109 protein-coding genes and 3 pseudogenes (2 of these 112 cut by a window edge) are annotated in these 114540 nt (G+C 53.4%); 65 read left to right on the plus strand and 47 right to left on the minus strand.

Annotated elements, in window-relative coordinates:
- The 9 genes from OGW13_RS04550 to OGW13_RS04590 form a co-directional block, all read left to right on the plus strand.
- Window positions 1-83: the final stretch of a carbohydrate ABC transporter permease gene (locus OGW13_RS04550; RefSeq protein ID WP_043000559.1), read on the plus strand. It extends 799 nt beyond the left edge of the window; 83 of the gene's 882 nt are visible here — the last part of the coding sequence; its start codon lies beyond the left edge, outside the window; its stop codon occupies window positions 81-83.
- Entirely contained in the window at window positions 70-912 is an 843-nt protein-coding gene (locus OGW13_RS04555) for a carbohydrate ABC transporter permease (RefSeq protein WP_109740279.1), read from the plus strand. The genes OGW13_RS04550 and OGW13_RS04555 overlap by 14 nt, the downstream gene beginning before the upstream one ends.
- 28 nt (window positions 913-940) lie before the next feature.
- The gene (gene ycjQ, locus OGW13_RS04560) at window positions 941-1993 is read left to right on the plus strand and encodes a D-guloside 3-dehydrogenase (RefSeq protein ID WP_044267166.1); all 1053 of its coding nucleotides are present in this window, start codon (window positions 941-943) and stop codon (window positions 1991-1993) included.
- Window positions 1994-2012: 19 nt separating this feature from the next.
- Window positions 2013-2801 carry a 3-dehydro-D-guloside 4-epimerase gene (ycjR, locus tag OGW13_RS04565; protein ID WP_043000562.1) on the plus strand — a complete coding sequence of 263 codons (789 nt, stop codon included), beginning with the start codon at window positions 2013-2015 and terminating at the stop codon, window positions 2799-2801.
- Window positions 2802-2810: 9 nt separating this feature from the next.
- The gene (gene ycjS / locus OGW13_RS04570; RefSeq protein WP_287115751.1) at window positions 2811-3866 is read left to right on the plus strand and encodes a D-glucoside 3-dehydrogenase; all 1056 of its coding nucleotides are present in this window, start codon (window positions 2811-2813) and stop codon (window positions 3864-3866) included.
- Window positions 3863-6139 carry a glycoside hydrolase family 65 protein gene (locus OGW13_RS04575; RefSeq protein ID WP_287115752.1) on the plus strand — a complete coding sequence of 759 codons (2277 nt, stop codon included), beginning with the start codon at window positions 3863-3865 and terminating at the stop codon, window positions 6137-6139. Before ycjS ends, OGW13_RS04575 begins: the two co-directional genes overlap by 4 nt.
- Window positions 6136-6798: a beta-phosphoglucomutase gene (gene pgmB / locus OGW13_RS04580; RefSeq protein WP_043000565.1), complete on the plus strand. Its 663-nt coding sequence runs from the start codon at window positions 6136-6138 to the stop codon at window positions 6796-6798. The genes OGW13_RS04575 and pgmB overlap by 4 nt, the downstream gene beginning before the upstream one ends.
- Before the next feature lie 10 nt (window positions 6799-6808).
- Window positions 6809-7888, plus strand: a complete 1080-nt coding sequence (locus OGW13_RS04585; RefSeq protein ID WP_043000566.1) for an ABC transporter ATP-binding protein — start codon at window positions 6809-6811, stop codon at window positions 7886-7888.
- Between the two features lie 76 nt (window positions 7889-7964).
- Window positions 7965-8870 (plus strand): OmpG family monomeric porin, encoded by a 906-nt coding sequence (locus OGW13_RS04590; protein WP_248382017.1) that lies wholly within the window; start codon window positions 7965-7967, stop codon window positions 8868-8870.
- A gap of 38 nt (window positions 8871-8908) precedes the next feature.
- On the opposite strand, the gene OGW13_RS04595 is transcribed toward OGW13_RS04590, so the two are convergent.
- Window positions 8909-9919 (minus strand): LacI family DNA-binding transcriptional regulator, encoded by a 1011-nt coding sequence (locus tag OGW13_RS04595; RefSeq protein WP_043000568.1) that lies wholly within the window; start codon window positions 9917-9919, stop codon window positions 8909-8911.
- Window positions 9920-10037: 118 nt separating this feature from the next.
- Between OGW13_RS04595 and OGW13_RS04600 the strand changes: the two genes are divergently transcribed.
- From OGW13_RS04600 to tyrR, 4 genes are all read left to right on the plus strand, one after another.
- Window positions 10038-10835, plus strand: a complete 798-nt coding sequence (locus OGW13_RS04600; protein WP_222168194.1) for an alpha/beta fold hydrolase — start codon at window positions 10038-10040, stop codon at window positions 10833-10835.
- A 154-nt stretch (window positions 10836-10989) separates the two neighbouring features.
- Window positions 10990-12387 carry a YcjX family GTP-binding protein gene (locus OGW13_RS04605; RefSeq protein ID WP_043001924.1) on the plus strand — a complete coding sequence of 466 codons (1398 nt, stop codon included), beginning with the start codon at window positions 10990-10992 and terminating at the stop codon, window positions 12385-12387.
- Window positions 12384-13445: a YcjF family protein gene (locus tag OGW13_RS04610; protein WP_287115753.1), complete on the plus strand. Its 1062-nt coding sequence runs from the start codon at window positions 12384-12386 to the stop codon at window positions 13443-13445. The genes OGW13_RS04605 and OGW13_RS04610 overlap by 4 nt, the downstream gene beginning before the upstream one ends.
- A 149-nt stretch (window positions 13446-13594) precedes the next feature.
- Complete coding sequence (gene tyrR / locus OGW13_RS04615) at window positions 13595-15136, plus strand: transcriptional regulator TyrR (RefSeq protein WP_043000570.1); 1542 nt, start codon at window positions 13595-13597, stop codon at window positions 15134-15136.
- Between the two features lie 43 nt (window positions 15137-15179).
- Here tyrR and tpx read toward each other — a convergent pair whose 3' ends face one another.
- Window positions 15180-15686: a thiol peroxidase gene (tpx, locus tag OGW13_RS04620; RefSeq protein WP_043000571.1), complete on the minus strand. Its 507-nt coding sequence runs from the start codon at window positions 15684-15686 to the stop codon at window positions 15180-15182.
- A gap of 121 nt (window positions 15687-15807) precedes the next feature.
- Here tpx and ycjG point away from each other — a divergent pair, with 121 nt between their 5' ends.
- Window positions 15808-16773 (plus strand): L-Ala-D/L-Glu epimerase, encoded by a 966-nt coding sequence (gene ycjG / locus OGW13_RS04625; RefSeq protein WP_043000572.1) that lies wholly within the window; start codon window positions 15808-15810, stop codon window positions 16771-16773.
- On the opposite strand, the gene mpaA is transcribed toward ycjG, so the two are convergent.
- Window positions 16748-17476: a murein tripeptide amidase MpaA gene (mpaA, locus tag OGW13_RS04630; RefSeq protein WP_043000573.1), complete on the minus strand. Its 729-nt coding sequence runs from the start codon at window positions 17474-17476 to the stop codon at window positions 16748-16750. The two genes, ycjG and mpaA, sit on opposite strands and share 26 nt — an antisense overlap.
- 183 nt (window positions 17477-17659) lie before the next feature.
- Here mpaA and OGW13_RS04635 point away from each other — a divergent pair, with 183 nt between their 5' ends.
- Window positions 17660-19273, plus strand: coding sequence for a peptide ABC transporter substrate-binding protein (locus OGW13_RS04635; protein WP_043000574.1), 1614 nt, complete (start codon window positions 17660-17662; stop codon window positions 19271-19273).
- A 35-nt stretch (window positions 19274-19308) separates the two neighbouring features.
- On the opposite strand, the gene OGW13_RS04640 is transcribed toward OGW13_RS04635, so the two are convergent.
- Window positions 19309-20079, minus strand: coding sequence for a DeoR/GlpR family DNA-binding transcription regulator (locus tag OGW13_RS04640; RefSeq protein WP_043000575.1), 771 nt, complete (start codon window positions 20077-20079; stop codon window positions 19309-19311).
- Between the two features lie 98 nt (window positions 20080-20177).
- On the opposite strand from OGW13_RS04640, the gene OGW13_RS04645 reads away from it, so the two are divergent.
- Window positions 20178-20552, plus strand: a complete 375-nt coding sequence (locus tag OGW13_RS04645) for a VOC family protein (protein ID WP_287115755.1) — start codon at window positions 20178-20180, stop codon at window positions 20550-20552.
- A gap of 84 nt (window positions 20553-20636) precedes the next feature.
- Here OGW13_RS04645 and OGW13_RS04650 read toward each other — a convergent pair whose 3' ends face one another.
- Entirely contained in the window at window positions 20637-21656 is a 1020-nt protein-coding gene (locus OGW13_RS04650; protein ID WP_061070678.1) for a mechanosensitive ion channel family protein, read from the minus strand.
- 243 nt (window positions 21657-21899) lie between these two features.
- On the opposite strand from OGW13_RS04650, the gene OGW13_RS04655 reads away from it, so the two are divergent.
- The gene (locus OGW13_RS04655; RefSeq protein ID WP_043001925.1) at window positions 21900-22160 is read left to right on the plus strand and encodes a DUF2534 family protein; all 261 of its coding nucleotides are present in this window, start codon (window positions 21900-21902) and stop codon (window positions 22158-22160) included.
- 46 nt (window positions 22161-22206) lie between these two features.
- Here the strand turns inward: OGW13_RS04655 and uspE are convergent, their stop codons facing one another.
- From uspE to ogt, 3 genes are all read right to left on the minus strand, one after another.
- Entirely contained in the window at window positions 22207-23157 is a 951-nt protein-coding gene (gene uspE / locus OGW13_RS04660) for a universal stress protein UspE (protein WP_043000578.1), read from the minus strand.
- Window positions 23158-23307: 150 nt separating this feature from the next.
- Window positions 23308-24060 carry a fumarate/nitrate reduction transcriptional regulator Fnr gene (gene fnr / locus OGW13_RS04665; protein WP_003020397.1) on the minus strand — a complete coding sequence of 251 codons (753 nt, stop codon included), beginning with the start codon at window positions 24058-24060 and terminating at the stop codon, window positions 23308-23310.
- Between the two features lie 194 nt (window positions 24061-24254).
- A complete protein-coding gene (ogt, locus tag OGW13_RS04670; RefSeq protein ID WP_044327245.1) occupies window positions 24255-24770 on the minus strand; it encodes a methylated-DNA--[protein]-cysteine S-methyltransferase in 516 nt (171 codons plus the stop codon).
- A gap of 424 nt (window positions 24771-25194) precedes the next feature.
- On the opposite strand from ogt, the gene smrA reads away from it, so the two are divergent.
- Window positions 25195-25758, plus strand: coding sequence for a DNA endonuclease SmrA (smrA, locus tag OGW13_RS04675; protein WP_043000580.1), 564 nt, complete (start codon window positions 25195-25197; stop codon window positions 25756-25758).
- Here the strand turns inward: smrA and OGW13_RS04680 are convergent.
- Window positions 25755-26561: an IclR family transcriptional regulator domain-containing protein gene (locus tag OGW13_RS04680; RefSeq protein WP_043000581.1), complete on the minus strand. Its 807-nt coding sequence runs from the start codon at window positions 26559-26561 to the stop codon at window positions 25755-25757. The genes smrA and OGW13_RS04680 overlap by 4 nt on opposite strands.
- A 170-nt stretch (window positions 26562-26731) precedes the next feature.
- Here OGW13_RS04680 and OGW13_RS04685 point away from each other — a divergent pair, with 170 nt between their 5' ends.
- The 6 genes from OGW13_RS04685 to pcaC are packed head-to-tail and all read left to right on the plus strand — an operon-like array spanning window position 26732 to window position 31795.
- Window positions 26732-27421: a 3-oxoacid CoA-transferase subunit A gene (locus OGW13_RS04685; protein ID WP_287115756.1), complete on the plus strand. Its 690-nt coding sequence runs from the start codon at window positions 26732-26734 to the stop codon at window positions 27419-27421.
- A 10-nt stretch (window positions 27422-27431) separates the two neighbouring features.
- Window positions 27432-28088, plus strand: coding sequence for a 3-oxoacid CoA-transferase subunit B (locus OGW13_RS04690; protein ID WP_043000583.1), 657 nt, complete (start codon window positions 27432-27434; stop codon window positions 28086-28088).
- 9 nt (window positions 28089-28097) lie between these two features.
- The gene (gene pcaF / locus OGW13_RS04695) at window positions 28098-29300 is read left to right on the plus strand and encodes a 3-oxoadipyl-CoA thiolase (RefSeq protein WP_287115773.1); all 1203 of its coding nucleotides are present in this window, start codon (window positions 28098-28100) and stop codon (window positions 29298-29300) included.
- 9 nt (window positions 29301-29309) lie between these two features.
- Window positions 29310-30674 carry a 3-carboxy-cis,cis-muconate cycloisomerase gene (locus OGW13_RS04700; RefSeq protein ID WP_287115757.1) on the plus strand — a complete coding sequence of 455 codons (1365 nt, stop codon included), beginning with the start codon at window positions 29310-29312 and terminating at the stop codon, window positions 30672-30674.
- Entirely contained in the window at window positions 30652-31416 is a 765-nt protein-coding gene (gene pcaD, locus OGW13_RS04705) for a 3-oxoadipate enol-lactonase (protein WP_044267145.1), read from the plus strand. The genes OGW13_RS04700 and pcaD overlap by 23 nt, the downstream gene beginning before the upstream one ends.
- Complete coding sequence (gene pcaC / locus OGW13_RS04710; protein WP_043000587.1) at window positions 31406-31795, plus strand: 4-carboxymuconolactone decarboxylase; 390 nt, start codon at window positions 31406-31408, stop codon at window positions 31793-31795. Before pcaD ends, pcaC begins: the two co-directional genes overlap by 11 nt.
- Window positions 31796-31839: 44 nt before the next feature.
- Here pcaC and OGW13_RS04715 read toward each other — a convergent pair whose 3' ends face one another.
- Both OGW13_RS04715 and OGW13_RS04720 read right to left on the minus strand, forming a co-directional pair.
- The gene (locus OGW13_RS04715; protein ID WP_099433042.1) at window positions 31840-33072 is read right to left on the minus strand and encodes a sensor domain-containing diguanylate cyclase; all 1233 of its coding nucleotides are present in this window, start codon (window positions 33070-33072) and stop codon (window positions 31840-31842) included.
- Window positions 33073-33102: 30 nt separating this feature from the next.
- A pseudogene (locus OGW13_RS04720) lies at window positions 33103-33271 on the minus strand (hypothetical protein); the annotation flags it as partial.
- Between the two features lie 466 nt (window positions 33272-33737).
- Between OGW13_RS04720 and OGW13_RS04725 the strand changes: the two are divergent.
- The 4 genes from OGW13_RS04725 (at window position 33738) to dbpA (ending at window position 37805) form a co-directional block, all read left to right on the plus strand.
- Complete coding sequence (locus OGW13_RS04725; protein WP_043000589.1) at window positions 33738-34871, plus strand: methyl-accepting chemotaxis protein; 1134 nt, start codon at window positions 33738-33740, stop codon at window positions 34869-34871.
- A gap of 89 nt (window positions 34872-34960) precedes the next feature.
- The gene (zntB, locus tag OGW13_RS04730; protein WP_043000590.1) at window positions 34961-35944 is read left to right on the plus strand and encodes a zinc transporter ZntB; all 984 of its coding nucleotides are present in this window, start codon (window positions 34961-34963) and stop codon (window positions 35942-35944) included.
- Window positions 35945-36219: 275 nt separating this feature from the next.
- The gene (gene ynaL, locus OGW13_RS04735) at window positions 36220-36408 is read left to right on the plus strand and encodes a proline-rich small protein YnaL (protein ID WP_071888396.1); all 189 of its coding nucleotides are present in this window, start codon (window positions 36220-36222) and stop codon (window positions 36406-36408) included.
- Between the two features lie 23 nt (window positions 36409-36431).
- Complete coding sequence (dbpA, locus tag OGW13_RS04740; RefSeq protein ID WP_287115758.1) at window positions 36432-37805, plus strand: ATP-dependent RNA helicase DbpA; 1374 nt, start codon at window positions 36432-36434, stop codon at window positions 37803-37805.
- Window positions 37806-37848: 43 nt separating this feature from the next.
- Here dbpA and ttcA read toward each other — a convergent pair whose 3' ends face one another.
- Window positions 37849-38784, minus strand: coding sequence for a tRNA 2-thiocytidine(32) synthetase TtcA (ttcA, locus tag OGW13_RS04745; RefSeq protein ID WP_044267136.1), 936 nt, complete (start codon window positions 38782-38784; stop codon window positions 37849-37851).
- A 47-nt stretch (window positions 38785-38831) separates the two neighbouring features.
- Window positions 38832-39041: pseudogene (locus tag OGW13_RS04750) on the minus strand (site-specific integrase); the annotation flags it as partial.
- A gap of 89 nt (window positions 39042-39130) precedes the next feature.
- Between OGW13_RS04750 and OGW13_RS25675 the strand changes: the two are divergent.
- Both OGW13_RS25675 and OGW13_RS04755 read left to right on the plus strand, forming a co-directional pair.
- Window positions 39131-39235 (plus strand): annotated as a pseudogene (locus OGW13_RS25675) (DUF421 domain-containing protein); the annotation flags it as partial.
- 11 nt (window positions 39236-39246) lie between these two features.
- Window positions 39247-39765 carry a 2-oxo-tetronate isomerase gene (locus OGW13_RS04755; RefSeq protein ID WP_044257784.1) on the plus strand — a complete coding sequence of 173 codons (519 nt, stop codon included), beginning with the start codon at window positions 39247-39249 and terminating at the stop codon, window positions 39763-39765.
- 33 nt (window positions 39766-39798) lie between these two features.
- On the opposite strand, the gene cydB (OGW13_RS04760) is transcribed toward OGW13_RS04755, so the two are convergent.
- From cydB (OGW13_RS04760) to OGW13_RS04775, 4 genes are all read right to left on the minus strand, one after another.
- Window positions 39799-40809 (minus strand): cytochrome d ubiquinol oxidase subunit II, encoded by a 1011-nt coding sequence (cydB, locus tag OGW13_RS04760; protein WP_130097091.1) that lies wholly within the window; start codon window positions 40807-40809, stop codon window positions 39799-39801.
- A complete protein-coding gene (locus OGW13_RS04765) occupies window positions 40809-42215 on the minus strand; it encodes a cytochrome ubiquinol oxidase subunit I (protein ID WP_044257789.1) in 1407 nt (468 codons plus the stop codon). The genes cydB (OGW13_RS04760) and OGW13_RS04765 overlap by 1 nt, the downstream gene beginning before the upstream one ends.
- Before the next feature lie 85 nt (window positions 42216-42300).
- The gene (locus tag OGW13_RS04770; RefSeq protein WP_044267132.1) at window positions 42301-42798 is read right to left on the minus strand and encodes a YciE/YciF ferroxidase family protein; all 498 of its coding nucleotides are present in this window, start codon (window positions 42796-42798) and stop codon (window positions 42301-42303) included.
- A gap of 92 nt (window positions 42799-42890) precedes the next feature.
- Complete coding sequence (locus tag OGW13_RS04775) at window positions 42891-43076, minus strand: con-10 family general stress protein (RefSeq protein WP_043000597.1); 186 nt, start codon at window positions 43074-43076, stop codon at window positions 42891-42893.
- Window positions 43077-43454: 378 nt separating this feature from the next.
- Between OGW13_RS04775 and OGW13_RS04780 the strand changes: the two genes are divergently transcribed.
- On the plus strand, window positions 43455-44363 hold the full coding sequence (locus tag OGW13_RS04780) for an SDR family oxidoreductase (protein ID WP_043000598.1): 909 nt from the start codon (window positions 43455-43457) through the stop codon (window positions 44361-44363).
- A gap of 39 nt (window positions 44364-44402) precedes the next feature.
- Window positions 44403-45596 carry a zinc-dependent alcohol dehydrogenase gene (locus tag OGW13_RS04785; RefSeq protein ID WP_061070077.1) on the plus strand — a complete coding sequence of 398 codons (1194 nt, stop codon included), beginning with the start codon at window positions 44403-44405 and terminating at the stop codon, window positions 45594-45596.
- Between the two features lie 70 nt (window positions 45597-45666).
- Here the strand turns inward: OGW13_RS04785 and uspF are convergent, their stop codons facing one another.
- The 4 genes from uspF to nifJ all read right to left on the minus strand — a co-directional run bounded on the left by uspF (window position 45667) and on the right by nifJ (window position 51569).
- Window positions 45667-46101, minus strand: a complete 435-nt coding sequence (gene uspF, locus OGW13_RS04790; RefSeq protein WP_043000600.1) for a universal stress protein UspF — start codon at window positions 46099-46101, stop codon at window positions 45667-45669.
- A gap of 81 nt (window positions 46102-46182) precedes the next feature.
- Window positions 46183-46395 (minus strand): KTSC domain-containing protein, encoded by a 213-nt coding sequence (locus tag OGW13_RS04795; RefSeq protein ID WP_043000601.1) that lies wholly within the window; start codon window positions 46393-46395, stop codon window positions 46183-46185.
- A 156-nt stretch (window positions 46396-46551) separates the two neighbouring features.
- Window positions 46552-47688 (minus strand): porin OmpC, encoded by a 1137-nt coding sequence (gene ompC / locus OGW13_RS04800; protein ID WP_287115759.1) that lies wholly within the window; start codon window positions 47686-47688, stop codon window positions 46552-46554.
- Between the two features lie 356 nt (window positions 47689-48044).
- Window positions 48045-51569, minus strand: a complete 3525-nt coding sequence (nifJ, locus tag OGW13_RS04805) for a pyruvate:ferredoxin (flavodoxin) oxidoreductase (RefSeq protein WP_054176220.1) — start codon at window positions 51567-51569, stop codon at window positions 48045-48047.
- 738 nt (window positions 51570-52307) lie between these two features.
- On the opposite strand from nifJ, the gene OGW13_RS04810 reads away from it, so the two are divergent.
- Together OGW13_RS04810 and OGW13_RS04815 are read left to right on the plus strand one after the other, a co-directional pair.
- Window positions 52308-52658, plus strand: a complete 351-nt coding sequence (locus OGW13_RS04810) for a C40 family peptidase (protein ID WP_229233561.1) — start codon at window positions 52308-52310, stop codon at window positions 52656-52658.
- Between the two features lie 156 nt (window positions 52659-52814).
- A complete protein-coding gene (locus tag OGW13_RS04815; protein ID WP_043000605.1) occupies window positions 52815-53087 on the plus strand; it encodes a putative hemolysin in 273 nt (90 codons plus the stop codon).
- A gap of 10 nt (window positions 53088-53097) precedes the next feature.
- On the opposite strand, the gene hslJ is transcribed toward OGW13_RS04815, so the two are convergent.
- Both hslJ and OGW13_RS04825 read right to left on the minus strand, forming a co-directional pair.
- Window positions 53098-53517, minus strand: coding sequence for a heat shock protein HslJ (gene hslJ, locus OGW13_RS04820; RefSeq protein ID WP_044257796.1), 420 nt, complete (start codon window positions 53515-53517; stop codon window positions 53098-53100).
- A gap of 109 nt (window positions 53518-53626) precedes the next feature.
- Window positions 53627-54616 (minus strand): 2-hydroxyacid dehydrogenase, encoded by a 990-nt coding sequence (locus OGW13_RS04825; RefSeq protein WP_156595208.1) that lies wholly within the window; start codon window positions 54614-54616, stop codon window positions 53627-53629.
- Window positions 54617-55171: 555 nt separating this feature from the next.
- Here OGW13_RS04825 and OGW13_RS04830 point away from each other — a divergent pair.
- From OGW13_RS04830 to OGW13_RS04850, 5 genes are all read left to right on the plus strand, one after another.
- Window positions 55172-57808 (plus strand): YdbH family protein, encoded by a 2637-nt coding sequence (locus tag OGW13_RS04830; RefSeq protein ID WP_287115760.1) that lies wholly within the window; start codon window positions 55172-55174, stop codon window positions 57806-57808.
- A gap of 8 nt (window positions 57809-57816) precedes the next feature.
- Window positions 57817-57999 carry a YnbE family lipoprotein gene (locus tag OGW13_RS04835; protein ID WP_414973524.1) on the plus strand — a complete coding sequence of 61 codons (183 nt, stop codon included), beginning with the start codon at window positions 57817-57819 and terminating at the stop codon, window positions 57997-57999.
- Window positions 58000-58006: 7 nt separating this feature from the next.
- Window positions 58007-58330 (plus strand): YdbL family probable chaperone protein, encoded by a 324-nt coding sequence (locus tag OGW13_RS04840; RefSeq protein WP_287115774.1) that lies wholly within the window; start codon window positions 58007-58009, stop codon window positions 58328-58330.
- Between the two features lie 114 nt (window positions 58331-58444).
- Window positions 58445-59320 carry an aldo/keto reductase family oxidoreductase gene (locus OGW13_RS04845; protein ID WP_054176216.1) on the plus strand — a complete coding sequence of 292 codons (876 nt, stop codon included), beginning with the start codon at window positions 58445-58447 and terminating at the stop codon, window positions 59318-59320.
- A gap of 14 nt (window positions 59321-59334) precedes the next feature.
- A complete protein-coding gene (locus OGW13_RS04850; RefSeq protein ID WP_043000612.1) occupies window positions 59335-59745 on the plus strand; it encodes a GFA family protein in 411 nt (136 codons plus the stop codon).
- 36 nt (window positions 59746-59781) lie between these two features.
- Here OGW13_RS04850 and azoR read toward each other — a convergent pair whose 3' ends face one another.
- Window positions 59782-60387: an FMN-dependent NADH-azoreductase gene (gene azoR / locus OGW13_RS04855; protein WP_043000613.1), complete on the minus strand. Its 606-nt coding sequence runs from the start codon at window positions 60385-60387 to the stop codon at window positions 59782-59784.
- Window positions 60388-60588: 201 nt separating this feature from the next.
- Here azoR and hrpA point away from each other — a divergent pair, with 201 nt between their 5' ends.
- Entirely contained in the window at window positions 60589-64491 is a 3903-nt protein-coding gene (gene hrpA, locus OGW13_RS04860) for an ATP-dependent RNA helicase HrpA (protein ID WP_109740779.1), read from the plus strand.
- Window positions 64492-64612: 121 nt separating this feature from the next.
- Here hrpA and OGW13_RS04865 read toward each other — a convergent pair whose 3' ends face one another.
- Window positions 64613-65932: an MFS transporter gene (locus OGW13_RS04865; protein WP_248382036.1), complete on the minus strand. Its 1320-nt coding sequence runs from the start codon at window positions 65930-65932 to the stop codon at window positions 64613-64615.
- A gap of 391 nt (window positions 65933-66323) precedes the next feature.
- On the opposite strand from OGW13_RS04865, the gene OGW13_RS04870 reads away from it, so the two are divergent.
- Both OGW13_RS04870 and aldA read left to right on the plus strand, forming a co-directional pair.
- Entirely contained in the window at window positions 66324-67118 is a 795-nt protein-coding gene (locus OGW13_RS04870; protein WP_044257960.1) for a YdcF family protein, read from the plus strand.
- Between the two features lie 197 nt (window positions 67119-67315).
- The gene (aldA, locus tag OGW13_RS04875; RefSeq protein WP_287115761.1) at window positions 67316-68755 is read left to right on the plus strand and encodes an aldehyde dehydrogenase; all 1440 of its coding nucleotides are present in this window, start codon (window positions 67316-67318) and stop codon (window positions 68753-68755) included.
- Window positions 68756-68794: 39 nt separating this feature from the next.
- Here the strand turns inward: aldA and gap are convergent, their stop codons facing one another.
- Window positions 68795-69796: a type I glyceraldehyde-3-phosphate dehydrogenase gene (gene gap, locus OGW13_RS04880; RefSeq protein ID WP_044257846.1), complete on the minus strand. Its 1002-nt coding sequence runs from the start codon at window positions 69794-69796 to the stop codon at window positions 68795-68797.
- 189 nt (window positions 69797-69985) lie between these two features.
- Between gap and cybB the strand changes: the two genes are divergently transcribed.
- Window positions 69986-70513 carry a cytochrome b561 gene (gene cybB / locus OGW13_RS04885; RefSeq protein ID WP_043000618.1) on the plus strand — a complete coding sequence of 176 codons (528 nt, stop codon included), beginning with the start codon at window positions 69986-69988 and terminating at the stop codon, window positions 70511-70513.
- A gap of 63 nt (window positions 70514-70576) precedes the next feature.
- On the opposite strand, the gene OGW13_RS04890 is transcribed toward cybB, so the two are convergent.
- The 5 genes from OGW13_RS04890 to OGW13_RS04910 all read right to left on the minus strand — a co-directional run bounded on the left by OGW13_RS04890 (window position 70577) and on the right by OGW13_RS04910 (window position 77003).
- Window positions 70577-71749 (minus strand): hypothetical protein, encoded by a 1173-nt coding sequence (locus OGW13_RS04890; protein WP_287115762.1) that lies wholly within the window; start codon window positions 71747-71749, stop codon window positions 70577-70579.
- A 120-nt stretch (window positions 71750-71869) separates the two neighbouring features.
- Window positions 71870-73057: a hypothetical protein gene (locus OGW13_RS04895; RefSeq protein WP_287115763.1), complete on the minus strand. Its 1188-nt coding sequence runs from the start codon at window positions 73055-73057 to the stop codon at window positions 71870-71872.
- Window positions 73058-73059: 2 nt separating this feature from the next.
- The gene (locus OGW13_RS04900; RefSeq protein ID WP_287115764.1) at window positions 73060-75639 is read right to left on the minus strand and encodes a fimbria/pilus outer membrane usher protein; all 2580 of its coding nucleotides are present in this window, start codon (window positions 75637-75639) and stop codon (window positions 73060-73062) included.
- Between the two features lie 21 nt (window positions 75640-75660).
- Window positions 75661-76383: a fimbrial biogenesis chaperone gene (locus OGW13_RS04905; RefSeq protein ID WP_044257850.1), complete on the minus strand. Its 723-nt coding sequence runs from the start codon at window positions 76381-76383 to the stop codon at window positions 75661-75663.
- Between the two features lie 41 nt (window positions 76384-76424).
- A complete protein-coding gene (locus tag OGW13_RS04910; protein ID WP_287115765.1) occupies window positions 76425-77003 on the minus strand; it encodes a fimbrial protein in 579 nt (192 codons plus the stop codon).
- Window positions 77004-77477: 474 nt separating this feature from the next.
- Here OGW13_RS04910 and OGW13_RS04915 point away from each other — a divergent pair, with 474 nt between their 5' ends.
- The 4 genes from OGW13_RS04915 (at window position 77478) to OGW13_RS04930 (ending at window position 81566) form a co-directional block, all read left to right on the plus strand.
- Window positions 77478-78059, plus strand: a complete 582-nt coding sequence (locus OGW13_RS04915; RefSeq protein ID WP_192502616.1) for a helix-turn-helix domain-containing protein — start codon at window positions 77478-77480, stop codon at window positions 78057-78059.
- A gap of 225 nt (window positions 78060-78284) precedes the next feature.
- Window positions 78285-78560, plus strand: coding sequence for a metal/formaldehyde-sensitive transcriptional repressor (locus OGW13_RS04920; RefSeq protein ID WP_003833178.1), 276 nt, complete (start codon window positions 78285-78287; stop codon window positions 78558-78560).
- Window positions 78561-78592: 32 nt separating this feature from the next.
- Window positions 78593-79711 (plus strand): S-(hydroxymethyl)glutathione dehydrogenase/class III alcohol dehydrogenase, encoded by a 1119-nt coding sequence (locus OGW13_RS04925; RefSeq protein ID WP_043000619.1) that lies wholly within the window; start codon window positions 78593-78595, stop codon window positions 79709-79711.
- 166 nt (window positions 79712-79877) lie between these two features.
- Window positions 79878-81566: a methyl-accepting chemotaxis protein gene (locus OGW13_RS04930; RefSeq protein WP_054176213.1), complete on the plus strand. Its 1689-nt coding sequence runs from the start codon at window positions 79878-79880 to the stop codon at window positions 81564-81566.
- 44 nt (window positions 81567-81610) lie between these two features.
- Here OGW13_RS04930 and OGW13_RS04935 read toward each other — a convergent pair whose 3' ends face one another.
- Window positions 81611-82534, minus strand: a complete 924-nt coding sequence (locus OGW13_RS04935) for a LysR substrate-binding domain-containing protein (RefSeq protein ID WP_043000621.1) — start codon at window positions 82532-82534, stop codon at window positions 81611-81613.
- 125 nt (window positions 82535-82659) lie between these two features.
- Between OGW13_RS04935 and OGW13_RS04940 the strand changes: the two genes are divergently transcribed.
- Window positions 82660-83568 (plus strand): manganese-dependent inorganic pyrophosphatase, encoded by a 909-nt coding sequence (locus OGW13_RS04940; protein ID WP_090050434.1) that lies wholly within the window; start codon window positions 82660-82662, stop codon window positions 83566-83568.
- Window positions 83569-83603: 35 nt separating this feature from the next.
- Here the strand turns inward: OGW13_RS04940 and pcaG are convergent, their stop codons facing one another.
- Window positions 83604-84224 (minus strand): protocatechuate 3,4-dioxygenase subunit alpha, encoded by a 621-nt coding sequence (gene pcaG / locus OGW13_RS04945; protein ID WP_044257855.1) that lies wholly within the window; start codon window positions 84222-84224, stop codon window positions 83604-83606.
- Entirely contained in the window at window positions 84221-84961 is a 741-nt protein-coding gene (pcaH, locus tag OGW13_RS04950) for a protocatechuate 3,4-dioxygenase subunit beta (protein WP_043000624.1), read from the minus strand. Before pcaH ends, pcaG begins: the two co-directional genes overlap by 4 nt.
- A gap of 237 nt (window positions 84962-85198) precedes the next feature.
- Here pcaH and hglS point away from each other — a divergent pair, with 237 nt between their 5' ends.
- From hglS to OGW13_RS04970, 4 genes are all read left to right on the plus strand, one after another.
- Window positions 85199-86542, plus strand: a complete 1344-nt coding sequence (hglS, locus tag OGW13_RS04955) for a 2-oxoadipate dioxygenase/decarboxylase HglS (RefSeq protein ID WP_044257856.1) — start codon at window positions 85199-85201, stop codon at window positions 86540-86542.
- Window positions 86543-86587: 45 nt separating this feature from the next.
- Complete coding sequence (locus tag OGW13_RS04960; protein WP_287115775.1) at window positions 86588-88096, plus strand: carboxylesterase/lipase family protein; 1509 nt, start codon at window positions 86588-86590, stop codon at window positions 88094-88096.
- A gap of 220 nt (window positions 88097-88316) precedes the next feature.
- Window positions 88317-89972: a glucan biosynthesis protein D gene (locus OGW13_RS04965; protein WP_044327040.1), complete on the plus strand. Its 1656-nt coding sequence runs from the start codon at window positions 88317-88319 to the stop codon at window positions 89970-89972.
- Between the two features lie 166 nt (window positions 89973-90138).
- Window positions 90139-90363 carry an HP1242/YdcH family protein gene (locus OGW13_RS04970; protein ID WP_042318909.1) on the plus strand — a complete coding sequence of 75 codons (225 nt, stop codon included), beginning with the start codon at window positions 90139-90141 and terminating at the stop codon, window positions 90361-90363.
- A 210-nt stretch (window positions 90364-90573) separates the two neighbouring features.
- Here OGW13_RS04970 and OGW13_RS04975 read toward each other — a convergent pair whose 3' ends face one another.
- From OGW13_RS04975 to OGW13_RS05005, 7 genes are all read right to left on the minus strand, one after another.
- Window positions 90574-91350 (minus strand): DeoR/GlpR family DNA-binding transcription regulator, encoded by a 777-nt coding sequence (locus OGW13_RS04975; protein WP_044257858.1) that lies wholly within the window; start codon window positions 91348-91350, stop codon window positions 90574-90576.
- A 15-nt stretch (window positions 91351-91365) separates the two neighbouring features.
- Entirely contained in the window at window positions 91366-91998 is a 633-nt protein-coding gene (locus OGW13_RS04980) for a ribulose-phosphate 3 epimerase family protein (protein ID WP_287115766.1), read from the minus strand.
- A gap of 10 nt (window positions 91999-92008) precedes the next feature.
- Window positions 92009-92440: an SgcA family PTS sugar transporter subunit IIA gene (gene sgcA / locus OGW13_RS04985; protein WP_287115768.1), complete on the minus strand. Its 432-nt coding sequence runs from the start codon at window positions 92438-92440 to the stop codon at window positions 92009-92011.
- Between the two features lie 118 nt (window positions 92441-92558).
- Window positions 92559-93365, minus strand: a complete 807-nt coding sequence (gene sgcQ, locus OGW13_RS04990) for a BtpA family protein SgcQ (RefSeq protein ID WP_042318916.1) — start codon at window positions 93363-93365, stop codon at window positions 92559-92561.
- Between the two features lie 11 nt (window positions 93366-93376).
- The gene (gene sgcC / locus OGW13_RS04995; RefSeq protein WP_044257862.1) at window positions 93377-94690 is read right to left on the minus strand and encodes a PTS sugar transporter subunit IIC SgcC; all 1314 of its coding nucleotides are present in this window, start codon (window positions 94688-94690) and stop codon (window positions 93377-93379) included.
- Window positions 94691-94702: 12 nt separating this feature from the next.
- Entirely contained in the window at window positions 94703-94981 is a 279-nt protein-coding gene (gene sgcB, locus OGW13_RS05000) for a PTS sugar transporter subunit IIB SgcB (RefSeq protein ID WP_086512595.1), read from the minus strand.
- On the minus strand, window positions 94978-96099 hold the full coding sequence (locus OGW13_RS05005; protein ID WP_054176208.1) for a M42 family metallopeptidase: 1122 nt from the start codon (window positions 96097-96099) through the stop codon (window positions 94978-94980). Before OGW13_RS05005 ends, sgcB begins: the two co-directional genes overlap by 4 nt.
- A gap of 183 nt (window positions 96100-96282) precedes the next feature.
- Here OGW13_RS05005 and rimL point away from each other — a divergent pair, with 183 nt between their 5' ends.
- Window positions 96283-96828, plus strand: coding sequence for a 50S ribosomal protein L7/L12-serine acetyltransferase (rimL, locus tag OGW13_RS05010; protein WP_044327416.1), 546 nt, complete (start codon window positions 96283-96285; stop codon window positions 96826-96828).
- Here rimL and ydcK read toward each other — a convergent pair.
- Entirely contained in the window at window positions 96820-97800 is a 981-nt protein-coding gene (gene ydcK / locus OGW13_RS05015) for a YdcK family protein (protein ID WP_054176207.1), read from the minus strand. The genes rimL and ydcK overlap by 9 nt on opposite strands.
- A gap of 112 nt (window positions 97801-97912) precedes the next feature.
- On the opposite strand from ydcK, the gene tehA reads away from it, so the two are divergent.
- From tehA to OGW13_RS05030, 3 genes are all read left to right on the plus strand, one after another.
- The gene (gene tehA, locus OGW13_RS05020) at window positions 97913-98917 is read left to right on the plus strand and encodes a dicarboxylate transporter/tellurite-resistance protein TehA (RefSeq protein WP_044257870.1); all 1005 of its coding nucleotides are present in this window, start codon (window positions 97913-97915) and stop codon (window positions 98915-98917) included.
- On the plus strand, window positions 98914-99510 hold the full coding sequence (tehB, locus tag OGW13_RS05025) for a tellurite resistance methyltransferase TehB (protein WP_054176206.1): 597 nt from the start codon (window positions 98914-98916) through the stop codon (window positions 99508-99510). Before tehA ends, tehB begins: the two co-directional genes overlap by 4 nt.
- 156 nt (window positions 99511-99666) lie before the next feature.
- Entirely contained in the window at window positions 99667-100335 is a 669-nt protein-coding gene (locus OGW13_RS05030) for a DUF3313 domain-containing protein (RefSeq protein ID WP_043000637.1), read from the plus strand.
- 33 nt (window positions 100336-100368) lie between these two features.
- Here the strand turns inward: OGW13_RS05030 and OGW13_RS05035 are convergent, their stop codons facing one another.
- Window positions 100369-101262 (minus strand): DMT family transporter, encoded by an 894-nt coding sequence (locus tag OGW13_RS05035; protein ID WP_044257872.1) that lies wholly within the window; start codon window positions 101260-101262, stop codon window positions 100369-100371.
- 171 nt (window positions 101263-101433) lie between these two features.
- Here OGW13_RS05035 and OGW13_RS05040 point away from each other — a divergent pair, with 171 nt between their 5' ends.
- Window positions 101434-102309, plus strand: a complete 876-nt coding sequence (locus OGW13_RS05040) for a helix-turn-helix domain-containing protein (RefSeq protein ID WP_043000639.1) — start codon at window positions 101434-101436, stop codon at window positions 102307-102309.
- On the opposite strand, the gene OGW13_RS05045 is transcribed toward OGW13_RS05040, so the two are convergent.
- Window positions 102286-103452 carry a benzoate/H(+) symporter BenE family transporter gene (locus OGW13_RS05045; protein WP_287115769.1) on the minus strand — a complete coding sequence of 389 codons (1167 nt, stop codon included), beginning with the start codon at window positions 103450-103452 and terminating at the stop codon, window positions 102286-102288. The genes OGW13_RS05040 and OGW13_RS05045 overlap by 24 nt on opposite strands.
- Before the next feature lie 91 nt (window positions 103453-103543).
- Here OGW13_RS05045 and OGW13_RS05050 point away from each other — a divergent pair, with 91 nt between their 5' ends.
- Both OGW13_RS05050 and OGW13_RS05055 read left to right on the plus strand, forming a co-directional pair.
- Window positions 103544-104080 carry a helix-turn-helix domain-containing protein gene (locus OGW13_RS05050; protein ID WP_054176204.1) on the plus strand — a complete coding sequence of 179 codons (537 nt, stop codon included), beginning with the start codon at window positions 103544-103546 and terminating at the stop codon, window positions 104078-104080.
- A 78-nt stretch (window positions 104081-104158) separates the two neighbouring features.
- Window positions 104159-106120, plus strand: a complete 1962-nt coding sequence (locus OGW13_RS05055) for a peptidase U32 family protein (protein ID WP_287115770.1) — start codon at window positions 104159-104161, stop codon at window positions 106118-106120.
- Window positions 106121-106159: 39 nt separating this feature from the next.
- On the opposite strand, the gene OGW13_RS05060 is transcribed toward OGW13_RS05055, so the two are convergent.
- The 3 genes from OGW13_RS05060 to OGW13_RS05070 are packed head-to-tail and all read right to left on the minus strand — an operon-like array spanning window position 106160 to window position 108701.
- Entirely contained in the window at window positions 106160-106288 is a 129-nt protein-coding gene (locus tag OGW13_RS05060) for a DUF2474 domain-containing protein (RefSeq protein ID WP_071888398.1), read from the minus strand.
- Complete coding sequence (cydB, locus tag OGW13_RS05065; RefSeq protein ID WP_054176202.1) at window positions 106288-107298, minus strand: cytochrome d ubiquinol oxidase subunit II; 1011 nt, start codon at window positions 107296-107298, stop codon at window positions 106288-106290. Before cydB (OGW13_RS05065) ends, OGW13_RS05060 begins: the two co-directional genes overlap by 1 nt.
- A complete protein-coding gene (locus tag OGW13_RS05070; protein ID WP_043000644.1) occupies window positions 107298-108701 on the minus strand; it encodes a cytochrome ubiquinol oxidase subunit I in 1404 nt (467 codons plus the stop codon). The genes cydB (OGW13_RS05065) and OGW13_RS05070 overlap by 1 nt, the downstream gene beginning before the upstream one ends.
- Window positions 108702-108922: 221 nt before the next feature.
- Between OGW13_RS05070 and OGW13_RS05075 the strand changes: the two genes are divergently transcribed.
- The 6 genes from OGW13_RS05075 to OGW13_RS05100 all read left to right on the plus strand — a co-directional run.
- Window positions 108923-109345, plus strand: a complete 423-nt coding sequence (locus OGW13_RS05075) for a type II toxin-antitoxin system HicB family antitoxin (protein WP_054176201.1) — start codon at window positions 108923-108925, stop codon at window positions 109343-109345.
- An 87-nt stretch (window positions 109346-109432) separates the two neighbouring features.
- Window positions 109433-110842 carry an aminotransferase-like domain-containing protein gene (locus OGW13_RS05080; protein WP_054176200.1) on the plus strand — a complete coding sequence of 470 codons (1410 nt, stop codon included), beginning with the start codon at window positions 109433-109435 and terminating at the stop codon, window positions 110840-110842.
- 324 nt (window positions 110843-111166) lie between these two features.
- Entirely contained in the window at window positions 111167-112312 is a 1146-nt protein-coding gene (ydcS, locus tag OGW13_RS05085) for a putative ABC transporter substrate-binding protein YdcS (RefSeq protein ID WP_054176199.1), read from the plus strand.
- A 17-nt stretch (window positions 112313-112329) separates the two neighbouring features.
- A complete protein-coding gene (locus OGW13_RS05090) occupies window positions 112330-113343 on the plus strand; it encodes an ABC transporter ATP-binding protein (protein WP_054176198.1) in 1014 nt (337 codons plus the stop codon).
- A complete protein-coding gene (locus tag OGW13_RS05095; protein ID WP_061070097.1) occupies window positions 113344-114288 on the plus strand; it encodes an ABC transporter permease in 945 nt (314 codons plus the stop codon).
- Window positions 114278-114540, plus strand: partial view of an ABC transporter permease gene (locus OGW13_RS05100; protein ID WP_043000649.1) — the 5' portion only. It continues 544 nt past the right edge of the window; the window shows 263 of its 807 coding nt (coding positions 1-263); it begins with the start codon at window positions 114278-114280; the stop codon falls past the right edge of the window. The genes OGW13_RS05095 and OGW13_RS05100 overlap by 11 nt, the downstream gene beginning before the upstream one ends.

The raw sequence follows: 114540 nt of genomic DNA on the forward strand, positions 1-114540 counted from the left end.
CCATTTCCGTCGTGCTTTTTATCATTATTTTCGCCGTCATTTTACTGACCAGAAATAGGGTGAACCTCAATGGCAACAAATAAACGCAGACTCGGACGCGTGGGCTTTTATTGTGGCCTGATTGTGTTTTTGATCATCACATTGTTTCCCTTTTTTGTGATGTTAATGACGTCGTTCAAAAGCGCGAAAGAAGCGATTTCATTGCACCCGACATTGCTGCCGCAAGAGTGGACGCTTGAGCATTACATCGACATTTTTAATCCACTGATTTTTCCGTTTATTGATTACTTTCGTAACAGCCTGCTGGTATCCGTTGCGTCATCGGTGGTGGCGGTATTCCTGGGCACGCTCGGTGCCTACGCGCTGTCCCGACTGCGTTTTAAAGGGCGGATGACCATCAATGCCAGTTTTTACACCGTCTACATGTTCTCCGGCATTTTGCTGGTGGTCCCGCTGTTCAAAATCATTACCGCGCTGGGCATTTACGACACAGAAATGGCGTTGATTGTCACCATGGTCACCCAGACGTTGCCGACCGCGGTATTCATGCTGAAAAGTTATTTCGACACGATTCCGGATGAGATTGAAGAAGCAGCGATGATGGATGGGCTGAATCGCCTGCAAATCATCTTTCGCATTACCGTGCCGCTGGCGATGTCCGGACTGGTATCGGTTTTTGTCTACTGCTTTATGGTGGCCTGGAACGATTATCTGTTCGCCTCGATCTTTCTTTCCAGCGCCAGCAATTTCACGTTGCCAGTGGGCCTGAACACCCTGTTCAGTACGCCGGATTATATCTGGGGGCGGATGATGGCGGCGTCGCTGGTGACGGCATTACCGGTTGTCATTATGTATGCACTTTCGGAACGGTTTATTAAGAGTGGTTTGACCGCGGGTGGCGTGAAGGGCTAAAGCGGCCAGTTTAAACAAGGAGTGGTAAATGAAGAAGTTAGTCGCAACAGAACCGCGCGTCGCGGCGCTGGTAGAGTATGACGATCGCGCTGTCATGGCGAATGAGGTGAAAATTCGCGTGCGGTTTGGCGCACCGAAACACGGTACGGAAGTGGTGGATTTTCGCGCCGCCAGTCCGTTTATTGATGAAGATTTTAATAGCGAATGGCAAATGTTTATGCCGCGTGCGAAAGACGCGCCGCGCGGTATTGAGTTTGGTAAGTTCCAGCTCGGCAATATGGTCGTTGGCGACATTATCGAGTGCGGGAGCGACGTCACTGACTATGCCATTGGTGATAGCGTCTGTGGTTACGCCCCTTTAGCCGAAACGGTCATTATTAACGGCGTCAATAACTACAAACTCCGCAAGATGCCGCAGGGGGCGAGCTGGAAAAATGCGGTGTGCTACGACCCGGCTCAGTTTGCGATGAGCGGCGTGCGTGATGCCAACGTGCGGGTAGGTGATTTCGTCGTCATTGTTGGTCTTGGCGCGATTGGGCAGATAGCCGTCCAGTTGGCAAAGAAAGCTGGCGCGTCGGTAGTCATCGGCATCGATCCGATCGCCCATCGTTGTGATATCGCTCGCCGCCACGGCGCGGATTTCTGCCTGAATCCGATGGGTACTGATGTCGGTAAAGAGATCAAAATGCTGACCGGTAAGCAGGGGGCGGATGTCATCATCGAAACCAGCGGCTATGCCGACGCGTTGCAGTCCGCGCTACGTGGTCTGGCTTATGGCGGCACTATCTCTTATGTCGCGTTTGCCAAACCCTTTGCCGAAGGTTTCAATCTCGGGCGCGAAGCCCATTTTAATAACGCCAGAATTGTCTTCTCGCGCGCGTGCAGCGAGCCGAACCCGGACTATCCGCGCTGGAGTCGCAAACGTATTGAGGAGACCTGCTGGGAACTGCTGATGAATGGTTATCTTAACTGTGAGGATCTTATCGACCCGGTGGTGACCTTTGCGGCTAGTCCGGAAAGCTATATGCAGTATGTCGACAGACATCCGGAACAGAGCATCAAAATGGGCGTCACATTTTAAGCGTAAAGGAAGACGAGCAATGAAAATCGGCACACAGAATCAGGCATTTTTCCCGGAAAATATTCTGGAGAAGTTTCGCTATATCAAAGAGATGGGTTTTGATGGCTTTGAGATCGACGGCAAATTGCTGGTTAATCACCTTGATGAAGTCAAGGCTGCCATTAAAGAAACGGGTCTGCCAGTCACGACCGCCTGTGGTGGTTATGATGGCTGGATCGGCGATTTCATCGAAGAGCGTCGTCTGAACGGATTACAGCAGATCGAACGCATTCTTGAAGCGCTGGCGGAAGTGGGTGGGCAGGGCATCATTGTGCCTGCGGCATGGGGAATGTTTACCTTCCGTCTACCGCCAATGACCTCGCCGCGCAGTCTGGCTGGCGATCGCAAAGCAGTCAGCGACTCGCTACGTTACCTTGACAGTGTGGCAGCACGTACCGGTACCACCGTCTATCTCGAGCCGCTTAACCGTTATCAGGATCATATGATCAACACGCTGGCGGATGCGCGTCGGTACATTGTGGAAAACAATCTAAAGCACGTACAGATCATCGGCGATTTCTACCACATGAATATCGAAGAAGATGATATGGCGAAGGCGCTGCACGATAACCGCGATCTGCTGGGACATGTGCATATCGCGGATAATCATCGCTATCAACCGGGCAGCGGCAGCCTGAACTTCAGCATGCTGTTTGATCAGTTGCGCGAAGATAACTATCAGGGCTACGTGGTGTATGAAGGGCGGGTGCGGGCAGAAAATCTGCCGGAAGCCTACCGTCAGTCATTGGCCTGGTTGCGTACCTGCTAAGAGGTTGCCGTGAAAAGTGCAATGACTCGTTCTCCGCTTCGCGTTGCCATCATTGGCGCCGGACAGGTAGCGGATAAAGTTCATGCTTCGTACTACTGCACCCGCGAGGATCTGGAACTGGTGGCTGTCTGTGACAGCCGCCGTTCTCAGGCGCAAACGCTGGCAGATAAATACGGCAATGCGCAGGTCTGGGACGATCCGCAGGCGATGCTTCAGAAGGTAAAGCCCGATATCGTCAGCATCTGTTCACCGAATCGTTTTCATTACCAGCATACTTTGCTGGCACTGGAGGCCGGTTGTCACGTGATGTGTGAGAAACCGCCAGCGATGACCCCGGATCAGGCGCTGGAGATGCGTAATACCGCGCGTCGTATGGGTAAAGTACTGGCCTATGATTTCCATCATCGGTTCGCGCTGGATACGCTGTTACTGCGTGAGCAGGTCATGTCGGGCGTTCTCGGTGAAATCTACGTGACCAACGCCAGAGCGCTGCGTCGCTGCGGCGTTCCCGGATGGGGGGGTTTTACCAATAAAGCGCTGCAGGGCGGCGGGCCGCTGATCGATCTTGGTATTCACATGCTGGATGCCGCGATGTATGTGCTGGGGTTCCCAATGGTGAAACGGGTCTGGGCCCACAGTTTTCAGAAAATTGGCACACAGAAAAATTGTGGCCAGTTCGGTGAGTGGGATCCGACGACCTATACCGTAGAGGATTCTCTGTTTGGCACCGTCGAGTTCCACAACGGCAGCATTCTGCGTCTTGAAACCTCCTTTGCGTTGAATATCCCCGAACAATCCATCATGAATGTGAATTTTTGTGGTGACAAAGCGGGGGCAACGCTGTTCCCGGCGCAGGTCTATACCGATAAGGGCGGCGAACTGGAGACGCTATTTGCCCGCGGATGTGCAGACGATCAGCGTCATTTTCGCAGTATGGAAGCTTTCGTGAATCATGTTCGCGGTGAGCCGGTCACTATCGCGGACGCCGAACAGGGATGGCTGATCCAGCAACTGGTGGCGGCGCTGTATCAGTCTGCAGAAACAGGGATGTGTGTTGAATTATGAGCAAGCCAGTCACGTTATCCGAATCGGGTTTTTGTCCGCACAGCCTGAATAAATATGCCTCACTACTGGCGACAGGTAATGGTTACCTGGGGTGTCGCGCCAGCCACGAAGAAGCTTATACCCATCAAACGCGTGGGATGTATCTGGCCGGGTTGTATCACCGGTCCGGGAAGGGGGAAATCAATGAACGGGTGAACCTTCCGGACGTTATTGGCGTCGACATCTTCCTGAACGGTAAGCTTTTCTCGTTGCTCAGCGGAACTCTCGAAAGCTGGCAGCGACAGATCGACTTCGCTACCGGCGAGTTAACGCGTTCGCTGATCTGGCGTGCGCCTGACGGGGCGCGTTTTGCCATTGAGAGTCGACGCTTTGTATCAGCAGAGCAATTGCCACTCCTGGCGATGACGTTGTCGATTACCCCGCTCGACAGCGATGCCATAATTGCGTTATCGACCGGCATTGACGCAACAATCACCAACCATGGTCGCCAGCATCTGGATGAAACGCAGTTGCGGGTGTTCGGCCAACATCTCCTGCAAGGGATTTACACCACTCAGGATGGTCGAAGTCATGTCGCTGTTTCCACACATTGCCGCGTCAACGGTGATGCGCAGTCCTGCTTTACAGCAAAAGAACGGCGGCTGATGCAGCACACCAGCTCGTTGATGAAAGCAGGGGAATGCCTGACACTGGAAAAACTCACGTGGGTGGACTGGACCACAGAGTGCGATGTCTCACTGGAAAGCTGGGGGCAAAAGGGGATTCTGCACCTGAATGCCTGCGTGGGGCTGGGTTATGACGCGTTACTGGCGCAATCCGCCGCCAACTGGCAGCGCTGGTGGCAGCATTGTCGAGTAGAAGTGAATAGCGTAAACGCAGACGATCAGCGTGCGCTGGACTTCGCCCTGTATCATTTACGGATTATGACACCTGCCCATGATGAGCGTTGTAGCATCGGCGCGAAGGGGATGACCGGTGAAGGTTATAAAGGACACGTTTTCTGGGATACCGAAGTCTTTCTGCTTCCTTTTCATCTGCTCACTTACCCTGACGTCGCGCGGAATTTGTTGCGCTACCGTTGGCATAATCTGGCCGGGGCGCGGGAAAAAGCGCGAATAAACGGCTGGCAGGGGGCGCTGTTTCCATGGGAAAGCGCGCGCAGCGGTGATGAAGAGACGCCGGAGTTCGCGGCGATCAACATTCGAACCGGATTGCGTCAGAAGGTGGCTTCTGCGCAGGCGGAGCATCATCTGGTGGCCGATATTGCCTGGGCCGTTGTGGCGTACTGGCAGGCCACAGGCGATGAGCAATTTATGTCCCATGAAGGACTAACGCTTCTACTGGAAACGGCACGGTTCTGGCTGAGTCGTACAACAGAAGTGAAGGGGCGACTTGAGATCCATGATGTCATTGGCCCGGATGAATACACCGAACACGTGAATAATAACGCCTTCACTAACTATATGGCGTATTACAACGTCGAGCAGGCACTGCATTTTGCCCGTCGCTATGGTTGCACGGACGACGCGTTTATTCATCGTGCCGAGCATTTTCTCCAGTTCTTATGGCGACCAGAGGTTCTGGCAGATGGCATTTTACCGCAGGATGATACGTTTCTCAGCAAACCGGCTATTGATCTGAGCGCGTACAAGACAACGGCGGGCAAGCAGACGATCCTGTTGGATTACTCGCGGGCGGAAGTCAATGAACTGCAAATTCTGAAGCAAGCGGATGTGGTCATGCTGACCTATATGCTCCCGGAGTTGTTCACAGCGGAAGTTTGCCTCAACAATCTCCATTTCTACGAAGCGCGCACCATACATGACTCCTCTTTAAGTAAAGCGATTCACGGGATCGTAGCGGCACGCTGTGGCAACCCAGAACAGGGTTATCAGTTCTGGCATGAAGGCGCGCAGATCGATCTTGGCGACGATCCGCACAGTTGCGACGACGGCATCCACGCGGCGGCAACGGGGGCCATCTGGCTGGGGGCGATTCAGGGATTTGCGGGGCTGAGCGTACGTAACGGTGCACTGCACCTCGACCCGGCGCTGCCAGAGGGATGGAAAAAACTGACGTTCCCTCTGTACTGGCAGGGAAGCGAGATGATGATTTCGCTCAGCAAAAGTCACGTGACGATAAGCAGTTCACGACCGGTTACGCTGTGGCTTAATGCAAAACCAATCATTATTGACGGTGAATACAAACTCGCATTTCCTGACATGATTTTGCCTGTTTTTGGGACCGCTACCACAGGAAGGGGGAAAGAATGAAACCACAGGCAATAGTGTTTGATCTTGATGGGGTCATTACCGATACGGCACATCTGCATTTTCTTGCCTGGCGACAGGTGGCTGCTGAATTGGGAATCGTGATTGACGAGGTGTTCAACGATCGCCTGAAAGGCATCAGTCGTGGTGAGTCGCTGCTACGTATTTTGCGTCACGGTGGAAAAGAAGGGGTATTCACCCAGGCGGAACGGGAGCAGATCGCCGCGCGTAAAAATGCGCTTTATGTTGACTCGCTGCGCTCACTGACGCCGGAGGCGGTACTGCCGGGAATTAAGGAACTGCTGACTACGCTGCGTACGGAACAGATAAAAACCGGACTGGCGTCAGTGTCACTGAATGCGCCCGCGATCTTACAGGCGTTGCAAATGACATCGTTATTCGATTTTTGCGCCAATGCCGCGCTGATCCGCCGTTCTAAACCGGATCCGGAGATTTTTCTCGCGGCGTGCAACGGTCTGCACGTTAATCCACGGGCATGTATTGGAATAGAGGATGCGCAGGCGGGGATTGAGGCGATTAACGCCAGCGGAATGCGTTCGGTGGGTATTGGATCCACCTTAACCGACGCAGATTTGCTACTTCCGACAACGGAATTTTTGACGTGGCCGCGCTTATCGGCTTTCTGGCAACTCGACAAGTAAAGGAATCAACATGGCACAGCTTTCGTTGCAGCATATACAAAAAATTTATGACAACCAGGTGCATGTGGTTAAAGACTTCAATCTGGAAATTGAAGACAAAGAGTTCATCGTTTTTGTCGGCCCGTCGGGATGCGGAAAATCAACCACGCTACGAATGATTGCGGGACTTGAGGAGATCAGCGCCGGCGAACTGTTGATCGACGGCAAGCGGATGAATGATGTGCCCGCAAAGGCGCGCAATATTGCAATGGTCTTCCAGAACTACGCGCTGTATCCGCACATGAGTGTCTATGACAACATGGCGTTCGGTCTGAAGATGCAAAAGATTGATCCCGGCGTTATTGACGAACGCGTCAACTGGGCAGCGCAGATCCTCGGTTTACGGGAGTACCTCAAGCGCAAACCTGGCGCATTGTCGGGCGGGCAACGCCAGCGTGTTGCGCTGGGCCGGGCCATTGTGCGTGAAGCGGGCGTGTTTCTGATGGATGAGCCGCTCTCTAATCTCGACGCCAAACTCCGTGTCCAGATGCGCGCAGAGATCAGCAAACTACACCAGAAGTTGAATACCACCATGATTTACGTCACGCACGACCAGACAGAAGCCATGACCATGGCGACGCGGATTGTGATCATGAAAGATGGGATCGTTCAGCAGGTTGGAGCGCCCAAAATGGTTTATAACCATCCCGCAAATATGTTTGTTGCAGGTTTTATCGGTTCTCCGGCAATGAATTTTATCCGTGGCGCGATTGACGGAAATAAATTTGTTACGGAAACCCTTAAATTAACCCTTCCGGAAGACAAATTACGGATATTAAAAGCGAAGGGTTATGAACATAAAGCTGTCGTGCTGGGGATCCGCCCGGAGGATATTCACCCTGGAATACAAGAAGAGAATAGCGTGACAGCAAAAATAAGCGTGGCGGAACTGACCGGCGCAGAATTTATGTTGTACAGCACGATTGGGGGGCACGAGCTGGTGGTCCGTGCCGGGTCTGTTAATGACTATTATGCAGGAGACAATATCACCATCCATTTTGATATGGCGAAATGCCATTTCTTTGACGTAGAGACGGAATTCGCTATTTAACAATAAATATCTCCAGGGGCGTGGCCCCCTGGCTTTCGCGATATTTTATTTATCTGTACTTTAACAAGGAATAAAAATGAAAACCTTACTGTCCTCTTCAGCGCTGCTGATATGCGCTGGGATGGCCTGCGCGCAGGCTGCCGATAATAAAGACTGGCATTTTAATATTGGTGCCATGTACGAAATTGAAAACGTTGAAGGTTACGGCGAAGATATGGACGGACTTGCTGAACCGTCTGTCTATTTTAATGCCTCGAACGGTCCGTGGAGAATATCCCTGGCCTATTATCAGGAAGGCCCGGTTGACTATAGTGCTGGCAAACGCGGTACCTGGTTTGATCGCCCGGAACTGGAAGTTCACTATCAGATCCTGGAAAGTGATGATTTCAGTTTTGGTTTGACGGGTGGCGTTCGTAACTACGGCTATCACTATGTGAATGAAGCGGGCAAAGACACCGCAAATATGCAACGCTGGAAAGTGGCGCCGGACTGGAATGTGAAGCTCACGGATGATTTGCGCTTTAGCGGATGGCTGGCGATGTATCAATTCGTCAACGATCTGACGACCACCGGCTATTCAGACAGTCGTGTCGAAAGCGAAACGGGCCTAAATTATACCTTTAATGAAACAGTGGGACTGACGGTAAATTACTATCTGGAGCGCGGTTTCAACCTTGCTGAACATCGTAATAATGGCGAGTTTTCTACTCAGGAAATTCGCGCCTATTTACCGATTTCGCTGGGCAATACCACGCTGACACCCTATACCCGTATAGGTCTGGATCGGTGGTCAAACTGGGACTGGCGAGACGATCCGGAGCATGAAGGTCATGACTTCAACCGTCTCGGATTACAGTATGCCTATGATTTCCAGAATGGTTTGTCGATGACGCTGGAATATGCCTATGAGTGGGAAGATCACGATGAAGGTGACAGTGACCGGTTCCATTATGCGGGCATAGGCGTTAACTACGCCTTCTGATAGCCCTGGCTGCCCGTCAATTACGGGTAGCCATTCGCTCAGGCCAGAGATGCGGTCAGAGAGATACGGGTTTCGACGGTGATGGAGCGAGCGTCGGTTTTCCCGGCAATATGCTTAAACAACAGATCGCAGCTTTGCTCGCCGAGTTCACGTGTAGGGACGTCAATGCCGCCGGGCGGAGGGGTGAGAATAAAAGAGAGCATTTCGTTGCTGTAACCGACGACCGCCAGCTGCTGCGGAATGGCAATTTTTCTCTCCGACGCTGCGCGATATAAACTGAGGATCTTAATGCTGTCGGTGGCAAAAACAGCATCCGGTAAGGGGTGCTGGTTTAATAATGCTCTCGCCGCTTCCAGCGCACTTTCGTGCGTATAGCCACCATCAATAATCCAGCGTTTATTCTCTGCCAGTTGATGCGTCGCCAGACTGCGCTTATAGCCATTTACGCGATCAACAGAAACATGGTATTCCAGCGGCGCATGCAAACAGGCAATATTCTGATGGCCGCTGTCAATCAGGGCATCAGTCAGTGCAATACTGTCACGATAATTATCGGTATCGACCGAGTAAACGTGAGTGTATTGACCTTCTACCTTACCGATGACCACCACTGGAATATCATATTTATCCAGACGCTCGAAAAAAGTCTCATCTGCGGGCGAACTAAGCATGATAATGCCTTTGATCATCTTCTGCTTAATCTTGCTCTCGCACTTTTGCAGATCGTCTTCAGTACTACGTGACGTTTGCAGGATCACGTCGAAACCTTCCTCCTCTGCTTTTGCGGTAATGGCGTGCAAAACTTCAGAGAAGAAGGGGTTACCAGCAGTTGTTTTGGTCGAGCGTGTTGAAATCACCATGATGGCGTCAAACCCGGATGAGGTCAGGGCGCGGGCCAGTTTATTCGGCTGATACTGCAGTTCATCAATAGCGCGCTGCACTTTTTCCAGCGCTTCCGGTGAGATATTGGTTTGCTTGTTTAATACGCGCGAGACCGTCGACTTCGACACACCCGCCACGCGAGCGATATCATAAATAGTGGGGGTCATACTCCTGCAACTCCATCGGAGAGTTAATACCATACATCTTAGGGAGTTAGTCTGCGGTTGACAACACAGCGCGGTGGATTGTGCCGTGTAGCAATGAACTTCATGAATCAGCATTTCTGTGGCAGCCCGAACCTGGCGCAGCAGATTGATTGCAGACCATTGCATGAAGTTATCGGGTTTGATAAAACCTGATATCCCATCCTTTAATAATGCGACGCTCATGATGCAAAGCCACTCTTTCCTGGTCCCTTTTCAGGGCGAAACGCTTTACGCTGAAAGTACGTTTGGCCGCAATGGACATGTCCTGATGCTACACGGCGGCGGGAAAGACAGAACCATTTTCCACAAGTATCGCGTTATGTTGGATGAGTCAGGTTTTGGAACGACGATATTCGATTTTTTAGGTCATGGAGAAACCGGCGGCGACATTCGCGATTCCTCGTTGTTGAGCCGCACCCAACAGGCAACGGCGGTGATGGATTTTCAGGGGCAGATTTTTACCGGTTGTGTGGGCGTCAGCATGGGGGCGTACAATGCGCTTCAACTCAGTAAAATAGTTCCGCTGCGCTCGTTGATTCTGATGGTGCCAGGTGTCTATGCCACGCCCGCGTATCCGGTTAAATTTGGCCCCGATTTTTCGGCCATCATACGCCAGGATCACAGTTGGGACGCGACGGATGCGTGGGCCATCACCGCTGAATTTACCGGTGATTTGTTGGTTATCGCTGCCGAAAATGACACCATCATCCCTGCCGATATACCGAAAAAACTGGTCTCGTCGGCAGCGCAGGCCTGCCAAAAGACACTACTCACGATCGATGGGGCGGGTCATAACTCGATCTGGGAGCAGTTGATGCGTTCAAGAGCATGCTATGAAAGTGTTCGCTCGGCTTTTGAACGCTGCTTAGCTCATTAGCATACTTTTATTTCAGCCTGTCCTGTTTTCCCTTAACGGGGTCAGTCGGGTGAACATCCCACTCGACACAACCCGATTGAAAATCAACGACCTGCCCCTATATTAGAGGGATGCGTTATACTTTTTTCTGGTCTTCAGGCATAACGGGATGGCGATGAAGAGACTCACCAATGAACTCAATGCGCTGGTTAATCGCGGTGTAGACCGGCATTTGCGCCTCGCGGTCACCGGGCTGAGCCGGAGCGGAAAAACCGCATTTATCACCGCGATGGTTAATCAGTTGCTCAATATCCATGCCGGTGCGCGGCTGCCGCTGCTTAGCGCAGTACGCGAGGAGCGCCTGCTCGGGGTGAAACGTGTCCCCCAGCGAGATTTTGGCATTCCTCGCTTTACCTACGATGAAGGGCTGGCCCAGCTGTATGGCGATCCGCCGACGTGGCCGACGCCCACCCGTGGGGTCAGCGAAATTCGCCTGGCGCTGCGCTATAAATCCAATGACTCTCTGCTACGTCACTTCAAAGAGACGTCGACGCTGTACCTGGAAATTGTCGATTATCCCGGCGAATGGCTGCTCGATCTACCGATGCTGGCGCAGGATTACCTGAGCTGGTCACGGCAAATGACCGGTCTGCTTACCGGGCAGCGAGCGGAATGGTCGGCGAAATGGCGACAGCTGACGCAAGGGCTGGATCCGCTGGCACCCGCCGATGAGAACCGCCTGGCCGACATTGCGGCAGCGTGGACGGACTATTTGCATCAATGTAAACAGCAGGGACTGCATTTCATCCAGCCGGGGCGGTTCGTCCTGCCTGGTGATATGGCCGGCGCGCCAGCGTTGCAGTTTTTCCCCTGGCCGGATGTGGACGCGTGGGGTGAATCAAAACTGGCTCAGGCAGACAAACAGACTAACGCCGGGATGCTGCGTGAACGCTTTAACTATTACTGCGAAAAGGTGGTGAAGGGGTTTTATAAGAACCATTTTCTGCGCTTCGATCGTCAGATTGTGCTGGTGGATTGCCTGCAACCGCTCAACAGCGGGCCGCAGGCGTTCAACGACATGCGTCTTGCCTTAACTCAACTGATGCAAAGTTTCCATTACGGTCAGCGTACGCTGTTCCGTCGGCTGTTTTCACCGGTGATCGACAAACTGCTGTTTGCTGCCACCAAAGCGGATCATGTGACGATCGATCAGCACGCCAATATGGTGTCGCTGCTGCAACAGTTGATTCAGGATGCCTGGCAGAACGCCGCGTTTGAAGGGATCAGCATGGATTGTCTGGGGTTGGCCTCCGTTCAGGCTACCACCAGCGGGCTGATTGACGTGAACGGTGAGAAGATCCCGGCGCTACGCGGGAATCGCTTAAGCGATGGCTCTCCGCTGACGGTCTACCCCGGTGAAGTGCCGGCACGTCTGCCGGGACAGGCGTTCTGGGACCGCCAGGGATTTCAGTTTGAAGCATTTCGACCGCAAAAAATGGACGTCGATAAGCCGCTGCCGCACATTCGCCTGGATGCCGCGCTGGAGTTTTTAATAGGAGATAAATTGCGATGAGCGAACCGATAAAACCGCGGATTGATTTCGCTGGTCCGCTTGACGTCGAGCAGAGCCCGGCTTTTAAAGCGCAACAAACGTTTAGCGAGACGCAAGCTCAGTCCTTTGCCCCGGCCACCGTTGATGAACCGCTGGAAGAAGAGGGACAAGCCGAAGCGGTGATTGACGCGGCGCTACGCCCTAAGCGCAGTCTGTGGCGCAAGATGGTAATGGGCGGCCTGGCGCTGTTCGGCGTAAGCGTGGTGGGACAAGGTGTTCAGTGGACAATGAACGCCTGGCAAACCCAGGACTGGGTGGCGCTCGGCGGTTGCGCGGCCGGGGCGCTGATTATTGGGGCGGGAGTCGGATCGGTGGCAACCGAATGGCGACGTCTGTGGCGTTTGCGTCAGCGTGCTCACGAGCGCGATGAAGCGCGTGACCTGCTGCACAGTTACGGTGCCGGCAAAGGACGGGCCTTCTGCGAGAAACTGGCCCAGCAGGCCGGAATCGACCAGTCGCATCCGGCGTTGCAGCGCTGGTATGCCTCGATCCACGAAACGCAGAACGATCGCGAAGTGGTCAGTCTTTACGCCCATCTGGTTCAGCCGGTGCTGGATGCTCAGGCGCGGCGAGAAATCAGCCGTTCGGCGGCGGAGTCGACGCTGATGATCGCAGTCAGTCCGCTGGCGCTGGTGGATATGGCATTTATTGCCTGGCGCAATTTGCGACTGATTAACCGCATCGCCACGCTGTACGGGATAGAGCTGGGCTATTACAGCCGTTTGCGTCTGTTCCGACTGGTGTTGCTCAACATCGCTTTTGCCGGAGCCAGCGAACTGGTGCGGGAAGTGGGGATGGACTGGATGTCGCAGGATCTCGCGGCGCGCCTGTCGACCCGAGCCGCACAGGGGATCGGCGCGGGGTTGTTAACCGCACGACTGGGGATCAAAGCGATGGAGCTTTGCCGCCCGTTGCCGTGGCTGGACGATGACAAACCGCGCTTGGGTGATTTCCGGCGTCAATTGATCGGGCAGCTCAAAGAGACGTTGCAGAAAAACGGATCCCCGCGAGAAAAGTAATCTAATCACAGGCGTTGATCGCGTAACTTTACGCCGAAACGCCTGTTTTTCCGTCATGCTGTCAATATTTGTTGACAGAATCCTTCCTGGTTCCCCATTCCTGGCTTATCATCATATCTATAGCTCATTATTCAGTTGAAGGTTCCCCCATGCGTCTGGAAGTCTTTTGTGAAGACCGACTTGGTCTGACTCGCGAATTACTTGATTTACTGGTGCTACGCAGCATCGATTTGCGCGGTATCGAGATTGACCCCATCGGGCGAATCTACCTTAACTTTGCTGAACTGGAGTTCACTAACTTCAGCAGTTTAATGGCGGAAATTCGCCGCATTGCAGGCGTCACCGATGTACGCACTGTGCCATGGATGCCATCAGAGCGGGAGCACCTCGCGCTTAGCGCGCTGCTTGAGGCACTGCCTGAACCTGTTCTGTCGCTGGATCTGAAAAGCAAGATTGAGATAGCGAACCCGGCAAGCTGCCAGCTGTTTGCGCTTAACCCGGAGCGGATGCGCAACCATACCGCTGCACAACTGATCAACGGTTTTAACTTCCAGCGCTGGCTGGAAGGCAATCCGCAGACGTCCCATAACGAACATGTGGTGATCAACGGGCAGAATTTCCTGATGGAAATCACGCCGGTTTATCTGCAAGGGGAAACTGACGAAACCATGCTCACCGGTGCGGTGGTCATGTTGCGTTCAACACTCCGGATGGGACGTCAGTTGCAGAATCTGGCAACCCAGGATGTCAGCGCTTTTAGCCAAATCATCGCCGTCAGCGGCAAAATGAAGCATGTTGTCGAACAGGCGCGCAAACTGGCGATGCTGAGTGCGCCGCTGTTGATTACCGGCGATACCGGCACCGGTAAAGATCTGTTTGCGTATGCCTGTCACCAGGCCAGCCCGCGCGCGGGCAAACCGTATCTGGCGCTCAACTGCGCGTCGATCCCTGAAGATGCGGTGGAAAGCGAACTGTTTGGTCATGCGCCAGAAGGCAAAAAAGGCTTCTTCGAGCAGGCAAACGGCGGTTCGGTGCTGCTTGATGAGATTGGTGAAATGTCGCCGCGCATGCAGACCAAGCTACTGCGGTTCCTCAATGACGGTACGTTTCGTCGGGTGGGGGAAGATCATGAGGTACATGTCGATGTGCGCGTGATCTGTGCGACGCAAAAGAATCTCGTTGAACTGGTGCAAAAAGGGCTGTTTCGCGAAGATCTCTATTATCGCCTTAACGTGCTGACGCTGAATCTGCCGCCGCTGCGCGATTGTCCACAGGACATCATGCCGCTGACTGAACTGTTTGTGGCGCGTTTCGCCGATGAGCAGGGCGTGCCGCGTCCTAAACTGGCTGCCGATCTCAGTACGGTATTGACCCGTTACGGCTGGCCCGGCAATGTGCGTCAACTGAAAAACGCCATCTACCGGGCGCTGACGCAGCTTGAAGGTTACGAACTGCGACCGCAGGATATTTTGCTGCCTGACTACGATGCGACGACGGTTGCGGTAGGTGAAGATGCGATGGAGGGGTCGCTGGATGATATCACCAGCCGTTTTGAGCGCTCAGTGTTAACCCAGCTTTACCGCAGTTATCCCAGTACCCGCAAGCTGGCGAAACGCCTGGGGGTATCCCATACCGCGATTGCGAATAAGCTGCGTGAATATGGCCTGAATCAGAAGAAGGGCGAAGAGTAAAAAAATGCCTCCGAAATGGAGGCATTTTTGTATGACGGGGACCTTACGCTTTCAGGACTTCCAGCGCAGCGGCATAGTCAGGTTCGTTGGTAATTTCATTCACCAGTTGACTGAAGATGACGTTGTCATTTTCATCCAGAACGACGACCGCACGCGCAGCCAGACCTTTCAGCGGGCCTTCGGTGATTTCAACGCCGTAGTTTTTCAGGAATTCAGCGTTACGCAGCGTGGACAGCGTGATAACGTTGCTCAGACCTTCAGCGCCGCAGAAGCGGGACTGGGCAAACGGCAGATCGGCAGAAACACACAGCACCACGGTGTTGTCGATTTCGGTGGCCAGTTGGTTAAACTTACGTACCGATGCCGCGCAAACGCCGGTATCGATGCTCGGGAAAATGTTCAGGACTTTGCGTTTGCCAGCAAACTGGCTCAGTGCGACGTCAGACAGATCTTTTGCCACGAGGGTAAAAGGCTGCGCTTTGCTACCCGCTTGAGGAATGGAGTTGGCGACTGCAACCGGGTTGCCCTGGAAATGAACGGTTTGTGACATGGTTATCTTCCTGTTTACATATAGTTAACGTCACAGCTAGTTTATGCCAACAGCCGATAACACGGCAAACGCTATTTCGGTGAAGCGCACAAACCACCACGTCATTGCTTAAGGAGAAAAAATGCGTTCTGTGAAGGTATACGAGGAAGCCTGGCCGTTACATACCCCTTTTGTGATTGCCCGAGGCAGCCGCAGTGAGGCGCGTGTCGTGGTGGTTGAACTGGAAGAAGAGGGTGTGAAAGGGATTGGTGAGTGCACGCCCTATCCGCGTTACGGGGAAAGCGATGCCTCCGTAATGGCACAGATCATGAGCATTGTCCCGCAACTGGAAAAGGGGTTGACCCGGGAAGCGCTGCAAAAACTGCTCCCGGCAGGTGCGGCACGCAACGCGGTTGACTGTGCGCTGTGGGATCTCCAGGCACGCCAGCAGCAACAAACGCTGACGGAAACCCTTAACGTGGCGTTGCCGACGACAATTGCCACCGCACAGACCGTCGTGATTGGTAGCCCGGAACAAATGGCGGCCAGCGCAGCGGCGCTATGGGAAGCCGGAGCCAGGCTGCTGAAGGTGAAGCTGGACGATCGACTGATCAGCGAACGTATGGTGGCGATTCGGTCGGCAGTACCGGAGGCGACCTTAATTGTCGATGCCAATGAGTCCTGGCGGGCGGAAGGGCTGGCGGCGCGCTGCCAGCTGTTAGCCGATTTGGGTGTCGCGATGCTGGAACAACCGCTTCCGGCGCAGGATGATGCTGCGCTGGAAAATTTTATCCATCCGCTGCCGATCTGCGCCGATGAGAGCTGTCATACCCGTAGCAGCCTGAAAGCGCTGCATGGGCGTTATGAAATGGTCAATATCAAGCTGGACAAAACCGGCGGACTGACCGAGGCGCTGGCGCTGGCTACCGATGCCCGCGAACAAGGATTTGCCCTGATGCTGGGCTGCATGCTTTGCACGTCACGGGCCATTTCTGCCGCATTACCGCTGACGCCGCAGGTCAGCTTTGCCGATCTTGATGGTCCTACCTGGCTGGCGGTCGATGTGGAGCCTGCATTGCACTTTACGACCGGACAACTGCATCTTTAGGATGCCAGCGCAGAAGCGTGGACATCGCCTGGAGATATTTCTCGCTGGCCTCATCTGATGAGATCGGCGGGAATTCCGCTGTGATGCAGTGTAAATTCAGATCCGCACACCAACTGCCGAAAGAGCCGGGCGTTTCGTAACCAACGCTTGTCACCAGCGGTAGTTCGAACGCTTGCGCCAGCCATTCACCGAGCTCGCTGCTTTTGGGATCTTCAATACAGGCCAGTGGGTCATGGAAAGAAACCACCCACGCGGGGTGAATGCGGTGAATGAGCTGACATAACGCCTGAGTTTCCGGTTCCGAACCGGGATGATCCCCTGTTAACAGCACCACGTCACGCGTTTCCGCAGCGCTGTTCCAGCGATAAACCGTCTCGCCGGCTTTCCAGTTTGCTGACGGAAAATTGCGATTAAGGTCGACGCCGTTAGCGTTCGCACGCAAACCGAGCTGACAGCCGTCCGGGTTCACTGCGAGGATCACATGGTGGCGGCGCAGTGAAGGCGTCAGCGTGCGCAGTGCGCAGGAGAGCGTGACCACCGATGCATTTTCGTCACCATGCGTTCCCGCGATAATCAAGCCACTGTCACGACTGGCGACGGCTGCCGGAAACCAGATCAGCGGTGCGCCCAACAGTGAACGACCATAATGTTCAGTTCCTGGCGGGAAGGCGCCGCGTTCGGCGCGAGGGCGGGTAACGGTCATAAGCGTCTCTGAATTCAGGGATTATTACTCGCAGTGTTGTGCAAATTGGGTCGATAATCAAATCGTTTTCGCATGGACGGATTTTTAGTCGTAATATCAATTTTCTGCAGGAAGATGTTTGCATTTCCTTCAGGCGAAACAAATAATTACGCCATCGTGAATAAGCCGGATTGAGGGGACTCTATGAAGCACGCTGTTTCAGTAACCTGTTGTGCGCTGTTGGTTAGCAGCATTTCTCTGTCATATGCTGCGGATGTTCCCAGCGGAACGGTACTGGCAGAGAAGCAGGAGCTGGTTCGCCATATAAAAGATGAACCGGCGACGCTTGATCCGGCAAAAGCGGTTGGCCTGCCGGAAATTCAGGTTATTCGCGATCTGTTTGAAGGACTGGTGAACCAGAACGAGAAGGGTGAAATCGTACCTGGCGTCGCCACGCAATGGAAAAGCAACGACAATCGCATCTGGACGTTTACGCTGCGGGATAATGCGCGTTGGTCTGATGGTACGCCGGTGACCGCCCAGGATTTTGTCTATAGCTGGCAACGCCTGGTGGATCCGAAAACGCTGTCGCCCTTTGCATGGTTTGCCGCGCTGGCAGGGGTCAATAACGCCCAGGCGATCATTGATGGCAAAGTGACGCCCGATAAGCTCGGTGTGACCGCCATTGATGCCCGCACCCTGAGAGTGCAACTGGATAAGCCGCTGCCGTGGTTCGCCAACCTCACCGCCAGTTTTGCGTTCTATCCGGTGCAAAATGCCAACGTGGCAAGCGGTAAAGACTGGACCAAACCGGGCAACCTGGTGGGGAATGGCGCCTACGTGTTGCAGGATCGCGTGGTGAATGAAAAGCTGGTGGTGGTGCCGAATACGCAGTACTGGGATAACGGAAAAACGGTGCTGCAAAAAGTGACTTTCCTGCCGATTAATCAAGAGTCATCGGCCACTAAACGTTACCTGGCGGGTGATATTGATATCACCGAATCATTCCCGAAAAATATGTACCAGAAGCTGTTAAAGGACATTCCAGGGCAGGTTTATACGCCACCGCAGTTGGGAACCTATTACTACGCCTTTAACACGCAAAAAGGGCCAACGGCGGATTCCCGCGTGCGTCTGGCGCTGAGCATGACCATTGACCGTCGCATTATGGCGGAGAAAGTGTTGGGTACCGGGGAAAAACCGGCCTGGCACTTTACGCCGGACGTCACTGCCGGTTTTACGCCTGAACCGTCTCCGTTCGAACAGATGAGTCAGGAAGAGCTGAATGCCCAGGCGAAAACGCTGTTGCGTGCGGCGGGATACGGTCCGCAGAAACCGCTTAACCTGACGCTGTTATACAACACCTCTGAGAACCACCAGAAAATCGCCATCGCGGTGGCCTCGATGTGGAAGAAAAACTTAGGTGTGGATGTGAAGCTGCAAAACCAGGAGTGGAAAACTTACATCGACAGCCGTAATACCGGGAATTTCGATGTGATTCGTGCTTCCTGGGTGGGGGATTACAACGAGCCTTCGACCTTCCTGTCGCTACTGACGTCGACGCACTCAGGCAATATTTCCCGTTTTAACAACCCGGCGTATGACAAAATCATCACTCAGGCGACGATGGAAAACACGGATAAAGCGCGTAATGCGGACTACAATGCGGCGGAAAAAATCCTCATGGAGCAGGCACCCATTGCGCCAATTTATCAGTACACCAACGGGCGCTTAATCAAACCGTGGCTGAAAGGGTACCCGATCATGAACCCGGAAGATGTGGCCTACAGCCGGACCATGTATATCATCAAGCACTAACCCTCCGTCAGCGGGCGCGGAAACGCGCCTGCCGTTCACACCGTATAAATGCGGATATCATGTTCGCGAAACGCCTCGCAATACGCCTTGCTGATATTCGCTTCAACTACCATGACATCGATCTCACTGCTCTGGGCGACGACATAGCGAGCCACCGCCGGGATCTTGTCCGCCGTCAGCGCGACAATGGTCTCATTACACTGTCGGATCACTGCGCGTTTGAATTCACAATCGGCGTAATCAAACCCGGTCAGACCGGATTCCGGCGCCATCGCACAGCCGCCGATAAACCCCTGGTCGAATAACATCCCCTGAACCTGCGCAATCGCCGAAGCGCCGACGCAACCACCAGAAGAGCGCTGCAGCTGACCGCCGAGCATGATGACGTCATACAGGGGCTTTTTTAACAGTACGGCAGCGATTTCCGGCGAGTTGGTCACCACGGTCAGAGACAGTTCTGCCGGAAGCGCCTCCGCCATCGCCAGGTTGGTCGTACCGGTGTCGATAAAAATACAGCTACCGGATTTGACCAGTCGTGCACATTTTTGCGCGATGCTGCTCTTTTGGTCGGGCTTCTTGGTTTTGCGAATGGAATAGTCACCCGCTTCCGGCAGCATCATGACCGCGCCGCCATACACCTTCTTGCAGATGCCTTCCTTGCTGAGTTCATGGAGATCGCGGCGAATCGTGTGCTCCGAGACGTTCAGCCGGGAGGCGAGGTCACTGCATACCACGCGCCCATTCTCCTGCAGGATCTGCTGAATCAGGGCTTGTCGTTGTTCCGGGAAAGCTGCATAATCGAGCATAATAAATCCTGAAAACCATATCATCGAGCAATATAGCGCATGATCGGGCAAAACGGTCAGTGCTGTCAACATTCTGACGGGTTGAAACGAGGTGAAACATGAAAATCGCACATATGGCGTTATGGACCACAGAACTGGAAGCGCAGGCGCGCTTCTGGACCGGTTTTTTTGGCGGGACGCTTAATGAGAAATACATCAGCAAGAACAACCCCGGATTTGAGTCTTATTTTGTGCGCATCGGTGATGATATTGCGATTGAACTGATGACGAAACCCGCCCTGCGCCCGGATAACCAGACGACCGGGTGGGTGCATCTGGCAATCGCGGTTGGCAGTGCTAAAAAAGTGGATGCGCTGGCAAAAAAAGCACGGGCGCTGGGGATCCTGGTTTCACCACCGCGCACGACCGGGGACGGTTATTATGAAGCGGTCATCAAAGACCCGGACGGGAATTTCATCGAAATTGTTGAATGAACAGAAAATAACGCATTGTCTGAGTAAGGAGCCTCAGATAAATATGTCCTGAGGCTATCACGAGTCGGGCAGGAGCGTCTTACATTAACCCTGACTGCTATTATTGAGATAGAGTGTCTGGCTCGGGAAGGCGAAATCAGCGCCATGGCTCTGCACGATATCAATAATGTTAAGATAAACCTGTTGTTGAACCGCTAACCACTCTTCCCAGACCGTTGTTCGGGTAAAACAATACACCATAATATTTAATGAAGAGTCACCAAAGCCATTAAAATAGACCAGCAGCGTTTGTTGCTGATCGATATCGGCATGGGTTTGTAGCATTTGTCGAATAGCATTGACGATCGTGCCCACTTTGCTGGCATCTTCGTAACGTAACCCGACAACCGTGTTGATTCGACGGTTACTCATCCGACCGGGATTCTCTACGCTAATCGAGGAAAACACAGAGTTTGGAACGTATAACGGACGGTGATCAAAGGTGGTGATTTTAGTCATCCGCCAGCCAATTTCCGCCACGGTGCCTTCGATATTGCGATCCGGGGAACGTACCCAGTCGCCGATACTGAAGGGGCGATCGAAATAAAGCATAATGCCGGAAAAGAAGTTACTCAGGATATCTTTCCCTGCCATGCCCACGGCGATGCCGCCGATGCCGCCAAAGGTGAGTAACCCCGACAGGCTCATGCCGAAGTGTTCACCATAAAGCAAAATAATGACGACAATGAGGGCGATTTTGATAATCCGCGATAAAATTCGCGCGCTGGTGACGTCTCGCCCTTTTTTAATTTGCGATTTTTCAAACTGATTAATCACCAGAAACAATTTAATAGTCAGAATCAGGGCGATCAACGACGTACAGACAAAGTCGATAATACTGGATGAAACCGCGCTGATGTTATAATGGCTAATAACGGTGTTAGCGATTCGCCCTAATGTACCGATAATCAGCGCATAAATAAGAAACTGAGCCGTATGGAAGACAAACCCTTTCTTGCGTTTATGTGCATGACGAAAGAAAACATTCATCAGAATTAAGCTAAAGACGCTACTCAAAATAACCGTCAGATTGAAGACGTTTTTTACGAACAGCTCTGCAAACATATTTATCCCCGGCTTTCCGCTGCCACTGACATAACAAAAAATAAACTGCAACTCATTAATGGTACTCAGGATAAACATTCAAGTCATCAATAAAAAGGGGGAATAAATAGCGCTTTTAGCGTTTTTACGCAAAGGCGCTTTCAATGTGACGGATTTGTCAGGGGAACTGATGCAGACTTTTTCATATTGTCATGGTATTGTTGCGCTAAGGTAACAAAAGTTTGGTGACAGAAGGACACTATGATGATAATGGAAAAGCTGAAGACGGCGAAGGGCAAAAAGTTTCTGCTCTGCCTGCTGGGTGTGTTTATTATTGCCGCATCGGTTGTCACGCGCGCCACGATCGGTGGGGTGATTGAACAGTATGATATTCCGCTTTCTGACTGGACGACGTCGATGTATGTCATTCAGTCATCAATGATTTTCGTCTATAGCCTGGTTTTCACTGTGCTGCTGGCCATCCCGTTAGGAATTTATTTCCTCGGCGGTGAGGACAAGCATTAAAAGAAAAGGCCCAAATCATTGGGCCTTTCGTTTTTTACACAACGCGTTAGTCGTCTTCCTCGTCGTCAAGCTCAACGGGCGTCTGGTACTGGTCGGGTTTGATGACCAGCAGGTCACAACGCAAATGGTCGATGACCTGTTCTGCTGTATTCCCCAGGAAGGCAGCGGAAATGCCCGTGCGGCCCACTGTACCCAGAACCACAATCCCCGCCTGCAGATGTTCCGCCAAATCGGGGATTACCTCCTCCGGTAATCCTTTCTCAACGTGTGTGACTTTCTCGTCGATACTGAATTTTTGCCGCAGCGCTTTCATTGCCAGCAGGTGCTGACCGCGAATCGCATCGTTGTAGACGCTGGGATCAAATTCCGGCAGTTCAATCGCGATGTTGATCGGCGTGACAGGGTAGGCCCCGACCAGATGCACCTCTGTATGGTTGACCTGTTCGGCGAGTTGCAGCGTCTCTTTTACCAGCTTCTCATTCAGCGCATTATGGTAGGGTTCTTCACTGGCCAGGTTTACCGCCACCAGCGCTTTACCGCCTTCCGGCCAGGGTTGATCTTTCACCATCCACACCGGACTTGGGCATTTACGCAGCAGATGCCAGTCGGTAGGAGTGAAGATCACTGCTTCCAGTCGGTCATGCTGGTGCGCCATTTTCAGCACCAGATCGTGTCCGCCGCTGATCACTTCCTGAATAATGGCTTCAAAAGGACGGTTGTGCCAGACCACTTTAATTTCAACAGGAACGCCTGCTTCAATGTAGTATTTTGCTTGTTCGCGTATCCACGCCGTCCGCTGACTAATGACGCCCTGACGCATTGCCGTACGCTCATCAGGCGACAGCAGGGTGGTCATCTCGTAGGAAAAGTCATAGATCGGCAAAAAGGCTTTAATTTTGCCACCAATCCGTTGATGCAAATAAACCGCACGCCGTAACGCAGGTTGATCGTCCTGATTCGGATCGATAACCACCAGCATGTTTTGATACATAGCCATACAGGGTCTCCTTACAACTGTCATCGCAGTTTGTAACTAAAAGAGTAACCCAAGAATGTGAATTGAAACAGGGAAGAACCTTCTGTCAGATCAATAAATCAGGAAAATTTAACGATTCGACAGAAGGGTTTCAGAAGGGTTGCGGAAAGATTAAGCAACGTTGCGGGTGTGTCCGGCGAGAACCGCCAGCGCATCACTGTTTTCGATAGTGATGTATTTCCCTTTCACCGCCAGCATTCCGCTTTTCTGGAAACGACCCAACAAACGGCTGATTGTTTCAACAGTCAGGCCCAGGTAGTTACCGATATCGCCACGGGTCATGGTCAGACGGAATTCACGTGGAGAGAAGCCACGCTGCGCAAAGCGACGAGACAGGTTATAGATAAATGCCGCCAGACGCTCTTCCGCGTTTTTCTTCGACAGCAACAGGATCATATCCTGGTCACCTTTGATCTCACCACTCATCAGACGCATCATCTGCTGACGCAGATTAGGCATTTTGCCGGACAGATCATCAAGAGTCTCAAACGGGATTTCACAGACCATTGAGGTTTCCAGTGCCTGCGCAAAACTCGGATGATGGCCGCTACCAATCGCGTCGAAACCAACCAGGTCGCCCGCGAGATGGAAGCCGGTGATTTGCTCATCGCCTTGTTCAGTAATGGTATAGCTCTTGATCGTACCGGAACGAATGGCATAGAGCGATTTCAGCTCATCACCCGCTTTAAACAGCGTCTGGCCTTTCTGGATCGGCTTTTTACGCTCGATAATATTATCAAGCTGATCAAGCTCATGCTCGTTAAGTGTGAACGGGATGCAAAGCTGGCTGATACTGCAATCCTGGCAATGGATAGCACAACCGCCAGACTGAATGCGCCGTATAATTCGCTTTTCCGGGATCATAGGTCTGCTCAAGCCGTAATTGATATTTGTCAATTTTAACATCTTTTTGGAGAGCACGTAAGTCTGAGGTCACCCCAATAGCGGATAATTCCGACATGTGTGAATAAAATATTTCTATCCCTTTGAAAAACCTTACTTTCCCTGTGGCGTCTTTACGTAAAAGTGTGAGCAAGAAGGCACGAATTGCCTGGATACTACAGCAACAGGTAACCTTCATGGCGCAACAACCACTCTTTCCGCTGCACGCCACCGGCGTAACCGGTCATGGTGCCGTTACGTCCGATCACGCGGTGGCAGGGCACCACGATGCTGATCGGATTTGAACCGTTCGCCGCGCCAACCGCTCGCGCTGCGCCAGGGCGTCCCAGTTGCTCAGCCAACTGACCGTAGTGCATCACCTGACCACAAGGAATAGTGCGTAAGGTTTGCCAGACTTCCCGCTGAAAAGGGGTGCCGCCGGTGGCGGTTGGCAGCGTATCGATCGCGCTGAGGTTACCGGCAAAATAGTCGGCAAGTTTGTCGCACAGACCGCCCGGATTGGTCGCACTAATACGGGTATAACCTTGTGCGCGGTAATGAATATCCAGCAGTTGCACCATGCGTTCACTGTACTGTTCCCACTCGATAGCGCGAAGTTTGAACTGCTCGTCGCAAATGACCCAAAGTGGGCCCAGCGGGGTCATCATTTTCTCTTCCAGTAGTGTCAGCATCGGTTGCCTCGTTGGCATGCAGTCGGTGGGGCATCAACGTATCATGGTCACTGCCAGCAGTGCTATACCCCTGATTTGGGATAAAAAAATAGAGCCTGTCTACATCCGCCAGACTCTACAGTACACACAGCAGTTTATCCTTCATCTATGCCCGTTATTTTTCCTGGTGGCGGGTAATGTCTTATAGCAAGAACCGTTTAACTATGCCAGCAAACTGGAGTGATTGATTTCACGAAAATCTAAGGTAAATCAACCAGATTAAACGGCACTGCTGCACTGTTTTACTCTGAGTAAAACCAGCGTTAATTAGTAAAGCAAAGGTATGTGACACGTGGATGTTTACTGGAAGCATCTGTAAACCGTTGTCGCCCTCCAGGGGGACGGCTATGATAGTAGCTGCCTTTAAAAAGCGGGAGGACACAGCATGAATCTTGACGACAAATCGTTATTTCTTGACGCCATGGAGGATGTTCAGCCGCTGAAACGTTGCGCCGACGTACACTGGCAGCCCGTGCGCAATGTGCGGACCCCGCAACGTATTGATACACTCCAGCTTGATAATTTTCTCACCACCGGTTTTCTGGAGATCGTCCCGCTGGCGCAACCTTTAGAGTTTCGCCGTGAGGGGCTGCAACAGGGCGTACTCGATAAGCTGCGTACGGGGAAATACAGCCAGCAGGCGAGCCTCAATCTGTTGCGTCAGCCGGTGGAAGCCTGTCGTCAACAGCTGTACAGCTTTCTGCTCCAGTCGTTACGCGATGGACTGCGCAATGTGCTGATCATTCACGGTAAAGGGCGAGACGATAACTCACATGCCAACATCGTGCGCAGCTATCTGGCACGCTGGTTGACCGAATTCGACGAGGTTCAGGCCTACTGCACGGCGCTGCCACATCACGGCGGCAGCGGAGCGTGCTATGTGGCGTTGCGTAAATCCGCACAGGCGAAGCAGGAAAACTGGGAACGTCACGCCAAGCGCAGCCGTTAATGCAGTAAAAGCGACAACTCCTGCGCGGCTTTTTGCAGCTCGGGCAGTACGCGGCTGCGCAGCTCGTCCGCCGTCACCTGTCCGGCATGTACACCCACATTCAGCGCCGCCTGGACCTGACCCTGGCTGTTCATCAGCGGCACAGCAATGGACCGCAGCCCCATTTCCAGTTCCTGATCGTTGAGCGCATAGCCCTGCTGCCGGACTCTCTTCAGTTCGGCGCGCAGGGCGGGGACGGAATCCACAGTCTGCGAGGTGTAGCGGATCATGGTGATGCGCCCGAGCATGTCGTTCAGCTTGTCCTCAGAAAGATGGCTAAGCAAAACGCGTCCCATTGAGGTGGACCACGCGGGCAGCCGACTGCCGATGTCCAGATCGATGGTCATAATGCGTGAGCTGGAGGCGCGGGCGATATACAAAATATCGTCACCGTCGAGGGTGGCGATGGAACAGGATTCATTGAGCATTTCACTCAGATGTTTCAGAACCGGTTGAGTGGCGCGAGCCAGCGGAGTGGAGGCCAGATAGGCATGTCCCAGTGCCAGGATCCGCGGACGCAGTTCGAAATTTTTCCCATCTTCGGCATAAACGAAACCCAGTTTTCCCAGCGTATACAGACAGCGTCTGACTGCCGCGCGCGGGATCCCGGTTTTCTGGCTAATCTGCGATATCGACATAACCCGTCGCTGCGGCGTGAACGCCTGAATCACCTCCAGCCCGCGTGCCAGTGATGCCATATAGTTTGGATCGCCCTTAAACGGATCGGTCTCGTTGTTCAGTCGGTCATCAGGATGTTTTTCCACTGTTTTCCTCTCGTTGTTCGCCACGGATCACATTCTTCGTACAAACATAAACGATGTTCGATTATCGCACCATATTTCGATTATCGCCCTTGCCTGACTTCGTTAAGTGGGTCACATTTTGTGCGAACAACGCAAAAATGTGCGAAATCCGCACCACAAGGAGCGAGCTGATGATTGATAAAAGTGTGCCTTCGCTGGAGGAGGCCATCGCCGGGATCCCGGACGGTGCGACCATCATGATTGGTGGTTTTGGTACGGCCGGACAACCCACCACATTGATTGATGCGCTCATCGCGCAGGGGGCTCGCGACCTTACCATCATCAATAACAATGCGGGTAACGGTGAAGTCGGTCTGGCGGCACTGTTGAAGGCCAGACGCGTACGCAAAATGATCTGCTCTTTTCCGCGTCAGGTGGATTCACAGATTTTCGATGACCTGTATCGCCGTGGCGAGGTTGAACTGGAGCTGGTACCCCAGGGGAATCTGGCGGCGCGCATTCAGGCTGCCGGTGCTGGCCTGGGGGCTATCTATACGCCAACAGGCTACGGTACGCCGCTGGCTGAAGGCAAAGAAACCCGCCACATCGAAGGGAAAAACTATGTGCTCGAATACCCGATTAACGCCGATTTTGCCCTGATAAAGGCGCATCAGGCCGATCGCTGGGGGAATCTGGTGTACCGCAAAGCGGCACGAAACTTTGGTCCGATCATGGCGACCGCCGCGCAAACCACGGTGGTGGAGGTGAATCAGATTGTCCCTCTCGGCGAGCTTGATCCCGAGCACGTCATCACGCCGGGGATTTTTGTCCAGCGCGTATTTTCTCTGGAAAACCTCACCCACGCCACGCTGCGCGCCTAAGGAGTAAACGATGAAGAAATTATCCCGTGACGAAATGGCCAGACGCGTAGCGCAGGATATCCCGGAAGGGGCATACGTCAATCTGGGGATTGGTTTACCAACCCGTATCGCCAACTACCTGCCTGCGGAAAAAGAGATTTTCCTGCACAGTGAAAATGGCCTGCTCGGGATGGGGCCAAAACCGGCGGAAGGGGAAGAAGATCCGGAGCTGATTAATGCCGGGAAAGAGTACGTCACGCTGTTGCAGGGCGGTTGCTATTTCCACCATGGTGACTCCTTCGCCATGATGCGCGGCGGGCACCTGGATATCTGCGTGCTGGGGGCGTATCAGGTCTCAGCCTCCGGGGATCTCGCCAACTGGAGCACCGGCGCGCCGGACGCCATTCCCGCCGTGGGCGGCGCGATGGATCTGGCGATCGGCGCGCGTCAGGTATTTGTGATGATGGACCATCTGACCCGCGACGGCGAGTGCAAACTGGTTGAACACTGTACCTATCCCTTAACCGGCATGGGCTGCGTCAGCCGCATTTATACCGACCTGGCGGTGATCGACATTACCGATTCGGGACCGGTTGTCCGGGAAATTTTCAATGGTCTGTCTTTTGAGGAACTGCAACGTCTGACGCCGGTGACTCTGAGCTGTGAACCGCTGGCGCAAAGCGCATAAGGAACTATGATGAATCAGGCATTTATCTGCGATGCAGTGCGCACACCGTTTGGTCGATTCGGCGGAACGCTGGCGAACATCAGGGCCGACGATCTGGCCGCTATTCCACTGAAAGCACTGCTTGAACGCAACCCAGGCCTTGATCCTGCGGCGATCGATGACGTGATTTACGGCTGTGCGAATCAGGCGGGAGAAGATAACCGCAACGTGGCGCGGATGGCGCTGCTGCTGGCCGGGTTGCCGGAAAGCGTCCCGGGCAGTACGGTAAACCGTCTGTGTGGTTCCAGCCTCGATGCCATTGGTATTGCCGCGAGAGCGATTAAAAGCGGCGAAACACAGCTGATGATCGCCGGTGGCGTGGAGAGCATGTCACGTGCGCCGTTTGTGATGGGCAAAGCGGAAAATGCGTTCAGCCGCAACATGAAAATCGAAGACACTACGATTGGCTGGCGCTTCATCAACGCGCAAATGAAAGCACGCTATGGCGTGGATTCTATGCCGGAAACGGCGGAAAACGTGGCGCAGGAGTTTGGCATAACGCGCGCCGATCAGGATGCGTTTGCGCTGCGCAGCCAGTTGAGAACCGCTGCCGCTCAGGAGCAGGGGCTATTTGCACAAGAGTTAATTTCAGTGACAGTGTCACAAAAAAGAGGCGAGCCGCTGCTTTTTGGCAAAGATGAACATCCGCGTGCGACATCGATGGAGGCGCTCGCCAGGCTGAAAGGGGTCGTCCGTCCTGACGGTACCGTGTCGGCGGGCAATGCGTCTGGCGTTAACGACGGTGCCTGTGCGCTCCTCATCGCCAGCGAGCAGGCGATGGCACAGCAAAGTCTACACCCGCTGGCGCGGATTGTCGGCGTGGCAACTGCCGGCGTCGCCCCGCGAATTATGGGGTTTGGCCCGGCGCCAGCGGTCCGTAAAGTACTGGCGCAGACGGGCTTAACGCTTGGCCAGATGGATGTTATCGAGCTTAACGAGGCGTTTGCCGCGCAGGCACTGGCGGTGATGCGTGATTTGGGGTTACCCGATGATGCCGCGCAGGTGAATCCTAACGGCGGTGCGATTGCCCTCGGTCACCCGTTGGGGGCATCAGGTGGGCGTCTGGCGATGACCGCCGCTTACCAGTTGCAGCGTACCGGCGGACGCTATGCACTCTGTACCATGTGCATTGGCGTCGGCCAGGGGATCGCATTGATTATTGAACGTGTGTAAGGAGCAGGAATGACCTTGTTAACCCCGTTGATGCGCGGAACGGCGCTCACGGCAGAATTTTCAGACATCCAGCTTCTTCAGGGGATGCTCGATTTTGAGGCCGCGCTTGCCCGTGCGCAGGCGGCCTGCGGCGTGATACCGGCAACGGCTGTCGGGCCTATCACCCAGGCTTGTCATGCGCAGGAGTTTGATCGACAAGCACTGGCAGAATCGGCGCGGGCGGCGGGCAATCTGGCCATTCCGTTGGTGCAACACTTAACCGCGCGGGTGAAGCGTGAGGATCCTGACGCCGCACGTTACGTACACTGGGGGGCAACCAGCCAGGATGTGATCGATACCGGACTGGTCCTGCAATTGCGAGTGGCGCTCAATCACACGCAATGTGCGCTGAGTCAATTGACGGCGGTCTTTGCTCAGCAGGCGCATCGCTATCAGCATACCGTCATGCCGGGTCGCACCTGGATGCAGCAGGCGCTGCCGGTGACCTGGGGGCTAAAACTGGCCGGTACGCTTGATGCGCTGCTGCGCTGGCAGGAACGCCTGCAATCGCTGTTGCCGCGTGTGCTGGTGCTGCAGTTTGGCGGTGCGGCGGGAACGCTGGCGTCACTTGGGCAGAACGCGCTACCGGTGGCAGAGCGACTCGCGCAGGAACTGGCGTTGACGTTGCCAGATACGCCCTGGCATACCCAGCGCGATCGGCTGCTGGAAGTGGGGGCATGGTACGCCGGTGTCGGCGGTACTCTCGGTAAGTTTGCTCAGGACTTCGCGCTGCTGATGCAGACCGAAGTGGCGGAAGTGAGCGAACCCGCCGTCGCGGGTCGGGGCGGATCGTCGGCGATGCCGCACAAGCGAAATCCGGTGAGCTGCGCGGCGATCCTCACTGCCATGCAGAAAACGCCGGGACTGATGGCCACACTCTACAACAGTCAGTTACAGCAGCATGAACGTGCGCTCGGCGGCTGGCAGGCAGAATGGGAAGTTCTGCCGGAGATCGTCATGCTGGTCGGGCACGCAATTGAGGAAACCCAATCGCTCGTCCTGAATATGCAGGTCTTCCCGCAAAAGATGCGTGACAATCTGGATATCACTCAGGGCCTGATGATGGCGGAATCGGTCACGCTGGCATTGGCGGCGTTTATCGGCAAGCAGGATGCCCATCATCTGATTGAAAGGCTGTGCCATCGCGCGGTGACAAGCGGTCATTCCCTGCATTCGATACTCGTTGAGGAGCCGCAGGTGATGGCCCATCTTAATGAATCTCAACTGGTGGCGTTACTGGACCCAGGCACGGCAACGGGCTGCGCGGCGCAGTTTGTGCAACGCGTGCTTGCACGTTATGAGGAACAACAGCATGGAACTGAATTACCAGATTGATGGCCCGGACGACGCGCCGGTGGTAGTGCTATCCAATTCTCTCGGTACGACGCTTGCGATGTGGGCGCCACAGCTTGCGGCGCTGAGCGCGCAATATCGAGTGCTGCGTTATGACACCCACGGACATGGCGGAACGAACAATGTGGGGCCAACCGATCTCGCCCGGCTGGGGCAGGATGTGATTGCGTTACTCGATCACCTGGATATCCCGGCAGCGCATTTTTGCGGGATCTCAATGGGAGGACTCACCGGGCTGTGGCTGGCCTGTCATCAGCCGCAACGATTGCTGAGCGTAACAGTGATTAACAGCGCTGCGCGTATAGGCGACGAGGCGAGTTGGCGCGCCCGCGCGCAAAGCGTTCGTCAGAATGGACTGCGCGAGATTGCCGCCAGCGCCCCGGAACGCTGGTTCAGCCCTGCTTTTCGTCAGTCGGCACCGCAAACGGTCGCCGCATTGTGTGAGCAACTCGCCGCGTCGTCAGCCGAAGGGTACGCCGCCTGCTGTGAAGCGCTGGCAACGGCCGATTTGCGTGAGCAAATTGCCGGGATCACACGGCCAGTGCTGCTGATTGCCGGTGAAAATGACCCCGTCACCACGGTGGACGACGCTCAGTTTATGCACCAGCGTATTGCCGGTTCGGTACTGGCTGTGGTGAAGGCGTCCCATTTATCCACTATTGAAGCGCCGGGTGCGGTGAACGCGGCGTTGTTATCGTTTCTGGGAGGACAATATGCAGGATGAAGAACGTTATCAGCAGGGAATGGCCGTACGCAGGGCGGTTCTGGGCGATGCGCATGTTGACAGGACGGTGGAAAACCTGACGCCGCTGAATGAAGAATTTCAACACTTTATTACCCGTTATGCCTGGGGCGATATCTGGAGCCGCCCCGGACTGGATCGGCATACGCGCAGTATGATAACCATTGCGATGCTGATTGCGTTAAACCGCGAAGCGGAGCTAAAAATGCATCTCAATGCCGCGTTCAACAACGGCGTGACGCGTGAGGAGTTGAAAGAGCTGATCATGCATTCGGCACTTTATTGCGGTCTGCCCGCCGCCAATGCGACATTGCATCTGGCACAGCAAGTTTTTGACCAGCGCGACGCCGACGGGAAGTAAATCAGGCCCCCGGCGGCGGTGCGTGTCGTCGGGGACGCTGTTTCTCAGGCGGCCAGTACCCGGTTTCTGCCATCATTTTTGGCCCGGTAAAGCGCAGCATCCATCCGCTTAAACAGTTCATCGATACTTTCGTTCGGTTCGCGGTGGGCCACGCCAATGCTCACGGTAAAGCGCGGTAGGCCGGGAAGCCCGATTTTCGCGACCGACGCGCGGATGGATTCGGCTAACTGCAACGCGGTCTCCAGCGGCGTGCGCGGTAACAACAGGACAAACTCCTCGCCGCCCCAGCGAAACACTAAATCCCCTTTGCGTGCGCAGGACTCCAGGTTTCGCGCCAGCTCGCAGAGAACCTCATCGCCTTTCAGGTGACCATACAGGTCATTAATGCTTTTAAACCGATCGGTATCAATGAGCAGCAGGCTGTAGTCCTGGGCCAGGGTGAGATGCTGCATCTGCCCCTGTTCGGTCAGTTGATAGAACTGGCGGCGATTGAGCAATCCAGTAAGTGCGTCATGCAGGGCGGCGCGCTCCAGTTCCTGTTCAAGACGTTTCTGCTCGGTAATATCGTGAATGATGCACAACATCAGTCTGTCGCCGTAGATTTCAATCGGCCCGGCATAGGTTTGCACATGGCGGGTGGTGCCATCGGCAATTTTATGGACAAAATTCAGCGGCTTATGCCCACCCGGCAGTCGCGCAATTTCATGCATAACAGGCAGAATCTGGCGACCCAACATATTGATTTCCCATGTGTGTTTTTGGCACATCGCCTCCAGGCTGTAGCCGTAGAAATTGAGCGCCGCTAGGTTGGCGTCGACAATCAGACCATCTCTTGACGGATCGATCAGCAGCATCGGGGCGGAGTTCGTGAGAAAAAATCGGGCATAAAATCCCTGTTTTTTACGCTGATAGGTGGCAGACCGGCTGGCTTTCAACCCCTGTACCGCCGGGATATCAATGCCTTCGAACAGAATGACTTCACCGGTTCCTGGCAGATCGTTAATCGATAACCGACAGGTGAGTGCGGCCTGATGATTTTCACGAGGCACCGTCAGAATCTCGACAATATCCCGCTGGCGGCGAAGATCGGTAATATAGTTCGGCAACGTATTCTGCGCATGGGTGGAATACACCCCTTTACGCAGCTGGCTGAAGGTGTACCCTTGCATCACCTCTCTGGCGATACGATTGGCAAAAACTAATTCTTCGGTACAGGGGGAGACGATCCAGACCGGCTGTGTTAATAAATCCAGTGCATTCAGGTTGTGCGCAATCATCAGTAATCCTGTTCTTTTTATTAATTATTGTGCGACCATGCCGATGAAATGCATTGACCAGATCCCCATACCAAGCGTAATACCGCCCGATAAGCGCCAGAATGCCGATTCTCGCCGCACAGAAATAGCCACTTTACACGCGCACGCTGTCGAGGGAGACAAATGCAGCGATGAACGCAACAAGAAACGAGATGCTGATTCAAACGGGCGCCCATGATACGTGCAACATCTGGCTTTCCATCGAATGTCTGTCGTGCAGTTAAATTTAGCAGGGATTCATCCATTCGCATGAGAAATGAAAGGTCAGCTACTGGAATTTTTGCCCACCTCATTAACGTCCAGAGGCGAAAAGCGGCAAGAGCACGAGTGCGCTTATTAACACGTTATGAAATCTAATCATTTAAGCCAGATTAAACGTTCATCAATGATGAGTGTCGTATCACTTAATTGTTAAGCAGTAGAATCGCTTGGGAGGGTAAGGGAAAGCGGCCTCACCTCATGATGAACAATAAGCATAAGGTAAACTTAATCGGCAATATCCTTCTTTAAGGTAAATTTTATGGATCTCTGCGTGAAGTTTGGACAGAGAGCGGAACGAGAAGAATATATGCTTTTCTGATGCTATATAAATATGACCTGCCATATTAACCTCTAACAGGTTTAAAATGTTAAAACACATTAGCGTCAGAACATTTATTATCGTATTTCTACTATTTACCTTTGGCCTGATTAACACTGTGCAAATAATGTACTCGGTCAGGCTACCGGTTATTATTTCAATGAACGTGATTTTTTTGTTGGCGCTATTCGCCTTATGGTGCTACATGACAATATATCTTGTCACGCCCATTAATACCGTAAAGAAAAGTATTGAACAGGTGACAGCGGGAAATCTCGCCGTTTATATTCCCGAATTTGGTAATAACTGTGCCGGGAGACTGATTCCGGGTATCAACAGCTTATCCGGCAGTATCGCGACGCTGGTACGTGAGATCCGACTTTCCTCGAAGACGGCGCTGTTGTTGTCAGAGCAACTGGCCGCCCGTAGCGCTGAATTATCCGTAAAAACGGAGCAGCAGTCTGCCTCTTTAATCCAGACGGCGGCCAGCATGGAACAGATGGCCGCCAGTACGCGTAACAACGCTGACCACACGCGACTCGCTAACCAGCAGGCCAATAGCGCGATGCAATGTGCATACAAAGGCAGCGAATTAATGGTTCAGGTTGCCAGCAACATGCATTCGATTACGACTTGTACCCAGCAAATGACAGAAATAATTACCCTGATTGATGATATTGCGTTTCAGACCAATATTCTGGCCCTGAATGCCGCAGTCGAAGCGGCGCGCGCCGGTGAGCAGGGAAAAGGATTTTCCGTGGTGGCGACGGAGGTGCGAAATCTGGCGCACAGAAGTGCCGAAGCCGCAAAAAATATTCGGGGGCTTATCGACGTCACCCATCAAAATGTGCAGCAAGGCGCAACGGTTGTGGGCGAGACAGAAAAGAATATGCAGGAAATCGTCCAGGGCGCTGGGCAGTTAAGTCAGTTGATGCATGAAATATCAACCACCACGGCGGAACAGGAAAAAGGAATAAATCAGATAACCCAGGCAATGAATGAACTGGAAAAAGTTACTCAAAGTAACGCGTTGATGGTGGATGAATTATCCGGATCGTCGGATGTACTGAAATCACAGGTTGTCGATCTCCAGTCGAAAACCCATCAGTTCCGTTTAAGTGATGCAACAGAAGCGATTTCTCCCTCAGCGCACAAGCGCTACGCTCGCGGGTTTTCATAAGCCCTGATAACACATTGGGAGAATGAGTGGTTGCTTAACATACGTCGACAGCTAGACTAACCAGAAAAGCGCGAAGTATGGGAGGCAAAATGGAAGCCATTAAAGGGTCTCAAGTTAGTGTGCCGGATGCAGTATTTGCCTGGTTGCTGGATGGCAAGGGCGGTGTAAAACCGCTGGAAGATGATGATGTGATCAGCCGTGAGCATCCGTGCTGGCTGCATCTGAACTACACGCATCCGGACAGCGCGCAATGGCTGGCGACGACGCCGCTACTGCCGAATAATGTCAGGGATGCGCTGGCGGGAGAAAGCCTTCGTCCACGCGTCAGCCGTCTGGGTGAAGGGACGCTTATTACGCTGCGCTGTATCAATGGCAGCACGGATGAGCGTCCGGACCAACTGGTGGCGATGCGTCTGTATATGGATGAACGGCTGATTGTCTCCACGCGTCAGCGGAAGGTGCTGGCGCTCGACGATGTCGTCAGCGATCTCCAGGAAGGCACCGGGCCAGTTGACTGCGGCGGTTGGCTGGTGGACGTATGCGATGCGCTGACCGATCACGCCAGTGAATTTATCGAACAGTTACACGATAAAATCATCGATCTTGAAGACAATCTGCTCGATCAGCAAATCCCGCCGCGCGGCTTCCTCGCGTTATTACGAAAACAATTGATTGTGATGCGCCGCTATATGGCGCCGCAGCGCGATGTCTATTCGCGACTGGCTAGCGAGCGTCTGGCGTGGATGACGGACGATCAGCGACGCCGGATGCAAGATATTGCCGACCGACTGGGCAGGGGGCTGGATGAAATTGATGCCTGTATCGCCCGCACGGGCGTTATGGCGGATGAAATTGCCCAGGTAATGCAGGAGTCGCTGGCAAGACGTACCTATACCATGTCATTGATGGCGATGGTTTTCCTTCCCAGCACGTTTCTGACCGGACTGTTCGGCGTCAATCTCGGCGGCATACCCGGTGGAGGGTGGCAATTTGGCTTTTCACTCTTTTGTATTCTGTTAGTGGTTCTGATTGGTGGTGTTACTTTATGGTTGCATCGTAGTAAATGGTTGTAAAAACGGGTGTTTTAAGAGATTTCTCTGCCTAAAAACGGCTTTAAGATTGAGCGAAGTCAATAAATAGCACGCCTGTTCGGGGCAATATCACTCTTGCAGGTGAATGCAACGTCAAGCGATGGGCGTTGCGCTCCATATTGTCTTACTTCCTTTTTTGAATTACTGCATAGCACAATTGATTCGTACGACGCCGACTTAAATAAGTCGGCTTTTTTTTGCCTGTACGTTTTCAGCGACTACCCTGAAAGGGAGCCAATGAAATCCCGGAGGCAAAAATGTTCCATCTGTTAACTCACCGCCAACAAGACATTCATTTCTCGGATCCCGTTCCCACCGATCCCGTTCCTGTGCCCGATCCGATCCCACGTCCACAGCCGATGCCCGACCCGCCGCCCGACGAAGTACCGATTAAGTTGTCGCATCACAGCCGCAGATCTGCGAGGATACGCGCCTGCCGACTGTGAGTCGTTTACCGTGAGATTAAATTGTGACTGCTTTTGCTACTCTGAATGTATTACCCGCCGCCCAGCTCGAGAATCTGAACGAGTTGGGGTATCTGTCCATGACCCCCGTCCAGGCGGCGGCGCTGCCAGCGATCCTTGCCGGGCAGGATGTGCGGGTGCAGGCAAAAACCGGCAGCGGTAAAACGGCTGCATTTGGTCTCGGTTTGTTACAGCATATTGATGCCACTCTGTTTCAGACGCAGTCGCTGGTTCTGTGCCCGACGCGCGAACTGGCGGATCAGGTGGCCGGTGAACTACGTCGTCTGGCGCGTTTCTTACCGAATACCAAAATCCTGACGCTTTGCGGTGGTCAACCCTTCGGAGCACAGCGCGATTCTCTTCAGCACGCGCCGCATATTATCGTCGCCACGCCTGGTCGTTTGCTCGACCATTTGCAAAAGGGCACCGTTTCGCTGGACGCGTTGACCACGCTGGTGATGGATGAAGCAGACCGGATGCTGGATATGGGATTCAGTGAGGCAATCGACGAGGTGATCCGTTTCGCGCCCGCGTCGCGTCAGACGCTATTGTTTTCGGCCACCTGGCCGGAAGCGATTGCCGCAATCAGCGGTCGCGTGCAGCGAAATCCGCTCGCTATCGAAATTGACACGGTGGATGCGCTCCCCGCCGTCGAACAGCAATTCTTTGAAACCTCTGCGCACGGTAAGATACCGCTGTTGCAAACGTTGCTCAGTCAGCATCAGCCGGCTTCCTGCGTGGTGTTCTGTAATACTAAAAAGGATTGTCAGACGGTGTGCGATGCGCTCAATGAGGCCGGGCAAAGCGCGCTGGCGCTTCATGGCGATCTGGAACAGCGAGACCGCGATCAAACGCTGGTGCGTTTTGCCAACGGCAGCGCGCGGGTGCTGGTGGCGACGGATGTTGCGGCCCGCGGGCTTGATATCAAATCGCTGGAGCTGGTGGTGAATTTCGAACTGGCGTGGGATCCGGAGGTGCACGTCCACCGGATTGGCCGTACCGCGCGCGCCGGGAACAGCGGTCTGGCTATCAGTTTTTGTGCTCCGGAAGAGGCGCAGCGGGCGAATATTCTCTCTGAAATGCTGCAGATCCGCCTTAACTGGGTCCCTGCGCCAACGCAACGCAGCATCGCGCCGCTGGTCGCCGAAATGGCGACATTGTGTATCGACGGTGGCAAGAAAGCCAAAATGCGACCAGGCGATGTGCTGGGGGCGTTAACTGGAGATATGGGTCTGGATGGCGCGGACATTGGCAAAATTACCGTGCATCCGGCGCATGTCTATGTGGCGGTCCGTCAGTCGGTCGCGCATAAGGCATGGAAACAACTGCAGAATGGGAAGATTAAAGGTAAAACCTGTCGGGTGCGTTTACTGAAATAAACCCGAGTTGGGCCGGAGATGAAAACGATCCGGCCCATGGCTATTACTTCACTTCGACAACGTTCAGGCGAAGTTCATCAAGCTGATTATCGTCTTCTTCCGGTTGCCAGCCTGCAGGCTGGAGCGGGATCTCTTCACGATCAAATGCCAGATCGCCGCCATCAACAACGTCAGAACCGTGCTTAATCCCTTTGAAGTCGAACAGGTTAATGTCGCTCAGGTGTGAAGGCACCACGTTCTGCATGGCGCTGAACATGGTTTCAATACGGCCTGGATAACGCTTATCCCAGTCACGCAGCATATCGGCAATCACCTGACGTTGCAGGTTTGGTTGCGAACCGCACAGGTTGCAAGGGATGATCGGGAAGCCTTTGGCTTCAGCAAAGCGTTCGATATCCTTCTCACGGCAGTAAGCCAGTGGGCGGATCACGATATGTTTACCATCATCGCTCATCAGTTTCGGCGGCATCCCTTTCATTTTCCCGCCGTAGAACATATTCAGGAACAGGGTTTGCAGAATGTCGTCGCGATGGTGACCCAGCGCAATTTTAGTCGCACCCAGCTCCGTCGCCGTGCGATACAGAATACCGCGACGCAGGCGTGAACAAAGAGAGCAGGTGGTTTTGCCTTCCGGGATCTTATCTTTCACGATCCCATACGTGTTCTCTTCAACTATTTTGTACTCAACGCCCAGTTGCTCAAGATACTCAGGCAGAATGTGTTCAGGGAAACCGGGCTGTTTCTGATCCAGGTTAACGGCAACCAGCGAAAAGCTAATCGGGGCGCTTTGCTGTAGATTGCGCAAAATTTCCAGCATGGTGTAGCTGTCTTTACCACCGGACAGGCAGACCATGATCCGGTCGCCATCTTCAATCATATTGAAATCGGCAATCGCTTCGCCGACGTTACGGCGCAGACGTTTCTGCAATTTATTCAGGTTGTACTGTTCTTTCTTCGTCGCTTGTTGATTTTCTAACATTATTTACTGTCTCGAACACCGGAAAGGGGCATGTCACGACACGCGTATCACCGTGCCAGTTTTGCGTTTCGCCTGGCAGTCTGCTCGTCGTCAATACGTCGATTCAGGCTACGTCAATTTCATATACCACCTGCGCGCGTTTTATGCCCCATCGGGTTTGCAATAAAAGACGTGAACGCTTCGGTTGAGCGAAGCCTACAGGCAAAAGTATGTCGCGTATGGTACGGATTACGGCGACGAATACCAGCACCTTTTACACGTCCGACGGTAAACGGCTTAAACTTACTTCTGAATTCTGGTCAGGCAATGATTTTCTGTCACTGGTGCGACGCTGACGATGATTAGCCTGGTCACGGTGCGACAGAATCAGGGCATTACGGAGCCCGCAAAAAGTCAATACGCCATTCTGGAGCGTAATGATCATATTTCCGTTATTCCTGATGAAAGCTAAGGAGAAGAAGGATGAATGAAGCAGCCTATAACGAAGCGAAAACCACCGGCGAACTCACGAAACAGCTAGCCAATGTGTTCATTGACCGAGGATTATCGTTAACCACCGCTGAGTCCTGCACCGGCGGTAATCTGGCGACGGCACTCTGTGCGGAATCCGATACCGCCGCCTTTTATGATATTGGTGTTATTACCTTCAGTGACAGGGCGAAGCAGACACTGCTCGGCGTACAGGCCAGTACGCTGGAAAAATATACCGCAGTGAGTGAACAGACGGTCAAAGAGATGTCCACGGGCATACGCGAGCGTGCCGGGACCGATATCAGCATTGCCATCAGTGGGTACGCCGGTCCGGACGGTGGGGAAGACGGAACGCCCGCCGGAACGGTCTGGTTTGCGTGGAATCTCCGCGGGGAGATTGTCACAAAGCGCGAGCTTTTTTCTGGTGAGTGTCAGGATGTTATCGAAAAAGCAGTCCGTTTCAGCCTTGCAGTGCTCCTGGAAGAGATCTCTGCCTGGGAGGGGCGTTGACCCCAGTGATCAATACGCTCTGCGATCTGACGCTCAATGATAGCCTTCACCCCCGGAAACCTTGCCGCGGAAGACAAAGTAGCTCCAGGCGGTGTACATCAAAATGACCGGGATAATCAGCAGGGTTCCCACCAGCATAAACCGTTGGCTGGCAGGCGGTGCTGCCGCCTCCCACAGCGTGATATGCGGTGGGATAATATGCGGCCATAAGCTGATGCCCAGCCCACTGAAGCCGAGGAAAATCAAACCCAGCGTCAGAATAAAGGGGCGCGCATGGCTGTTCATCTCTGCGCTCAGTCGCCAAATCCACAGGCTCAATACCAGCACAAGAATGGGCACCGGGACAAACCAGAAGAAATTGGGCAGGGTAAACCACCGTTCGGCGATAGCGGGCCAGCCGAGCGGCGTCCAGACGCTCACCACCGCAATAACCCCCAACAGGGCGAGGAGGACTTTACGGGTCAGGACGCGCATTCGCGCTTGCAGCGAACCCTCGCTTTTCATAATCAGCCAACTGGTGCCGAGCAGCAGATAGGCGACGATCAGGCCGACGCCGCAAAAGAGGTTGAAGGGGGTGAGCCAGTCCAGTGCTGAGCCGGCAAAACGGCGTTCTGTCACCTCGAAGCCGTTAATCACCGCTCCCACCACAATGCCCTGGCTGAATGTCGCGAGCAGCGAACCGCCGGCAAAGGCGTAATCCCAGAATGGTCGGTGGGAAGGTGTCGCCTTAAAGCGAAACTCAAAGGCCACACCACGAAAAATCAGGCCGATGAGCATCATTGTCAGCGGAATCGCCAGTGCGTCGGTGATCACCGCATAGGCCAGCGGGAACGCGCCAAAAAGGCCCGCGCCGCCGAGCACCAGCCAGGTCTCATTACCGTCCCAGACGGGTGCCACGCTGTTTACCATCGCGTCACGCTCGCCAGCGTCGTGAACCATGCTGAACAACATCCCAATGCCCAGATCGAAACCATCCATCACGATGTACATCAGCGTGGCAAAGATAATGATGACAAACCACATTACGGTGATATCGATACCCATTACGCCTTCTCCTCTTCATCCGTCACCGGTTCTGCCGCCGAGAGGGGGCGAGCCGGGGTGCCATCCGTTTGTGACGTCAGTTCACTGACAGGTTGCGGACCTTTGCGAATGAGCCTGAAAATGTAGTAATAACCCACGCCAAAAACAGCACAGTAGACGATGATAAAGACCAGCAAGCTGATGACCATTTGCATCGTGCTGTGTAATGACACCGCATCGCGGGTGCGTAAGAATCCGTAGATCACCCACGGTTGACGTCCTGCTTCCGTCGTGACCCAACCCGCCAACAGCGCCAGTAGTCCGGCAGGGCCCATTCCCAGCGCAAACCACAGGAACGGGCGAGACTGATACAGGCGCTGGCGCCAGCGCAGCCAGACGCTACAGAGACCCAGCGCAATCATGAGTAAACCTATGCCTACCATGATACGAAACGACCAGAAGACAACAGGGGAGTTAGGGCGATCTTCTTTGGGATAATCCTTCAGCGCAGGAACCTGTTTATCCAGACTGTGGGTCAGGATTAAACTACCCAGTGCCGGGATCTCCAGACCGTATTTTGTGCGCTCCTCTTCCATGTCCGGCATCCCAAACAGCAAGAGCGGTGTAGCCTCGCCGGGCGCGTTTTCCCAGTGGCCTTCGATAGCGGCAATTTTTACCGGCTGATGCTCAAGGGTATTGAGACCGTGCATATCGCCGACCACCGCCTGAATCGGCGCGACGATTAACGCCATCCACATCGCCATGGAAAACATTTTGCGGATGGCCGGCGTGTCGTTGCCGCGAAGTAAATGCCAGGCGGCAGAGGCTCCCACAAACATCGCGCTACTCAGGAAGGCGGCGATCGACATATGGAACAGACGATACGGAAAGGAGGGGTTGAAAATGATCGCCATCCAGTCCTGCGGGATCACATGACCGTTTTCAATGCTGAAACCTTGCGGCGTCTGCATCCAGCTGTTTGACGCGAGGATCCAGAAAGTGGACATCAGCGTTCCCAGTGCCACCATGCAGGTGGTGAAAAAATGCAGCGCTGGAGAAACTCTGTTCCAGCCAAACAGCATCACGCCCAGAAAACCCGCCTCCAGGAAGAAGGCGGTGAGCACTTCGTAAAGCAGCAGTGGGCCGGTAATACTGCCGGCAAACTGGGAAAAGCCGCTCCAGTTTGTGCCGAACTGGTAGGCCATCACCAGACCGGAAACGACGCCCATGCCAAAATTGACGGCAAAGATTTTTAGCCAGAAGTTGTAAAGCGAACGCCAGAGGTTGTTGTGCGTGCGCAGCCACATTCCTTCCAGTACCACCAGATAGCTGGCCAGCCCAATGGTAATCGCCGGGAAAAGAATGTGAAAAGAGACAGTGAAGGCGAACTGAAAACGGGCCAGATGAAAAGCATCAAGTTCAGGCACGGTATGCTACCCCATGACAAAGCGCTGCCATAAGCAGAGCGCAACAAAACTGTTTTTTCTTACCAACCAATAACCTCGGGCGCGGTTATCGTTTCTCCGCACTTCTATTGATATTACCGACCGCCAGGTCAGTTAATTTCAAATCGGTTTCTTTTTCTTCTTCAAGCGTTTGCGCCAGAAGTTTTACCGCGGCGGGATAGCCCAACTGTTCGGCGAGGGTTGCCAGCGTGCCGTAACTGGCAATTTCATAGTGCTCAACTTTTTGGGCGGCCGCAATTAATGCAGCATCGCGAACTTCATTTTTTTCTGTACTTTCGATGACCTCATTGGCTTCTTCAATTAAGCCTTCCATCGCTACGCATTTCATGCGTTTAATCTTAATCTTCGGTTCCTGTTCGATTATCTGGTCTATACGCGCAATTTGCCCTTGAGTTTCTTCCAGGTGCGCATTAAACGCGGCGCTGAGTTTTTCGTCAGAGGCCGCGCGGGCCAGTTTCGCCAGACCACGGGTTAATTGTTTTTCCGCGCTATAGGTGTCTGAAAGTAAATGGATGAAAACATCCTCGAGCGTTTTCATATTCATAACATCCTCTCCCGGTTCAGAAAAAATAACTGCGAGTCTACAGACAGACCCGCAGGACACTTTATTTATTAAAGGCTAAAGCAGTCTTACAATCAGGAGTTATCAGACTTACGTCCGCCACTATGGCTGTTCTGACCGCCTTTTTTTCCTGCTTCTGATGCACGCTGCGGATCGTTTTTGAAGTTCCCGCCGCTGTGCTGACCGCCTTTTTTACCCGCTTCAGATGCTTTATCACGGTCTTCTGCGAAATTACCGGAACCACCACGATGCTCTGCCATATCTCACCTCTTGTATATCGGTTATGTCAGTCAGATACAAAAATGTAATTTGTATCCGTCGTTGTTCAGGGCTTAAAGTTAGCGGCTATCCGCGAGGAGTCAAATTTCCACAAAAAATCAGAAAAAATTGACGGGTTACTTTTCAATATATTATCGAAAACACCCGCCTCGCTTATTTTATGAGGGTTTTGTAAATGTTGGTATGTAACTGCCTGAGCGCAGGGCGATTAAAAAAATAGTCTTCAGAATAAAACAGTATTCATTAAGAGGCGGCGTTTGAATGACCGAAAATTAATCACTCAGACGGCTTTAAGAACCTTCTCGCCAATTTTGTTCTACGCTTAAAAGTCCGTAGGAAAAATAACGAGAGGTAAACGCATGGCTGACCAGAATAATCAAAAGCAGATCACCAATAAAACGCATTCTGAGCATTTTCCGGCTCCGCCATTTCCGCACCAAAAACAACCTTTTCCAGGACTTGCCAGTAAAATGCAGCCCCGTCCCGATCATGGCGAAGAGAGCTATCAAGGGAGCGGCAGGCTTAACGGCAAGAAAGTCTTAATCACCGGGGGCGATTCCGGTATTGGTCGCGCGGTGGCGATTGCTTATGCGCGGGAAGGTGCCGATGTGGCTATTAATTATTTACCTGATGAAGAAGAAGATGCCCGTGAAGTGGTTGAACTGATTAAAAAAGCAGGCAGGAACGTGGCCGCGATTCCGGGTGATATCCGCGATGAAACCTTCTGCCAGACGCTGGTTAACCAGGCGGTAGATGCGTTAGGCGGGCTGGATATCCTGGTGAATAACGCGGGGCGCCAGCAATTCTGTGAGTCAATTGACGATCTCACTACCGAAGCGTTTGATGCCACGTTCAAGACCAATGTTTACGCGACATTCTGGATTACGAAGGCTGCACTTCGTCATCTCTCATCGGGCAGTGTGATCATTAACACCACCTCAGTCCAGGCGTATGAACCGAGCGATATCCTGTTGGATTATGCGCAGACCAAAGCGGCGATCGCCGTCTTCACCAAATCGCTGGCGAAACAACTGGCGCCGAAGGGGATTCGGGTTAACGCCGTCGCGCCGGGTCCCTACTGGACGGTGTTGCAGTGCTGCGGAGGTCAGCCACAGGAAAAAATCGAGAAATTTGGCGCGCAGTCCCCGCTTGGTCGACCCGGTCAACCGGCGGAGATCGCACCGCTGTATGTCACGCTGGCGGCACCAGAGAACAGCTACACGTCCGGTCAGGTCTGGTGTTCAGACGGTGGCACCGGGACCTTATAACGCGCGGTTTGCCAGCCAATGACGACAGGAGAAATGTGAATGAAAGCACTCACTTATCATGGCCCGCATCACGTTAGCGTTGATTCTGTGCCCGATCCGGGCCTTGAGGCGCCGGACGATATTATTCTTCGCGTGACCGCCACCGCCATTTGCGGATCGGATTTGCATCTTTACCGCGGCAAAATCCCTGGTACGCATCATGGCGATATTTTTGGTCATGAGTTTATGGGCGAAGTGGTGGAGACCGGTCCGGAGGTGACGGCAGTCAGTAAAGGCGATCGGGTGGTGATACCTTTTGTCATCGCCTGTGGTGAGTGCTTTTTCTGTCATCTGCATCAATATGCCGCCTGCGAAAATACCAACAGCGGTAAAGGTGCAGCCCTGAACCGTAAAAACATCACGCCGCCCGCCGCGCTGTTTGGCTACAGCGATCTCTACGGCGGGATCCCTGGCGGGCAGGCAGAATTTGTCCGCGTCCCGAAGGCGAATGCCGGCCCCTTCAAAGTGCCGGATACATTGCCTGATGAAAAGGTGCTTTTTCTGTCAGATATTTTGCCAACAGCGTGGCAAGCGGTGAAGAATGCCGACATCAGGCAGGGTTCAAGCGTGGCTATCTTTGGCGCGGGCCCGGTGGGTTTACTCTGCGCCGCCTGTGCCCGGCTGAACGGTGCGGAGCATATTTTTATCATTGATCATAACGACTACCGGCTCGAGTTTGCGCATCAGCGTTACGGCGCGATCCCGATTAATTTTGATAAAAACGACGATCCGGCAGAATGGATCATTGATAACACGCCCGGACATCGCGGTGTGGATGCGGTGATTGATGCTGTCGGTTTTGAGGCGAAGGGCAGTCTGACAGAAACCGTACTGAGCACGTTGAAAATTGAAGGCAGCAGCGGTAAAGCGCTCCGGCAATGTATCGCCGCTGTGCGCCGTGGTGGGGTCGTCAGCGTCCCTGGCGTGTATGCCGGTTTTATTCATGGATTCATGTTTGGTGATGCCTTTGACAAAGGACTGACCTTCAAAATGGGTCAGACCCACGTGCATGCTTATCTGCCGGATCTGCTTAGTCTCATTGAACAGGGGCTACTGACACCGGAAGAAATCGTGACTCACCATATGCCACTCGAAGAGGCCGCGCGGGGTTACGAAATATTTGAAAAGCGTGAAGAGGCGTGTCGAAAAGTGATTCTGGTGCCTGGTCTGACGCAAGAAAAGGCCACCGTCTGAGGCGTGGATTGATCAGCAACACCGGTTATGGCACAACGAAAAGCCCGCAGCGATGTGCGGGCTGAAAATGTTAGCGTACGACCAGAACGGAACACTCTGCATGGCGTACCACGGCAGCGGCGTTCGACCCTAACAGATAGGTGGTAATGTCCGGACGGTGGGATGCGATAATCACCATATCCGCAGGCAGTGTTTTCGCCATTTCCAGAATCTTATCTTTTGGCGAGCCTTCAACGACATGGATCTGCACTCTGTCCGACGGGATAGTGAACTTCTTGATAATCTCTTCCAGTTGAGATTTCGCTTCGGCTTTCAGATCGTCCATGGCAGGCAACTCCGCAGAGTAGGCCAGGCCCAGTGCAGAATAGTAAGGCAGAGACGGAATGACGGTCAGGAAATGAACCTGAGCATCGTCAATTTTCGCCTCGGCTTCGACATGATTAATCACACGTTGAGTTAATTCTGAGTCTGAAATATCGATAGGTACAAGAATTGTTCTGTTCATTAAACCTCCTGTTTGAGTATCCCTATAAAGTGTAACGTCTTATCACCGATTCAGTACAATGACAAAGATCACAATTCAACATTATTTGCTTTTGATTTCCGGGTACTTTCCCTTAATAACCCCGTCATAAAATCGGCCTTTTGAGACCACAGAAAGAAAATTTCGGTATATATGCGCAGGAACTCCGCGATATTGCAGAACACCGGTCTGGTAGAAACGAATTTCAAGCGTAGAGGATTTCTCGTCATAGCCGACGGAGGCAATTCGTGATGATTTTACAGGCTGATGGTTCATGGCAGCATCCTCGACGGCAGGTCATACCATGAATATATCATTTAACCCACGGGGATTTTAGTCTTCGTGATATCGCATTTTGTTATAGGCAAAACGAATGGGTTATGACGGTGAGGGAAAGGGCAGAAGCCCGCCGATACCAGCGGGCAGAAGGGCTTAGAACTGATAGACCATACCGAGTGCGACGACGTCATCGGTATTAATATTGTTACGAGAATAGAAGTTGTCGTCGTTATCCAGCAGGTTGATTTTATAATCAACATAGGTGGACATGTTTTTGTTGAAGTAGTAAGTCGCGCCAACATCCGCGTATTTCACCAGATCTTTGCTGTCGTCATTGCCCTGACCGGTCAGATCTTTACCTTTTGACATCAGGAAGGACACCGCCGGACGCAGACCGAAGTCGAACTGGTATTGCGCCGTCACTTCAAAGTTCTGGGTTTTGTTTGCTACGCCGTCATCACCGTACGGGGTCATGTTACGGGTTTCAGAGTACATGGTAGCCAGATAAATGTTGTTGGCGTCATATTTCAGACCCGCTGTCCAGGCATCTGCCTTATCGCCACCCGCGACGCGGCCACCCGCATTGACTTGCTCGTTGGTACGGTCGGAGGTGGTGTAGGCTGCACCGAAGCTAACGCCCATTCCGAAGTCATAGGTCGACGAGATACCGAAACCGTCGCCGTTGGAGTTCTGGACAGTACGATCGCCGCCGTTGCCGGTACCTTCCTGGAAGAAATCATCTTCATTAGTGGACTGGTTTTCATTGGCACCCTGATACTGCAGTGCGAAGTTCAGACCGTTAACCAGACCGAAGAAGTCCGTGTTACGGTAAGTAGCAACACCGTTGGTGCGACCTACCATAAAGTTATCGGAATAGGTGTAGGAGTCGCCGCCGAATTCAGGCAGCATATCGGTCCAGCCTTCCACGTCATACATCACGCCGTAGTTACGACCGTAGTCGAATGAACCGTATTCACCAAATTTCAGGCCAGCAAAAGCAAGACGCGTGAAGCTGTTGCCGTGGTCGCCTTCGGTGGTGTTGGCGTTAACCTGATATTCCCACTGACCGTAACCGGTCAGTTGATCATTAATTTGTGTTTCACCTTTAAAGCCCATACGAACATAAGTTTGATCGCCATCACTGTTGGCATTATCAGAGAAATAATGCAGACCATCAACTTTGCCATAAAGATCTAATTTGTTGCCGTCTTTATTATAAACTTCAGCAGCATGTGCTGCGCCTGCTGCTAACAGGGCAGGGATGACAAGGGCCAGTACTTTTCTTTTCATCGCAGTAATCCTTTAGTTTTATATTTAGCTTTCACTCCCTCTGTTGGGGAGTAAAAACATGCTAAAGGAGAAGTTCCGTAAAGAGATAAGTATCAATTGTTACGTCTTAAGTGAAACCTTAAATAAATAATTCCATCGAAATAGCAATAATTGTTGTGAATATAATTGCATAAAGCATATAAAATAAAAATTATACAAAATAAATCCAGTGCGATATTCTTCGTTCGTTATATGCCTTTATTGTCACATACTGCTTTTTTGTTGGTCCAATGCGACGCGTACTGATTTGCCGACAAAGAAATTGACAAGCCCGAACGGATGTTCGGGCTTTTTTTTGGCCGACGTGAACCCTCCGATCAGTCAGTACTGGTCTTCTCCGCTTTACCGGCCAGTTGCGCCAGGAAGTCATAGCGCTTTTGCAGATCGGCTGCGGCGTCCTTCCATAACTGCTCTGCCACTTCTGGTTGCTGCGCATTCAGGCGACGGAAACGCTGCTCGTTGAGTAATGTCTCTGCCAGCGCATCTGACGGCGGACGAGAGTCCAGCGCCAGCGGCAATTTACCCTCATCCGCACGACGTGGGTCAAAGCGGTAGAGTGGCCAGAAGCCGGTCGCCGTCAACTGACGCATCTGATCGTGACTCAGTGCGAGGTCATAGCCGTGTTCTTCACACGGGCTGTAGGCGATGATCAGCGACGGACCAGGATACGCTTCCGCTTCCTGAATCGCCTTCACGGTCTGGTTGAGTTGCGCCCCGAGCGAAATCTGTGCGACATAGACATGACCGTACATCATCATGCTGACGCCCAGATCTTTACGCGCCTTCCGTTTGCCGTGCTCACCAAATTTCGTTACCGCGCCAAGCGGTGTGGCTTTCGAGGCCTGACCGCCCGTGTTGGAGTAGCACTGCGTATCCAGCACCAGAATATTGACGTTTTCAGTCAGGCTCATTACATGATCCAGCCCGCCGAAGCCAATATCGTAGGCCCAGCCATCGCCGCCGATCAGCCAGATGGATTTTTCAACCAGCGCATCGGCGTCGGTGAGCAGTTCACGTGCGCCATCGACATCCTTCAGATGCTGACGCAGCGCGGCAACTTGCTCACGACGAACGTCAGGGGTCGCATCGGTATGTAATGCGTCGTTCAGTTCAGCCGGGATCTGGTCGGCAAACTGTTCGAGCAGACGCAGCACGCGTAAGCGATGCTGATCGACCGTCAGACGAAAGCCCAGACCGAACTCTGCGTTATCCTCAAACAGCGAGTTTGCCCATGCGGGACCGCGCCCATTGGCATCGGTTGTGTACGGTGTGGAAGGCAGGTTCCCACCGTAAATTGACGAACACCCCGTGGCGTTGGCAATCAGCATTCTGTCGCCATAGAGTTGGGTCAGTAACTTGATATACGGCGTTTCGCCACAGCCGGAACAGGCACCGGAATATTCAAACAGTGGCGTAATCAACTGAGAGGTACGAATATCAATGCGTTCGAGTTTATTGCGGTCAATTTCCGGCAGACTGAGGAAAAAGTCATAATTCACTTTCTCTTCTTCGACGTGCTCAAGGCGCGACATCATATTGATGGCCTTGATTTCCGGATTCTGACGGTCTTTCGCCGGGCACACTTCCACACACAGATTACAGCCGGTGCAGTCTTCCGGCGCGACCTGCAGAACGTATTTCTGTCCGCGCATATCGCGTGATTTCACATCCAGCGAATGCAGGCTGGCGGGAGCATTCTCCATTGCTTCCGGCGAAACCACTTTGGCACGAATAGCCGAGTGCGGGCAGGCCGCAACGCAGTGGTTACACTGAGTGCAAAGCTCCTCTTTCCAGATGGGGATCGCTTCGGCGATGTTGCGTTTCTCCCAGCGGGTGGTACCCATAGGCCAGGTGCCGTCGGGCGGTAGCGCAGAGACGGGAAGGGCATCGCCGAGCCCCGCCAGCATTGCCGCGGTCACCGTCTTCACAAAATCAGGCGCGGCGTCAGACACCACCGGAGGACGGTGGGCGCTGTGCGGATCAACCGCCTGCAGCGGCACTTCAGCAACAGACTCGCGCGCCAGCGCCAGTGCCTGCCAGTTGCGTTCCACCAGGTCCTGACCTTTGCTGCTGTAACTTTTAGCGATTGCCCCCTGAAGTTCAGCCAGCGCGCTATCGCCCGGCAGAATTTGAGTCAGATGAAAAAACGCCATCTGCATGACGGTGTTAATCCGCGCCGCCAGGCCACATTCACGGGCGATTTTCGCCGCATTAATGACGTAGAAACGCGCTTTCTTCTGGTTCAGTACCGCCTGCACTTCCTGTGGCAAGCGTGACCAGACCTCATCTGCGGGATACGGCGTATTCAGCAGGAAAATACCACCAGGCTTCAGTCGTTCAGCCATCTGGTATTTATCGATAAACTGCAGCTGGTGACAGCCGACAAAATCGGCCTGTGAGATCAGGTAAGCAGAGCGGATCGGCTGTTCACTCACGCGCAGGTGAGACACCGTCAGACCGCCTGCCTTTTTGGAGTCATACACGAAGTAGCCCTGGGCATACCACGGCGTTGAATTACCGATGATCTTGATGTTGTTCTTGGTCGCCGAAACGCTGCCGTCACTGCCGAGACCGTAAAATAGTGCTTCCAGCTTCGCCGTCGTCGGCAAGGTGTTATCAGGCAGTGGCAACGACAGGTTGGTGACATCATCGTAGATACCAACGGTGAAGCGCGGTTTGGGTTTTGCCTGGCACAGTTCATTAAAGACCGCGAGCACGCAGTCCGGGCCAAACTCTTTTGACGAGAGACCATAACGGCCGCCAATCATGCGCGGCAACGTTTCACGCTCACCGCCGTTGAATGCTTCCGCCAGCGCGGTCATCACATCGAGATACAGGGGTTCGGCCTGGGCACCCGGTTCTTTGGTGCGATCGAGCACGGCAACCGCGCGGACGGATTCAGGCAAGGCCCGCAGCAGATGTTTAGCTGAGAAGGGGCGGAACAGGCGGACTTTCAGCACCCCGACTTTCTCGCCGCGCGTCAGCAGTTCGTCAACCACTTCTTCGCTGGTGCCGATAGCAGAACCCATCAGAATGATGACCCGTTCGGCCTGCGGATGACCGTAATATTCGAACGGCTGATACTGACGACCGGTTGCGGCAGCGAAATCATTCATCGCCTGTTCGACATGATCGTATACGGCGTCATACCACGGGTTGGTCGCCTCGCGGGACTGGAAATACGTATCGGGATTCGCTGAGGTGCCGCGGATCACCGGGTGCTCTGGGTTGAGCGCCCGGGCGCGATGTGCATCAATTTCAGCCTGCGGCATCAGGCCGCGAATCGTGTCATCTGCCAGCGGGATGATTTTGTTGATTTCATGCGAAGTGCGGAAACCATCAAAGAAGTGAATGAAGGGAACCCGGCTTTTCAGGGTCGCGATTTGCGAGATCAGCGCGAAGTCCTGCGCCTCCTGTACGCTTGCGGCGCACAGCATGGCGCAGCCGGTCTGGCGGACCGCCATGACGTCTGAATGATCGCCAAAAATCGACAACGCGTGGGTTGCCACGGTACGGGCGGCGACATGCAGTACAAAGGGGGTTAATTGTCCCGCCAGTTTGTACAGCGTGGGGATCATCAGCAGTAACCCCTGTGAAGAGGTAAAGGAGGTGGCAAGCGCGCCGGTTTGCAGCGCACCGTGAACGGTCGCTATTGCACCGCCTTCCGACTGCATTTCGACGACGCGCGGCGTATCTCCCCAGATGTTTTTCAGCCCGTTGCCTGCCCAGGCGTCAGCCTGTTCAGCCATCGTTGAACTGGGCGTAATGGGGTAGATGGCGATAACTTCACTGGTACGAAACGCCACCGAAGCGACTGCACCATTACCGTCAATAGTAATCATATGACACCCTTACATTGCGCAAAAAAGAGGGACGCAGGAAACCACTTAGCGTCCTGATAGTTATTTCTCTAGTATAGGACTTTCCTGTATTCCCTAGAAGTTGTGCCACTTTCGAGTGCACAAATTGACACAAAGCTCGCAAAAACAATGACAATTTTATTGCCCGGTAGGTAACACCGGGTTGTATATTTAATTGTGCTTTTTTGTTATGAGTTGGTTATTGCCTGCGAGGCAGGCGATATTAAAAACATATTGTCCAAAAGTGGAGTGAGATTTTCTTTAAGGATTTCCTTAATGAATTTATTATCCTCGCCATTATCGTCATGATGTGAATTTCTTAATAAGACTTTTTAAGTTCGGTGTCAGGCCGCCCGCGCCTATACTGAGCGCAATTCAGGACGGGAAGGGCCTGTAAACCTTTGCGTTATTGAAGGTCGATACTCTTGTTATCGTGAATAGACGTTAAAACAAAAATAACTCTTTTATTTATCATTATTGATAACTTTTTTCGTGCGCCAAAAGTATGGATGTGTTCAGGTATTTAATTGTTTTGATTAGGTTATGTTACGAATTTTATTACTTACTTTACTTATTTCCGCCTCATCGTCGTCATTTGCCTTTGTGAAAATTCAGACCAAAAACTGGGGAGCCAATACCTTTTCGCCACTCTCTTATTCTGAAGGGCACTTTTCACAAGCGCCTGTTCAGAATAAGAAAGCGCAGCTTAAGCATCGCATTATGAGTGAATTTGCGCAGTGGAGAGGAACCGATTACCGCTGGGGAGGTGACAGTCGCAATGGTATTGATTGTTCGGCGTTCACGCGCAGAATTATTGCCTCGGTTATCCATAGACGCTTGCCGCGTACCGCGCAGGAGCAAAGTCGTATGGGGCGGAGAGTCAGTCAGCGTGAGCTGAAAGTCGGCGATCTGGTGTTTTTTAAGACGGAGCCGAACGTGCATCACGTTGGCGTTTATATCGGCAATGACTCCTTTATACATGCCTCCAGCTCGCAAGGCGTGACAATGTCACATTTGTCGAATCAGTACTGGCAGGCGCACTATTTGACCGCTCGCCGGGTGAGCGCATAACGACAGAACAGGCCTATGGGATCCCAATCCAGGGGAAAAAGCGCAATAAAATGCGGCGAGGCCGCATAATTGCGCGTTTTGACTCTCGACGCGACGGATTCGGATGCCTATTATTAGTGCGGCTTGTTTACGCTTACAGAATATGAGGGGAGTCAAATGCGCGCAGCGTTTTGGGTAGGATGTGCCGCGTTATTGTTGTCGGCTTGCAGCAGTGACAATGAACCTGTTCAGCAGGCGACAGCAGCGCATGTCGCACCGGGTTTAAAAGCATCGATGACCAGTTCCGGAGAGGCAAATTGCGCCATGATAGGCGGTTCACTTTCCGTTGCCCGTCAGTTAGACGGATCGGCAATTGGTATGTGCGCGCTTCCCAACGGCAAACGTTGCAGTGAACAATCCCTCGCCGCGGGAAGCTGTGGTAGCTATTAAGCACCCATTACTACATTAAATCGGCAAGCTTATAGCTTAACGTATGTTCCGCTGTGGCCAGGGTGAGCTGGTTGGCGGTCAGGTCTACTTGTGCGCCCTGTTTCAGCATGGTGCTGAGGGTATTGTCCAGCTCGTTGAGCTGGGGATCGGCGCACATCATTCGGGTCATCGCCATCTCTTTTACTTTCAATGCACCGTCAGAAAGTGATGCCTGACCGTTGAAGCGATTACACATATTGCCCGAAATCATCATCTTTTCGCCAAAACTCAGTTCAAGCGGATGACCCGTTGCATTGACCGGTTTACCGTCTACGCTCTCCAGCACAAAGCGGTGATGCTGTAATTGCTCACGGCTGACCGATACTTTTCCGTTGCTTACACAACCTGCAACCAGCAGGCTCAGCGCAACCAGCGCTATGACCTTCTTCATGTTAACTCTCTGCATTTAAACGTAATCGCCACCGACAGCATACCTATTTCATCGCCAGTGGCTTTGGGGAAATTCTGAAATGCCCTCCTGCGAACAGGAAGGCGGCGGATCAGAACAGGGCGTTAGGGCAGGTTTCTCCGTTCGCTAACTGTTGTAAATTTTGCAGCGTAGTCTCAGAAATACTGGTCAACGCTTCAGCGGTGAGGAAAGCCTGATGCCCGGTAAACAGGACGTTATGACAGGCCGACAGGCGACGGAAAACATCATCCTGGATAACGTCGTTCGACTTATCTTCGAAGAACAGATCGCGCTCGTTTTCGTAAACGTCCATCCCCAGTGAACCTATTTTCTGATTTTTCAGCGCTTCAATCGCCGCCTGAGAATCGATCAGGGCGCCACGACTGGTGTTGATGACCATCACGCCATTTTTCATCTGATCAAACGCGGCATGGTTCAGCAGGTGATAGTTTTCCGACGTTAACGGGCAGTGCAGTGAAATCACATCGGATTCGGCGAACAGCGTCGGCAAATCAACATACTCCACGCCGAGTTCGAGCGCAGCTGCGCTGGGGTACGGATCAAACGCCAGCAGACGCATTCCAAAGCCTTTCAGAATACGCAGGGCCGCGATGCCGATCTTCCCGGTACCAATCACCCCCGCCGTTTTTCCGTGCATCGTGAAGCCGGTTAATCCTTCCAGTGAGAAGTTGGCATCACGGGTACGCTGATAAGCGCGGTGAATACGGCGGTTCAGCGTCATCATCATGCCCACCGCATGTTCCGCGACGGCTTCCGGAGAATAGGCCGGGACCCGAACGACCTGCAGACCTAACTCTTTTGCCGCATCCAGATCGACGTTATTGAACCCCGCGCAACGCAAAGCAATGTACTTAACGCCATGATTTTTCAGTTCTTCGAGCACCGGGCGACTGCCATCATCGTTCACGAAAATACAAACCGCCTCGCAGCCATGAGCGGTTTTAGCCGTTTTCTCCGTCAACAGAAAATCAAAGAATTCAAGTTCAAAACCAAAGGCTTCGTTAACCTGCTGCAGGTACTTTTTGTCGTACTGTTTTGTACTGTAGACGGCGAGTTTCATAAGTCTTTCTCCAGTGATATCGAATCACAATTATCGAATTCAAATTATTTTACAAAACATAAAATATTATTGAAAGTGATACCTATAATGAATAATTCTAGAGCATCAATAGATTGTTCGTTCAGTGTATCGATTGCAGATTTCAGCAGGTGACAGTGCTGCTCCACACCTCTGTTTCGGTGACACGAACAGCCCGTTGTTCGTCAGGATACGACTGATATGGCGTCAACATCGATTAATATCAATATGTTCCTGTGTAACAGTCTGCATTTCAACCGAACTATTTACTCACTTTCTACGGCCTCTGACTTTCACATTATCCGGGCCTGATTGCAGAATAGAGGGCAATAGTTTGTCGGCTATTACCCGCTATTAATCTTTAGATTTATCTGATAAGTCTCTGTAATTTATCTGACTTTCTGATCTTAACGATGGTGAAAAGTTTGTGTGTCATCCTGGAGCATCTATTCTTAATCTGGGCATGGTTAACTAAACATGACACAATAACGGCCTAATTCGGCTTAATTTTTCGCTAAATCAGGATATTAACTGCCCATGAAGGGTAAATATAAAGCCGTTCTGGCGCTTCTCTTACTCGTGATCCTCGTGCCGTTGACTCTGGTAATGACGCTGGGGTGGTGGGTTCCGACGCTGGCGGGCATCTGGCTGCCGGTTGGAACGCGCATTGCACTGGTTGATAGTCCCCGATTCACGCGCCACGGTTTACATATTCCTGAACTTCGCTATCTGGTTGATGATTGCCAGTTGGCCAGGGTCAGTCAGGCCTGGTTGTCGCATCCCAGCCGTTGGCAACTGGATATTGGCACGCTGGAACTCGATTCTGCCTGTCTGGCAAAACTGCCGCAAACGGAACAATCTCCCGCGGCGCCGCGCACTCTCGCGGAATGGCAGTCCATGCTGCCCAATACCTGGATCACCATCGACAACGTTATTCTTTCACCCTGGCAGGTGTGGCAGGGCAAACTGAACGTTTCGCTGACCCCTTCGCTCCAGCAACTGCGTTATCAGGGCGATAAAGTGAAATTTCAGGGGCAGTTGCGCGGTCAGACGCTGACGGTGAGTGAGCTTGATGTCATGGCGTTTGAAGGCCAACAGCCGGTCAAACTGGTTGGTGAGTTCACGATGCCGCTGGTGCCGGATGGACTGCCGGTGAGCGGGCACACCGTTGCCACGCTCAGTCTGCCGCAGGAGCCATCGTTGGTCGATGCGGAACTGGAGTGGCGTGAGAATGCCGGGCAGCTCATCGTAATGGCACGGGATAATGCCGATCCGCTGCTTGACCTGCCGTGGGAACTCACGCGTCAGCAGTTAACCATCAGCGACGGACGCTGGTCGTGGCCTTATCAGGGGTTTCCCCTCAGCGGGCGTCTGGGCGTGAAGGTGCAGAACTGGCAGGAAGGCACCGAGAACGCGGTGATCAGCGGACGGTTTAATGTGCTGACCCAGGGGGAGGCGGGAAAAGGGAACGCCGTGCTTTCGTTTGGACCGGGAAAACTGAGCATGGACGACAGCGCGATGCCGCTGCAACTGACTGGCGAAGCCAAGCAGGATGATCTGATTTTCTATGCCAGATTACCTGCCCGGTTGACCGGCAGCCTGACCGATCCGGAGCTGGCGTTTGAACCAGGCGCGCTGCTGCGCTCGCGAGGACGGGTCATCGACTCACTGGATATTGACGAAATTCGCTGGCCGCTGGCGGGCGTGAAGGTCACGCAGCGTGGCGTGGACGGACGATTGCAGGCGATTCTGCGCGCCCATGAGAATCAGATGGGGGATTTCGTTCTGCATCTGGACGGGCTGGCGAATGATTTTCTGCCCGATGCGGGGCGCTGGCAGTGGCGCTACTGGGGCGAGGGCAGTTTTACCCCGATGCACGCGAAATGGGATGTGGCAGGCAAAGGTGAGTGGCATGACAACACCATCACGCTGACCGATTTGTCTACGGGATTTGATCAGCTTCAGTACGGCACCATGAAGGTTGAAACACCCCGTTTAATCATGGATAAACCGGTCGAATGGGTGCGTGATGCCGCACATCCCCGGTTTAGTGGGGCGCTCTCGTTCGATGCCGGAGAAACCCATTTCTCCGGCGGCAGCGTTTTGCCGCCCTCAACGCTCAAGTTCAGCGTGGAGGGGCGCGATCCAACTTTTTTCCAGTTCAAAGGCGATTTGCATGCCGGGGCGATCGGCCCCGTGCGGTTAAACGGTCGTTGGGATGGCTTACGTTTACGTGGCCAGGCCTGGTGGCCAAAACAGTCACTGGAGGTGTTCCAGCCGCTGGTGCCGCCAGAGTGGAAAATGAAATTACGTGAGGGCGAACTGTATGCTCAGGTGGCGTTTTCGGCAGCGGCAGAACAAGGATTCGAGGCCGGTGGTCACGGCGTCTTGAAAGGCGGCAGCGCCTGGATGCCGGATAACCAGATCAACGGCGTCGATTTTGTATTGCCGTTCCGCTTTAGTGAGGGCGCGTGGCAACTGGGCACGCGCGGACCGGTGTCGCTACGCATTGCCGAAGTTGTCAACCAGGTGACTGCTACCAATATCACCGCCGATCTGGAAGGCGCTTATCCGTGGAGTGAAGCCGATCCGCTGCTACTGACTGACGTGAATGTGGATGTGTTGGGCGGTAAGGTTTCCATGCAACAACTGCGCATGCCGCAGCACGATCCGGCGCTGGTGCGGGTGCAAAATATCTCCTCAAGCGAACTTATCAGCGCAGTAAATCCGAAACAGTTTGCCATGTCCGGGCCGGTGAGCGGTGCGCTCCCTCTGTGGCTGAATGATGAGAAATGGATTATCAAAGATGGCTGGTTAACCAATCCGGGTCCGATGACGCTGCGCATCGATAAAGACACCGCCGATGCGGTGGTAAAAGACAACATGGCAGCAGGGGCGGCCATCAACTGGTTGCGGTATATGGAGATTGCCCATTCATGGACCAAAATCAATCTGGACAATCTGGGCGTATTGACGATGCAGGCGCAAATTCGTGGCAACAGCCATGTGGATGGCAAGGTCGGTACGGTGAATCTCAACTATACCCACGAAGAGAATGTCTTTACGCTGTGGCGCAGTCTGCGCTTTGGCGACAATCTCCAGGCATGGCTTGAACAAAATGCGGCGCTGCCGGAAAAAACCTGTCAACAAGGCAAGGAATGTGAGGAACCTTAATGAAAACAATGATAGCCGTGCTGGCGCTTCTCCCGCTGTGGTTCGTAACGGGCTGCACGCCGCGCATTGAAGTCGCGGCGCCAAAAGAGCCCATCACCATTAATATGAACGTCAAAATTGAGCATGAGATTCATATCAAAGTGGATAAGGACGTTGAAAGCCTGCTCAAATCCCGCAGCGACTTGTTCTGAGGTGATGATGAAAAGAACCTTTATTCTGGCGGCGCTCATTCTGAGTTTGCTGAGTGGCAGTGCCTTTGCGCTGACGTTAAATGAGGCCAGAACCCAGGGCCGGGTCGGTGAAACGTTCAATGGTTATCTGGTGGCGCTGAAACAGGATGCGCAGGCGCTGGCGTTGGTCAATGAAATCAACAAAGCACGCAGCGCCAGCTACCAACAGTTGGCCGAGAGTCATAACATCCCGGTCGATGAAGTGGCGAAAATGGCCGGACAGAAACTGGTCGAGCGGGCGAAACCAGGAGAATATGTCCAGGGCATTAACGGGAAGTGGTTGCGGAAATAATCATTTCACATTGCCGTCTGCGGTTTTTCCTTTTTGTTGGGTGACGCGTAATAATTTGCAGGGTAAGTTTCTATACTCTGTTTTCTTACGCGCTATTCAGCAGAAGGGGCAGTTATGGCAAGTCACAGCATCACAGAAACGTTTACTCTCGGTTCCCGGCAGGTCAAACGCATAGGGTATGGGGCGATGCAACTGGCGGGGCCTGGGGTTTTTGGTCCACCGCGCGATCGTCATGTTGCCTTGACGGTGCTTCGGGAAGCGATCGCGCTGGGCGTCAATCATATTGATACCAGCGATTTTTACGGTCCGCACGTTACCAATCAAATCATTCGCGAAGCGTTGCATCCTTATCCGGACGATCTGGTGATTGTCACGAAAATCGGTGCCCGCCGTGGAGACGATGCCTCCTGGCTACCGGCATTCTCACCAGCGGAACTCAGGCAGGCGGTTCACGATAATCTGCGCAATCTGGGTCTGGATGTACTGGATGTCGTTAACTTACGCATTATGCTGGGCGAGGGTCACGGCCCGCATGAAGGTTCCATTGAAGAGAGTTTCAGCGTGCTGGCTGAGCTTCAGCAGCAGGGGCTGGTCAGACACATCGGTCTGAGCAATGTGACTGCCAGCCAGGTGGCGCAAGCGCGCAGTATCGCAGAGGTGGTCTGTGTGCAAAATGAGTACAATATCGCCCATCGTCAGGATGATGCGCTGATCGACGCGCTGGCGGAAGACGGCATTGCTTACGTTCCCTTTTTTCCGCTGGGCGGGTTTACGCCGCTACAGTCTTCAACGCTCTCCGACGTGGCCGCAAGCCTGAATGCAACGCCAATGCAGGTTGCGCTGGCATGGTTGCTCCATCGCTCACCGAATATTTTGCTGATACCGGGTACCTCTTCAGTGACGCATCTGCATGAAAACATGGCGGCAGGGGATCTGACACTTTCAGCGGAAGTGCTGGCGACCCTGGACAGTATTGCGCAAAAGGCATGAGGCGGAGGTTGACCATGACTGAAAAACGAAATGCACAATGTCACTGCGGGGCTGTCAAATTTACCGTTCAACTTAGCGATGGGTTTAATACCATCCGGCGTTGTAACTGTTCATTTTGTCGGATGCGCGGTGCGGTGGTTGTTTCTGCGCCGTTGATGGGGATAACGGTTCTCTCAGGGCAGGATAAACTGACGGAGTATCGTTTCAATACCGGCACAGCAAGGCACTTTTTCTGTTCAGTGTGTGGGATTTACACTTTCCACCAGCGACGTTCCAGTCCGGATCAGTATGGCGTGAACGTGGCATGCATTGAGAATGTGTCGCCGTTTGATTTTGCCTGCGTGGAAGTCACTGACGGGGTGAATCATCCGAGTGATGGTGCGAGTAATGGCGTGGTGGGATATTTGCGTTATCAGGCGAAGTGATAAAAAAACCTCCCGCCGGAGCGGGAGGGGGAGAACTTACGCTGCAACCACGCTATCGATGGCGGCTTTGGCGTCAGACTGCGCTTTAGACGCTACTTCCGGGCCGTAGGCAATCCCTTCTGCGAACACGAAGTTCACATCGGTGATGCCGATAAAGCCGAGGAAGACTTTCAGGTACGGCGCAATCAGATCAGTTGGGGTGTCTTTGTGGATACCGCCACGGCTGGAGAGGATCACCGCACGTTTACCGGTCACCAGACCTTCCGGCCCTTTCTCGGTGTAGCGGAACGTCACGCCAGCACGTGCAATCAGGTCGAAATAGTTTTTCAGCTGCGTCGGGATGTTAAAGTTGTACATCGGCGCCGCGATAACGATCACATCGTGTGCTTTCAGTTCAGCGATCAGTTCATCAGAGAGCGCCAGTGCGTCCTGTTGACGAGGCGTCAACGGCGCGTCGCTCGGGCGCAGGGCACCCACCAGTTCGCCATCCAGTACCGGGATCGGATTAGCAGCCAGGTCACGGACGGTGATTTCGTCAGCAGAGTGCTTTTCACGCCACTGTTCAACAAAATAATCAGACAACTGACCAGACTGAGAGTACCCTGCCAGAATACTGGATTTGAGAACTAATACCTTGCTCATGGGTGTTTCCTTATAGGTGTTTGAATGGGCTGTGCCCCGTTGCTTGTTGACACTTTATTCACAATCCTGTCGCAGAGAAAGCGCAATATATCGAATCCTATGTTCGAATTTATTGAACAACACACAAAATGTGCTGATGTGGTACTCTATACCTATCATTGAGAAGAGATTTAACCAGGCAGTGCTCTGCCTTTTAACGCTATGACAGAACAACAAAAATTATCCTTTCATGCCTTACAGCAGCAGTTAGATTCATTAATGCTGCGCGATCGGCAGCGCTTTTCGCGCCGCCTGCACGGTGTGAAGAAGGTTAAAAATCCTGATGCACAACAAGCCATTTACCAGGAGATGGCGAAAGAGATTGAACAGGCAGCAGGTAAAGTTGTGCTACGTGAAGCGGCGCGACCAGAGATTACTTACCCGGAAAACCTGCCCGTCAGTCAGAAAAAACAGGCGATCCTCGACGCCGTTCGCGACCATCAGGTGGTGATCGTGGCCGGGGAAACCGGTTCGGGGAAAACCACTCAGCTCCCGAAAATCTGTATGGAACTGGGGCGTGGGGTGAAAGGGCTGATTGGCCACACCCAGCCGCGTCGTCTGGCGGCGCGAACGGTGGCGAACCGTATCGCCGAAGAGCTGCAGACAGAGCCGGGCGGGTGCATTGGTTATAAGGTGCGCTTTAGCGATCACGTCAGCGATAACACGATGGTGAAGCTGATGACAGACGGTATCCTGCTGGCGGAAATTCAGCAGGACCGTCTACTGATGCAGTATGACACCATCATTATCGATGAAGCGCACGAACGCAGCCTGAATATCGATTTTCTGCTGGGCTATCTGAAAGAACTGCTGCCGCGCCGTCCGGATCTGAAAATTATCATCACCTCCGCGACCATCGATCCGGAGCGTTTTTCGAAGCATTTCAACAATGCGCCGATTATTGAAGTGTCTGGGCGCACCTTTCCGGTGGAAGTCCGCTATCGACCGATCGTCGAAGAGGCCGATGACACCGAACGCGACCAGTTGCAGGCCATTTTCGATGCGGTAGATGAGCTGGGGCGTGAAAGCCCCGGCGACATCCTGATCTTCATGAGCGGTGAGCGCGAGATCCGCGATACCGCCGACGCACTGAACAAACTCAACCTGCGCCATACGGAAGTGTTGCCGCTGTATGCGCGACTGTCGAATAGCGAACAGAACCGCGTCTTCCAGTCGCACAGCGGGCGGCGCATTGTGCTGGCGACCAACGTGGCGGAAACCTCGCTGACGGTACCGGGGATCAAATATGTGATCGACCCTGGTACGGCGCGTATCAGCCGCTACAGCTACCGCACCAAAGTACAGCGTTTGCCGATCGAGCCCGTATCGCAGGCCTCCGCCAACCAGCGTAAAGGGCGCTGCGGTCGTGTATCCGAAGGCATCTGCATTCGTCTTTATTCTGAAGATGATTTCCTGTCGCGTCCGGAGTTTACCGACCCGGAGATTCTGCGCACCAACCTGGCGTCGGTCATTTTGCAGATGACGGCGCTGGGGCTGGGCGATATCGCCGCGTTCCCGTTTGTCGAAGCGCCGGATAAGCGCAACATTCAGGACGGCGTGCGTTTGCTGGAAGAGTTGGGTGCGATTACCACTGATGAACAGGCGACGGCCTATAAACTGACGCCGTTGGGGCGCCAGTTGAGCCAGTTGCCGGTGGATCCGCGCCTGGCGCGCATGGTGCTGGAAGCGCAAAAACATGGCTGCGTGCGCGAGGCGATGATCATTACCTCGGCGCTGTCGATTCAGGATCCGCGCGAACGCCCGATGGACAAACAGCAGGCGTCTGATGAAAAACACCGTCGCTTCCACGATAAAGAGTCCGATTTCCTTGCCTTTGTGAATCTGTGGAATTACCTCGGCGAACAGCAAAAAGCGTTGTCGTCCAACGCGTTTCGTCGCCTGTGCCGGACCGACTATCTGAACTATCTGCGCGTGCGTGAGTGGCAGGATATCTACACCCAACTGCGTCAGGTGGTAAAAGAGCTGGGTATTCCGGTGAACAGCGAACCGGCGGAATACCGCGAGATCCATATTGCGCTACTGACCGGGCTGTTGTCGCATATTGGCATGAAAGATGCCGATAAGCAGGAATATACCGGAGCGCGTAATGCCCGTTTTTCGATTTTCCCCGGTTCCGGCTTGTTCAAGAAGCCGCCGAAGTGGGCAATGGTCGCGGAGCTGGTGGAAACCAGCCGTCTGTGGGGGCGCATTGCAGCACGCATCGATCCCGAGTGGGTGGAACCGGTCGCTCAGCATCTGATTAAACGCTCGTACAGTGAACCGCACTGGGAGCGGGCGCAGGGCGCGGTGATGGCGACGGAAAAGGTGACCGTCTACGGTCTGCCGATCGTCGCAGCGCGTAAGGTGAACTACAGCCAGATTGATCCGGCGCTGTGCCGTGAACTGTTTATCCGCCATGCGCTGGTGGAGGGCGACTGGCAGACGCGTCATGCTTTCTTCCGCGAAAACCTCAAACTGCGTGCCGAAGTGGAAGAACTGGAGCATAAATCGCGTCGCCGTGACATTCTGGTGGACGACGAGACGCTGTTCGAGTTCTACGACCAGCGCATCAGCCATGATGTCATTTCTGCCCGTCACTTTGATAACTGGTGGAAGAAGACCACCCGCGAGACGCCGGACCTGCTCAATTTTGAAAAGAGCATGTTGATCAAAGAGGGCGCGGACAACATCAGCAAGCTGGATTACCCGAACTTCTGGCATCAGGGCTCGCTGAAACTGCGGTTGAGCTATCAGTTTGAACCGGGGGCGGATGCGGACGGGGTGACGGTACATATTCCGCTGCCGTTGTTGAATCAGGTCGACGAAAATGGTTTTGAATGGCAGATCCCGGGCTTACGTCGCGAACTGGTGATTGCGCTGATTAAATCGCTGCCGAAGCCGGTGCGGCGTAACTTTGTTCCGGCCCCGAACTATGCCGAGGCGTTTTTAGGCCGCGTGACGCCACTGGAGCTGCCGCTACTGGACGCGCTGGAGCGTGAGCTGCGTCGGATGACAGGCGTGACGGTTGACCGCGAGGACTGGCACTGGGATCAGGTGCCCGATCATCTGAAAATCACCTTCCGGGTGGTGGATGATAAAAACAAGAAGCTGGAGGAAGGGCGCTCGCTACAGGAGCTAAAAGACCGGCTGAAAGGAAAAGTGCAGGAGACGCTCTCGGCGGTGGCCGATGATGGCATTGAACAGAGCGGGTTGCACATCTGGAGTTTTGGGCAACTGCCGGAAAGCTACGAGCAAAAACGTGGCAATTACAAAGTCAAAGCGTGGCCTGCGCTGGTGGATGAGCGCGACAGCGTGGCGATCAAACTGTTTGATAATCCGCTGGAGCAACAGCAGGCGATGTGGTCTGGCTTACGCCGTTTGTTGCTGTTGAACATCCCGTCGCCGATCAAATATCTGCACGAGAAGCTGCCGAATAAAGCCAAGCTGGGTCTGTACTTCAACCCGTACGGCAAAGTGCTGGAGCTGATTGACGACTGCATTTCCTGCGGCGTGGATAAGCTGATTGATGCTAACGGTGGTCCGGTCTGGACGGAAGAGGGTTTTGCCGCGCTGCATGAGAAGGTTCGTGCCGAGCTGAATGAGACGGTTGTGGAGATTGCGAAGCAGGTCGAACAGATCCTGACCGCCGTCTTTAATATCAATAAACGCCTGAAGGGGCGCGTGGACATGACGATGGCGTTGGGGCTTTCCGACATCAAAGCGCAGATGGGCGGACTGGTGTATCGCGGATTTGTCACCGGCAACGGCTTCCGTCGTCTTGGCGATACGCTGCGTTACTTGCAGGCGATTGAAAAACGTCTTGAGAAACTGGCGATTGATCCCCATCGCGATCGCGCGCAAATGCTGAAAGTCGAAAGCGTACAGCAGGCCTGGCAGCAGTGGTTCAACAAGCTGCCGCCGGCGCGACGCGAAGACGAGGAGGTGAAAGCGATCCGCTGGATGATTGAGGAGCTACGGGTTAGCTATTTTGCTCAACAGCTGGGAACGCCGTATCCCATTTCGGATAAACGTATCCTGCAGGCGATGGAACAGATTAGCGGGTAATTCAGTACCGGATGGCAATGTATTGTCCGTAGGCCCGATAAGCGCAGCGCCATCGGACGCAGGTGAGACGTTCGAGTCTGTATGGTTACAGAAGCGGCCAGAGGATCTGGCCGCGAAGGGATTACAATTCGTTAGGCTGAGCGTTGATCGCCGGGCTACGTTTCACCCGACTGGCAAAGAAAATGGCAACCAGGGATATCGCCACGGTGGTAAGCAGATACCACGCCACGGGTACCCAGTCGCCGTCATATTTCGCCAGCAACCCGGTAGCGATGAGGGGAGCGGTACCGCCCGCCAGCGCTGCGCCAATCTGGTAACCGAGGGTGATGCCGGTGTAGCGAACGTTAGCGCTGAAAATTTCCGAGCACAATGTCCCCAGTACCGCCGTCACTGGCGCCCACAGCACGCCGAACATCACGATTGTCGCCAGCATAATGCCCCAGGTAGTACCGGTATTGAGCAACAGGAACCATGGCACGATAAACAGGCCAAGCAGGGTGACGCTAATGGCATACATCCGTTTGCGGCCAATTTTGTCCGACAGCAGCCCCATCAGCGGGATCATCACCGTAGCAATCAGTGCACCCACGGTGACGGCTTCCAGCACCTGGGACTTCTGATAACTCAGTGTGCTGGTGGCATAGCTGACCACAAACGTTGAGAAAATGTAGAACGGCGCGGTTTCCACCACCTTCAAACCTGCGGCAATCAGCACTTCACGCCAGTGACGAGTCAGCGTATCCCGCAGCGGCGCTTTGGCAACCTGACCCGTCGCTTTGACCTTCTTGAAGTCTGGCGTTTCATCGATATCCCGACGGATCCACAGTCCTAACAGCACCAGTACGGAGCTCAGCAGAAAGGGAATACGCCAGCCCCAGGAGAGGAAATCTTCCTCGCTAAACAGGGTCATCAGCGAGACGATAAACGTCGCCATCAGCATGCCAATGGTCACGCCCGCCTGGGGAATACTGCCGAAGAAGCCTTTGCGTTTTTCCGGCGCGTATTCATAGGCCAGCAGGAGTGCGCCACCCCATTCGCCACCAATGCCCATCCCCTGAATGATGCGCATCAGGATAAGCAGAATGGGGGCCCAGATACCGATCATCTCATAGGTGGGCAGTAGACCGATCATCACCGTCGCGCCGCCCATCAGGGAAAGCGTCAGCACCAGCGTTTTCTTACGCCCGATGCGATCGCCGATGTGGGCGAAAATTACCCCGCCAATCGGGCGAATAAAAAAGGTCAACGAGAAGGAGAGGTACGAGAGGATTAGACCGATTACCGGGTCGACCATCGGGAAGAAAATCTTGTTAAACACCAGCGCAGCCGCGGTGCCATACAGAAAGTAATCGAACCACTCAATCGCACTGCCGGTCAGACTGGCGACAAGTACCTTCTTATTTTTCTTCAGAATAACCGTACTGCTTTCATGGGTCGTCATTAACTGTAAACCTCCGCCAGAGAACAAAAAAGGTGTCACCTGGCAGTGTGGCAGGTGCAACCTGTTACGTTAAAAAGTTGTGAAATTGTTAATCAAACTAGGTGTGTTAGTAACATTTAACAAGAGGAGGCACGCCGTAATGGGCTAAAAAGAGAGCATTTTGCCAGAATGATTTTCTGTAATTGCAGAATAAATGACGTTAATTATTTATATTCTGATAATTAAACAGGATAATCTGCAGGTGCAACCGCCCGATTTTTAGACGTTTTGTGTTATTTCACTGAGATGACAAAAAAAGCGTCGAAATATCAATCATCAGCCTTTCAGAGAGATCTACTGTTTATTCAGCGTGGGTGCGGTACTCTGCTGAAATAAGAGGAGGAGCTTAATGATGCAACCGTTCCCGAGACTTTCCGCCACCACCCTTGAGGCGATCAACACGGTGGGGCAGTGGCTGGCGCAGGATGATTTCTGCGGCGGGCCTGCTTACCCGGCAGACTGCGTGGTACTGGCGGGCAATGCCGTCATCCCGACAATTGACGCGGCCTGCCAGATAGCCCAACAGCAAGAGGTTCCGCTGCTGATCGCTGGTGGGATTGGTCACTCCACGACCTTCCTGTATGCCGCCGTTGCCCAACATCCCCGTTACAACACGATCCAGACGACCGGACGCGCCGAAGCCGCCATCCTGGCGGATATTGCCCGGCAGTTCTGGCACATTCCCGCAGACAAAATCTGGCTGGAAGATCAGTCAACTAACTGCGGAGAGAACGCCCGTTTTAGCGCGCAAATGATCGCGCAGGCCGCAACACCGATTAACACGGCCATTGTGGTACAGGATCCTACGATGCAACGGCGTACCGTAGCGACCTTTCGCCGGGTAACCCGTGACGATCCGGACGCACCGCGCTGGTTGAGCCATCCGGGATTTACGCCTGTCTTGTGTCAGCAGGAGGACGATATTGTATTTGCTAATGACCCTGGCGGCCTGTGGAGCATCGATCGCTATTTAGCGCTGGTGGTGGGCGAAATCCCGCGCTTGCGCAATGATGACACCGGCTATGGACCTCGGGGGCGTGACTTCATTGTGCATGTGGATTTTCCGCCGGAGGTCGAGGCCGCGTGGCAGATCCTGCAACAGGATGCGGCGTTGAATGAGGCGATGAACCACCGTTCGTTACGCTAACACCTGCCCGTTTGGGAGTGTTTTCTCTCAAACGGGCAAAACAAAAATGCCTGCGTTTTCGTTCTCCCCAGCCTGACCCCTCTCTTTTATGAAGCAGTTCACAGAATTACGACACCAGCCGGGATCGCCGAGGCATGATTGATATTTATTAACAATAGTTTCACTTGTTAAAAACAATTCAATCACAGGAGTAGCGCATGTCAGTACCCGTACAACATCCTATGTATATCGATGGACAGTTTGTGACCTGGCACGAGGATGCCTGGATTGATGTCATCAACCCGGCGACGGAAGAGGTGATTTCGCGTATTCCTGATGGTCGTGCAGAAGACGCGCGCAAAGCCATTGCAGCGGCGGACCGTGCGCAGGCTGAGTGGGAAGCGCTGCCAGCGATCGTTCGTGCTGGCTGGCTGCGCAAAATTGCCGCCGGGATCCGTGAACGTGCTGGCGAAATCAGTGCCTTAATTGTGGCTGAAGGAGGAAAAATTCAGCAACTGGCCGAGGTGGAAGTCTCTTTTACTGCCGACTATCTCGACTATATGGCGGAGTGGGCTCGTCGCTATGAAGGCGAAATTCTGCAAAGCGATCGCCCTGGCGAGAATATCTTGCTGTTTAAGCGCGCGCTGGGGGTCACCACCGGGATCCTGCCGTGGAATTTTCCGTTCTTCCTGATCGCCCGTAAGCTGGCTCCGGCCCTGTTGACCGGGAACACCATCGTGATTAAACCCAGCGAATTCACGCCCAATAACGCGATTGCGTTTGCCAAAATTGTTGATGAGATTGGTCTGCCGCGTGGTGTGTTTAACCTGGTGCTGGGGCGTGGTGAAACCGTCGGCCAGGAACTGGCCGGTAACCCGAAAGTGGCGATGGTCAGCATGACCGGCAGCGTGGCAGCAGGTGAAAAGATTATGGCGACTGCGGCGAAAAATATCACCAAAGTGTGCCTGGAGTTGGGTGGCAAGGCGCCAGCGATTGTGATGGATGATGCCGATCTTGAACTGGCGGTCAAAGCGATTGTGGATTCCCGGGTCATCAATACCGGACAGGTTTGTAACTGCGCGGAGCGTGTCTACGTACAAAAAGGGATTTATGACCTGTTCGTGAACCGCCTGGGCGAAGCCCTGAAAGCGGTACAGTTCGGGAATCCAGGCGAGCGTAACGATATCGCCATGGGGCCGCTTATCAATGCCGCGGCCCTGCAACGTGTGGAGCAGAAAGTGGCGAGGGCGGTACAGGAGGGGGCGCGGGTGGCGCTCGGCGGCAAAGCCGTTGAGGGCAAAGGTTACTTCTATCCGCCAACATTGCTGTTGGATGTTCGTCAGGAGATGGCCATTATGCACGAAGAGACCTTTGGCCCTGTGCTGCCTGTGGTGGTCTTCAACACGCTGGAGGAGGCTATCGCGATGGCTAATGACAGTGATTACGGCCTGACATCGTCTATTTATACGCAGAATCTCAACGTCGCGATGAAAGCCATTAAAGGGCTGAAGTTTGGTGCGACTTATATTAATCGCGAGAACTTTGAAGCAATGCAGGGCTTCCACGCGGGATGGCGTAAGTCGGGGATTGGCGGCGCAGACGGCAAGCACGGGCTGAACGAGTATCTGCAAACCCAGGTGGTTTATTTGCAGTCCTGATCGGCAAAGCAGGGCGGAGGTTTCACTCCGCCTTTACGCTTAAAGTTTGACGAACTTATCAAGGGTACGGATCAGTTGCGTCACGAATCCGTATTCGTTGTCGTACCAGGCCACTGTTTTTACCAGTTGCAGATCACCCACCTCGGTAATTTCGGTCTGGGTGGCATCAAACACAGAACCAAAGTGCGAACCGATAACGTCTGAAGAGACAATTTCTTCATCGGTATAGCCAAAAGATTCATTATCGTGCGTGGCTTTCTTCAGCGCGTTGTTAACCTCTTCCGCCGTCACTTTCTTAGCCAGAATCGACACCAGTTCAGTGACAGAACCGGTTTTCACCGGCACGCGCTGAGCATGACCTTTCAGCTTGCCGCTGAGATCCGGAATAACGAGACCAATTGCTTTTGCCGCGCCTGTGGTATGCGGAATGATGTTTTCAGCGGCCGCACGCGATGCGCGCAGATCTTTGCCACGCGGACCGTCCACCAGCGACTGCGTGCCGGTGTAGGCGTGAATGGTGGTCATGGTGCCCACTTTAATACCAAAATTGTCGTGCAGCGCTTTCGCCATCGGCGCCAGGCAGTTGGTGGTGCAGGAAGCCACCGAAACAATCACATCACTGGCATTCAGCGTGTCATCGTTAACGTTGTAGACAATGGTCTTCATATCGCCAGCCGGCGCGGAGATCAGCACTTTTTTCGCGCCAGCATCGATATGCGCCTGAGACTTTTCAGTTGAGGTATAAAAGCCGGTGCATTCAATAATGACTTCCGCTCCTTTCGCTTTCCACGGGATATTCTTGGCGTCTTTTTCTGCATAAACCGCGATCGTTTTCCCGTCAACAATCAGCGCGTCTTCGGTAAAGTCCACGCTCCAGGGGAACGGACCATAGTTAGAGTCATGCTTTAGCAGATAGGCAAGGATTTTAGGGGAGGTGAGGTCGTTGATCGCGACCACATCAACATCGCTTTTGACTTCGAGTAACCGACGCAACACCAGGCGACCAATACGACCAAAACCGTTAATGCCAATTTTACTCATGATTAACTCCTGTGAGGATGTAGCGGACATTCTTTTTTCCCTACCAGGCATAGTCCAGGATGCCGGGGTGAGCAATCGCACATCTTGCCGTTAACCCTAACTGTCTGAAATGCGGCGTAGAAAAGTTAATGAATTTTTAAGGAAAGATCGCTATGTTGTCGCTTTATTGTTTTTTACTCAGGAAGTGTTATGGGCAATAAGTACTCAAGCCTGCAAATTGGCATCCACTGGCTGGTCTTTTTACTGGTGATTGTCGCTTACTGTGCGATGGAGTTTCGGGGCTTTTTTCCTCGCAGCGATCGTCCCCTCATTAATATGATTCACGTTTCTAGTGGGATAGCGATTCTGGTGCTGATGGTGGCGCGTCTGCTGATCAGGCTGAAATATCCGGCTCCTCCCATCGTGCCCAAACCGAAGCCGATGATGACCGGACTGGCGCATCTTGGGCACCTGGTGATTTATCTGCTGTTCATCGCGCTGCCATTGATCGGCATGGTGATGATGTACAACCGAGGTAATCCGTGGATGGCCTTTGGTCTGGTGATGCCGCACGCGGCAGAAGGGAACTTTGACCTGGTGGATACGCTGAAATCCTGGCACATCACGCTGGCCAATCTGGGCTATTTTGTGATTGCGTTGCATGCCGCCGCCGCGCTACTGCACCACTATTTCTGGAAGGACAATACGCTGCTGCGCATGATGCCGCGTAAACGCTAGCGTGATTATACAGGCGCGGGGAGCGCTTCTCGCGCCTCTATTCTGCGGGCGACTTTGCAAAGTTTAGCGGTAATAGGCAATGACCTGTATCACGGTACTGATTGGCCCAGGAATTTCGTCACCGGAGGTACGAATAGCGCGCGCCGCCATTCTAATGGTGTGACCAGACTCACTGTCAGCGAGCCCATCAACCTCGCTATAACCCTTGATCAGTTCATGCGCCTCGACATAACGGTCTGCTCTCACGGGCATAGCCGGGTCGCCTGAAGGTTGGTGTTGATAATCTCCCCATGCCAGTTGAATTCCGTAATGGTGCGCGTCGTCTGTTCCCGGAGCAATAATGCCTCTGCGGATATCCAGTACACGAGTAACAGGAATCATTGTGAACTGTATCTTATGCTTTCTGTCGTCGAATGAAGCCGGGCATCGGATTGTAAAACTGGCATCTTTCCAGCGTGAGACGACAGCGGTTCCGTCATAATCACCCATGTTGATACTGACATGGTCACTCTTGATATCGCAGGTCGGAGGCTGAAAAAATATCGTCGCTTTTATTATTCTTGAATCATTAATATAGGCACGACCCTCCCGGGTAATCCTGTTGGTTTCTGAGCTGGTAAAAGAGTATCCCGATTTCTCATAAACCATTCCCACTTCCGGACCGATTACGGTCAGGGCGCCCGCGTCAGATGGAATATTTTGCCCGGGAATTTTCCAGTATTTTATCGTGGCATAAAGGTGAGTGTAGGGCGTCGCTTCATCCCACCTATCCGTAAGGGGATAAGGTTGTAACGAGTGGTATCGCGCACGAAATGACTCCGCCGCAGATATCCCAATCCCCGGAACGTTAGTCGCATAAATATAGTCATTCCCCTGATGGGCAATAGCAGGTGTAGCCGTGAGCAGGGTAAAGCGAGGAGAGAGTCCGTCGATGTCGCAAACCCCAACATCGAGATCAATAACGTGATTCTCAGCCGTATAAATAACGGCCCACTCAGACAGTGGCAACGGCAATGACATGCGAATGTTATCAACATTGACCTCGGTTGCCTTATAGATTTCAGGCCACGCGTGATAACGCGTTATCGCGCGGGGTTGGGATTCGCAGTGAATAACCGTCGCCGACGCTGATGCTGCATTCAAAAACAGAACCAGCATAGCCAACGTGAAAATAGACCTAATAATGCGATGGCTGGCAATCTCAGTGGATTGCCACATCAGTTTTAAATATCTCATGTTATTAACATTGCGTAGCAAAAAATCAACTCCGACACGCGACGACGCGTATCGTTACCTAATAAACTCGCTTTAGAGCTTTTATTCTGTTCGCCAGGCTCACTGTTAAAAGGGTCACTATTACTGGTAATTAGCGATAACCTGTACCACGGCGTTGGCAGGGCCTGGTGCTGAATTACCGGCGGTACGAATATACCGCGCCGCCATCTTTATGGTGTTATCTGAACCGTGGAATCCGTTCCCCCCTACAGGGGTATCATCCGCACTGAAGTTGGGGTTAAGCGTATTGGCAGCAACATAACTGTTTAAGACGACGGGGTTTAACGGTTCTTGTGAATTCTGCGTGGTGTAATCACCCCAGGCCAGTTGTATCCCATAGCCCTGGGCACCTGTGCCGTCGAGCGCGATAATCCCTCTGTTGGCATCCACCACTTGGGTGTAAGGCGCTATACTGATCTGCACTTTTCCGTTTGGGGAATTAGGTGAAAGTTCTGACTTGGGGTCAATATTATAGGGATAAGTATAGGTCGATTTGGAGTGTGTCATTCCATCATATCCCATCGCATTCGGGCATATCAAATTGAAACTGGCATCCTTCCAGGGGAAAGGTGCGGTTGAATCGCCCATATCCACCTTAACATTGTCCCCTTGTATATTGCAGGTGCCAGACTGAAAGGTCATGGTAATGGTTAAAATTCGCGACCCACTAATATAGGCCTTATCGTCACTGACTATCCGGTCGGGGTTCGAACTGGTAAAGGTGCTACCCGAGGACATATATAAAACGGCGGTGTCGGGTCCGGTAATGGTGACCGGGCCGTTATAGGCGGGAATAGTGCCAGGAATTTTCCAGTACTTTATATCTGCTTCAAACTGGAGGCCTAGAATATCCCGGGTATAAAAAAGTGCTTTAGGATAAGCGTTCACAGCATTTTTCCCGACGACATCGGGTGCTGAAATAGAAATGCCAATACCAGAAATATTGGTGCTATAAATGTCATAGCCGTTTATGGAGCCTACAGGCTGTGCGTTGTTCAGAAAAGCATAATACGTGCTGACAACGGAGTTACAGTTTCCTGTATCAATGCCAATAATCGCGTTTACAGAATAAATGGTGTGCCAGTCGGGGATATTAGCTCCTAAGGTAATGGTCGCCCCTGGTGAGGTTAGATTAAAGGGCTGATGCATCGTCGACCATTGGTTATAATTATTGGTGGAGCTTGTTGATGGGTCGCATTTAACTACATAGGCCGAGGCCGAGGCAATATGGAAGAAAAAAAGAATAAATAGATATTTCAAAAAAGACATAGCTACACCTTTTGGCATACGGCAGTAAAGCGCTGGATCGCGTTTTTACCTTTCGCGCTGGAATCATCTGGATTAAGGGAATAAGGGACACGACATTGATTATTCGCGTTCTCACCCCATTTCACGAGCAATGTTCCTTTTTGCTTACTGACTTTAACGTAAATAACCCCGCCCTGGGACACCGCACCCACGTGCGTGTCTTCATCATCAAAAATGTCGGCGCCAAAGGGGAGCGGCTCTCCCTGCCAGCTTGTGGTAATCAGCACCGGCGTGCCGGTATGGGTAGCAAATTTTACTTTGACCACCGATCCTGAACGCGGAACAACATTCTGCGCCGTGTTTTCAAAGTCAACGCCCAAATCAGAGCCTTCAGGGTTAATACCTATCCGATTTTCCTGATAGGGGACCAGTGACGGTGACAGGGCATAGCCTGAACCATCAATGACGGCACCTGCATAACCCGCGACTTTGGCACCTTCTGCCCCTTTTGCTTCAATCAGGGCATAGTTATCGCTGCTGTAAGGCGAGAAAGTGACCCCACCCGAGTGGACGACCATCCCCCCGGACATCCCGACGGAGGTACTGCTATAGCCTTTACCGGTGCTGTAGCTACCGTTCATCGTTGCCTTGCTTCCCTCCCAGGTTCCGCTGACGCTGCCAGAGCTTCCCGAATTGTCATCATGCGCACCGCTAACGTTGTAGCCGTATTTATTGTCTTCACCGAACGAGCCAGAAAGGTTTGCCTGTTGACCACGTCCGCCAGCACTGTCCTGGTTATAGCGCATGCTCAGATAAGGCATTCCTGTACCATTACCCATGCCTAACGGCATGGAAAACGTCAGATACCAGGTGGTTTGATCATTTCCGTTTCCCGCTTTGTTTCGGCTGGCGTTAATGCTGTAGTTCAGCAGCTTATAGTTATTGGAATACCCCAACTGATACTGGGTGTTGTAACCCTCGTTGTTATTCCAGTAGTTTTGCATTGATGAGCTGACATAAAGGTTACCCAGCCCGGCAGGGAGGCCCTGATTAAAGCTTAATGAGAACTGATTTTTAGAACGGGAGACGCTATCCGGATCGCTGCCATTATTCATTGCGTCGCGTGTACTCATGGCGGTTTGAAAATCCATATAACCGGAGCTGGAATAACGATAGGCAGCAATCGTGATGTTACTGTTTGTCGCATCAAACAGTTTGTTGTAACTCAGTCGATAACTTTGCCCCATCGGATTACCGATCTTGCCGCCGATCTGACTCGTCGATTGAGTGACATCCGCGCTGATCGCCCCCGCTCGCGTACCTATTGCTCCCCCCAGCAGGGCAGCCTGATAGTGCTGACTGTACTGTAAGCCCGTATAGGCAGTCAGGATATTGGTTAAGCCGCGCATGTAGGTTGTTTCATAGAACAACGGCATTTCAGCGGCGTTGTAGTCGCGAAGCTTGCCAACCGTTGCAGTGAATTGCTGGGTCCCCGGACGCAGTGATTGCGCCAGAGACGAATAAGGCACTGAGTATTGCTGGGTGCTACCGTCCGCTTCTTCGACGGTGACATCCAGATCGCCGCCATACCCTGTCTGCCCGAGATCATCGATCAGAAACGCTCCCGGTGTCACGGTGGTCTGATACAAAATATGGCCAGACTGACGTATCGTCACTTTAGCATTCGTCTTCGCGACCCCTCGGATTTCCGGCGCGTATCCACGCTGAGAGGCGGGTAACATTCTGTCGTCGCTGGCCAGTTGTGCGCCGGTATACGAAACCGAATTAAACATCTGGCCTGAGGTAAAATATTGACCAAGATAAAGATGACCATGAACAAACTCGGCATCGCGTTGTACATAGCTATTGCTACTTTGATAGCCGCCGCCCTGTTCCGGTGTCCAGGTATAAGAGCCATTGTGGCGAAAGTACCAATTACCAATATTTAGCCCGGCATTTAACGAAGAATAGAGCGAACGTGCCGTGTCGGCATTATTGTAGTGGGAGTCATAGCCATTGACATAATAGCCGAGCATCAGCGCCGGAACACCACTGTCCCAAAGTGACGGATCAACACTTCCTTGCGCCGTGTGCTGAAGGTAAATTTGTGGTATTTCAATATTAAGTTGCTGCTTATCCGCATCAAAATGTACGGTGGCATTTGGCAAGAGTTGGGAGAGGTCAGAACATGCTGCGGGGTTAGACAGTTCGCTGCGCGAATCTTTTGGTACTCTGTCCATATTAAGTTTAATCAACTGAATGATTTTCGGCGTTAAACAGGCCTCAGCCCGGTATTTATCGACTTCAGTAAAAGTGACCTCTTCATGTGAAATTTGAGAACCATTCACAATGATATCGATAAGGTATTTTCCGGGGATAACATTTGAGCCGTAGGTGAAGCGATTTACATCGATTTGATTTGCCCTGTCCTGGCGCAAAAGTTGTGTGTCAAATTCAGCAGCAGTCTCTTCAGATGAGACAGACTTATCCTCCCCAGAATGGTTCTCAGTGTCATTAGCGATAGCGCTAAATGAGAAAGACAATATAACTGTAGAAAAGCAACAGAGATAGAATCCGGGGAGAAATTTATTTGAAATAGACACACGATCTACCCTCAAAAGGCGTTAGCGTTTCGCTTTATGATCAATGAGCGCTCCATAGTCATTGATTGTGCTAAAAGATAACCCATCAATATTGCCCGTATTGTTCAAAGGGAATTGTTTTGTTTCACCCGGTGCCAGCATTTTACCGGCAGTTTCAGATGTGATGTTCTTGTCTTTAAAGTTAACACTAAAAATAGTGACGTTATATTTTGAGCTGTTTTGCACCGTGGCATTTTTACCATTTAATTGCCAGTGTAATTGTTCTGGTGCATCACTGCTTTTACCTTCTAACCCTTCAGGGCGGTAAAAAAGTTTAATACGCGTGCGAAAGACAACATTGAGTTTCTGTTTGATGTCGTCACTGTTCTTATCTTTTGCCGGGACCTCAAGAACATTGAGCCAAAACACTGACTCTTTGTCAGTAGGGAGCGCTGGAACCCCGGTATAGCTGATACGCAGCGTCTGGCCCTTATTCGAGTCTACCCGATTGATCGGCGGAGTGATCACGAAAGGGACGGATATTTTTTCGGGTGACGTGTTCTCATTCCCCGTATCGATCCAACTCTGAATTAATACAGGTCTGGCGTTTTTATTTGTCAGGCTGAGCGTAACCTGACTTTTACTTCCCTGGTATATGACTCTGGTTCCATCCAAAACAATACTGGCATGACCTGGCTGACTCATCATCATGCCAGCACTAAGGGCGCAATATACTGTTGCTGCCTTTTTACTGAAAAATAACATACAAAATACCTAAGGTTTAACCAGGGAAATAAAATAAGTGATTACTGATACATCAGCTCATAATCCACAGTGCTGACGACTGACCCCGCAGTTGCAGAACCGGCTGCCGATACATATTCAACAAAATAGGGCATCCGGGTTTTACCACCTGCTTCAGTGTCAATAGCGGTGAATTGTGACGTGGTTGACTGACCTGGGTCGTTCACTTTAATTGTGCTACGATTCGAATCCAACAGGCGGAACTGAACATTTGTCGCTGCATCAGTTGACGCTGTATTATTCAGATAGCCCTGGTTGTCACCGTTAGCACTTTTAAAGTTGGCCGCCACTTTGGTTTTTGCAGGCGTACCCAGGGTGCAGTTTTCAGCCACAATAAAGAACGGTACCTGGCCTGCAGAGGAGTTTGCACCAGCCAGCGCTGTTTTTGAAACTTCGTCCAGCGCAATTGTACCTGTACCAGCCGTTCCAACAGCGGCGCCTTTATATTCCAGAGAAACGTCGCATGTTGCATCTGTAATATTACCGTTAAAAGTAATGGTATTTGCTGCGAAGGCGTGCGGTAGATTAATTAAATTCACCGCCAGAATTGTGCCAGCAGCTATTAATTTATTAAATTTCATTTATAGCTCCATCAGAGTGTCGCACTCGTCTTTGTGTAAAATAACTATGGAATAATAAAAGGGACTATTACTACTATATTATAGTAGCTTTAGGTGTCATAATTTATGCCCCATTATAATGGAGGTCTATTGTTTTATGGTCCATTTTTGTACTTCAAATTTTGGGTTGAATTATAAACTGTTAATTTTATTTGAATTTAATTAATTATTAACAATGTAATATACAATATTAAGTATGCGGATAATCTATATTAAACATACATTGCATTAACAATATCTACGAAATTATTTTTAGATGGATACTGTTTTGTGTCATTTTTGCAACCATGTTTTTACCGTGATAGCCATTTTCTGCTATCATAGTGGCATGTGTACGTAGGTTGGTAAAAATAAAAAATGAAGAGCACATTCAATCCAGTAGAGATGGCGGGGCCCATAAGCACGCGCGTTGAATCGCCCTATTTGACGATATTGTTGGATACACTTGATTCGCACCTGCGCTATCAGCAGTGTCCTGTTGGTAAGCGCATTACCATCAGCGCCGCTCACCAGCCTGATTGTTATATTATTCGTAAGGGGGCGCTCTCACTTTACCGGCAGCCCGATGATATTCTTATCGAACTTATCGAAGCCCCGACACTACGTGGGATCATCCCGGTACATGAGTCCTCCCGATCAATACATATCCTTCGCGTTATTGAACCGGCTGAAATCGCCACGTTGAATAAAGAGGATTTATACGCGCTGCTGACAGAACACAACCTGTGGGAACCCTATGCCAGACATCTGCAACTGATCGCCAGCATGGCCGCAGAGGTACTGTTTAAGCTCGTCTCACCCACCGTATTTGAGCAGGTTCGCTATCAGCTTTTCGAGCTCATGAGCAAACCGCAAACACTGAGAGAGTCGATTACCGCCGAGAATTATATCCGCGGAAAAACCCGGCTTTCTCGTTCCGCAGTGATGAACGTGCTCTCGGCATTAAAAGCCGGAGGCTACATTACAATACTGAATGGGCATCTGAAGGAAATAAAACATATTCCAGCGCAGTTTTAGATATCTGCAAAATTGATATTTCTGGCATGAGATAAATCTACATAACCTAAATTAAAACAGGGCTAAAGTATGGTTTTCGCCGGTGATAAACGAAAGGCACATAGGTAAACCCGCCTTTAAAGGCTGAAACAGTGAAATTTAACGCTCACTAAATAGAAAACGCTTTTTTTTCCTCCTGCGATTAAAACTCTGATAGTATACCCCCCTATAGTATTAAGGGGGCCTATGCCGCATTCACCTGAAGATAAAAAACGTATTCTGACTCGCGTCCGACGCATTCGGGGGCAGGTGGATGCCCTGGAGCGTGCGCTGGAATCTGGCGAACCTTGCCTGGCTATCCTGCAACAAATCGCTGCGGTCCGCGGTGCGTCCAACGGTTTAATGGGCGAAATGGTTGAGATCCACCTGAAAGATGAGCTGGTGAGTGGTGAAACCACTCCTGACCAGCGCGCCGTGCGTATGGCTGAAATCGGCCACCTTCTTCGCGCTTATCTAAAATAAACCTATCACCTCGCAATAAAGGGAAGAGACAGATGAAATCACGTGCAGCAGTCGCGTTTGGCCCCGGTCAGCCGCTCAAAATTGTTGAGATTGACGTCGCAGCGCCGAAAAAAGGCGAAGTTCTGGTTAAAATTACCCACACCGGGGTTTGCCACACTGACGCGTTTACGCTGTCTGGTGACGATCCGGAAGGTGTGTTCCCGGCGGTTCTGGGACATGAAGGCGGCGGTGTAGTGGTCGACGTCGGCGAAGGCGTGACCAGTCTGAAGCCGGGCGACCATGTTATCCCGCTGTATACCGCCGAATGCGGAGAGTGCAAATTCTGTAAATCCGGGAAGACCAACCTCTGTCAGGCCGTGCGCGCCACTCAGGGAAAAGGTCTGATGCCGGATGGCACCACTCGTTTTTCTTACAATGGCGAACCAATCTATCACTACATGGGTACCAGTACCTTCAGCGAATACACCGTATGTGCGGAAATCTCACTGGCGAAAGTCAACCCGCAAGCCCCGCTGGATAAGGTTTGTCTGCTGGGGTGTGGCGTCACTACGGGCATAGGTGCCGTGCATAACACCGCGAAAGTCAAAGAGGGCGATACCGTTGCCGTGTTTGGCCTTGGCGGGATCGGCCTGGCGGTGATTCAGGGCGCTGTACAGGCGAAAGCGGGGCGTATTATTGCTGTCGATACCAACCCGGAAAAATTCAAACTGGCGGCTGAAATGGGCGCAACCGACTTCATTAATCCGAAAGATTATGACAAACCGATCCAGGAGGTGATTGTTGAGCTCACCGACGGTGGTGTCGACTTTAGCTTCGAATGTATCGGTAACGTCGACGTGATGCGTGCGGCGCTGGAATGCTGCCATAAAGGATGGGGCGAGAGCATCATCATTGGTGTTGCCGGGGCGGGCCAGGAAATTAAAACTCGCCCGTTCCAGCTGGTGACAGGCCGGGTCTGGCGTGGTTCCGCGTTTGGCGGCGTCAAAGGGCGCACCCAGTTACCGGGCATGGTGGAAGAGGCAATGGCCGGGAAAATCCAGTTGGATCCGTTCATTACCCATCGTCTGCCGCTGGAGCAAATCAACGACGCGTTTGACCTGATGCACGAAGGTAAATCCATCCGTACCGTTATCCATTTCGGCGATAACTGATTCATCCGCCAGCGGAAATCACCGCTGGCGCTTTCCATTTTTTAACATAAATGTTGTCAAACTGTGACGAAAACGGCGCTTTTCCCGGTAAGTAAAATTCGCGGAATGCCGATGACTATCTTACGGGCGCGTATTACGCATTAATCCTACAAGAGAGTCGACGGTCATGGACAACACATCATCGATGCACGCACCACATAAGCTGGGCTTTCTGCATCACATCAGGCTGGTTCCGCTGTTTTCCTCCATTCTCGGTGGCATCCTTTTACTGTTCGCGCTGAGCTCCGGTCTGGCGGGCTACTTTCTCATGCAGGCTGACCGCGATCAGCGGGATGTGACGGATGAGATCCAGGTCCGCATGGGATTATCGAACAGTTCGAACCACCTGCGTACCGCGCGAATCAACATGATTCATGCTGGCGCGGCGAGCCGAATTGCTGAAATGGATGACATGAAAGCCAACATTGCGGCGGCGGAAAAGCGTATTAAGCAGTCTGAAGAAGGGTTTACTATTTACATGGCGCGCAAGGTGAAAACCCCTGCGGATGAAGCGTTGGATGGCGAACTGGAGAGCAGTTTCAAAGCCTATATAGCGGGAATGCAACCGATGCTCAAGTACGCCAGAAACGGCATGTTCGAAGCGATCATCAACCACGAAAGCGAACACGCAAGACAACTGGATGCCAGTTACAATAAGGTCCTGCTGAAGGCGATTGAACTGCGCATGGCGCGCGCTAACCAGTTAAGCGAACAGGCTCATCAGCGCACCCAACTGGGCATGATATTCATGATTGGCGCTTTTGGTCTGGCACTGGTGCTGACGCTGATGACGTTTATTGTTCTGCGTCGTACCGTCATTCAGCCGTTGCAGCATGCCGCGCAGCGTATTGAGCAAATTGCCGCCGGTGATCTCACCATGCAGGATGAACCTACCGGGCGTAGCGAGATTGGGCGACTGAGCCGCCACCTGCAACAAATGCAGCGTTCGCTGGTGCAAACGGTCGGTTCGGTGCGTCAGGGGGCAGAAGAGATTTATCGCGGTACCAGCGAAATCTCGGCGGGCAATACCGACTTGTCGTCACGCACCGAAGAACAGGCGGCGGCGATCGAACAGACGGCGGCCAGCATGGAAGAGTTGACCGCGACGGTGAAGCAAAACGCCGATAACGCACACCACGCCAGCAAACTGGCGGAAGATGCGTCCGGCAAAGCCAGTCGTGGCGGGCAGATGGTTTCCGGCGTGGTCCAGACGATGGGCAATATTTCGACCAGTTCGAAGAAAATCTCTGAGATCACAGCGGTTATCAACAGCATCGCTTTCCAGACCAATATTCTGGCGCTGAACGCCGCGGTTGAAGCCGCGCGTGCCGGTGAGCAAGGGCGTGGATTCGCCGTGGTCGCCAGTGAGGTCCGCACGCTGGCCAGCCGCAGTGCCCAGGCAGCGAAAGAGATTGAAGGGCTTATCAGCGAATCCGTCCGTCTCATCGATCAAGGTTCTGGTGAAGTGGTCGCGGCGGGGAACACGATGACCGACATCGTGGAGGCGGTAAAACGCGTCACCGATATCATGCTGGAAATCGCCGCGGCGTCGGACGAGCAGAGCCGCGGGATCGTGCAGGTCAGCCAGGCCATCTCTGAGATGGACAAAGTGACTCAGCAGAACGCTTCGCTGGTGGAAGAGGCCTCTGCGGCAGCGGCGTCGCTGGAAGAGCAGGCGGCACGACTGACGGAGGCGGTGGGGACGTTTCGCTTACAGGGTGGACCCACGAGCAAGCGCGTACCGACAACAAACACCCCCGTTCAGCCTCTGACACAGCCGGTTACCGATCACGGGGATAACTGGGAAACCTTCTAAGCGCCATTGCCGGGTGAAGGCGCAAAGGCGCCTCATCCGGCCTGTTATAACGGCATCGATTTACGGATAGCGGCAATTAAGCGTTGCGCGCCAGAAGAGAGCGGTGAATCCACACGGGTGAGAATACCGATCGGCTCGCCTGCGCCCTGTGTGGGCACGGGTAGCGAAACCAGCGTCGCCTGGCGCAAATCCTCTTTCACCGCGCCAGAGGGCACAAACCAGACGTAGTTATAATCAACCGTTAACTGGCGCGACAGCGAGGCGGAGAGCGTCTCAATGCAGCCGGTTGGCATCTTACAGCCCTGGCTTTGCAACAGCGTCTCGGCATTCTGCCGTGGTACTGTGCCTTTGGGCGAAACAACCACGGGCCACTCCATCACGCGACTCAGCGTCACGTTTTCCTGCAATAGTGGGTGATTCGGACGCACGACCAGCTTTAATGACTCGAGAAACAGCAGCTCATAATTAAGGCCGCTCATCAATTCCGGATCGGACATCCGGCCAATGCCGATGTCGAGCTCGCCGGATTTCAGGCCCGCCAGCAGCATGGTATTGTTCATCGTTGCCACCTGCAGCGTGGTCTCTTTTTGCTGCTGATGAAACTGACCGATGACCGACGGAAGAATACCCAGCGCGGCGGTCGGTAGCGCGCCTATTCTTACCACATCATTGTTAAGACCTTCTTTACGGTTCAGCGCCTGCCCGGCGGTGTTGAGCGCATCTAGCACTTTCACCGCATGGGTTAAGAACTGCTCGCCAGGTAATGTCAGTTGCGCCCCGAGCCGTCCGCGCTCAAAGAGGCGGGTGCCGGTCAGTTGCTCCAGTTCGTTAAGCGTTTTGGAAAGCGCAGGCTGGCTGAGGTTAAGGGTTTCGGCTGCGCGCCCCAGGGTTCCTTGTTGAGCGACAGCGACAAATGTATGAAGATGGCGCAATCGGATGCGCTGACTGAACAGACTATTTTTTTCCATAAGCGATGTTAAGAACAGAGCGATGCCGGTGACAAGTAAAGTTGTTTGTTTTTGATAACTTGATTGCAAAATATTATTAACATTTAACTTATTTAAGTAACAGCACTTTCTCTTCGGAGGCGAAAATGATCCATGTCGTAGGCCACCTGAATCCGGACAGTGACGCCATTTGCACCGCTTTTATGGCTGCCCGCTGGTTGAACATGCGCGGACGTCAGGCCTCAGCCTGGCGCCTGGGTGAACCCAATCGCGAAACCCAATTTCTGTTTGAGCGTGCGGGGCTGGACATGCCGCGGTTACTGACGATGCCGCTGACAGACCTCGACGTCTGGCTGGTGGATTTCACCGAGCCAGCGCAGGGACCGGAAACCCTTATGGCGAGCAATATCGTGGGTATTATCGATCATCACCGTCTGGGTGGACTGGTGACCCGTTTGCCGCCAGAAGTGTGGATAAAGCCGGTGGGCAGCAGCGCCACGCTGCTATGGCAACTGATGAGCCCGGAGGACAGGGCGCAGATAACGTCTGCGCAGGCGCTATTACTATTGGGTGCAATATTGAGTGACACTGTCACGCTTCGCTCGCCAACCACCACGGCGGATGACCGTCAGGCCGTTGAAGCACTGACAACGCGTGCAGGGGTTGAGCTGGCGGCGTTCAGCGCTGACCTGCTGAGTGCTAAAACCAGCGTCGAAGGATTAAGCGCCAGTGAACTGCTGCAAAAAGATATCAAGCGTTTCACCATCAAGGGTCAGCAGGTGAGCGTTGCGCAGATCGAACTGTATGCATTGAGCCAGGTCGCTGACGTGATGGATGCCCTGCGTCAAGAGATGGCCGATTATGCGACCCGCAGCGGGGCGGATTTGGTGGTGCTGATGTTGACGGATATCAACGCTGGCAATTCGCAACTCTGGTTTGCCGGCCCGCGTCAACTGGAACTGGCACAACCGGTGACGGTTGAGGGAATGTTGAGCCGCAAGAAACAGATGCTGCCGTGGCTCGAAAGCCATGTTGCGAAAATAGACCAGGCCTGACAAAACGGGCTGAGAGATTCAGCCCGTTCTCTTCATCAGACGTCGAAAAAGACGGTTTCGTTTTCTCCCTGCAGGTGAATATCGAAGATATAGACGATCTCGCTACCACGCTGTTCGCGGCGGGCAATCAGGGTCTGACGGCGAACTTCCCATTCGATCAGATTGAGCACCGGATCGCGCTGATTGGCTTCTTGCTCATCCGCAAAATAGAGACGGGTGTTCAGGCCAATGTTGATACCGCGCGCGACAATCCACAGATTAACGTGGGGGGCCATCAGGCGGCCATCGCGTCCCACAACACAGCCCGGCTTAATGGTATCGAAACGCCACACGCCGCTGTCGAAGTCTGAACAGGTTCGTCCCCAGCCGCGAAAGTCCGCGTCGAGCGGCTTATCTTCCTGACGGTCAGCCGGATGGTTGTAGCGTCCATGGGCGTTGGCCTGCCAGATCTCCAGCAGCACATCGCGCAACGGCGTACCGGAACCATCAATCACCCGTCCCTCGATCACAATACGTTCGCCTTCGGTATGGCTATTGGTCAGCGTGGAGCTGAAGTTTTTCTCAAAGATGTGAAATCCAGCGGCGTCAGGCGCAAGCCCAATGTGCACATACGGTCCCGCCGTCTGCGAGGCGGTTTCCTGCAAATACTCTTTCATTGCGCGCCTCCCTGAGTGCGGTTTTCAAACAACGTAGCGCGCTGTCCGCGAAGTACGAGGTCAAAGCGATATGCCAGGCAGTCGAGCGGTACGGCGGCGTGGGTATCCAGTTCGGCAATCAATGTGCGGATCGCATCATCGTTATTGATAGTTTTCACAATTGGGCACTGTTTGATCAACGGGTCGCCTTCAAAATACATTTGCGTAATCAACCGTTGGGCAAAGGCCTCGCCGGAGAGTGAAAAGTGAATATGCGAGGGACGCCAGTCACTGACCTGATTGCGCCACGGGTAAGGGCCGGGTTTGATGGTACGGAAAAAGTAATAGCCGTTCTCATCGGTTAATACCCGTCCGCAGCCGCCAAAATTAGGATCAATCGGCGCGAGATACTGGTCTTTTTTATGACGATAGCGACCACCGGCATTGGCCTGCCAGACTTCGACCAGCGTATTTCTCATTGGGCGGCCAAAACCGTCGCGCACGTAACCGTGGACGATAATCCGTTCGCCAATCGGCAGGCCGTCTTTGGCGTAATTCATAATCAGGTCGTTATCCAGCGGGCCAAGATCGTTGTCGCTGAATACCGGCCCGGTGATTTCAGACAATGAATTCTGCAAAGAGATCAGCGCGTTGCGCGGCGAGCGCAGAACGCTGGTCTTATAGCCGGGGGCGAAGGCGGGCGGATGGCTGTTATAGTCGCGATGGATCACCTCGCGAGAGGACACTTTTTCACGCATAGCGGACTCCGGTACAGGGAAGAGATTTATTGTTTTATGATGACCTGAGGCAGTGTGTGTAAATGCGTTGTTAATTAAAAGTGAATTTATGTCGATTATTTCATAACCAGTGGCTATACCATGGCGCAAGGACTGATGCAGAGCGAATTCAGGTTAGATCACACTTTGTAAATTCTTCTCCCCAGAGTGAATGGTGTTTCCTACACTCCAGGTAACATTCACTGGAGGCATGACATTATGGCGAACACCATCACGGCAGATGAGATTCGGGAACATTTTTCGCAGGCAATGTCAGCAATGTACCAGCAGGAAGTTCCGCAATACGGCACGTTACTGGAACTTGTGGCTGACGTGAATCTGGCAGTTCTCGAAAATAACCCCACGCTGCATGAAAAACTGGCCAATGCAGATGAACTGGCGCGCCTCAACGTGGAGCGTCATGGCGCAATTCGTGTCGGAACGGCAGACGAACTGTCCACGCTGCGACGCATGTTTGCGATCATGGGGATGTTTCCGGTCAGCTATTACGATCTCTCTCAGGCCGGGGTGCCGGTACATTCAACGGCATTTCGTCCCATTGACGATGCATCGCTGTCGCGAAATCCGTTTCGCGTCTTTACCTCCTTACTGCGACTTGAACTGATTGAAAACGCGTCGCTCCGCCAGCGTGCGGCGGAGATCCTCGCGCAGCGCGATATCTTTACGCCACGCTGTCGCGAACTGCTCGACGTCTGGGAGAGTCAGAAGGGGTTTAACGCGACGCAGGCTCGCGAGTTCGTGAAAGAAGCGCTGGAAACGTTTCGCTGGCATCGCCACGCCACCGTGGATGAAAAAACCTATCATGCGCTGCATAACGAACATCGCCTGATCGCCGATGTGGTCTGTTTCCCGGGCTGTCACATTAATCATCTGACACCCAGAACGCTGGATATCGACCGGGTGCAGTCGATGATGCCGGAATGCGGCATTGAACCGAAAGTCCTTATCGAAGGCCCGCCGCGCCGTGAGGTGCCGATTCTGCTGCGCCAGACCAGCTTCAAAGCGCTGGAAGAACCTGTGCTGTTTGCGGGCGAAATGCAGGGGACACACACGGCCCGCTTCGGCGAGATTGAACAACGCGGCGTGGCGCTGACGATAAAAGGGCGTCAGCTATACGATGAATTACTGCGCCATGCCGGTACCGGGAAAGACAACCTGACGCATCAACTGCATTTGCAGGAGGTGTTTAACGCGTTTCCGGACAGCGAATTCCTGCTGCGCCAACAGGGACTGGCCTGGTTCCGCTATCGTCTGACGCCGTCAGGCGAAGCGCACCGCAATGCGATTCATCCTGGCGACGATCCGCAACCGCACATTGAACGTGGCTGGGTGCAGGCGCAGCCCATCACCTATGAAGATTTCCTGCCTGTCAGCGCGGCGGGGATTTTTCAGTCGAATCTCGGTAACGAAACGCAGGCGCGCAGTCATGGCAATGCCAGCCGCGAGGCCTTTGAACAGGCGCTGGGGTGTCCGGTGTTTGACGAGTTTGTGTTGTATCAGGAAGCGGAAGAACGCAGCAAACGGCGTTGCGGCCTGCTTTAATCCAGGTATCCTGTAGGGATCTGCGATTAACGGGTAAATATGGACATGATCAAACCTGGTATTCCACTGATTCAAACTGTACAGGGACAGCTAATGGGTGTCGTCCAGGACGACATCCACCTTTGGCGCGGTATTCCTTACGCCGCGCCACCAACGGGGAAATGGCGTTGGCGCGCGCCGCAGCCGGTTACTCCCTGGTCCGGGATTCGTGACGCCAATACCTTCTCCAGCGCCAGCTGGCAGGACATTGAGTACTGCAAAGAGTTGGGCGGCGGCGATCCCGGCGCATTTTCTGAAGACTGTCTCTATCTCAACGTCTGGTCTCCGGCGGAACGTCATCAGCCGCTTCCGGTGATGGTCTGGCTGCACGGCGGCGGCTACACCATTGGCGCGGGTAGTCTGCCGCCTTATGACGGCGTTGCGCTGGCAAAGCGCAACGTGGTTGTCGTGACCGTCAACTATCGTCTCGGTCACCTCGGCTTTTTTGCTCATCCGGCACTGGAAGGCGAAGAGGGCGAGGCTCTCAATAACTTTGCTTTGCTCGACCAGATAGCGGCGCTGCGCTGGGTACAGGAAAACATCGCTGCGTTCGGCGGCGATCCGCAAAACGTGACGCTGTTTGGTGAGTCGGCCGGGGCGCGCAGCGTACTCTCGCTGCTGGCTTCGCCGCGCGGAAAAGGGTTGTTTCATAAAGCGATTGTGCAGAGCGGCTACACGTTGCCGGACACGCCTCGTGAAATCGCGCTGGAAAACGGCGTTGCGCTGGCTGAACACTTTGGTTTGCAGAATGCAACGGCGGAACAGCTACGCGCGATTCCGGCCGAGGCCTTCTGGCCGTTGGGCGCACCGTACAAAATTGCGCCAACACCTGTCTCTGGCGATGCGGTACTTCCGGAGCCGATGCTGGACGTCTTTTTCGCCGCCAGACAGCACCCGATGCCGGTGATGATTGGTTCTAACAGCGATGAAGCCAGCGTGATGGCGGTTTTCGGCGTCGATCTTGCCGAACAAATTCAGAAACTGCGTCGTGAACGCAGGCTGGGACTCGGCCTGATTAAGCTACTGTATCCGGGCGTGAAGGGCGATGAAGAACTGGGACGGCAGGTGTGTCGGGATATGGCGTTTACGGCATTAGGCTACGTGGTGATGCAGGCGCAACAGCGGGTCGGCGAGCCTTGCTGGCGGTACTGGTTTGATTACGTTGCGGAATCGGAGCATCACACCTATGCCAACGGCGCCTGGCATGGCAACGAAGTGCCTTACGTGTTTAATACTCTAACGCTCGCTGAACCTTCACGAAATTATGTGAACAAAAACGATCTCGCCTTTGCTGTCCACGTTGCGGATTACTGGGTCAATTTTGCCCGTCATGCCAGTCGGAGTTGCGATGTTCTACACGGACCGGTCCGTTGGCCGGCCTGTATTCAGGGCCGCGATCGGTTGTTACGTATTGGGCTGAATAAGTTTGCTGGTTTTAAGGTGGAGAACCGGTTTATGCGGGCGCGACTTGCGCTCTTTAAACGGGTGATGACCCAGCACGTCAGTCTCGACTAGCTTTGCAAAAGTTGAAAGTTTGCGCGGGGAACTTTACGTGGGAATCAGGCTGTTCCCATCGACACAAAATATTTTCCATTTTGTTCAGATAATCTGCGGCCAACAATTGGATTATTAATCAATTTTGTCTAGAGTGAGCGGTCAGAATTATGCATCTTCTTGCCGCTGTCGAGCGCCAGCGCGGGACCCTTCACATGACCAGAAGGATTTACTTTCAGGTATGAATCGCAGACGATTTATTAAAGGTTCAATGGCAATGGCCGCCGTGTGCGGTACCAGTGGTATTGCATCACTTTTCACCCGTGCCGCGTATGCGGCGGAATCCGACATTGCGGACGGACAAACCGTCCGCTTTGATTTTTCCGTGCTGCAGTCCATGGCGCACGATCTTGCGCAGAAACCGTGGGGCGGTGCGCCGCGCGCATTGCCCAATACGCTGGCGAATCTGACGCCGCAGGCCTACAACAGCATTCAGTATGATGCCGCGCAATCGCTGTGGAACAACGTCGAAGGCCGTCAGTTGGACGCGCAGTTCTTTCACGTTGGAATGGGCTTCCGTCGTCGCGTGCGCATGTTCTCCGTCGATTCCAGCACCCATCTGGCGCGTGAGATTCACTTCCGCCCGGAACTGTTTAAATACAATGATGCCGGCGTTGATACCAGACAACTGGAAGGGCAAACCGATCTCGGCTTTGCCGGTTTTCGCGTCTTCAAAGCGCCTGAGTTGGCACGACGCGACGTGGTTTCTTTCCTCGGTGCGAGCTATTTCCGCGCCGTCGATGATACCTATCAGTACGGGCTTTCCGCGCGTGGTCTGGCGATAGACACCTACACCGACACCAAAGAAGAGTTCCCGGACTTCACCGCCTTCTGGTTCGATACGGTGAAACCCGGCGCCACCACCTTTACCGTGTACGCGCTGCTGGACAGTCCGAGCATCACCGGTGCCTATAAGTTTGTGATTCACTGTGAGAAGAGCCAGGTGATCATGGACGTTGAAAACCGTTTGTATGCTCGCAAAGACATCAAACAGTTGGGCATCGCGCCGATGACCAGCATGTTCAGCTGCGGCAATAACGAACGCCGCATGTGCGATACCATTCATCCGCAAATCCATGACTCCGATCGTCTGGCGATGTGGCGGGGCAACGGCGAGTGGATTTGCCGCCCACTGAATAACCCGCAAAAGCTGCAATTCAACGCCTATACCGATAACAACCCGAAAGGGTTCGGCCTGCTGCAACTGGATCGTGATTTCTCCCACTATCAGGACATCATGGGCTGGTACAACAAGCGCCCAAGCCTGTGGGTGGAACCTCGTAACAAGTGGGGCAAAGGCACCATCGGGCTGATGGAGATCCCGACAACCGGCGAAACGCTGGATAACGTGGTCTGCTTCTGGCAGCCGGAAAAGGCCATCGAAGCGGGTGATGAGCTGGAATATAAATACCGTCTGTACTGGAGCGCACAGCCGCCGGTCCGTTCGCCACTGGCGCGCGTGATGGCCACCCGCACCGGTATGGGAGGATTCCCGGAGGGCTGGGCGCCGGGCGAGCACTATCCAGAGAAATGGGCGCGACGTTTTGCAGTCGATTTCGTCGGTGGCGATCTGAAAGCGGCCGCACCGAAAGGCATTGAGCCGGTGATTACACTGTCCAGCGGCGAAGCGAAGCAGATTGAAATTCTCTACGTTGAGCCGTTTGACGGTTACCGCATCCAGTTTGACTGGTATCCCACGTCAGACTCGACCGAACCGGTGGACATGCGTATGTTCCTGCGCTGCCAGGGCGACGCGATCAGTGAAACCTGGCTGTACCAGTATTTCCCGCCGGCGCCGGATAAACGGACCTACGTCGACGATCGCGTGATGCGTTAATCTGCGCCAACGCCCTTCGAAATGCGAAGGGCGTCAACAGCCAGGCATGCGAAATATCTGTTCAGGAATTAAACACGATCCTGTTCGCATTTTTCCCTAAGTCAAATGGGTAAGCTGATGGAGTGTATTTCTTATACACATGGTTTATCACTAACAGGGAGAGCGTATGTTTCCAGAATACAGAGATCTGATTTCCCGACTGAAATCCGAGAATCCTCGCTTTTTGTCGCTTTTTGAAAAGCATAACAACCTTGATCATGAAATTGCCAGGCTGGAAGGTTCCGATGGTCGGGGATACAATCTCGAAGTCGTTCGGCTGAAAAAACAGAAACTTCAACTGAAGGACGATATGCTCAAAATACTGCAGAAAGAAAGTGTTGACGCGGGATAATCCGCATTTATGAGCCGCCAGCCCTGGCGGCTTGAGAGAGATGACAAACCTTATCCTGATACCGGATAAGAAGAGATCACCTCATTAAAAATCAGGAAAATCAATTTATTGATTTTCGGCTGATAATTACAGAGAAGGAAAAACCTCGCTTTTTCCTTCTCTGTCAGCAATCTAAGCCGCCAGCCCTGGCGGCTTTTTTGTGCCTGAAACTCAGCGATGTGGTAAAACCAACTGGCATCCCGCGTGGGTATAACGCTGAACAATATCATCCGCTAACGCGCTGTCGCTGATAATCGTTTTAATGCAAGAGAGCGTGGCGACGGCATGGGGTTCCACCGCATCAAACTTTGAATGATCGGCCATCAGTATCACTTCTCGTGAACGCTGAATAATCCGCGTTTTCACGCCGACTTCAAACAGGGTGGCGTTAGTGATCCCCGTGGCCAGCGACAGCGCATCGCAGGAAATAAAGGCCCGTTCCACTGAAAACGCATTGAGCATCTCCAGCGCCAGGCTTTCACCTACCGAAAAGTAACCCGGACGAATAAGCCCGCCGATAATGTAACTTTCGACGTGCGGAAAACAGCCCAGTTCATTGGCGATTTTGATGTCGTTGCAGATGACCTTCACACGTGCATCGGCCAGACATTTCGCCAGTTCGAGGCAGGTCGAGCCGGAATCGAGAAAGAAACAGTCACCGTCTTTGATCATCGTGCGGGCAAGGGCTGCAATCTCTTTTTTTGCCTCGGATTGCAGTGTCCGCTTAACCTCAAAGACATACTCTTTGTCGTCCATACTGTCGTCGAAATCCAGACAGCCATGACCGCGAGTCATACCGGGATACTGGCTGGCGATATACTGGAAATCGCGACGGACGGTCGCCTCCGCATAACCAAACAGTTCCATGGCCTGTTGGGTGGAGAGATGACGATGTTGCCACAGATAGTGCAGCATCTGTTTGATACGGTCAGGGCGCTGTTGGCTCATCGAAGCAATCTCCTCTTACAGTCCTGCAAACCGGGATAACGTGGTGTGATAATTCTCTGATGAGAACAGTGCACGCCCCACGACAAGATGTTGTGCGCCCGCCGTCGCCAGGTGTTGTGCCGCAGAAAGCGTAATGCCGCCATCGGCCCAGCACGCGGCTTGTGGAAAATACTCACGCACCTGGCGGACTTTGGCGCACAGGGTGGGAATAAACTGTTGTCCGACCCCGTCTGGTTCGCTGGTCATCACCATTAGCGCATCCAGTTGCGGGGCCAGATAGCGATACCCGTCAATTGGTGTGGCGGGATTCACCGCCAGCCCGGCTTTTGCGCCGATTTCGCGAATTTCTGCCAGCGTCTCAGTAGGGTATGCCAGCGCTTCGGCATGAACAAAAATCCATGTCGGTTTGATCTCCGCCAGGATGGGAAACCAACTCTGCGGGCGGGCAATCATGAAATGAAACGAAAGGGGATGCGTCGTCTGTTGGGCGACAGCCTGTACGGTTTTGAGGCCAAAGGTGATGTTGTTAATAAAGCTGCTGTCTTCGATATCCAGATGCAGTGAGCCGATATCGGCATCGGCCAGCGCGCTCAACGTCGCCCCGTAGTGCAGTGGATCTGCCGATGCGAGAGAAGGGTGCAGAATCATATCGCCTCCGTTAACCGGTAATCTGCGCGAACAGCGCGGCGTCAGTTTGCGCGTGTCGGACTGCTGCGAGTCGTTCAGGCGAATCGATAAACTGGCTGATGCGCTGGATGGTGAGGATATGCGCATTGGCATCCGTCGCGCTGACGCACAGCAGCAGCCAGACCGGATCACACTCTTCATGCCCAAAAGCAACGGGCGTTTTTAACGTCGTGATGCTGACCTGATTATGGTTAGCGCCTTGTTCGGGCCGCGCATGAGGCAAGGCGATGCCGGGGGCAATGACATAGTACGGCCCCCAGTTCAGGGTGTTGTCGATAATGCCGTCAACATAGCCTGGTTGCGCCGCGCCGAAGGTTATCAGCGGGCGAGCAGCAATTTCGACGGCCTGACGCCAGTCCCTGGCCTCTCGCTGTGCCTGTACCCACTTAACATCGTTAATCATCAGTCGTTGACTCCTTGCCGGTTAGGGTTACTCTGATAGCGATCCCCGTCGAGACTTTTGACGAAGGCGGCAGGGATCGCTGTTCTACCGGGGGTAAGCGCGCTGCTTATCCCCTTTTTTATTGCCGCAGGTGATGCACTTTTTCCATAAAGCGACTGACCCGCGCCTGATCGACAAAGTTGGCGAATACGCCGTCCTTTTTAAAGGTGGTGGCGGTTACGCAACCGTCGGCGATGCTCAGTTGTTCCTCGACGTTTTCCAGACACACCCCGGTATTCGCCAGCACCACGGTATCCGGTACCGTTTCTTTGACCCGCTTCAGCAGGGCGCTGTCGGTGCGTGCGCCCGCCGTCAGACCAGAGACGCAAAGGGCGTCAGGATGGTTGTTAAAGACCGTGGATTTGGCAATGGAACAAATATCGCGATTACCCAGATACACCGCCGCTTCAGGCACAATGTTGAACAGCGTTTTGACTTCACCTGCGCCGATGCGGTGCTGATGACGAATGGTCTCGCCGACGTTCGTGTCCCAGACCCCAAAGTCGCTGGCGTAGGCACCGGTAAAAATCTCGCGAATGAATTTTGCGCCCGTCGCCATTGCCAGATCGAATGATGCGACCGGATCCCACAACACATTGACGCCAAACGGAATGCGGATTTCGCTCATCAACTGCCCAATCACCCTCGCCATTGCTGCCGTGGTTTCCGGGCGAACCTTCGTGAGATAGGGAAGACTAAACTCGTTGGAAAACATGACGGCATCCACGCCGCCATTCTGTAGCGCCAGCAGATCGTCCCGGGCGCGGTCGATAACCCAGTTCATCCCTTTCTGTGCATCAAAGCTCGGGTCGCCGGGCAATGCACGCAAATGGCACATGGCAATGACGGCTTTTTCCGTTCCAATAACCTCTTTCAGCCAACTCATGAAGGTACTCCTTATTCCGATAGTTCACGTTTACGTAAGAACAGCACGACGCTGGCGACGATACCCACCGCCACGACGACGCCAATAATGCCAAGTGACATCAACTCCGAGATTGACCAGCCAAACATGTTGCCCACGGACAGCGCGGAGATTTGCGCGTTTTCACCGGCAAAACTAAAGCCGCCCTTAAGCGCCATGTCGGTGAAATACGGGGCAAACTGCGTGGCAATCAACAGGACGGTGACCATGACAATCACGCCGCTGATCAAGGTACGAATCAGGTCGCCGCGATGGATCACCGTCGCCATACAGATAAAGAACGGTGCGACGGGCAGATCGGCAAGCGGCAGCACTTTGTTGCCGGGTAAGATGCTGGCCAGAATCAGCATGATGGGGATCAGCAGCAGACCAACGGCAATCGTGGTGGGATGGCCCAGCGTGACGGCGGTATCCAGACCGATATACACCTCGCGCCCCTTGAAATATTTCTGGAAAAATTTCCGTGCGCCGTCGGAGATGGGGAGCAACCCTTCAACAATCAGGCGGATCATGCGCGGGAACAGCACCATAATCGCCGCGACGGTAATCATCAGGCTGGCGCATCCTTTAAAACCTTCACCTGCAGCGAGGCCAAAGATCAGGCCGAGCACGACGCCGATAATGACCGGATCGCCCACCATCCCGTAGCGTTTCTGGATCTCCTGGGCATCGATGTTGCGTCCCTTCATGAACGGGATTTTTTCGTAGATAGCATCCAACAGAACGAACAGCGGTACGGAACTCGAACCATAACCTTGCGGGATCGAGATCCCATCCAGACCGACAATGCTTTGCACGCGTTTTGCCGTCCAGTCGGCCATTTTTAGCGACAGCGCCGCGTGGCAAATGGCTCCCAGCACGCCATAAATCAGGCTACCGGTCATTAACTGGACCACGGTGCCGGTAATGGCGTAGTGCCAGTAGTTATAGATATCGACGTTCATGGTTTTGGTCAGACGAGTGACCAGCATCGCGACGTTGAGCAGAAAAATGATCGGGATAATCATTGCGCCAATGGCGGTGGCGTACCCGACGCCGGAAGCCGGCCCTGCGCCGACGTCAAACACATGCAGGGTCAGGCCGAAGCGTTCAATCATCACTTTTATGGGCGGGCTGAGGCTGTCGATCGCCATCACGATCACCAGTCCCATCCCGACAAAACCAATCCCTACCGTCACCCCGGCCTTGATCGCCTGCAGCCAGGGAATACGGAAGATCAACCCAATCACAATCATGATGATGGGGACAAAAACAGTACCGCCGAGAGACAGGATGTAGTCAAACATAGTGCCTCCTTGTTATTGCGTTAACAGTGCCTTGATTTCTTGTTTTAAGGCGTCGTCGTTAATTCCCGTTAGCAGGGCCGCGCCGTTTAACGTGGGAACACCGTAATCGTTGTTGGTGCGCATGGAGGTCACAATCAGGTCCATGCCGTTACAGTTCAGCGGGATCTCATTAAGACAGCACTGGGCGGTGCTTGCCGCAATGCCTTGCTCGGCAAGGAACTCCTGCAACTTGTGTGCAATCATGGTTGACGTCGACATGCCGGTACCGCATGCCACAAGGATCTTTTTCATAATGGATTTGCCTCTTGTGTAGTGCCTGAATCAGGCTCAACGGGAAAGTGCTCGGCTGGCAGGCCAGCCAGGGCGGTCAATAAGCGAATGCAGTCAGTCAAATCACGCAGACTGGCGACTTCCGCCGGAGAATGGGTATAACGACAAGGGATGGAAAGGCTGGCGCAGGGAATGCCGTCCTGCTCAACCTGGATATAACCGGTTTCAGTGATAACGCCAGGCGCCACTTCGCGCTGCACGGGAATATGGTGCGCAAGAGCCGTTTGCTCGAGCATCTGGATCAGCCGTGGTGGTGTAATTAATCCCGCCAGCGTGCCACGACCGTGGTAGTTCAGACAGGTGATGCCAACGCCCTGATTGACGCGAACCTCTGAGTAGTCCTGCAGATCCGGCGTATCGCAGGACGGCGTGATATCAATACCGATTGCAAGATCTGGTTTAACGCGACGTAAAACCGGGACAATGCCGCGGATGTTGAACTCTTCCTGCACCGAGGCCACCAGATACACCGCGATATCCAGCGACGTCGCACCGATGGCATCCGCGACGCCCAGTAGCGCGGTACATCCCAGACGATCGTCCAGCGCTTTGCTACACACCAGGTCGTTCGCCAGCAGTTGCGGCGGGTTATACAGTGTAACCGGTGTGCCAACCTGAATGCCCATCCGCTGGGCGTCGGCTTTATCTTTCGCGCCAATATCAATCCACAGTTTATCGACGGAAGGCGACTGCGTGCGTTCATCCCCCTTTGCGAAGTGGTACGCCTTAATGCCGATGCATCCCATCACCGGGCCGTTATCCCCGGCAAGCGTGACCATCGAGCCGGACATGGTGACCTGCGCCGGGCCGCCCACGCGTTCGAAGCGCAAAAAACCCGACGGCTCAATTTTGCGCACCATAAAGCCGACTTCATCCATATGGGCAAACATCATCAGGCGCAAGGCGTTTGGGTTATCACTGCCGTAGCGGGCGACAACATTTCCTAAGCGATCGCGCCAGACCTCTTTTGCCTGACGTGTAAATTCGCGTAGCATGACCTCAGCGACGCTGTTTTCATGCCCAGAAACCGCATTGAGATGCAAAAGCGAGAACAGTGTTTCCTGCACAGAAAATGACATAAGTATCTCCGTAGACGATAAAACAATCACTCGTTGAGCGTTTTATAGGCGCTGGCTGGGCGAATAATTGTGAGCTGCTTCACGTGGAAATAGCGAAAGCTGAGGAAATAAAAAATAATGTGAGGTGAGTGGAATAAAAACGCTCAATGCTGATGAAAGTCTGAACGTGGGAGGAAGGAACGGGTGAGTGAAATTATTGAGATCGATGACACGCTGCAGCTACGGGCGGTTGAAGAATGTCACGTTGCCGGCCTGTATCAACTGGTATGTAAAAACAAGGCCTGGCTAATGCAGTTCTTTGACTGGCCGCAGTACGTCAATACGGAAGAGGATACGCGCAAAACGGTGCAGGGTAATATGATGCTGCATCAGCGGGACTACGCCAAAATGTTCCTCATTTTTGCCGGCGAGGAGATGCTGGGCGTGCTGTCGTTCAATCAGATTGAGCCGTTGAACAAAGCGGCCTATATCGGTTACTGGATAGACGAAACGCAGCAGGGGAAAGGGATCCTGTCGCGGGCGTTGCAGGCATTTATTCACCACTATGCCGGGCGCGGCGAGATCCGTCGCTTTGTGATCAAATGCCGGGTAAAGAACCAGGCAAGCAATCAGGTTGCGCAGCGTAATGGCTTTGAACTGGAAGGCTGCCTGAAACAGGCGGAGTTTCTGAACGGGCACTATGACGATGTTAACCTGTATGCTCGCATCATTGATTCGACGCTACAGTGAGCCAATCAGCGGCGTGCGGGTGATATGCTGATCGCCGTTGAACACTTTCGGCCCGCGCAGGTGAATGGCGTCGTCTGTGGCGGCTTCCACGGTGGTATGTCCCCGGATATCAACGTGATTTTCAATCAGCACCTCACCAAGAATGCGCGCATCGCCTTCAATCAGGATATGATCGTCGAGTAAAATGGGACCGCCGCACAACACGGCGTTTCCGCCCACCAGAACGTGATGTTTAAGGACACAGTTACCTTCAATCCGCGCTTGTTCCGCCACCTGTGAACTGTAGCGTAGCGTGGGGATCGCATCGTCTCCCGTTCCGGCGATCACCTGCGCCCGTCCGTACACTTTCGCGCAATCGCAAATCCAGACGTCGTTTTCGTCATTTCCTTCAATCAGCGCCTCTTCAAAGACCTCTGCCCGATGCTCAATAAAGGCGTAACTGACGATGGCATCGCCATAGATTTGTGCCTGATGGACAATGCGTGAATGGCTGACCGTGGCGCGGTCATAGATTTGCAGGATCTGATCGCGCTCGATGGTCAGGCCGCGCGCCGCGATGATTTCCGATTGCTGCAAAATTCGCGCATCGCCAAAGAGGTGGCAATGGCCACGGACCGTGGATGACTGAATAGTGACGTTGTCACTTATTCTGGCACCGTGACTGAGTTCAGCGCGGTCAATCCAGACATTATCGCTAATGTGAACGTTGTCGCGCAGAAGACAGGGTTGTGTGATACGCGAATTGCCCGAAATCGTACAGCCGGAAAAGGCCAGCGTATTTTCGTCGTAAATCCAGCAGTGTCCGGCGTGGTCCAGCACGCTTTCATCATCAATCCAGCCGCCGGCGTCACCGGCTTTCACATCATTAAAGTCAATGAGTGCAATAATCTGGCGTAGTAAAACGCTCATTTTATTGCCATTATCCTGGTAGCTGAACGCGCGCGGTTCGTCGCTGAGTCGGTATTTACGCATGAAGGCATTCCGTTTAGTGGCTTACTCTAACCGTAGCAAATTCTGCGGCACTGGCTAAAACGGATGAAATTCCATAAAATGCATTTCAAATATACTTTATAAAATAAACAAAATGAGTAACAGCAAGCATAGCGATCGTGTTCTGAACCTTCCCGCCGGCTACTTTGGCATGGTGCTGGGAACGATTGGAATGGGGTTTGCCTGGCGTTATGCCAGCCAAATCTGGCCTGTCAGCCACTGGTTTGGTGATGGTCTGGTGATTCTGGCGATGATGATATGGGGGCTGCTGACGCTGGCGTTTATCACGCGTCTGATTCGTTTCCCGCACAGCGTGATTGCTGAGATTCGCCATCCGGTGATGAGCAGTTTTGTCAGCCTGTTTCCGGCCACCACAATGCTGGTGGCGATGGGTTTTGTACCGTGGTGTCGTCCGCTGGCGATGGGGTTGTTCAGCGTCGGGGTGGTTATTCAACTGGTTTACGCCGCGTGGCAGACCGCCGGGCTGTGGCGCGGCTCGCATCCGCAAGAGGCGACGACGCCCGGACTGTATTTACCGACGGTCGCCAACAACTTTATCAGTGCGATGGCCTGCGGCGCGTTAGGCTATACCGATGCCGGACTGGTCTTTTTAGGCGCCGGCGTCTTTTCCTGGCTGAGCCTGGAGCCGGTTATTCTGCAACGTCTGCGCAGTGCCGGGGAATTACCCACTGCCATGCGGACTTCGCTGGGGATCCAGCTTGCGCCTGCGCTGGTGGCCTGTAGCGCCTGGCTGAGCGTCAACGGCGGCGAGAGCGACACGCTGGCGAAAATGCTGTTTGGCTACGGCCTGCTGCAACTGCTGTTTATGCTCCGCCTGATGCCCTGGTATTTGTCGCAGCCGTTTAACGCCTCATTCTGGAGTTTCTCGTTCGGCGTGTCGGCGCTGGCGACCACCGGATTACATCTTGGTCACGCCAGCCCATCGGGCTTTTTTCACACGCTGGCGCTGCCGCTATTCATCTTTACCAATGTTATCATTGCATTATTGCTGGTACGCACGTTCGCGCTGCTGATGCAGGGAAAACTGCTCATTCGCACAGAGCGCGCGGCATTACTGAAATCTGAGGATAAAAAATGACCCTTCGTGACGAAAATTACTTCACTGAAAAATACGACTTAACCCGCACCCACTCGGAAGTGCTGGAGGCGATGAAGGTCGTTAAACCGGGAAAAACGCTGGATTTGGGCTGTGGCAATGGGCGTAACAGTCTCTATCTGGCGGCGAAGGGCTTTGACGTGACCGCGTGGGATAAAAATCCGATGAGCATTGCCAACGTCGAGCGAATTAAGGCGGCAGAAGGGCTGGACAATCTCCAGGCCAACGTGGTGGATCTCAACGCGCTAACGTTTGAGGGCGAATATGATTTTATTCTCTCCACCGTGGTGATGATGTTCCTCGAAGCCAAAACGATTCCGGGCTTAATCGAGAATATGCAGCGCTGTACCAAACCAGGCGGTTATAACCTGATTGTTGCCGCCATGGATACCGCTGATTTTCCGTGCACCGTGGGTTTCCCCTTTGCGTTTAAAGAAGGAGAACTTCGTCGTTATTACGAAGGCTGGGATTTACTGAAATATAATGAAGATGTTGGTGAATTACATCGTACTGACGCCAACGGTAACCGAATTAAACTGCGCTTTGCCACGCTGCTGGCAGGTAAAACAGCCTAAGTCGATGTTCCGCTAACCCCCTCTGCGCCCAGCATTTTTCTTAAAAATGGGCGCTCTGAAAAAATTGTGCTTTGGTTACCATTTTTAATCCAACGCAGATGATTTCCCTTTGCTACTATTTCAACTGCATATTTGCATATTCTAAGGGATCGTTTCATGCGTACTCATACTTTATTTAAAGTTGCAGTGCTTACTGGTTTACTGGCGTTATCTGGCTGTGCCTCAAAAGTGACGCAGCCTGATAAATACTCGGGTTTTTTAAAAGACTACTCAGGTCTTAAGGAAACAAAATCTGCTACGGGGCATCCGGTATTGCGTTGGGTTGATCCCAACTTTAGTGATACCAAATATGACAACATTGTCTGGAACCCAATAACCTATTATCCGGTCCCGAAACCTTCCACACAGGTTGGACAGAATGTGCTGGATCAGTTGTTAAACTACACCAACACAAAGATGAAGACCTCTATTGGTCAACGTAAACCGCTGGTGACCACGCCGGGGCCGCGTAGCCTGATCTTCCGCGGGGCGATCACCGGGGTGGATACCAGCAAAGAAGGGCTGCAGTTCTATGAAGTGGTGCCTGTGGCGTTGGTGGTTGCCGGTACCCAAATGGCAACCGGTCACCGCACGATGGACACCCATCTCTACTTTGAAGGCGAGTTAATTGATGCGGCGACCAATAAGCCGGTGATTAAAGTCGTGCGTCAGGGTGAAGGCAAAGATCTGAATAACCAGAATACGCCGATGGCATTTGAGACGCTGAAACAAGTGGTTGATGACATGGCGACGGATGCCACCATGTTTGATGTAAACCAGAAATAATCGTGACGCGCCATCGTTTGATGGCGCGTTTCTTTATGCTGTCCGGCGGCGCAACAGCGCCGGTGGACGGGCAAACATCACCAGGTTTCCCACCAGAATCAGAATCAGTCCCGCTACCGCATTCACCTGCCAGCTATAACCTTCATAAACCGTAGAAAATGACAGCGCAACCAGCGGAAAGAGCAATGTGCTGTACGCGGCATTACTCGCGCCAATTCTTCCTACCAGCGTAAAGTAGGCACCGAAGGCGATGACCGATCCGAATACTGCCAGATACAGCAGGGCGCCGATGTAGCTGAAGGTCCATTGCGGAGTGAAGTTATCCCCGCGCAGAAGGGCAATCGTTGCAATCAGCAGCGTGCCGTACAGCATGGCCCAACTGTTAGTAGTCATCACTTCCAGACCTTTTTTCTGATGGCGCAGGCTGATCATATTTCCCAGAGAGAAACCAAATGTCCCCAGCGCGCTCAGACCAATCCCCAGCAGCAGCGATCCGCTAAATCCGCTGTTCATCAGATCCTGCCAGAAGAGGGTGACGATACCCGTCAGTCCCAGCGCGGCGGCGCAGTAAAACCGCAGCGGAGGTTTTTGCCCAAAGAAGAAGAAGCTATTCACCGCGTTAAACAGCACCGCCATGGAAAAGATAACTGATTCCAGTCCGGTATTGATCCAGGCGGCCGCCGTGTAAAAACACCAGAAGTTAAAGCAAAAAACGCAACTGCCTTGCAGCAGACAAAACAGATGGTCACGTAACGACAGCGTTCGTAACTTTCCACGAATCTGCATAATCAACATCATCAACGCCGTCGCCACCGCAAAACGCCAGAAAATCGAGACGGGTGCGGCAACCGGACCTTGCTGTAAATAAATAGCGATCCACGTGGTACCCCAGATCACCACGACCAGACAATATAATAGTGCGTTCATTATTTTCTCCCTTCATACCTAATAATTCACTGTCGCAGATTGCACGGGCGACGCGCTTTCATCGGCTTGCGGGATACTTGCAAAATCTTGCGCTTTTTTCCGTCGGACGGGTGGTAACCGCAATGACCTGCGATAGACTGAATGCCTGAATAACAGTGTTTATGTGGTGGTATGACCCGGTCCTACGATGCCTTTGAAAAGTTGAGTCAGCACAATGCTGTGTTACACGAGTCGGTCGAGCTGCGCTCGGGCGTTCAGTTAGCTGCATGGTCGAATAAGCGCGATACCATCACGCAGTATTGCGATCATCACACGCTCAGTCTGTATGTGGCAGATGGCTACGAGAGCTATCAAAAAACGGCCTCAGGCTGGAAAAATGGGGGCGGCCCGGACCGGTTTTGCCTGTTGCCAAAAGAGAGTGAATCTACCTGGGATATCCGCGACGACCTCTCGTTCGTGCATCTTTACTGCACTGACGCGCATTTGCGTGAAGTCGGGGAAAAAGTCTGGGATAAAAGCCCTTACCGTTTTACGCTGGATGAACGGACGTTTGGCAACGATCCAGGGATTACAGCGGTTTACCGCCAGTTTTTACTGGGCAACGACTGGCACCAGCCTGCGAATCACCTGACGCTCAGCGCCGCGTCGTCATTGCTGATGACCCATCTTATTCAGCACTACAGCAACGTGCAGTGGCGATTGCCGACGGTAACGGGTGGACTCGCGCCGGTGACGCTGCGTAATGTGCTGGCTTATATCGACGCCCATCTGGCAGAACCACTGACGCTAGCCGATCTGGCGCATGAAGCTGCGCTGAGCGAATTTCATTTCGCCAGAATGTTCCGCCAGTCGATGAAAATGGCACCGCATCAGTACGTGATGCAGCGCCGGATGGCAGTGGCAAAGCAACTGGTCTGTCACTCACAGCGTCCGTTAACGGAGATTGCGCTGGCCTGCGGATTCAGTTCGCCAAGTCACTTCAGTAACCGTTTCAAGCAGGTGACCGGGAAGACGCCATCGCAGCTACGCGCGTCGCGCCAGCCTTAAGACGGTGTAACAGATCCCGCCCGCGATCAGCCCCCAGAACGCCGAACCAATTCCGTACAGCGTCAGCCCGCTGGCGGTGACCAGAAACGTCACCACGGCGGCATCACGTTCGTTTTCATGACTCAACGCCTGATACAGGCTACCCGAAATCGTCCCCAGCAGTGCCAGTCCTGCCAGCATCTGAATACCGCTCGTCGGCAGCGCCGCCATCACCCCGGTAATCGAACTGCCGAAAATACCGGCCAACAGATAGAACACGCCGGCGGCAGCGGCGGCCAGCCAGCGTTTTGCTGCATCTGGATGGGCCTCCGGACTCTGGCAAATCGCCGCGGTGATAGCGGCAATGCAGATGGAATAAACGCCGAAAGGAGATAACAGCAGCGCCAGTAATCCGGTGACAATGATCAGGGGCGAGACGGGGACATCGTAACCCGCAGCTTTCATGGTCGCCACACCGGGCGCATTCTGCGACGCCATCGTCACCAGAAAGAGCGGTACGGCAATCCCCAGACTGTGGGCCAGCGAAAACTGAGGGGCAATAAATGTGGGCAACACCGGGGTCATCGCTAACGAAGAGGTGGCAATGTCACCTTCAAATAACGCAATGACCGCACCCGCAATCAGCGCCGCAATCACCGCATAGCGCGGTGCAATACGCTTCAGAATCAACCACGCCAACAACATGCCGCCACAAAGCAGAAACTGATCATTGAGACTGGCAAATGCCTGCAGGCCAAAGCGGAGCAAAATCCCGGCCAGCATGGCTGCCGCCAGCGAATGGGGGATGACCTGCATCAGGCGGGCGAATAATCCGGTCACGCCGCACAACACGATCAGCGCGTTGGCGATGATGAACACGCCAATCGCCTCCGGCAGCGTCAGTCCCTGGAGTCCAGTCACCAACAGCGCCGCACCGGGTGTTGACCATGCTGTCAATACAGGCGCACGATACCAGAACGTCAGGATCAACGTACTGACCCCCATCGCGAGGCCCAGAGCGCTCATCCAGCCGGTAATTTGCGCGGTACTGGCACCCGCCGCCACGGCGGCCTGCCAGATGATGGCCGCTGAACTGGCATAGCCGACCAGTACGGCGACAAAGCCAGAAAGCAGCGTAGGTAAGGGGAGGGAAAATGAACGCATAGGCATTCCTTGTGCGTTATAACGGTCATTTAATCTAGCATCTGGGCGTTATAACGTACAAGTGGTAAGCTGATGTTTTGGGAGGATATCAATGGACAACCTGACACACTATCTGGCGAACACCTTGAAAACATTGCGCAAACAGCGTGAGTGGAGTTTATCGCGCCTGGCCGAGGCCACCGGTGTGTCAAAAGCGATGCTCGGGCAAATTGAGCGCAACGAGTCCAGTCCCACGGTGGCGACGTTATGGAAGATTGCCACCGGGCTGAATGTCCCGTTCTCTACCTTTATTTCGCCGCCGGAATCTGAGCCACTGCCGACGTTTGATCCGCAAGAGCAGGCGATGGTCGTGACGCCGTTGTTCCCGTGGGATCCGGTGCTGTGTTTTGATCACTTTTCAATTTTGCTGGCACCCGGCGCGCTCAGCGAATCCACGCCGCACGAAGCGGACGTGATTGAACATGTGGTGGTAATCGCAGGCGATCTGGAGATGTGCATTGACCAGCAATGGCGCGTCATCAGGGCTGGAGAAGGCATTCGTTTTGCCGGCGATAGCGCACATGCTTATCGCAACAGTAGCGAACAGACCGTGCACTTTCATTCGCTCATCCATTACCCGCGCAGTTAAGCGGGAAAACAATTTCGCAAAGCGGCGCTTCTGACTACAATAGCCGCCATTTTGCTGCTACTGGATAAAAACAACGCTATGCGCCCGTCTCCACATCGCCTTGAATTGTTAAGCCCGGCACGTGATACCGCCATCGCCCGCGAAGCCATTTTACATGGTGCGGATGCCGTCTATATCGGTGGTCCCGGTTTTGGGGCGCGTCATAATGCCAGCAATAGCCTGCAAGATATCGCGGAGCTGGTGCCGTTCGCCCATCGCTATGGCGCAAAAATCTTTGTCACGCTGAACACGATCCTTCACGACGATGAACTGGAACCTGCACAGCGACTGATTACCGATCTCTACCAGACCGGCGTGGATGCGTTGATTGTGCAGGACATGGGGATTCTGGAACTCGACATTCCGCCGATCGAACTGCATGCCAGTACCCAATGCGATATTCGCAGCGTGGAGAAAGCCAAATTTCTCGCTGACGTGGGGTTCTCGCAGATTGTGCTGGCGCGTGAACTGAGTCTTGAGCAGATTCAGGCCATTCATCAGGCGACCGATGCCACCATCGAATTTTTTGTCCACGGGGCGCTGTGCGTGGCGTATTCCGGGCAATGTTATATCTCTCATGCGCAAACGGGGCGCAGCGCCAACCGTGGCGACTGCTCGCAGGCGTGCCGTCTGCCATATACCCTGAAGGACGATCAGGGACGGGTGGTGTCGTATGAAAAACACCTGCTGTCGATGAAAGATAACGATCAGACCGCTAACCTTGGCGCGCTGATCGACGCCGGTGTGCGTTCCTTCAAGATTGAAGGGCGTTACAAAGACATGAGTTACGTGAAGAACATTACCGCGCACTATCGGCAGATGCTGGATGCCATCATTGAGGATCGCGGTGACCTGGCGCGGGCTTCCGCCGGACGCACGGAACATTTCTTTACCCCGTCAACGGACAAAACCTTTCATCGCGGCAGCACCGACTACTTTGTGAATGCGCGCAAAGGGGATATCGGCGCTTTTGATTCGCCGAAGTTTATCGGCCTGCCGGTGGGTGAAGTGCTGAACGTGGCGAAAGATCATCTGGACGTTGAGGTCAGCGAGCCGCTGGCGAACGGCGATGGCCTTAATGTCCTGATCAAACGTGATGTTGTCGGCTTTCGTGCCAATACGGTGGAAAAAACCGGACAAAATCGCTATCGCGTCTGGCCGAACGAAATGCCTGCCGAACTGCATAAATTGCGTCCACACCATCCGCTGAACCGCAATCTTGACCATAACTGGCAGCAGGCGTTAACCAAAACCTCGAGCGAGCGTCGGGTGGCGGTGGATATTGAGTTGGGCGGCTGGCAGGAACAACTGATCCTGACGCTGACCAGCGAAGAGGGCGTCAGTATCACCCATACGCTGGATGGACAGTTTGATGAGGCCAACAACGCGGAAAAAGCGCTGAACGGGCTGAAGGACGGACTGGCAAAACTGGGGCAGACAATCTATTACGCCCGCGATATCGCAGTGAATTTGCCCGGCGCGCTGTTTGTGCCGAACAGCCTGCTTAATGCGTTCCGCCGGGAAGCGATAGAGATGCTGGATGCCGCGCGCCTTGCAAGCTACCAGCGCGGCGTTCGCAAGCCGGTGTCCGAGCCTACGCCGGTTTATCCGCAATCACACCTGAGTTTTCTGGCCAATGTTTACAACCATAAGGCGCGGGCGTTTTACCATCGTTATGGCGTGCAGTTGATTGATGCGGCCTATGAAGCGCATGAAGAAAAGGGCGAGGTGCCGGTGATGATCACCAAACACTGCCTGCGCTTTGCCTTTAATCTGTGTCCGAAGCAGGCGAAAGGCAATATCAAAAGCTGGAAGGCGACGCCGATGCAACTGGTGAACGGCGATGAGGTGCTAACGCTTAAATTTGACTGCCGTCCGTGCGAAATGCATGTGATTGGTAAAATCAAAAATCACATTCTGAAGATGCCGCTGCCTGGCAGCGTGGTGGCTTCCGTCAGCCCGGAAGAGCTGATGAAAACGCTGCCGAAGCGTAAAGGCTAACAAAGCTGCCGGATACGCATAGCGCTATCCGGCGCCCCATTAATGTGATTTAAATCCTGCCGCCGTCATGATCAGGCGAAAGAACATCCCTACGGCGGCCAGTGCCAGCACGCTGCCGCCCCACAAAATGACCAGCCACATCAGGCGTTTCCAGACAGAGTGTTGCATCAGTGATACCCCTCGCCATGTTGAACTTTGCCGCGAAACACGTAATAACTCCAGAAGGTGTAAACCAGAATAACAGGGATGATCAGTAACGCACCGACCAGCATGAAACCCTGACTCTGCGCGGGTGCGGCTGCCTGCCAGAGCGTAATGGATGGCGGAATGATACGCGGCCAGATGCTGATCCCGAGTCCGCTAAAGCCGAGGAAAATCAGCCCGAGAGTCAACACAAAGGGCAGCGCGTGGCGGTGCGGTTGATGAAGCGTTCGCCATAGCCAGATGCTAATCACCGCAACCAGTAGCGGAACCGGCAGCAGGAACCACAGATTCGGCAGGCTAAACCAGCGTTCCGCTATCACCGGGTGTGCCAGCGGCGTCCACAGGCTGATCATCGCAATCACCAGCAGCATCAACAGCAGTAACTTTTTCGCCACGGCTCGCATTTTATCCTGCAACGGATTTTCACTTTTCATTACCAGCCAGGTGGCGCCCAACAGGGCGTAAGTGACCACCAGTCCCGCGCCGCAGAACAGGGTGAAAGGGGTGAGCCAGTCAAACGGCCCGCCGCTGAAACGACGCCCGGTGACGGCAAAACCATTGATCACCGCACCCACCACCACGCCCTGAGTGAACGTCGCGAGAATCGAACCGCAGAGAAAAGCTTTATCCCAGAACGGGCGATGCGCTGGCGTGGCTTTGAAGCGAAATTCAAAGGCGACACCGCGAAAAATCAGCCCGATAAGCATCAGCGTCAGCGGGATCGTCAGGGCGTCAATAATCACCGCATAGGCCAGCGGAAACGCGCCAAATAATCCCGCTCCGCCGAGGACCAGCCAGGTTTCATTACCGTCCCAGACCGGAGCGACGCTGTTAACCATCACATCGCGATCGTCAGCGTCGCGAATGGCAGGAAACAAAATGCCAATACCCAAATCGAATCCATCCATCACGATGTACATCAGCGTAGCGAAAACGATGATAACGAACCAGATTACCGATAAATCAATACCCATTAGCGGTGTGCCTCATGTTGAGAATCGAGGACGGCAGCAGACAGTGGTCTGGCAGGCGTGCCGGTAGGCGGCGTCGGGGAAATCGTGTCCAGCGGTCCTTTGCGGATGAGGCGGATCATGTAACTGTAGCCCACGCCGAAGACGGCGCTATAGACCACAAAGAACGCCAGCAGAGAAATACTCATGTGCAGGTCGCCGTGAGCGGAGACCGCATCCGCCGTGCGTTGCAACCCGTAGACGACCCACGGCTGGCGGCCCACTTCCGTCGTGACCCAGCCGGCCAGAATGGCTATCAATCCTGACGGTCCCATCCATAAGGCGAAGCGCAGAAACGGTCGCGAGGTATAAAGACGCTGCCGGTAGCGTAACCACAGAGCGCAAACACCTAGCAGGATCATGAGCATACCCAGCCCCGCCATAATACGAAACGACCAGAAGACCATCGTCGAATTGGGGCGATCCTCCTTCGCAAACTCTTTAAGCGCCGGGACCTGTTTATCCAGGCTGTGAGTCAGGATCAGGCTACCCAGCGCCGGGATCGCCAGACCATAGCGGGTTCGTTCCTGTTCCATATCCGGCCAGCCGAACAGTAGCAGCGGCGTCGGTTCTCCTGGCGGATTTTCCCAGTGGCCTTCAATGGCGGCAATTTTGGCTGGCTGGTGTTTGAGGGTATTCAGACCGTGCATGTCGCCAATGAGCGCCTGTAACGGTGCGACAATCAGCGTCATCCACAGCGCCATCGAAAACATGGCGCGAATAGCGGGCGTCGCGTTGCCACGCAGTAAATGCCAGGCCGCAGAGGCCCCAATAAATAACGCGCTACTGAGAAACGCCGCCACCGACATATGCAATAAGCGATAAGGGAACGACGGGTTGAAAATGACGGCGAACCAATCCACCGGCACGACCTGGCCGTTGACGATCTCATAGCCCTGCGGCGTCTGCATCCAGCTGTTGGAGGCGAGGATCCAGAAGGTGGAAATAATCGTGCCCAGAGCGACCATACAGGTGGAGAAAAAGTGTAATCCGGGGCCAACCTTGTTCCAGCCAAACAGCATCACACCGAGGAACCCGGCTTCGAGGAAGAAGGCGGTGAGCACCTCATAGGTCAGTAATGGCCCAGTGATACTGCCAGCGAACTCGGAAAACCCGCTCCAGTTGGTGCCAAACTGATAGGCCATCACCAGGCCAGACACCACGCCCATGCCAAAGTTAACGGCGAAAATTTTTGACCAGAACTGATATAGCGAGCGCCAGACAGGATTTTTGCTTTTCAGCCAAAGACCTTCCAGCACCGCAAGATAGCTGGCAAGACCAATGGTGATCGCCGGAAAGATAATGTGGAAGGAAACCGTAAAGGCGAACTGGATCCTTGCCAGATGAAACGCATCAAGACCAGACATGCATTGCTCCGCACTAAAAATTGATTCAGCGCAATTCTAGGCCGGTAAGGGTTTCAGTGGCAGAAACAGAACGGTTCTATTTAACCATAACAGTTGCGTGAATGTTACAAATTGCATCTGTTGATATAAATTCTGGAATCTGCCTTCCCGAATTGATATGAGCGGCTCTACACGACGGGCATTTTTCTGTATTTTCCTTTTATCAGGCGAGAAAAGTAAGCATAAATGTTTACTTTCCCGTTCGTCTCGTTCCTGCGCCAGAAGGTGGCTATGTGGTTTCGTTTCCGGATATTCCGGAAGCGCTCACCCAGGGTGAGACCCGCCAGCAATCCCTTGATACCGCTCTGGAAGCGTTAGTCACCGCTTTTGAATTCTATTTCGAAGATAGCCAGTCTGTCCCGTTACCTTCGCCGGTGAAGGAAGGTGACGACTTTGTTGAGGTCCCGCTCAGCGTCGCGTCAAAAGTCCTTTTGCTCAACGCTTTCCTGGCGTCAAAAATCAGCCAGCATGAGCTGGCGAAACGCATTGGCAGACCGAAACAGGAAATTACCCGCCTGTTCGACTTACGACACGCAACAAAAATTGATGCGGTGCAGACGGCGGCGCGCGCGCTCGGCAAAGAACTGTCGCTTACGCTGTCGTAAACCATAACAGTTCTTAGGATGTTGAGTATTTAATTCACTGATATACACTGCAAGGATCACCTGCCACGGATCCACGAGTGAATAACAATGAAAAAGTACCAGCGTCTGGCTGAACAACTCTGCGAACAGATTGCCACTGGCGTCTGGCAACCTGGCGATCGCCTGCCGTCGCTGCGTGAACAGGTGGTCAGCAGCGGGATGAGCTTTATGACCGTCGGGCATGCCTATCAACTGCTGGAAAGTCAGGGGCGGATCATTGCGCGCCCGCAGTCTGGCTATTATGTCGCGCCGCGCCCGGTTCACCAGCCAACGGTGCAACCGGCCCAGGTGATGCGCGACGAAGCGGTGGATATCAACACTTATATTTTCGAGATGCTACAGGCCAGCCGGGATGCGTCGGTGATGCCGTTTGCTTCTGCATTTCCCGATCCGCGTTTATTTCCCCTCCAGCAACTGAACCGTTCTCTGGCACAGGTGAGCAGAACCGCAACCGCGATGAGCGTAATTGAGAATCTGCCGCCGGGTAACGCGGAACTACGCCACGCCATTGCCCGTCGCTACGCCTTACAGGGCATTACCGTCTCGCCGGATGAAATCGTCATCACCGCCGGGGCGCTGGAGGCGCTCAACCTGAGCCTGCAAGCGGTGACTAAACCCGGTGACTGGGTGATTGTCGAAAACCCCTGTTTTTATGGCGCGTTACAGGCGCTGGAGCGACTGCGGCTTAAAGCGCTGTCGGTTGCCACTGACGTGAAGGAGGGGATCGATCTCGCGGCGCTGGAGCAGGCGTTGCAGGCGTATCCGGTTAAAGCATGCTGGCTGATGACCAACAGCCAGAACCCGCTTGGCTTTACTCTCAGTCCGGAGAAAAAAGCGCGTCTGGTTGAAATACTCGATCGTCATAATGTGATGTTGATTGAAGATGACGTTTACAGCGAACTCTATTTTGGCCGGGAGAAACCGCTACCGGCCAAAGCGTGGGATCGGGCCGACAAGGTGCTGCATTGTTCGTCATTCTCCAAGTGTCTGGTACCGGGTTTTCGCATCGGTTGGGTCGCCGCAGGCAAACACGCCCGCCAAATCCAGCGTTTACAACTGATGAGCACACTTTCCACCAGTTCGCCGATGCAACTGGCGCTGGTCGATTATCTCTCAACACGCCGTTATGACGCCCATTTGCGCCGCCTGCGTCGTCAACTGGCAGAACGTAAACAGCAGGCCTGGCAAACGCTGCTGCGCCATCTCCCTGCCGAAGTGAAAATACATCACAACAACAGCGGCTATTTTCTCTGGCTGGAACTGCCGGAATCACAGGATGCGGGCGAACTGACCGCACAGGCGTTGGCCCACCACATCAGCATCGCGCCGGGAAAAATGTTCTCGACCTCAGACACCTGGAAACGCTTTTTCCGCTTCAATACCGCATGGGGTTGGGGGGAACGTGAAGAAGCCGCGGTAAAACAACTGGGGCAACTCATTCGCGCGCAGATGAAATAAAACGTGCGCGCGATTCAATATAAAAGAATGGCGCGTTCTTATTTAGAAAATATCAGCAAAAACCGTACGACGTTATTTCCCGTAGACCATCATAGGAAATATCAATAGCTTTTGTTTTTCCTCCTCGTCAGCTAACCCCTTGTCTATACTCCAGAAGATAGCCACACAACGCCGCAGTCCGGGGCGTAATGCGCGTTATGTCACAACCTGATTAAATTTCCTCATGCCGGGAGGTGCGCTGACGGCGCGCCGACTATTTTTAGGAAAGGACATATATTTACGGCAAGGCTGCCGCTCAATATTTTGCGACAGGAGTAAGATCTTATGAGCAAGAAATTTGCCCGCAGCAGCCTGTGCGCGCTCAGTATGACGCTGATGACCGCGCACGCCGCCGAACCCCCCACCACGTTAGGTCAGACTGAAGGTCGCCTGGATATTATCGCCTGGCCGGGTTATATCGAACGCGGTCAGACCGATAAACAGTACGACTGGGTAACACAATTCGAAAAAGAGACCGGCTGTGCGGTTAACGTCAAAACGGCGGCGACATCGGATGAGATGGTCAGCCTGATGGCGAAAGGGGGCTACGATCTGGTCACGGCCTCAGGTGATGCTTCGCTGCGTCTGATCATGGGGAAACGCGTGCAGCCGATCAATACGGCGCTCATCCCGAACTGGAAAAACGTCGATCCTCGCGTGGTCAAAGGCGACTGGTTTAACGTGGCGGGCAAAGTCTACGGTACGCCGTATCAGTGGGGGCCGAACCTGCTGATGTACAACACGCAAACCTTCCCGACGCCACCAGATAGCTGGAGTGTGGTATTCGTCGAACAAAACCTTCCGGACGGAAAAACCAACAAAGGCCGCGTTCAGGCCTATGACGGACCGATTTACATTGCCGATGCGGCGCTGTTCGTGAAAGCCACCCAGCCACAACTGGGGATCTCGGACCCGTATCAACTCACCGAAGAACAGTACCAGGCGGTGCTGAAAGTGCTGCGCGCACAGCAACCGTTGATTCACCGCTACTGGCACGACACCACGGTGCAAATGAGCGATTTCAAAAATGAGGGCGTCGTGGCCTCGAGCGCCTGGCCGTATCAGGCGAACGCGTTGAAAGGTGAAGGACAACACATTGGCACAGTGTTCCCGAAAGAGGGCGTCACCGGTTGGGCTGATACCACCATGTTGCACAGTGAAGCCAAACACCCGGTTTGCGCCTATAAGTGGATGAACTGGTCGCTGACGCCAAAAGTTCAGGGTGATGTAGCCGCCTGGTTTGGATCGCTGCCGGTGGTCACCGAAGGCTGTATAGCCAGTACGCTGCTGGGCGATAAAGGCTGCGAAACCAATGGTTACCGCTATTTTGACAAAATCGCCTTCTGGAAAACGCCTGTTGCTGAAGGCGGTAAATTCGTGCCGTACAGTCGCTGGACGCAGGATTACATCGCCATCATGGGCGGTCGTTAACGTCACTGGGGTGATTTATGACGTACGCAGTGGAGTTTGACAACGTCACGCGCCTGTATGGTGACGTGCGGGCGGTCGATGGCGTCAGTATTGCGATTAAAGACGGGGAATTTTTCTCAATGCTGGGGCCATCTGGCTCCGGCAAAACCACCTGCCTGCGCCTGATTGCCGGTTTTGAGCAGCTTTCGGGCGGATCGATTACTATCTTTGGCAAGCCTGCCAGCGATTTGCCGCCCTGGGAGCGGGATGTGAACACCGTGTTCCAGGACTATGCGTTGTTTCCGCACATGTCGATTCTCGACAATGTCGCCTATGGGCTGATGGTCAAAGGCATTGATAAAAAACAGCGTCATGCCCAGGCTCGCGAGGCGCTGGAGAAGGTGGCGCTGGGGTTTGTCTTTGAGCGCAAGCCGTCACAGCTTTCCGGCGGTCAGCGTCAACGGGTGGCGATCGCCCGGGCGTTGGTCAACGAGCCGCGTGTGCTGTTGCTGGATGAACCGCTCGGTGCGCTGGATCTGAAACTGCGCGAGCAGATGCAACTGGAGCTGAAAAAACTCCAGCAGTCGCTGGGGATCACGTTTATCTTCGTCACGCACGATCAGGGCGAAGCGCTGTCGATGTCCGATCGTGTGGCGGTATTTAACAACGGACGCATTGAACAGGTGGATTCACCGCGTGAGTTATACATGCGACCACGCACGCCGTTTGTTGCGGGCTTCGTCGGGACAGCGAACGTCTTTGATCCGGCGATGGCCTCGAAGGTATGCGGGATGACGGGCAGCTTCTCGCTGCGCCCGGAGCATATCCGGCTCAATGTTCCTGGCGAGATCCAGGCGCAGGGGGTGATTCAGGCGGTGCAGTATCAGGGCGCCGCCACCCGTTTTGAGCTAAAGCTTACCGGCGGTGAAAAGCTGCTGGTCAGTCAGGCTAATCAGTCGGGAGAACCCTTTGCGACCACGCTTGCGCCCGGTCAGCCGGTGATGGTCTCCTGGCCGCGCGAGGTCATGGTACCGCTGGTCGAGGAGAGGTGAATGGCAATGAACGTGCTCTCCACGCCTTCACGGCCCGGCGGCTTGAGTAGACTCACCGGTTTTTTCTGGCGTTATCCCGGGTTGGGACTGTTTTTGCTGTTGCTTGGTCCGCTGATGTGGTTTGGTATTGTCTACTTCGGCTCGCTACTGACGCTGCTGTGGCAGGGGTTTTACACCTTTGACGACTTCACCATGTCGGTAACGCCGGACCTGACGCTTGCCAATCTTCGTGCGCTGTTTAATCCCGCCAATTACGACATCATTTTACGCACGCTGACGATGGCGATCGCGGTGACGATAGCCAGTGCGATTCTGGCGTTTCCGATGGCGTGGTACATGGCGCGCTACACCCGCGGCAAGATGAAAGCATTTTTCTATATCGCGGTCATGCTGCCGATGTGGGCGAGTTATATCGTCAAAGCCTATGCATGGACCCTGCTGCTGGCAAAAGATGGCGTGGCGCAATGGTTTCTGAACCATCTTGGTTTAGAACCTTTACTGACCAGTCTGCTGACGCTGCCAGCCGTGGGAGGAAACACGCTCTCAACGTCGGGATTAGGGCGCTTTATGGTGTTCGTCTACATCTGGCTGCCGTTCATGATCCTGCCGGTTCAGGCCGCGCTGGAGCGGTTGCCGCCGTCGCTGTTACAGGCGTCTGCCGATTTGGGCGCGCGTCCACGACAGACCTTCCGTTATGTGGTTCTGCCGCTGGCGATCCCCGGAATTGCCGCCGGTTCGATCTTCACCTTTTCCTTGACGCTGGGCGATTTCATCGTGCCGCAGTTGGTGGGACCGCCGGGGTATTTCATCGGCAACATGGTCTATTCGCAGCAGGGGGCGATTGGCAACATGCCAATGGCGGCGGCGTTTACGCTGGTACCGATCGTGCTGATAGCCCTTTATCTGGCGTTCGTGAAACGTCTGGGAGCGTTTGATGCACTCTGAGCGCGCACCGTTTTTCCTCAAACTGGCGGCCTGGGGCGGGGTTGTTTTCCTGCACTTTCCCATTCTGATCATCGCCGCCTATGCGTTTAATAGCGAGGACGCGGCCTTTAGCTTTCCCCCGCAGGGACTGACGCTGCGCTGGTTTAGCGTTGCGGCACAGCGGAGCGATATTCTGGATGCCGTGACGTTGTCACTAAAAATCGCCGCGTTATCGACGGCGATTGCGTTGGTGCTTGGCACACTGGCAGCGGC

Origin of the sequence: Citrobacter sp. Ca225 (genome assembly GCF_030337175.1) — a bacterium.
Lineage (GTDB): Bacteria > Pseudomonadota > Gammaproteobacteria > Enterobacterales > Enterobacteriaceae > Citrobacter_A > Citrobacter_A amalonaticus.

Coding starts and splice junctions, on each gene's coding strand:
- OGW13_RS04555 (WP_109740279.1), top strand. CDS start 70: ATGGCAACAAATAAACGCAGACTCGGACGCGTGGGCTTTTATTGTGGC.
- ycjQ (WP_044267166.1), top strand. CDS start 941: ATGAAGAAGTTAGTCGCAACAGAACCGCGCGTCGCGGCGCTGGTAGAG.
- ycjR (WP_043000562.1), top strand. CDS start 2,013: ATGAAAATCGGCACACAGAATCAGGCATTTTTCCCGGAAAATATTCTG.
- OGW13_RS04575 (WP_287115752.1), top strand. CDS start 3,863: ATGAGCAAGCCAGTCACGTTATCCGAATCGGGTTTTTGTCCGCACAGC.
- pgmB (WP_043000565.1), top strand. CDS start 6,136: ATGAAACCACAGGCAATAGTGTTTGATCTTGATGGGGTCATTACCGAT.
- OGW13_RS04585 (WP_043000566.1), top strand. CDS start 6,809: ATGGCACAGCTTTCGTTGCAGCATATACAAAAAATTTATGACAACCAG.
- OGW13_RS04590 (WP_248382017.1), top strand. CDS start 7,965: ATGAAAACCTTACTGTCCTCTTCAGCGCTGCTGATATGCGCTGGGATG.
- OGW13_RS04595 (WP_043000568.1), bottom strand. CDS start 9,919: ATGACCCCCACTATTTATGATATCGCTCGCGTGGCGGGTGTGTCGAAG.
- OGW13_RS04605 (WP_043001924.1), top strand. CDS start 10,990: ATGAAGAGACTCACCAATGAACTCAATGCGCTGGTTAATCGCGGTGTA.
- OGW13_RS04610 (WP_287115753.1), top strand. CDS start 12,384: ATGAGCGAACCGATAAAACCGCGGATTGATTTCGCTGGTCCGCTTGAC.
- tyrR (WP_043000570.1), top strand. CDS start 13,595: ATGCGTCTGGAAGTCTTTTGTGAAGACCGACTTGGTCTGACTCGCGAA.
- tpx (WP_043000571.1), bottom strand. CDS start 15,686: ATGTCACAAACCGTTCATTTCCAGGGCAACCCGGTTGCAGTCGCCAAC.
- ycjG (WP_043000572.1), top strand. CDS start 15,808: ATGCGTTCTGTGAAGGTATACGAGGAAGCCTGGCCGTTACATACCCCT.
- mpaA (WP_043000573.1), bottom strand. CDS start 17,476: ATGACCGTTACCCGCCCTCGCGCCGAACGCGGCGCCTTCCCGCCAGGA.
- OGW13_RS04635 (WP_043000574.1), top strand. CDS start 17,660: ATGAAGCACGCTGTTTCAGTAACCTGTTGTGCGCTGTTGGTTAGCAGC.
- OGW13_RS04640 (WP_043000575.1), bottom strand. CDS start 20,079: ATGCTCGATTATGCAGCTTTCCCGGAACAACGACAAGCCCTGATTCAG.
- OGW13_RS04645 (WP_287115755.1), top strand. CDS start 20,178: ATGAAAATCGCACATATGGCGTTATGGACCACAGAACTGGAAGCGCAG.
- OGW13_RS04650 (WP_061070678.1), bottom strand. CDS start 21,656: ATGTTTGCAGAGCTGTTCGTAAAAAACGTCTTCAATCTGACGGTTATT.
- OGW13_RS04655 (WP_043001925.1), top strand. CDS start 21,900: ATGATAATGGAAAAGCTGAAGACGGCGAAGGGCAAAAAGTTTCTGCTC.
- uspE (WP_043000578.1), bottom strand. CDS start 23,157: ATGGCTATGTATCAAAACATGCTGGTGGTTATCGATCCGAATCAGGAC.
- fnr (WP_003020397.1), bottom strand. CDS start 24,060: ATGATCCCGGAAAAGCGAATTATACGGCGCATTCAGTCTGGCGGTTGT.
- ogt (WP_044327245.1), bottom strand. CDS start 24,770: ATGCTGACACTACTGGAAGAGAAAATGATGACCCCGCTGGGCCCACTT.
- smrA (WP_043000580.1), top strand. CDS start 25,195: ATGAATCTTGACGACAAATCGTTATTTCTTGACGCCATGGAGGATGTT.
- OGW13_RS04685 (WP_287115756.1), top strand. CDS start 26,732: ATGATTGATAAAAGTGTGCCTTCGCTGGAGGAGGCCATCGCCGGGATC.
- OGW13_RS04690 (WP_043000583.1), top strand. CDS start 27,432: ATGAAGAAATTATCCCGTGACGAAATGGCCAGACGCGTAGCGCAGGAT.
- pcaF (WP_287115773.1), top strand. CDS start 28,098: ATGAATCAGGCATTTATCTGCGATGCAGTGCGCACACCGTTTGGTCGA.
- OGW13_RS04700 (WP_287115757.1), top strand. CDS start 29,310: ATGACCTTGTTAACCCCGTTGATGCGCGGAACGGCGCTCACGGCAGAA.
- pcaD (WP_044267145.1), top strand. CDS start 30,652: ATGGAACTGAATTACCAGATTGATGGCCCGGACGACGCGCCGGTGGTA.
- pcaC (WP_043000587.1), top strand. CDS start 31,406: ATGCAGGATGAAGAACGTTATCAGCAGGGAATGGCCGTACGCAGGGCG.
- OGW13_RS04715 (WP_099433042.1), bottom strand. CDS start 33,072: ATGATTGCGCACAACCTGAATGCACTGGATTTATTAACACAGCCGGTC.
- OGW13_RS04725 (WP_043000589.1), top strand. CDS start 33,738: ATGTTAAAACACATTAGCGTCAGAACATTTATTATCGTATTTCTACTA.
- zntB (WP_043000590.1), top strand. CDS start 34,961: ATGGAAGCCATTAAAGGGTCTCAAGTTAGTGTGCCGGATGCAGTATTT.
- ynaL (WP_071888396.1), top strand. CDS start 36,220: ATGTTCCATCTGTTAACTCACCGCCAACAAGACATTCATTTCTCGGAT.
- ttcA (WP_044267136.1), bottom strand. CDS start 38,784: ATGTTAGAAAATCAACAAGCGACGAAGAAAGAACAGTACAACCTGAAT.
- OGW13_RS04755 (WP_044257784.1), top strand. CDS start 39,247: ATGAATGAAGCAGCCTATAACGAAGCGAAAACCACCGGCGAACTCACG.
- cydB (WP_130097091.1), bottom strand. CDS start 40,809: ATGGGTATCGATATCACCGTAATGTGGTTTGTCATCATTATCTTTGCC.
- OGW13_RS04770 (WP_044267132.1), bottom strand. CDS start 42,798: ATGAATATGAAAACGCTCGAGGATGTTTTCATCCATTTACTTTCAGAC.
- OGW13_RS04775 (WP_043000597.1), bottom strand. CDS start 43,076: ATGGCAGAGCATCGTGGTGGTTCCGGTAATTTCGCAGAAGACCGTGAT.
- OGW13_RS04780 (WP_043000598.1), top strand. CDS start 43,455: ATGGCTGACCAGAATAATCAAAAGCAGATCACCAATAAAACGCATTCT.
- OGW13_RS04785 (WP_061070077.1), top strand. CDS start 44,403: ATGAAAGCACTCACTTATCATGGCCCGCATCACGTTAGCGTTGATTCT.
- uspF (WP_043000600.1), bottom strand. CDS start 46,101: ATGAACAGAACAATTCTTGTACCTATCGATATTTCAGACTCAGAATTA.
- OGW13_RS04795 (WP_043000601.1), bottom strand. CDS start 46,395: ATGAACCATCAGCCTGTAAAATCATCACGAATTGCCTCCGTCGGCTAT.
- ompC (WP_287115759.1), bottom strand. CDS start 47,688: ATGAAAAGAAAAGTACTGGCCCTTGTCATCCCTGCCCTGTTAGCAGCA.
- nifJ (WP_054176220.1), bottom strand. CDS start 51,569: ATGATTACTATTGACGGTAATGGTGCAGTCGCTTCGGTGGCGTTTCGT.
- OGW13_RS04810 (WP_229233561.1), top strand. CDS start 52,308: ATGAGTGAATTTGCGCAGTGGAGAGGAACCGATTACCGCTGGGGAGGT.
- OGW13_RS04815 (WP_043000605.1), top strand. CDS start 52,815: ATGCGCGCAGCGTTTTGGGTAGGATGTGCCGCGTTATTGTTGTCGGCT.
- hslJ (WP_044257796.1), bottom strand. CDS start 53,517: ATGAAGAAGGTCATAGCGCTGGTTGCGCTGAGCCTGCTGGTTGCAGGT.
- OGW13_RS04825 (WP_156595208.1), bottom strand. CDS start 54,616: ATGAAACTCGCCGTCTACAGTACAAAACAGTACGACAAAAAGTACCTG.
- OGW13_RS04830 (WP_287115760.1), top strand. CDS start 55,172: ATGAAGGGTAAATATAAAGCCGTTCTGGCGCTTCTCTTACTCGTGATC.
- OGW13_RS04835 (WP_414973524.1), top strand. CDS start 57,817: ATGATAGCCGTGCTGGCGCTTCTCCCGCTGTGGTTCGTAACGGGCTGC.
- OGW13_RS04840 (WP_287115774.1), top strand. CDS start 58,007: ATGAAAAGAACCTTTATTCTGGCGGCGCTCATTCTGAGTTTGCTGAGT.
- OGW13_RS04845 (WP_054176216.1), top strand. CDS start 58,445: ATGGCAAGTCACAGCATCACAGAAACGTTTACTCTCGGTTCCCGGCAG.
- OGW13_RS04850 (WP_043000612.1), top strand. CDS start 59,335: ATGACTGAAAAACGAAATGCACAATGTCACTGCGGGGCTGTCAAATTT.
- azoR (WP_043000613.1), bottom strand. CDS start 60,387: ATGAGCAAGGTATTAGTTCTCAAATCCAGTATTCTGGCAGGGTACTCT.
- hrpA (WP_109740779.1), top strand. CDS start 60,589: ATGACAGAACAACAAAAATTATCCTTTCATGCCTTACAGCAGCAGTTA.
- OGW13_RS04865 (WP_248382036.1), bottom strand. CDS start 65,932: ATGACGACCCATGAAAGCAGTACGGTTATTCTGAAGAAAAATAAGAAG.
- OGW13_RS04870 (WP_044257960.1), top strand. CDS start 66,324: ATGCAACCGTTCCCGAGACTTTCCGCCACCACCCTTGAGGCGATCAAC.
- aldA (WP_287115761.1), top strand. CDS start 67,316: ATGTCAGTACCCGTACAACATCCTATGTATATCGATGGACAGTTTGTG.
- gap (WP_044257846.1), bottom strand. CDS start 69,796: ATGAGTAAAATTGGCATTAACGGTTTTGGTCGTATTGGTCGCCTGGTG.
- cybB (WP_043000618.1), top strand. CDS start 69,986: ATGGGCAATAAGTACTCAAGCCTGCAAATTGGCATCCACTGGCTGGTC.
- OGW13_RS04890 (WP_287115762.1), bottom strand. CDS start 71,749: ATGAGATATTTAAAACTGATGTGGCAATCCACTGAGATTGCCAGCCAT.
- OGW13_RS04895 (WP_287115763.1), bottom strand. CDS start 73,057: ATGTCTTTTTTGAAATATCTATTTATTCTTTTTTTCTTCCATATTGCC.
- OGW13_RS04905 (WP_044257850.1), bottom strand. CDS start 76,383: ATGTTATTTTTCAGTAAAAAGGCAGCAACAGTATATTGCGCCCTTAGT.
- OGW13_RS04910 (WP_287115765.1), bottom strand. CDS start 77,003: ATGAAATTTAATAAATTAATAGCTGCTGGCACAATTCTGGCGGTGAAT.
- OGW13_RS04920 (WP_003833178.1), top strand. CDS start 78,285: ATGCCGCATTCACCTGAAGATAAAAAACGTATTCTGACTCGCGTCCGA.
- OGW13_RS04925 (WP_043000619.1), top strand. CDS start 78,593: ATGAAATCACGTGCAGCAGTCGCGTTTGGCCCCGGTCAGCCGCTCAAA.
- OGW13_RS04930 (WP_054176213.1), top strand. CDS start 79,878: ATGGACAACACATCATCGATGCACGCACCACATAAGCTGGGCTTTCTG.
- OGW13_RS04935 (WP_043000621.1), bottom strand. CDS start 82,534: ATGGAAAAAAATAGTCTGTTCAGTCAGCGCATCCGATTGCGCCATCTT.
- OGW13_RS04940 (WP_090050434.1), top strand. CDS start 82,660: ATGATCCATGTCGTAGGCCACCTGAATCCGGACAGTGACGCCATTTGC.
- pcaG (WP_044257855.1), bottom strand. CDS start 84,224: ATGAAAGAGTATTTGCAGGAAACCGCCTCGCAGACGGCGGGACCGTAT.
- pcaH (WP_043000624.1), bottom strand. CDS start 84,961: ATGCGTGAAAAAGTGTCCTCTCGCGAGGTGATCCATCGCGACTATAAC.
- hglS (WP_044257856.1), top strand. CDS start 85,199: ATGGCGAACACCATCACGGCAGATGAGATTCGGGAACATTTTTCGCAG.
- OGW13_RS04960 (WP_287115775.1), top strand. CDS start 86,588: ATGATCAAACCTGGTATTCCACTGATTCAAACTGTACAGGGACAGCTA.
- OGW13_RS04965 (WP_044327040.1), top strand. CDS start 88,317: ATGAATCGCAGACGATTTATTAAAGGTTCAATGGCAATGGCCGCCGTG.
- OGW13_RS04970 (WP_042318909.1), top strand. CDS start 90,139: ATGTTTCCAGAATACAGAGATCTGATTTCCCGACTGAAATCCGAGAAT.
- OGW13_RS04975 (WP_044257858.1), bottom strand. CDS start 91,350: ATGAGCCAACAGCGCCCTGACCGTATCAAACAGATGCTGCACTATCTG.
- OGW13_RS04980 (WP_287115766.1), bottom strand. CDS start 91,998: ATGATTCTGCACCCTTCTCTCGCATCGGCAGATCCACTGCACTACGGG.
- sgcA (WP_287115768.1), bottom strand. CDS start 92,440: ATGATTAACGATGTTAAGTGGGTACAGGCACAGCGAGAGGCCAGGGAC.
- sgcQ (WP_042318916.1), bottom strand. CDS start 93,365: ATGAGTTGGCTGAAAGAGGTTATTGGAACGGAAAAAGCCGTCATTGCC.
- sgcC (WP_044257862.1), bottom strand. CDS start 94,690: ATGTTTGACTACATCCTGTCTCTCGGCGGTACTGTTTTTGTCCCCATC.
- sgcB (WP_086512595.1), bottom strand. CDS start 94,981: ATGAAAAAGATCCTTGTGGCATGCGGTACCGGCATGTCGACGTCAACC.
- OGW13_RS05005 (WP_054176208.1), bottom strand. CDS start 96,099: ATGTCATTTTCTGTGCAGGAAACACTGTTCTCGCTTTTGCATCTCAAT.
- ydcK (WP_054176207.1), bottom strand. CDS start 97,800: ATGCGTAAATACCGACTCAGCGACGAACCGCGCGCGTTCAGCTACCAG.
- tehA (WP_044257870.1), top strand. CDS start 97,913: ATGAGTAACAGCAAGCATAGCGATCGTGTTCTGAACCTTCCCGCCGGC.
- tehB (WP_054176206.1), top strand. CDS start 98,914: ATGACCCTTCGTGACGAAAATTACTTCACTGAAAAATACGACTTAACC.
- OGW13_RS05030 (WP_043000637.1), top strand. CDS start 99,667: ATGCGTACTCATACTTTATTTAAAGTTGCAGTGCTTACTGGTTTACTG.
- OGW13_RS05035 (WP_044257872.1), bottom strand. CDS start 101,262: ATGAACGCACTATTATATTGTCTGGTCGTGGTGATCTGGGGTACCACG.
- OGW13_RS05040 (WP_043000639.1), top strand. CDS start 101,434: ATGACCCGGTCCTACGATGCCTTTGAAAAGTTGAGTCAGCACAATGCT.
- OGW13_RS05045 (WP_287115769.1), bottom strand. CDS start 103,452: ATGCGTTCATTTTCCCTCCCCTTACCTACGCTGCTTTCTGGCTTTGTC.
- OGW13_RS05050 (WP_054176204.1), top strand. CDS start 103,544: ATGGACAACCTGACACACTATCTGGCGAACACCTTGAAAACATTGCGC.
- OGW13_RS05055 (WP_287115770.1), top strand. CDS start 104,159: ATGCGCCCGTCTCCACATCGCCTTGAATTGTTAAGCCCGGCACGTGAT.
- OGW13_RS05060 (WP_071888398.1), bottom strand. CDS start 106,288: ATGCAACACTCTGTCTGGAAACGCCTGATGTGGCTGGTCATTTTGTGG.
- cydB (WP_054176202.1), bottom strand. CDS start 107,298: ATGGGTATTGATTTATCGGTAATCTGGTTCGTTATCATCGTTTTCGCT.
- OGW13_RS05070 (WP_043000644.1), bottom strand. CDS start 108,701: ATGTCTGGTCTTGATGCGTTTCATCTGGCAAGGATCCAGTTCGCCTTT.
- OGW13_RS05080 (WP_054176200.1), top strand. CDS start 109,433: ATGAAAAAGTACCAGCGTCTGGCTGAACAACTCTGCGAACAGATTGCC.
- ydcS (WP_054176199.1), top strand. CDS start 111,167: ATGAGCAAGAAATTTGCCCGCAGCAGCCTGTGCGCGCTCAGTATGACG.
- OGW13_RS05090 (WP_054176198.1), top strand. CDS start 112,330: ATGACGTACGCAGTGGAGTTTGACAACGTCACGCGCCTGTATGGTGAC.
- OGW13_RS05095 (WP_061070097.1), top strand. CDS start 113,344: ATGGCAATGAACGTGCTCTCCACGCCTTCACGGCCCGGCGGCTTGAGT.